Consider the following 115343-nt stretch of genomic DNA (forward strand, 5'->3'; position numbering starts at 1 on the left):
CAGGAGCAACTTTTACTTGTTCTGGCTCTTCCAATTCAACTGCGTTGGGATTGTGAGACATCGCTTGGATCGTTTCATCTAACAAGGTGCGCAGATCTGCTTCAGAATAATCACGAATATTAACGAATCCTTTAGCATCGGTCTCAACGTTAGGCAGTAGTCCTGCATAGATATAACCGTTACCGTTCGGGTGAATATGGAGAGCAACAATTTTTTTATCATACGTGCTTTCCTCGTAGTGGAAATTAACACGACCGAGAGAAACATCTTTGCGTTGCAGTTGGGGGTACGATTGTAGCACTTCAAGCTTTTGTTCCACGTTAAGCATAATTGCCTCCTAATTAGTGTTCAATAGGGGTGATTATAACATAGGTGATCACTTATGACGATTCCGCACTCCCCATCAGAATGCTTCGCCCCAGTTCTTTCAGGTGTTCCATCGCTTGCAGATAAGGATAAGGCCCGTAACTTACGCGTGCTACACCCAGTGCTGCAAGTTGTTGTGGTGAAGGATCAGGAGACGTAACCATGACGTTAATTGGCAGCGGTGAACGCTCACACAATTCCTGAATCAGCTGGTGATCCTGCAGACCGGGTACAAACAGACCGCTGGCACCTGCATCTGCATAACAGCTCGAACGTATAAGTGTTTCCTCCAGGAGGGAGTGGTTATGGTGTTCAGGTGCATGTTGCAGAAAAATATCCGTGCGGGCATTAATGAACAACGGTATACCAGCCTGCTCCGCAGCATCCCGGGCGGCGGACAGTCTTAGGCATTGTTCCTCCACAGTATACAACCCCACGTCAACGGGAAGTTGATCTTCAATGTTGATTCCCACTGCACCATGATTGATGACTTGCAGGACATTTTGCTTCACTTCTGACACCAACCTCCCATACCCTCCCTCTATATCGATCGTTACAGGCAGATCCACACTCGCTGTAATCCGTGCGAGATTGGCAAGCACCAGATGGAATGGCATCGCTTCGCCATCTTGCTCACCGTGGGCCGCAGCAACGGACCAGCTTCCGGTAGCAATGGCCGTTGCTCCAGCGGATTGAATGGCTTGTGCACTTCCGGCATCCCACACATTGACCAGAACAAGTGGCTTTCCTTTTACATGGTATTGTTGGAACAACGCTGCTTTCTCTTCTAAAGTACTCATATGATGATGACTCTCCTTTGTTATATCATGTATTCCTTTGGATATCTGATGCGTACTTTATTACTTCATTCTTTATTACTTCATTCCGTTATTCGCAGCTATCCTATTCCTGTCCCTGTTTCTCGTGAGTCAAAAGCCAGTTCTTGCGAGTTAATCCTCCGCCGTAACCGCCCAGTTCACCACTGGCATTGATTACACGGTGACATGGGATCACAATCGCAAGCTGATTGGCACCATTCGCCTGTGCCACGGCTCGACACGCCGTTGGTTTCCCCAGTGCATTTGCAATCTCCTGATATGACCTCGTTTCACCTGCCGGAATGGCTATTAACTGTTCCCACACACGTTTTTGAAATGGTGTTCCTAAACAGAACAACGGTGTGTCGAATGCTGTCCTTTTTCCCTGAAAGTACTCGTTTAGCTCAGACTCAATGGACTGTATGGGAGCTGTAGTACCAGGTACGATAGCTGATTTGGTCCGCTTGCGAAGGCGCTCAACTTCGCGTTCCAGACCTCTGCGATCCACAAATTCCAGTAAATATAAGGCCTCGTCATCAGCGATAGCCATCATCGGGCCGAGGCGGGTGTCAATCCAGGACGCTTTTAGGACATGCCCTTCATCGGCTTGTGTAGGTGCGGCACCCATGATCCGTGAAAAGGCATCACGGAAGCCGCTGCTTGACTCATATCCCGTAGATAATTGGCTATCAATCACGGTGCGACCGGAGCGAATATTCTTCAGTGCAAGTCCCATACGGCGGGCACGGGCATATTCCACAAACGTCATACCAAACCGCTTCTTGAACTGACGACGAGCCGTGGATTCATCGATGGAAAGTGCCTTGAAATCCTGTCCTTTCCAGCGTTTCTCCGGATTGTTCTCCACAGCTTCCACTAATATGCGAACGACATCGGATACTTGATTGGGGTGAGAGAGCGGGCGACAGCGCTGGCAAGGGCGATAAGAGGCCAGAAGTGCCTGCTGAGCTGTCTCATAGAATTCGCAATTTTCGAATTTGGGTTTTCGCGCAGGGCATGTGGGACGACAGAACACACCTGTGGTTCGGACCCCAACATAGAATAAACCCTCGTATTCCGAATCCTTGGCCACAAGCGCCTCGTAATATTTTTCCTTCAGATCAGCAGAAATCATGGGGGCACATCCTTACTTCATTAGAATCTTTATCTAGAACCTATTATAGAAAAACGTTGCAGCAAGCATCGCCGAAAATCAGGCATGGATATTGGAAAGATTGCATCGGATATAACATTGAAATTCGGTTGTTCAGAATTTGTTTAGAGCGAACTGGTAGTATAGACCTATCAAGGTGGAACGAATTAGGCAAAGGTACCTAGATATCCAAAAAGATGATTATTGACCGTACATTGTTATATGAAAAATACATAGGTAAGCATGAAAAAACTAAAACCTAAAGATTAGCGGAACGAAAGTTTGGAGGTCGACTAGAATGAAATATTCCACGTACAAAAGTATTTATGAATCCGTTTATACCAAAACGTCCGAGTCTCGCACCATGGTTGTTAAAGAGCAATTCATGCAGCGTGTGAAGACGCCGACATGGCTAGTGAAGATCGTCACCATAGCTCTAATTATAATCATAGGGTGCAGTGCTGTATTCACCGTGTTTGCCGGAGATGAGCAATGGTTATCAGGGGACCAGATCGTTGTATCTCAGGGAGATACGCTGTGGGGCATTTCTTTGGCGCATAAACCTCAGCAGATGGATACTCGTGTGTATGTAGAAGCAATGAAAAAGGTAAACAATCTTGAGCATAACGCCATCCGGATTGGACAAGTGTTAGTTTTGCCAGGGCTTGATCGATAAAATAATACGTTGATGAAGTCATGAACAGAGCTCCTTCTTTATTCATTGAGATGCAGTCGGATACTGAATTTATTAATCATTTACATATAATGGAGCTTCATGAGGGACGATATGGTGTAGTGATTAATAAGTGGTGTAGTAGTTATATGTGCTGTAGATATATGAAGGGAGAATGAGGTGATGATCATGAATATAAAGAAATCTGCACTTTGCATGTCTGTGCTCTGTATTTCACTAGTCTTTAGTGGTTGTGGTGCCAAAAATAACAACGAATCCGTTCAGGAACACGCCTATCCGCAATCGAAGCAACCCATAGAGGAAGCTGGGGAAAGCTCTGTTCCGAATGCGGATGCGAAGAATGACAATGATCAAGGTAGTGCGAGTGGTGATGAGGGCAAGCCTACGGCGCAATCAGAATCCACTGAACCGTCTGAGCAGATTGATATCGTCATTGACCAGTCCGAGAAACCGAGCGAGGGTAACAGCTTTGATTTTGGAATTAAGCAGGTTCCGAAGGGATATACACTAACGGAGATGAGATGGACGTCCAACACGGTGACGATTGTGAATTCGCTACAGGAAGCCATTGAACATGGGGCCAACGGTGAAGATGGGTTTTACTTTAGTGGTAATGGACAATTCTCCGGATTTATCTACTCGGATGAGATGAAGGGTGAACGCGGCAAAGCGACATTTGTCTTCACAAATGATGAGGGGAACGAAATCATGTCCGAGAAAGAAATTACGTTGAAGTAGCAGGCACATCATGAAGGCTCCGTCTAGAGCCTGTTGAACAGGGAAAGCAGCCACTTGGGCTGCTTTTTTTGACATACATGATTACAAGATCGCCGATCTATCTGTTGCTACATAAAGTCAAAGAAATAACGGACCACGTGGAACATAACCGGCGAGGTATAGGTCAGGCTGTCGACCCGGCTTAGGTAGCTTTTTTTGAGCGAATCGAACTTATTGTCATCCCCGATTAACAGATCACGCTTCAGTACAGACACCGTCAGACTGCCGAAGAATCCGGCCAAACTGATCAGCACTCCGATGAACAGCGAGAATTTCCAATCAAATGGTGTCAGGTAGGGATGAATGAAATAAGACGTGGCTGTCGTTACAATGAACGCACAGGCGAAGCCTTCCCAGGTGACAAAGGGATTGGCGGTAGGCACCACTTTTCGTTTGCCCAGATAGAGAGATACCAGATAATGCACTACATCGTTAAGCTGTGTTAACACGACCAGGAACAGTACCAGCTTGGACCCATACTCCGGTGTGGCGAACGGGAAATAGGCCAGGTGACTCAGTCCAAAGACCATCAGCATCAGTCCCCATTGTGTGGAGCTGACACTGCGCAGGAATCCGACCGTACCTTTGTTAATCAGGCGTGGCAAGGGAAGTACCAGGAACACATATAGTGGAATAAACACGATAAACATGCCATACCATCCAATGTAGATCCAATAGAACTGAACCGGAATCGCCAGATACGCCCATAGGAACAGCCTGCGGTCGGCTTTGCGTGTACTGCGAATCATGGAGAAGTATTCTTTGAGTGAGAAGAATGCAAGCACCATGAGGGAGATCAGGGACACAATAGGATTGAAAAGGGTAGCGAGGCAGAAGATGACAAACATGCCCCACCAGGTTTTGATTTTTTGGCCGATGCCTGAATAGTCTTTGCTTGGCTGAAGCTTCGCAATCACTTTGTAGACGATATGTATCACAAGTAAAGCTGTGAAGATTAACGTTAGTGTAAAGAGTGAACTGCTCACGAACCGATCACCTGCTTATTCAAAGTAAGATTCCATTATAGGGCACCTATGTTATTATGAAGGAATAGTGCCAACTTGATAAGGGGAAATTTTGCTATGACAGATGAACGCTCCATCTATATTCTGCTTACGAATACAGGAACGTTGTTTACCAAGGTTATTCAGAGCTATACCCGAGCGCCATATAATCACGCATCGATCTCATTTGACAGGGAATTATCCGAGCTGTACAGCTTCGGTCGCAAACATCCGAGTAATCCGCTGAATGGCGGGTTTGTGAAGGAAGATATTCAGACAGGTACATACAGCAAGTATCCCAATACGACATGTGTCATATATGAGCTTAAGGTGACGGATCGTGAAGTGGAAAAGATGAAACGCGTGCTGCACATCTTCATCCGCAGCCGCCAGAAATATATGTACAATCTGCTGGGTGTGATCGGCATTACGCTCAAGGAACCGGTGGAGTTCAGCAACTCCTACTTCTGCTCCCAATTTGTAGCCGAGATTCTGCAGCGTTCAGGCATCAAGTTGTGGAACAAGCTGCCGGCGCTGGTGACACCGGATGATTTTCGCCAGAGTGAACGATTGCAGTTGGTCTATGAAGGGAAATTAAGTGAGTATACGCTGGGGAATGCAGAAAAGGAGTAGGGTAGGTGCGTCTGCTGATGCTTGCCAAGGATATCCAACCATAAAACAGCCTGCTGCCACGCACGACGGGGCAACAGGCTGTTTGTGTATTTCATATGGATGATGGTAAGGATCGGTCGAAATTAACCTCTTCGAGGAATTCGATCACTTCACCATTCGGACTGTGGACGAGCGCATTTCTAAGCCGAAGTGCAGGTTCGCCAAGCGATATCCAATCCGGTTCAACATAGGATTTGGCTCCATGGGTGAGCGCTTGCTGATAGATGTCTTCTACATCATGTACGTAAAAGGCGAAATGTAATAGTGCACCGTGCCGGACCGCTTCAGGCGAGTTGGCAGGTTCACCCTCAGCGGGGATGACTGCTTTGGGGTCAAACACCTCAATACAGGTTCGTTGATCCGGAGAGATTAACATACATGCCTCGGTAATGTGGAAGGAAGGCAAACTCCAGGAGTGACCAACCTTGAATCCTAATACTTTTGTATAAAACGCCAGCGTATCTTCATAATTACGAGCCTGAATGGCTACATGTGCAAGTCCTATGACACTCACAGTTCATCGCTCCTTCTTCAGATTGTATTTTAAAGTAGGGGCGATGTTGCATTGGAACCATACGATATCCAAGGATATAATGAGATAAAATTGATATATTCTTAGTTAATTTACCAGGAAAACCTTATTAAATAAGGTGATGAATCGGAGGTCTTGCGAATGGAACACAACATAGATGAGATCGATCAACAGATTATGCGCTTGCTGCAACATCATGCACGCATGCCCATTGCACAGATAAGCAAAGAAATTAACATGTCTCAACCTTCGGTGAAGGAAAGAATAATGAAACTGGAGGAAAGAGGAGTGATATCGGGATATTCAACGATCTATAATCTGGCCCAGTTAAACCGTGGTACTACAACATTTATTTTGCTCAAAACAGAGCATTGCGATAAGTTGGTTCAGTTCTGTGAACAGGCCATCGAAGTCACGGATGTCTATCGGATTAGCGGCGAATATAACTATCTGATCAAGGTACAGACGGCGTCCATTGAAGAACTTGCCGAGTTCCAAGATTCACTGGTGAAGCTGGGACCCTCGAAATCCCATATCAGCATGAAAAATATTATGGAAAACTGTGTTCTCCTTTAAGATATGAGAGAGACTAGAGAGAAGACATTTGTTCTGGCACCGGACTCGTTTAAAGAAAGCATGACAGCGAAAGAAGTATGTATCGCGATGGAAAAAGGATTGCGTAAAATATATCCGACCGCAGGATATATTCATGTACCCATGGCGGATGGTGGGGAAGGCACGGTGCAGTCCCTTGTAGATGCCTCTAGTGGTTCCCTTCACCAGCAAGAGGTGAGCGGACCATTAGGTCAGGCAGTGACTGCCCAGTATGGCATTTTGGGTGACGGAACAACGGCGGCCATCGAGATGGCATCGGCTAGTGGCATCCACTTGGTTACCAAGGACACCCGGGACCCGCTCCGGACAACAACCTATGGAACAGGCGAGTTGATTCGTGCATGTCTGGACCTTGGCATACGCAAGGTCATCATTGGCATTGGTGGCAGTGCGACTAACGATGGTGGTGCCGGCATGGCTGAAGCGCTTGGCGCGAAATTTCTGGATGCACAGGGTCAGCCGCTTGCGCGGGGTGGCGGGGTTTTGGAACAACTGGCCCAGATTGATGTATCAGGTCTGGATAAGCGTTTGCAGGAAGTGGAGTTCATTGTGGCCTGTGATGTGACCAATCCCCTATGTGGGGAGTATGGCGCATCAAGGGTGTTTGGACCACAAAAAGGGGCAACTCCAGAGATGGTTGAGCAGTTGGATGCGAATCTGTCCCATTATGCAGATGTGGTGAAACAGCAGCTGCACAAGGATATCCGTGATGTACCAGGAGCCGGAGCTGCTGGGGGATTGGGTGCGGGACTCTTGATTTTTACACAGGCTGTGTTACGTAAAGGGATTGAAATTGTCATTGAATATACTGCGTTGCGTGAAAAGTTGATTGCTGCGGATGTGGTATTTACGGGCGAAGGCGGTATCGACTTCCAAACGAAATTTGGTAAGACCCCCTATGGTGTTGCTCGAGCAGCCAAGGACGCGGGTAAACCTGTAATTGCCCTTGCAGGCTATGTGGGCGAAGGGATCGACACCCTCTACGCGGAAGGCATCGATGCTATATTTGGTATTGTGCCTGGGGCAGCAGATCTGGATCGACTATTGCGAGAAGGCCCGGAGAATGTGGAACGTACAACCGAGAATATTGCTAGAGTACTGAAGCTGGGTCTGCTTTCTTAAGTCAGTGACCATCGGGATCATATGGGGTCGGATTGGAATGTGATGTGACAAAGACGGGATACGGGTATGCCTGATATCAGGTAATCTGTCTCTCGTCTTTTGCTGTGAAGCTCCATTGTATAGTTATCGCTCAGGTCGCGTCGCTCACGTTACCTTTATCCGTTATGGTACCTTGTGTGCTGTTCAAATAGTTCAGATGTTCTTTGCCCCAACCACACATACCGTCCAATAAAGTACCGATCGTTTGGCCGTGTTCGGACAGGCTGTATTCCACTTTCGGTGGAACATCCCCATAGAGCGTACGCACAATAATTCGATCCTGCTCCAGCTCGCGTAGTTGTTTTGTTAGCGTGCCTTGGGTTACATCAGGAATCATGCGTCGCAGTTCACCGAATCGCTTCGTACCTTCCTTTAATAAAATAAACAAGATAAGGGGTTTCCATTTTCCATTAATGGTCTCCAGTGTTGTCAGTACTCCCTGTAACCTTGGTTCTTGTAAATCCATAGTAATCACCTCGTTTTATACGTCTATGTGTATCTCTATCATATCGGATTTTCGCAATCTCTGCTGACCACCTCTGTGAAAAGAAGGGAGAAACCGTTGTGATTCGGTATCAATAGTACGAATATTCGTACTAGGTACGATGTAAATGCGTACTATTCAACCTTCTTCATTTCATGAATAATGAACACAACGTGAGCGAACATGCACATACATAACCGCAGATGAGAGGATGATCATAGATGAGTCACTATACATTGGAGAATAAACGGGTCGTTGTTATCGGAGGAAGCTCAGGTATCGGACTGGCTACGGCAATTCAGGCAGCAGAGGCAGGTGCGGATGTGATTATTGCAGGCAGATCGGCGTCCAGACTGAAGGAAGCGAGGGGACAGATCACAAAGGTTGGAGGCAAAGGCGCTTCTGGAGAAACGCTGGTGGAAGTTCATGTATTGGATAATCAGGATGAACAGCAGCTTGAAGCATTTTTCGCCCGAATCGGCATGTTCGATCATCTCTTCACCCCAGGAGCAGCCTACACTCGAGGCCCACTGACTTCGGATCGGGAGACGGCAGAGAGTTGTTTCAAAGGCAAGTTCTGGCCTCAATACTTTGCGGCTAAATATGCAGCGCCGTATCTTTCGGCTTCCGGCTCAATCACGTTAATGTCTGGTGGATTCAGCCAGCGACCACTGGATGGCGGTGCCTCCTACGCCGCATGTAACGGTGCAATCGAGAGTCTGGGTAAAGCGCTCGCGGTGGAACTGGCACCGGTTCGTGTAAATGTCGTATCCCCTGGCACCATCTGGCGGGAGGGGCAAGAAGGGACGCCGCGTGGTGATCATTTTAAAGATTATGAGAAGCTGTCTCTGCTCAAGCGGGTTGGCTACAATGAAGAAATTGCACATACAGTTACGTATCTGATGACCAATACATTCACGACTGGCAGCACCTTGTATGTGGATGGCGGGTACACCTTGATTTAAGAGCCTGAGTTATATAGGTCTAAAAGAATACTTTTTAAAAATAAAATGATGAAATATGGCGAAAAAAATTGAGATCCACCCTGTTTTGTACTACAGGGTGGATCTTTTTCCTTTTATTTTCAATTTTTGTTTAGAATCTGTTTATTGCAGTGCAATACAATAGGCCTTACGTATCAGAGGTAATGAATTTATATGTAAAAAAAACATGAGATTGGGAGGATCAAGTACATGAATTACAGAAAGCTGATAAGCTGTCTTTTAATTGCGGTTCTGTTATTACAGGTGGTTAGCGTTGGTGGGGTTGCAAGTGCTGACCCGGTTACTCCGTTGGACCAACTTAACTACATCAGAAGTTCAGATGATGATATCGATGTAGCTATTTCAGATGTTCAAAGCTTGTTGGAGAGCGGCAGTTTAATAGATATGACCGATATCTCCACCACGTATGACCTGCTGAATGATGAACAGAAGAAAGAATTGGCACGAGGAATGATTTTTTTGCTGCCACGGGAATTGGATTATGAGAGTCAAAGCCAAGTTGAGTATGTCTTCTCAGTGTTATATAACTTGTCAAAAATCCCTAAGTTTATGAATGAAGATAATGCTCAGGACCTTTTGGATGAGATCTATGGTCTGTTTAGTCAGGCAGAAGACTTTCTACCTTTCGACGAAGCGCAGTACATGGTAGAGGCCAGTGTTGGCTACAGCATATTGAGTGGTGCTGATAAGCCAATGTTTAAGAATATTGCTATGTTTGGAGCTTCCATGAACAGATCACAAGTTTCGGTATCTTATGTTTCACAGCTTACTTTGATGAAAACATTAATCGAGGAATATCGACCCATTAATACTGCTAATGATGTACCAGATATGAACGTAGCACTTGACTCTATGATGAAACATAATCGAATGACCAGAATGTTAAGTGCCATGGACCCCAGTATAGTCGCTTTTCCAGTCCAGATGGAGAAGATGGAAGATATTGAAGACGATAATCAAAAGAGAGAAGAACTTGCACAGTGGATGGTGGATCATAAGCCGCAAAATGGTTATGAAACAATATCCGAAGTTCAAACTGCGTTTGATGCTTTTTTCGAACCCAATAGTTCAGCCTTGTTGGAGCAATTCAACGATATCAAAAAAAGAAAGGATCAGGGGGAGAATACAGATTTCACTCCTGAACTAATCGAGTTACTGAGTAACAAAAATTTCATAGCTGATCCCGATTTCAAATCTTTGTCTAACGAGGATCAGGAGGCCATCATAAAGCATTTATTACGCATAGATCCACCGACTAGTGAAGGGTATGAGAATAAGGAACAGGTACAATATATGGTGCAATTGGCTCTTCAAGCACTTGAACTTCCTCGCAAAATCGAGGGATCAGCCCCAAGAGAAATACTTGATGAGTTTTATGAGAAACTAGCTGAGCGGATAGAGCATTTTGATTATCCTGGTGCCCAAGACAGATACTATGAACGTATAAACCTGTATCTCCAATCAGATACGATTGATAGAAGTATGACAGTCTTTTTATTTGAAAATAAACTCAGAGGGAACCTGGAAATAAGAAAAATTCTTTCTTATATGGAAACAGCAGTGGATGACACACCGTTTATAAATAGGGCTGAAACGACAGAAAGTATGTTGGAATCGTTGTACAAAATGTATGACATTCAATCGGAAATCGAGTCGTACAACTCTGATAACCCGGAAACGCCACTCGGAAGCTTTCCTTTGAGTGTAGGTAAAGTGCATGATCTGACAAACGAAGAACGAGAACAATTGGCAGACCATATGCTTAGCGAGAGACCACTTGGTGGATATGCAAGTTTTGAAGAAATTCAGACTGCATTTAATCAATTTTTCCCTGATGATAACGAAACGGACCCATTGACAGTCTTAAATACGGCAAAAAGCAACTTTGATGTAGCGGCTATGCGTGTAGCGATGGAAAACCCGGATCTGGGTATTACTCTGCCGGATGGCTACGGCGCTTTGTCTTTGCAAGTTAGAAATTTCATTGCAGGGTTCCTGATTCAATATGTGAATAAAGATTACAAAAATAAAGAACAGGTTCAATATATGATTGAACTTGGTGTCCTCGCACAATCGGTTTGGGAGCAAAAAGAACTTATTACTCTCAAAAACAAGCTGGATGCACTTGGCCAGAAGTTAGCAGATTTGCCAGTGTCCTTTAATGATCAACAAAGCGAAGAATTTCGGAGCATTGGTCAAGAGTATTTGAAACGTACCAACAAAGTAGACAAAAATGTTTTTGCTTATAGATACTTGTATTCAGTGGCCTTCGAGAGGTTAGAAGGGAATTTCCAAGGGAATATCGTGGAACCTATGGTTGTGCTAGGGCTCTTGACTACGCCATACCAGTCTATCAATAAGGCTACGAAAGTTGATCCAATGAATCAATGGCTTGATTCAGCTATGAATGATTACATTACAGGTGAAGCATTCTTCAACAAATACAAGTTTGATCGTACAGGCGCCCTTGATTTATCCAAAAGAGCAGAGCTGAGTCCTGAAGACCAAAAGGAGTTGGCAGAATGGTTGCTCACTGAGCAAGACAGCTATGAGGATGTTGGTAATCTCCAATATGTATTTAACCGATTCTTTACGGCTCCTGATGTGAAGGGGAATGACATCAATAACACCCTGACAGGTTTGGACGACACGATGGAGATTTCCTTTGACAACAAGTTGCACTGGTTGGATCTTGCTAATATTCAGATGCTCGACCTTAGTGGAAACAAAACGGTATGGGTTCGTTACAAAGCAATCAGCGATGAACTGCCAGGCCGCGCCGTGAAGTTTGTCTTTACACAGAACGGCGATACCGGCACAGATAATGGAAATACTCCAACGCCTAACCCGGGTGGAAACACAGGTGGCGGATCTTCTACGACTACACCTGTAACATCTACACCTGCACCAACAACGAAGCAAGAACAGATCGTGGTTGACGTTAATGGAACAAACGGCACGAATCTGACCAAAACACCGATTACCCGTACAACGGAAACCAACGGCATGATCAAAGATTTGGTGAAAATGACCCAAGAGATTGCAAAGGAATCGGTGGAAAAAGCGAAACAATTAAACATGAACACCGCACGCATTGTCATCCCAGACACCAAAGATGCCGTGTCCGAGACACGGATTGAACTGCCTAAGGCAGCAGTGAGAGAATTGAATGATGGTTCACTCAAGCTGGAGATTTCTACAGAGAATGCCATCATCTCGGTACCGACGAATTCCATTACTGGATTCGATCAAGACTTGTACTTCCGCGTTGTACCTTTGAAAAAAGAATCGGAGCGCAAAGAAGTGGAGGAACGTGCAAAGAAAGAGCAGTTAATTCAACAGGTTGCTCCAAACACGAATGTGCGTGTACTGGCTCGTCCGGTAGAGATCGAAACGAATATGCAGAGCCGCGAAGTGACGTTGACTTTGCCGCTGCGTGATAGTCTGCCAACCGATCTGGCTGCTCGTCAGCAAGCATTGGACAACCTGGCGATCTACATCGAACACAGTGACGGCACAAAAGAATTGATTCAAGGCAAACTGGTGCAACTCGCAAATAACAGCGAAGGCATCGAATTTACCGTAACCAAATTCAGTACGTTCACTCTCGTTGTTGTGGATGGACTGAAAGCTTCACAAGGTACACATCAACCGTACATCCAAGGTTTTGGTGCAGATTTCCGTCCAGATGTGTTCGTAACCCGTGCACAGATGGCAGCCATGCTGGCTCGCAATCTTCCAACTGAAGTGGCAGCAACAGGCTCCGCTACTAGTGTGAACTACACGGATGTATCTGCGACACATTGGGCAACAAGTGAGATTCAAAAGGCTCAATCCGCTGCCATCATGAACGGCATGAGCAACAATCAATTTGCACCGGAAGGTTTGATTACCCGTGCACAGATGGCGACGATTGCGTATCGCTGGATGCAGAATCAGCAAGCAAACACAGCAACAATGATAGATGCAGCAGTTTCCTTCACAGATGTATCCGCAGACCTGTGGGCAGCAGATGCGATTGCATACGTGCAATCCGCTGGCCTGATGGTGGGTTATAACGATGGTACATTCAAACCAGATAGCAAGTTGACGCGTGCAGAAGCTGTGAAAGTGTTGAATGTATTGTTCAAACGGACACCACTTACTGGTGCGGGTACGTCAACGTTCAGCGATGTGCCAGCAACACACTGGGCATATGTAGATATCGAAGCGGCTGCGCAGAAATAATATCTGTTACAGAATCACAAAGCTTAAAAATGAAGAAAAAGAGCAGGTTATCGATAAGATAACCTGCTCTTTTTTGTTATTCATGAGGTCAAGTAAGGGCGATCCCGAGGTTCACCCGACTCCCTTTTTGAATTCATGGTGAGGATTTAATTATTGAACTGGGGTTCTGTTCGGAGCAAATAGTTACCCCTAACCTCTGCAGCCCAATATGCAAAGACCTCTCTCCATTGAACACTGTTAAAGAAATCCTCTACGGATTGATTTTCGGAATCCCAATCCACAAATATGTTGAGAGGTGTAATTCCTCCAGCCCAAATGCCATTACTGACGTCAGTTCCCGTCTCTCGAACCAATAAGATTGGAATTCCAAATTGAAAAGCCATGGCAGGCTCGATTTGAGAAAAAGTAGATCCTTCCCAGAACGGCGTGCTCGTTGGTGGACCACCCACATTGGATTGAAGAATTTGAACAAAAAATCGTTGAAAGTTGATGGCGAGCAAGCCATAGCTTGAAAAAACCAAGCGCCGTATATTCGTCAGGATATTTTCCGGATATTGTTCGCTTACGGGCAATGTGCGGGGGAAGAGCAATGCATCTTCAATTTCTGCAATAAGACGGTTGAGGAATTGTCCTTGCAGGTCATTTACCGTGTTGGTTGTACTCAAAAAGATCGGAATACGAAAAGCCCGATCTACGCATTCATTGATAGCCGAGGATGTATCCTTTTCATTATGGATGGGTTTGGGATTTGAGGAGGAAGTCCTTGCGTTACCGCGGACGGGTGGGAGTTCAGATATAATGCTCACGGGAGAAAGCTTTTTCATGGGAATTTGCTGAGTCTTAACCTTATTCTTTGTATTACTCAATGTTCACATCTCCAATGCATAAGAATCTGGCTTTTATTTAGTCCCAGTCTATGCATTAGCCCATATTGTGTTACCGATTGCCCCAATATAATGCCGACGGTGACGTAATCGGTAGTCCATTAAGAATTTTTCCTGCTTGTATCAAAAAAACGGCATAGGGCTTGTACCCATACCGTTTTGGAATGACTTCTTATCCTATCTTGTCTTTGAGCGTATCTCACTAAATGCTGCTAGTGCAAATTACTCGTTTCTCTGAGGAGAACTCTCGTAAAACTTACCGTCCCGCAACTGATCCACGAATCCTTGTAACCAGACGTAATATTGCTCTGCGTGTTGGAGTTTGTGCAGATCACGCAGTGCATCATCTCGATCTTCAGAAGAGATATGCTCCGAAAGAATCATTGCGGACAGGTCAGGAATGACCTCACGAATGCCTTCTAACATGACATCAACTTCCCGTTGGAGCTTGGCTCCAAAGAAATTCTGAAATGTACGATAAAAGTTGGTCTCTGCCAGATACTGATCCTGGCGGTCCTTCTTCTCCTCCAGTTTGTAGATCATCTGTGACTCTGTAAGTGACCGAACCGCATAGCTCATGTTGCTCTTGCTCATATTCATCGAGGTCTTCATCTCTTCAAGTGTCATCGGTCGATCTTCAAAATACATGATGCCGTATAATTTGCCAAACGTATGATTCACCCCATACAGATCCATCGTATTAGCGATGGCCTCAATGACTCTCTCCCTCAGCACATGCCGATCAGGTAACGAAGAATGATTCGGGTTCCCGGCAGTTTCTTTTCCCACAATGTCACCTCTGGTTTATGATAGCGTTCCCACTAGCTGCCTCATATTTTACATGACTTGCTCCAATTTTAACATAAGCCGGAATTAGAATTTTCAATACGAGTGTACAATTAATTTTGTACAGAAGAAGTATAAAGCTGATTATACTCAAAAAATCCCAATCATTAAAGAAAAATTGGACAGTAAGGAGTGGGGGATTTGCGTTTAAAACTATGGAGGGAGTCTGAGGCAGTCCTATTCACGCTGCCAGCTCTAATCCCATTGCTGATCTTCTGGCTGGGACCTCTGGGATATATCGTTTATCTCAGTTTCACCGATTGGGACTTCATGAGCCCGGACAAGCTGTTCGTTGGTTTGGACAATTACAGTTATCTGCTGACAAACTCTGAATTCTATCGATCACTGAAAGTCACCTTGTTATTCGGACTGGGCAGTGTAATCCCGACCATTGTGGGCGGATTGGCGCTTGCGATGCTCATGAATAGCAAGATCAAATCATCGGGCATCTTCCGAACATTACTCTTCTCACCTTGGGTCACCCCGACAGTTGCGGTATCCATTGCCTGGTCCTGGATCTTCGAGCCCGAAGTTGGACTCGCTAATCTTATGCTGGGCTTGGCGGGTGTATCTCCGATTGGCTGGTTGCGTGACGCGGACTGGGCTCTGGTTGCCGTTCTGATCGTCACCCTCTGGAAGTCGATTGGGTGGGCGATGGTATTTTATCTCGTTGCATTACGAAATCTGCCGTCCGATCTGCTCGAAGCAGCTTCGATTGATGGAGCCAACGGTTGGGACAAGTTCAGAAGTATCACGCTGCCGCTGATCTCCCCAACAACATTCTTTCTCTCGATTATTCTTACCATCCAGTCCCTGCAAGCCTATGACCAGATTAACGTCATGACGCAAGGTGGACCAGCGGGATCAACGAGAACATTGCTGTACATGTATTACCAGTCTGCCTTCGAATCCTTTAATGTAGGTGAAGCTTCGTCCATCGCCGTTGTGATTATTCTGATCTGCGTGCTGCTGTCGGGTGTATCCTTCCTGCTTGGCAGACGTCTGGTTCACTACTAATGACAATGACATTGCCTACCAAAAAGTCTAAACGGATGAAGCGCAAGGAGTTGCAGAACATGTCACAACCGAATTTTAAAATAAGTAAATTAATCCGCTATCTGCTGTTAGCCGTTATCGCGCTAGGTACAGCCTTTCCCTTCTATTGGATGGTCATTAGTGGGTTCAAAACCAATGATGAGATCTGGCAGTTCCCGCCGACCTTCTGGCCGGAGACATTCCTGTGGAGCAACTATGTGGATGCCTGGAATGCGGCACCATTTGCCCGTTACATCCTGAACAGTACCGGGGTGGCCTTAGCCATCTGTCTATTTCAGATCGTTAACTCCAGTATGATGGCGTACGCCCTGACACACATGAAATTTCGTCTCAAAGGTGCACTAACATCCCTGATTCTGGTGGGTTATATGATACCAAGTACAGCCGTGTATCTGCCTAGTTACCTGGTACTAAGCGAACTTAATCTGCTGGATTCCTACACAGGCTTGATTGTATCCAACTGTGTCAGCGTGTTCTCGATCTTTCTGATCCGGCAGGCGTTCATGCAGGTATCTCATGAATTGGTGGAAGCCGGACAGCTGGATGGAGCATCCCACTTCCGGATTCTCTGGACGATTATCACGCCGCTTGTTCGCTCAAGCTTCGCCGTGATGGTACTGATTACGTTTATTGAACAGTACAACAACTATTTCTGGCCTATGCTCATCACCAAAGACCCTGACTTACAGCTGGTATCGGCGGGTCTGCGCAGCTTCTTTGTAGAAGGCGGGGCATATGGACTGGCTTGGCCACAGATTATGGCTGCGAGTGCCTTTAGCATCGCCCCCCTGCTTATTCTCTTCTTGTTCACCCAGAAGACGATCATGCAGAGCGTGAATATCACGGCTGGGGTGAACAAGAACTGATATGAACTACCATTCACCTAAAACGGGAGGAACGACAATGAACTGGAGTCAAGCAAGCATGACATGGAAAAAGAGATTGAGGTTGAACTGGAAGAGTGGCATGTCGCTGGTACTTGCGGCCAGCTTTGCTCTACTGACCGCTTGTGGAACACAAGCACCCGCAGAATCAGACACGACAGCTGCTGCCAGTGGAACCGAGGTTCAGGCAAAAGATCCGGTGGAGATTGAGTTCTGGTATGGTCTGGGTGGTAATCTGGGCGATAACATGAAAAAAACGATTGACGCGTTCAACGCCTCACAGAACGAAGTGGTTGTGAAAGGAATTGTACAAGCAGATTACACGGAGACGGAACAGAAGCTGCAAGCAGCGATTGCTTCCAAGAATGTTCCCGCCGCGGTACTCAGCTCCAATATAGACTGGGCACGCAAAGGATATTATGCACCCATGGATGAGATGATTGCTGCTGATCCGAATTTTAAGAAAGACGATTTCATCCAGACATTCTTGAACCAGGGACAGGTGGATGGAAAGCAATACTTTTTACCAATGTATGGTACAACCCAGATCATGTATTACCGCATGGATACGTTCAAGGAGAACGGAATCGACCCAGCCAGTCTGACGACATGGGAGAAGCTGGCTGAGGCAGCGGCGAAGATGAGCAAGCAAGAGAATGGCAAGACCACCTTCTACGGTTGGGAACCGATGTGGGGTAGAGACAATATGATTGATGCCGTGCTGGGTAAGGGCGGACAGATTCTTAGCGACGATGGCAAAACCGTCATGATTGACTCCCCGGAATGGATCGAGACATGGGAATTGTTCCGTAAATGGATTAACGAAGACAAGATTATGGGCATTCATTATGGAGGCCAGGGCTGGGAGTACTGGTACAAAACGATTGATGATGTGATGAAAAATAAAGCAGCAGGTTACACCGGATCTAGTGGTGACCAAGGTGACTTGGACTTTAGCATAGTCGCTGCAATGCAACAACCAGGCTGGGAAGGCATTGGTGAAGGAAAACCGGTAGCGAGTGCCATATCGGCAGGTATTCCGTCAGCGGCAAGTCCAGAGCAACAGCAGGCAGCATACAAATGGCTTACGTATTTCTCTGAAACCTCGAACACAGCTTCATGGTCCATGAACACCGGATATATTGCAGTACGTCAGTCGGCTCAACAAGATCCAGAGTTCATGAAATTCAGTGAGGAAAATCCGCAGATTACTGTACCACTGCAACAGGCAGCACACGCTTCGGCTCCATTCCAGGATCCAACGGGAGGCAAGATCAATGATGCATTGAAAGATGCAGCTGATCAGGTACAGATCAATAATATGCCAGCGGAACAAGCGCTGAAGGAAGCAAAAGAGAAAGCACAGAAGGAACTGGATCGTGTAACGAAATAACGATATCGACAAGAACTGTTTCCAAGAGACTCGTTCGTGAACCTGAACGGATTGTAAACATAACGCATCACTAATCACTATAAGTAACTCAAGCGAAAGGGGCGGGGCGGTACATGCTGTACCGTCCTTTCCGTTCATAAAGATTGCAGACAAGGAGTTTGACCAATGCAAGATGAAACGTATGTAGACGGATTACCCAATCTGATTGAAGCCGTTTTGTTCGACAAGGACGGGACATTACTTAATTTTACGGGCATGTGGGGGTTCTGGACCGATTGTGTGTTGAACGACTTCAGAGACCAGTTGGCGACGAGGGGACTTCGTATCAATACAGATGAACTTCCACAGATCTGGGGTACATTCCACGATGACCAAGGCCGAATGAATGGGTATGACGTGCGAGGGCCGCTTGCGATGGGCACCATGGATGAAGTGTATGCCGTGCTGACGTGGCATGGATATCGTGCGGGTCTCAGCTGGGCGGAAGCCAAGATCATGGTTCGGGAGTGTTTGGCGCTAGCAGAGGAAGAGATGGAGAAGCATCGTCCGGCACGTCCGTTACCAGGAGTTCAAGAATTCCTTGAACAGTGCCGTAGCAAAGGTGTAATTATGGGCGTAGTGACAGCAGATGATACACCTAGTGCAGTCAAACACTTACAGTGGATGGGGCTGGATTCTTTCTTTGACGTGGTGATTGGCACAGATCTGGTGAAGCGAGGGAAACCATTTCCCGATATGCTTCTGCTTGCCTGTGAGCGGTTAGGTGTGTCTGTACAACATACTGTGGTTATTGGAGATACGGACGGAGACATGGAGATGGCACGAACCGCTGGCGCGGGGTGCAGGATTGGGATTGGAGAACCGGGAAGAATCCGCCTGGCGGACAGAACGATTCAATCGTTCCATGAACTGCTGAATGGTGGGCTGAATCGATGACGAACAGTCACGCCTACTTGGGCTGGGTATTGTTGGTACTTGCCATCGGGCTGGAGCTTAGTGCTACCATTTTGCTAAAAGTATCGGATGGATTCTCACGGTTATGGCCGTCAGTGATGATGTTTGTCTGTTATGGCGCAAGTTTTACTTTTCTTAATTTTGCCGTGAAGTATATGCCGCTTGCTGTGGCCTATGCGATCTGGTCTGGCGTGGGCATTACACTTATTGGCGTTGTGGGACATTACTTTTTTGGTGAACGTCTGCGGCTCACGTCGATGGTATGGATCGGTTTTATTCTGATTGGCATTATTGGACTGAAATGGAGTGATTCTTGATGAAAAATGAACATACAACGGAGCAACCTATTGCCAGCTTCCAGGTCATTACGGATACACATGTGCGAGATGAGGCAGACCATATTCATAACCGGCATCTAAACCAGGCATTAGCCGATATAGCTACATTCAGTCAGGGAAGCAGCGGAATTATGCATGTGGGTGATGTGACGGACAGGGGGCTGCCAAGCGAATACCGTGAGTTGCAACGGATATGGAAGCAACATGCGGATCGCTTGCCGGACATCCGGTACACGGTAGGTAATCATGATATTGGAGCCGTGGTATGGCAAGATCCACCGATCATTTTGCTTGATCTGACAGAGGGCGAAGTAGCTGAGTTATTGGAGCAGGAAGCAGAAATGGAGCTGGTAACAAAACAAACCGCTGCTGAATCAGCTGCACTGATTGAGCAACTATCCGGCGGGACATATACGTTGTCGGCTGCACCTCCGGAGCAGGAGGGTCAGGATGAGGGACCGATCTCTTCAGGAGTCGACCCCATTACAGTCGCCGGGTTATGGCAACGTCGATTGAGTGATTTTGAAGCGATAACCGGCATGAAGGGCTCTTACCACGATCACTGGATTGATGGTTATCATTATATTTTCCTGGGCACCGAGCAACCTCACCCGAAGGATTGTGATATGTCGGCCGAACAATTGGATTGGCTGGATGGGAAACTGTCTGAGCATGCAACGCCAGATCATCCCATCTTCCTGTTCTTGCACCAGCCACTCATGGATACGGTAGCAGGATCGCTGAAGGAACAAGGCTGGTATGGTGTGAATCAGGATGCGGAACTTAAAGAGGTTCTGGCCAAATACCCGCAAACGATCCTCTTCTCGGGTCACACCCATTGGCAACTGGAGGCACAGCATACGATGTACGATGGTGCAGGCCAGATGCCAACCATGTTTAATGCGTCCTCTGTAGGTTATCTCTGGACAGATGAGGATGAGCATCTGGAGGGCAGTGAAGGACTTCATGTAGAGATTTATAAGGATCGGGTGGTTGTGAAGGGACGGGACTTTGTCGCGGGCAAATGGATCGAGGGTGTTGAGTTTACGGTGCATTTTCCTGTAAAAGGGTAGTTAAATACAGATATTAGTTGAGAAAATTGAATAGGACTATCGAGACATTCTCGATAGTCCTGACGAGTCGCTCAGAAGGGCGGCTCTTTTATTAACTTTATTTAGTCCAAAAATCCATTTTTTCTAAGAGCCATTGTAGTGCTGACTTTTGCTCCGTTATAACATGAGCTTCGGTTTGCATACCTGATTTGATCTGCTCCTGTTGACCAAGGGCATCTTTTAGTTGTATTGATTCAAGTGTAGCTTCCACAACATAATAACTAGAACCATCTTGGGGATTTACTAAAGCGTCGCTACTAATGGAACCTATTTTGCCAAGGACAGAACCGTACTCTTCCCGGGGAAAGGCGGTAAAATGAAAGCGCACAGGATCTCCTTCATGTATACGTCCAATGTCTTGGTGGCTCATAGCAATTTGAATAGAATAGATCGTATTATTTACCGGAACCACATCCATGACTTGTAGCCCTTCCTGGATAAGCTGTCCTTCACCTACTTCATTAATTGTATTGATTACACCTGAAATCGGTGCTGTGACCGTATAATTATCCAGATTAGAACGGATCGTATTGATTTGGCTATTAAGTTCTTTCTTCTGAGTTCTTAATTCGTCAATACTTCCTTGTAACTGTACATACAGGTCAGATTCTTGTTTTTTCAGTGTTTGTTTTTGCTCCAGTGCATCTTCCAGCTCGGACTGTATCGTGTACCGAAATTCACTTTGATTAGTCTCCATTTGCAACTTGGTCGTCTTCAGCTTTTCTTTGGCTGAAGCAGTAGTGAGTTCATCACCGTTAAAGATAGCTCGTTTATAATCTTCCTGGATTTGTGTTTCTGTCAAAATATTTTGAGAAGCCTTCAAACTATAGTTTTCGTATCTTTCGTAATCAACGGAACCGGAAGGTAGATAATTTCTTCCATAGTTAAGACTTTTGAGAAGGAGACGTTTATTTGCAATGGTTTTATCCGTCTCGACCTGATCAGCATTCACTTTGGTAATATCCAATTCCAACTTGTTCTGGACCGGATTATCATTAGCAAGTAGAGCACTGGCTGTCTTGTTCGACTTCATCGTCCCATTACCTGATGAAAGTGATGTAGAGAGTTGTTCAAGACCAGCCAAGCGTTGCTCTGCTTCTTTGTAATCGGTTTGTAAACGAGTCTTGTCAACTTGGAGGGTTCCTGTCTGAATAGAAAAGAGCTTATCACCGGCCTGAACTCGTTGTCCTTGTTGTACATATATTTTGGAGACACTTCCTGTAGCCTTGTTAACAATTTTCGATATCTTCTCGTTAGGTTTAACTACTCCCGAAGCTTTAACAACGACATCAATCTGAGCTTTCCAGCTCCAGATAAAAGCAATGACTAATATTAACGTAAGTATTAAAAGAAACCAGCTAATAAATGCAGGTGATTTCTTTTCCAGCATTTCTCTGCTATCTATCATTTCTTCAGGATTCAGAAGTTTAAGACTCATACCATCGCCTCCGAGTGTTCCAACTTAGGCAGAGTACGATTCTCTTCTTGTGCAGTTTCCGTATCTATTCCAGGTAACTGATCTTTCCAAAGCTCGAAATATCTCCCCCGCTGTTGTAGCAGTTGATCATGTGTTCCGGCCGCTACTACAGTACCTTTGTCCATTACAAAGATGCGATCACAACGCATAACCGTACTCAAGCGGTGAGCAATAATAATCATCGTCATATCATCCAGACCGTGTATCGTATCCGATACGGCTTTTTCCGTAGTAGTATCTAAATTACTGGTTGCCTCATCCAAAATCAAAATGTCAGGTTTGGTAAGTAATGCGCGTGCCAAAGCCAAGCGTTGACGTTGTCCTCCTGATAGATTGGATGCATTCTCTTCAAGATTTGTCTGATACCTCATAGGCAATTGATTAATAAAATCATGAGCACTTGCTTGCTTTGTTGCTTCAATGATATCATCCATTTCAATCTCGGATGTTGCTCCGATGGCAAGGTTATCTCTAATGGTTCCGCTGAAGAAAAATGTCTGTTGTGGGATATAACTTATTTTCTGTCGAAGCGACTCGATAGATATGTCTTTTATATTATTTTCAGAAATCAATAGTTCTCCCTTTTCGGCCTCATAGAAACGAAGTAATAGTTTAACGAGAGTTGTCTTACCAGAACCACTCTCTCCTACCAGCGCAACTTTCTCTCCTCTTTCAACATGTAGATCAACACCATTCAGGATGGATTGTCTTGTTCCATATCGGAAATGCACATCTTTGAAGTCGATAGATCCCTTTAGTGTTTTTGGTTTAATATTACGTTCATCTGACTCCTTTTTTTCAGGTTCGAGATCCATAATTTCAGTTAGCCGATCTGCAGCGACAACAGCCGTTTGAAGTGAAGATTGCAGGTTGATCAGGTTTAAAATCGGATTGATAAAGTATGCAAGCAAAGCATTAAATGTAATAAGTTGCCCCATGGTTAGTTGTCCCTTTAAGACTTCGTTAGCTCCAATCCAAAGGATAACAATCCCGCTGACGCCTTGAAGAGTCCCTTTTAAAGTAGACTGAAGATTGTTGGAGTACCCAAACTTGAAAAGAGTACGTAGTAATTTAATGAATTTCTTTTCAGTTTCCAAATTAGCTTCTCTTTCAGCCTGATAAGCTTTGAGGGTCTCAATGCCATTGACTGATTCGACGATATATGAAGTAAGCATTGCGTTCTGTTCCATCTGTTCCCGATTTTGTCTCTCAAATGTACGATGAAATCCCCAAACAATAAGTGCGTATAGTGGTATCATAATCGCCGTTATGCCAAAGAGGAAGGAGTTCTGAGTATACAAGATGATCCCACCTGCTATCACCATTAGAGAATCAATCATAATGGTTAGAGCAGCACTTGATATAGCGTCTCTAACTTTGGATGCGTCCAGAAGTCGTGAGATAATTTCACCTGTTTTACGGGTTTCGAAGAAAGAGAGAGGTAATCTCAATACATGGTAGTAGTATCCAAGTATTAAAGAAATATCGAGTTTTTGGCTTAAATACAATAATAAGTGACTTCTAAAAGCATTTAATAATGTTTGCAACAATGTTAGAACAATGACACCAATTGAAATCCATTGCAAAGTCTGCTCTAACCTATAAGGAACAATGGAATCTAGTAAAAACTTGAAGTAAAATGCACCTAGGATTCCTAGGGCCGTATATAGCAATGACGCAAAGAAGATCCCCAGCAACATGCGTTTCTGTGGGAGCAATAGGGTGAAGAAACGTGATAAAGCACCCTGCGTTTCATCTCTCTTCTGAAATTGTGCAGTTGGTACCATGAAAATCAGAATGCCTGTCCAAATCTTGAAAAACTCTTCAGGACTATAACTTACAATTCCTTTTGCTGGGTCAGCTATAATTACTTTTTTCTTTGTGATTTTATGTATAACTACGTAATGGAGAAGCTTCTGATCAATAACTACATGGGCGATACAAGGAAGTGGGAATTCACTGAAGAAAGCTTCCGGGTTTCCTTTGACTCCTTTTGCGGAGAAGCCCATTTGTTCTGCTGCTTTTATGATACCTAATGCATTGGTACCCTGTTTATCAGTACCGGCAACCTCACGTATACGAGTGAGAGGGGTTTTTAGACCATGATGGCGAGAAATAGTTGCTAAGCATGCTGCACCACAGTCTTTTTGGTCATATTGTTTTTGAATAGTATATCTTTTGAATAACGACATGCTGACCTCCAAGAATAGTTAATCATGAATTTGATATTTCTTAGTAAATTAGAAGTTCTATTAGTTCTAAAGAAGTCCGTATATTCTCGTCGATATTAAACATATTTAATTGGAATGAACTAATTTTTTTAATTGTATTATTTTGGAGATATATTTCATCTTTTACTAAGAGTATTAAAGTGAATATATAGAATATTCTAGAATATAGGGAGAGTATATATCCAATAGTAGATATAGAATATAAATTCACTAATTATATAATTTATATGTGAATTAATACTGGATTTAGTTTGATAACCATTAAAATATCGCTTAACAGGGAGTTTTAGTGATTATTTAATAGTCAATATCGACTAAATGTAATTAAGTTTTAATTTAACAAATAATTTTTAAAAAGGAGTTTTTTACACATGAATAATGACTTTACTCAAATGTCTCTGTCTGATTTGGAAGATATTAATGGCGGAGGAATTATGGAAGATCTAGGTAAGTCTGTAGGGTATGGTATTGGCTACGTTGCTCAAGGTGCTGTAGAAGGAGTTAAAGGTATAGGTTCAGCAGTTAAAGAATTTGTTAATCCGTGGAACTATATCAATTACGCAACTGGCGGTAGAAGATAATTTAAGAACAGATAGGAGGTAAATATAAATGAGTACACAATTCACGGAACTTAGTGCTGCAGAAATGTTACAAACAGATGGTGGCGGTTGGCTTTCCGATTTACTTGATACGGCAGAAAAAGCAAGTAAAAACACCTTTTTACGAGGTGTAGCAGTTATAGAGCCAATTTGGGATTTCTCAAAAGGATTAACAAGCGGTATTGCTGATGGATGGAATAAAAGATAATTAGTAATAAAGTAGCCTGATTACATATAATGTATGTAATCAGGCTACTACTATAAAAGGTGGACTAGAGGGAATGCATTCAGGCAAAGATTATAACCTGAAAGAAGTCGCTATTAAAATAGGATTGATACTATCACTTCCAGCGGTTCTTTCCATTATTTCATTGACAATACTGAAAGCTTGGGGTGATACAAATGTAGATGATTCATTTGTATTTATAATTTTTCAAGTGATATCATATGCAACTTTTCTTTCATTAAATAAAAGATTTAGATGTTTCATAAATGGAATGTTGAATCTAAAAGTTAATAAAAAACGCACGGTAATCTATGTTATAGCTGGGCTAGTGTTGTTTTCGATATCCTCAATTTTTCTCTTGGGATTTGGCATTGGATCGGATGAGAGTCAGAGAGAAAATTTAAATTTAGATCAGCTAAGTCAAGCTGTGAATTTGCAAAATATAATTATGACTTTGGCAATCATCATCATCATTCCTTTCTACGAGGAGTTACTATTTAGAGGTTTACTTTTCACAACCATATATAATAGGTATGGTTCCGCCTGGTCAATAATAATTTCTTCTTTAATTTTTGGTTTTTTGCACAGTGACTTATTTGTTTTGACTACAATCTATGGGTTCGTATTCAATTATATATTTCTTAAAACTAAATCATTGATTCCAAGTATAATACTTCATATGATTTGGAATACATTAGTTGTACTATTGTGAGTTCTCACGAACATAGTATCAAGGAGAAAAAAATGAAAAATAGAAGTTATTACGGATTTTTTATATTGTCAATTCCACTAATAAATCTTGTATATGTTTCTTTGAAAGAAAAAAAGTTGGCTGTTTTTTCTTTGATTGCATTCTTAGTTATAATTTTATTTATTCTTATAGAATTTATAAAGCTCAGAAAATCCAGAAAATAATCAGTGGGTTGTAAGTCAGGATCCTTGTGAACAAAGTTTATTGTTTAGCTAGGAACAAGCACTCCTATTAAAACAAGGGAATTGTAGAGTGTTCTCCAGAAATAGGGAGGTGCTGTTTCCCAAAGAAGGAATAAATAAAGAAACCTGCTTAACTGATAGTCAAAAGCAGGTTTTGAATTATAATTTTCATTTAATTAAAATATATTCCGAAATTTTCTGGTTAAAAAAGACTTTTCAATAACTAAGCTTGATAAAACTTTTGTATAAAGCCTCCACGATCATTAACACTACATTTCATATAGATTTTCTTCACAAAATTCCTAACTGTTCCCTCAGTGATCCTCAATTTTTCACTTATATATAGTGCTCCTTTGTTCTGTAACCACAATGTAGCCACTTCACATTCTCTATTGGTAAATCCGTATGTATTGAATAAAGCTTGTACTCGATTTTGATTATTCAATTTTTTTTCTAGTTCGAATTCAATATAAGACACAATGGAGGAAACTAGAGCAAATATACTATCGTAAACAAATGGCGTTGAACGAGAGAAGTTCAGAAAGGCTATAGTTTTTCCTTGAACTTTAATTGGGCTGCATAGACATAGCCATTCTTTGAAGGGAACCAGTTGATGTTCGTCACCTTTAAGGAATATATTTTCTTCAGTTTCTAAAGCAATAGAAATTGCATTAACACCTCCTGATTCCATTGCCATTGAACTTCCTAAGCTAACGACTAATGGTCTAAGTCCACTATGGAGAGATTCTTCTCCGATAATATCCAGGATAATTCCTTCTGAATCCGCCAGAAAAAAGAGATGTGAATAAAAAAGTTGTCCCTGTAACATACCTACTTTAAATTTAAAAAGGTCTAATATTTCTTTATTTAGGTATAGCCTTTCTTTTAACTCACTATGAGAAATTTGCATTTTAAGTTCTGTAGTTACATTTGCTTTATAGTCTGCTTGCCATTCCAGCCATTGTTTTGGAGAGAAAGAAGACTTTGAACTCCAATTTTGTGGTATTACCAGAGGATCTTTAATTAAATTCATATTTCTCATCCTTAATCAGTAGTTAGTAAACCATAACTATATGGCGAAATTTCCTTTTAGTCAAATTACCTACTTATTAGTAATTTTTTGGACAAAAAATAATATCTAGACACAGGCTAAATTCCATAAATAATTATATAAAGTTCCACGTGAAACGTTGCGGGACAGGTTGGGGATGGGTAAAGTTGTAAATAGGTATGCCTACAAACTATACTCAAATAAGTACACATGATATGCACGTACTTGTTAATTTAACCTATTTTACGGAGAGGAAGTAGAAGCGGCATGAGAGAACTTCAGGTTCAAACGAAATATGGTACGGTTCAAGGCGAGCTTTTGCACGATGCAAGCGTATGGAAAGGCATTCCTTATGCGAAACCCCCGGTAGGTGAGTTGCGTTTCAAAGCTCCGGTACAACCTGAGTCATGGGATGGAATCAGACAGGCAACGCAATTTGGGCCTGAGAATATACAACCTCGAAATCATCAACCTGAAGGCCTGACAGAACTGCCGAATGAGTCAGAAGATAGTCTGTATCTAAACATCTGGGCGCCGAAGGAAAAGGAAGCAGCACGACTGCCGGTTATGGTATGGATTCACGGCGGTTCCTTTGTATCCGGTTCAGGTAGCCAGCCGATGTATGATGGTACACAGTTAGCGGTTCGGGGGGACGTCATCGTTGTGACGATCAACTACCGACTAGGACCTTTGGGTTTCCTTCATATGGCTCCATTAGGTGATTCATATGTATCCAATGCAGGTCTGCTGGATCAGGTTGCGGCATTACAGTGGGTGAAGGATAATATCTCTGCTTTTGGTGGTGACCCGGATCAAGTTACGGTGTTCGGTGAATCAGCAGGCAGCATGAGTATTGCAGCACTGATGGCGATGCCATCGGCTAAGGGACTCTTCCAACGTGCCATTATGGAGAGTGGTGCTTCCCAGTTGATGCCCGCAGAGCAAGCCTCAGCGTTGCGAGAAGGGATGTTAAAGATCCTTGGGGTGGATCGGGATAACCTGCAGAAGCTAAATACAATTCCTGTAGAGCAGATTATTGCAGCGGGTGAAACGGTCAAACAGCAGAGCGGGGTAGGTATGGCATTATTGTTCCAACCGGTATTGGATGGGCATACACTACCACAGGTGCCACTTCAGGCGGTGAGCGAAGGTTCAGCGCAGGACATTCCGGTGCTGATTGGTACGACACTGCACGAGGGTGCACTATTCATCCAGCCGCATGTGCCTTATTCAAAAGAGATCGACATGGTTCAGGGCGTAGACTTTATGACGCCAGATCTGGAGAACCGGGTAGCCATCGCGGATCGTTATCCCAAAACGGCAGATGGACAAGCCCAAGTCATGACCGATATGTTCTTCTGGCGGTCAGCGCTGCAATATGCTGCTGCACAACAGAAATATGCCCCGGTGTGGATGTATCGATTTGATTGGGTGATGCCGGAACATCCCCTGTTACAAAGAGCGATTCACAGCATTGAAATGTTCTTTGTGTTTAATACCCTGCATGTCCTCAAATTCATGAATGCGGAGCCGGACGAAGCTGCGGCGGCACTTGCCCTCAAGGTACAGGATGCCTGGATTTCCTTTGCCAAGCAAGGCAAACCTGAAGTTGCAGGTGTGAACTGGCCAGAATACGAGCAGAATCGTGCAACACTAATCTTCAACCATGAGATTGAGGTTGTGCATGATCCGGATGCGGCCAAGCGAGAGCTGTTGGGTTTATAATACAATCCGATTATTGTGTATGTGTTACCCTGGATAATTGCTAAGAGTCCAAACCAAAGAGGACGTTCATTCTCAGAATGAATGTCCTCTTTTATTAATCCGGCTGGAGCGTAGCAGAACGTAAGAACCAATTAGAGGGACAATACGCATTGCATGGGTTCCTCCACATATTATTTACGAGAGGCTCGTGTGCGGGACACCTCATCGAAGTAGAAGGAACGTTTTCCACGGGAGAAGAGCACGATCAAGACATGAACAAAGAGCACGGCGTAGACTAACATATAGATGCCGAATGTTCCCAAGGAGATCCACATCTGATAAGGCTCAAGCATAATATCCTGTTTACCCGAAAAAGCATAATCGTTAACCAGGCGAATGATCGTAACCAGCAGCCATGGAACATAGAGTGCGACAAACCTTTTGAATAACGATTCACTGGTGGGTGTGCCGGTCTGACGATCCACATAGCGGAATCGCAAGATCAACGAACCTGGCGTTACCCCATTTCGTACCCAAGGGATGAAGAACAGCACAATGACCATAGCCATGGACGTACTCAGTGCATCACTGATCACATCAGATGCTGTGAAGATCGAAATCAGATTCGAAAGGAAGACAACAACGACGCCATCGATTATTAATGCGAGCAATTGAGGCATAACATACACTTGGTTTTGTTCCACAATCTGTTCGCTCTTCGCCTGAATGCTTGCACGTGAGGGGAATAAAGCAAGCAGGATGGGAGCTGTGAAGAATCCAATGACCGCTCCTGAAGTGTTCAATAACAGATCATCTACATCAAAGAGGCGGTAAGGGCAATTATAATACCCGTAGAATCCGGTGATCTGGGTAATCTCGAAGAATAAGGAAAGCCCGAATCCACCAAGCAGGGCGTACTTCCAGAAGGCTCTCTTTTGAAAAAAATAACGGATATATACACCCAGCGGCATGAGAAGCAGGACGTTAAATAGAACTTGCAAGAAGGCTCTGCCCTGAATCATGCTGAGATAGCTGGATGGCTGAGACCATACAATGGGTGTTTCTTTCATAATGTCTTTGACAAAAGTAAATGGAATCAGATTGTAGTAGATCGTGTCAGCGGCTTGCTGCGCACAGGTGTCTCGCGTCGTTGGAAACGGGAGAATAACGAGGCAATAGGCAGCCAGAATATAAAAGATAAAGGAAAAGCTGACGCCAAACCGTGACCAGCTAAAGAAGCCGTCTTTGCGATAACCATAGATCAACCACGGCACCAGCAAGAACATGGCCGCAACAACAAAGATGAAAAAAGCCGTTTGCATAGGGAAAACATATGAGGACATGAGCAGGGACTCCTTTGGTATTAAATATAGTATTAATTCATAGAGACACTAAAGTATGTGTTGGTGTAGTGCGTATTGAATAGTTTCATTATATGTAGTTAGCCTTAAAGTGAAGGATGCATGAACCTTAAATTTGGTTTAAATCCATTCATGCAGTGATCAAGCATATGGAACATACCGCCGAAATCCCGTATACTTGCTGGATAGCCAATCGTAGAATGGAGAGTAATACATATGTCTAATTTGCCTAACTGCCCGAAATGTAATTCGGAGTACACGTACGAGGATGGTAACCTGCTGGTATGCCCGGAGTGTGCACATGAATGGTCTTTGGAAGCAGACAATGAGAATACAGAGGATGCAAAAGTAATCCGTGATGCCAACGGAAATGTGTTGAATGATGGAGATACCGTTACGGTCATTAAAGATCTGAAGGTTAAAGGTAGCTCGCTTGTGGTTAAACAGGGCACCAAGGTGAAGAATATCCGTCTGATTGACGGGGATCATGATATTGATTGTAAAATCGATAGTCTAGGTGCAATGAAGTTGAAATCGGAGTTTGTGAAAAAGATATAAGATCAAGAAACGTTCAGTTCTGCATACATTGGGAATTGAACGTTTTTTGGTTGACAGGAAATATTTAGCAGTCATATACTGGTTGGAATTAAATTTTTGAGCATGGTTGAGTTCTCTACATATACAAAAGGCAGGTGTCAGAGTAATGAAGAGAGATCACATTATTGAATATTATTCGAGGTTTGATGAGTGGGGGAGGCTGGAACGGGAACCGATTGAGTTTATCATTAACATGCATTACATCAAGGAGTGGCTCCCCGCTACAGGTCATATTCTGGATAATGGCGCAGGACCGGGAAAGTATGCCATGGAACTGGCGAGACTAGGGTACCAAGTTACTTTATCGGATCTGACACCGTCTTCCGTGGATACTGCACGGGAAAAGGCACAGGAATTCGGTTTGACACAGCAATTCGATGGATTCCATGTTCTCGATGCAACTTCACTCTCCGGTATGGCTGACGAAACATATGATGCTACCCTTATGCTGGGGCCGTTGTATCATCTGCAGACAGAGGAGGAGCGGACGGCTGCTGTACGGGAATTGTATCGGGTGACCAAGCGAGGAGGCGTGGTATTTGTAGCGATGCAAAGCCGTATGCGCATGAGTATCAATTCGCTGCAATCCCCGCAGCATTGGAAGCCGAATGATCATATGGCAGCCATCCGTTCTTTTGTGGAAAAGGGTATATTCGATCATCAGGATCAAGGACGATTTACGGGAGCATACTATTTTAATATTCAGGACGTTACTCCCTTCATGGAGCAACAGGGATTTGAAACCGTTGCTTTGATTGGTTCATCCAGCCTTAGAGCCATGCATACGGACGAGCAGTTGCAACACTGGAAAGAACGTGGCGAGTATGATGAACTCATGCAATATATGATTGAAGCCGCCAAAGACCCTTCCATACTAGGGATTTCATCTCATCTGTTATACATCGGGAGGAAGAAATAATAGACTTACAAGCAATGCTTTAAAAATCTATGTATTTTAGAATGTCAGCCCGTGGAATACTGTTTCCACATGATATAATATTTCTATCTAATGATCTGGAGGTGTCACTATGCAATGGAAGGAAGTTCAGGAGCGATTCCCTAATGAATGGGTCGTTTTTGAGGCAACCAAGGCGTACTCTAGAGAAGGCCAGCGTTACATTGAAGAGATGGCAGTGATTGATTCATTTGATGATTCTACAAAGGCACTAAAACGTTATGGTGAATTGCATCAAGAAGATCCCAGACGGGAATACTGCTTTTTTCACACTTCACGTCCAGAAGTTGTGGCAAGAGAACGATATGTTGGCATGAGAGGTCCTCGATGAAAATTTCAGAGATTTATGGTCTACCCTTCATAAGCATAAAACTTGAATTTAGAGGAGAAGTACTACAAATAGAAAAAGTCCTTTTGGATACCGGATCAGCTAGTACATTATTGAATGCAGATGCAGTTCGGGAAGTAGGAATGGTTCCTGAAGAGGATGATCTCGTTGATATTATAAGAGGTGTAGGCGGTATAGAGTATGTTTATACCAAGTCGCTCGATTCAATAACTGTAGATGGAACAACGATTAATGATTTTCAAGTTGAAATAGGAAATATGGATTATGGTTTAGAGATTGACGGAATTCTGGGATTTAATTTTATGAAACAGACCGGTGTTGTAATTAATGCCAACCTGATGGAACTAAGTATAGGTAAGCCATAATCGATAGAAAATAATCATTAAAGTGCCCTCTGGAAACAGAGGGTACTTGTGTTTTTCATCAAAATAGTTCAATATTAAGATACATAACAAAAGGTGATCTACTTACAATAGGTTAGATGAACGACGGATCGCTTCATACCAAGGAGGAACAGACAATGGAAATCGGAATTAGTACATTTGTGGAGACAAACCCGGATGTAAAAACAGGAGAACTTATCAGTCATGCGCAGCGTATTCGCGACGTTGTTGAAGAGATTGTTTTGGCAGATCAGGTAGGTCTGGATGTATATGGGGTGGGAGAACATCATCGTGCTGACTATGCCGCTTCATCACCAGCTGTCATTCTGGCGGCTGCAGCTTCACAGACCAAAAATATTCGCCTGACGAGTGCGGTAACGGTGCTGTCATCGCATGATCCGGTGCGGGTATATCAGGATTTTGCGACACTGGACGGCATTTCGAACGGACGTGCAGAGATTATGGCAGGGCGGGGATCATTTATCGAATCGTTCCCACTGTTCGGCTATGATCTGAACGACTACGATGAGTTATTTGACGAGAAACTGGATTTGCTGCTTAAGCTACGTGATTCGGAAAAAGTAACCTGGGAAGGCAAACACCGCCCTTCCTTTAACAATCTGGGCATCTACCCACGCCCGGTACAGGAAAAACTTCCGGTATGGATTGGCAGTGGCGGTAATCAGGAATCGGTTGTTCGTGCAGGACTGCTCGGTTTGCCGCTGGTGCTTGCCATTATTGGTGGTCGTCCGGTGCAATTCGCACCACTGGTGGAGCTGTACAAAAAAGCAGCTGCACATGCGGGACATGATGCTTCCAAGCTGACCGTGGCTTCTCACTCTCACGGCTTCATTGCCGATACAACAGACGAAGCAGTGGAGAAATTCTTCCCGCCAGCTCAAGCGGTCATGAACATACTGGGCCGTGAACGTGGCTGGGGACACTACAGCCGTGCGACATTTGATGCGGCGCGTAGCCTTGAAGGTGCATTGTATGTAGGTGATGTGGATACGGTGGCTCAGAAAATTATTTACCTGCGCAAAGAAGTCGGCATTACCCGCTTCATGTTACACACTCCACTCGGCACCATGCCGCATAACGAGGTCATGAGAGCAATCGAACTGCTTGGCAAAGAAGTTGCTCCAATCGTGCGTAAAGAAATTGCGCGTTGGGAAGCGGAGAACCAAGAGACACGTTAATCGACTGAAGGTTGCTAGGGTTATAGATCAAGTGAAACAAATAAAGGAGCACGTCCTCGGCGTATTACGCCATGGGACCTGCTCCTTTTCGTTTAGTTTCTAAAAGTCTCTATAACGTTCAGATCTCATGATTATCCATTCGCAGATGGACTGACAAGGGAGTGTATAACCATGGACAACGTATGTTCATAGAGAGTTTTGGCAGCTTCTTCGCTCTCAATATGGCCTCCCAGGTACAGATGAATAACACCATGTAAGGGCGCCCAGATCATTCGTACCGCAAGCAGGGGATCCTGCACCTGAAGCATTCCCTGTTCAATGGCTACCTCAACCAAGGCAGACACTTGCTTCAGTGCAGTCGCTGTTCCCTGCAAAGTCTCTCCATCCGGTTTGAATTCGGAAAAAGACCCTCCAAACATCAGCTGATAGAAGCTGGATTGTGAAATGCCAAAATCCCAATAGACGTGGGCCAGATCCCGGAAATATTGTTCAAACGATTCCTGCCGGGGAATAGCTTCAAAACGCTGGGCCATGAGGGAGCAGCCCTCTAAATATAAATGCTTGGCTAGCCCTTCTTTTTTGCCAAAAAGGTTATATATGATTTTGGTGGAGCACTCCATGCGTTCAGCTACACGGCGTACCGTGACGGCTTCTGGCCCATGTTCTTGCAGTAAAGCAGCAGCAGCATGTACGATATTTTGCCGCAGATTATCCGAGTGCTGGAGTCTGGCTTCCTGAAAGGTTGTTACCGTATGTGCAGGTTCTGTGGAACCCGAATTAAGATCCTTCATTGATTTCATCCTCATAACCGTATTGTTGTTGAACAGAAACTACGTTTCCTATTCTTATCGTCATTCTACTGTTTTACGCCGTATAACGTCAATTTAATCCGAATCTAGTAAGGAAGCCACACCGTTCTATATACAAATTTAACAAATGTATTTGACAGCGTTATGGATTATGGTTACGATGATTCTATACAGAAACAACGTTTCTAAATAAAAACAATTATTCTAATTCGCGTAGAGGATGGATGAGAGATGACAAAGGTTCAACAACAATGGGCACTTATTACAGGTGCATCATCAGGTATTGGGGAAGTTTTTGCACTTGAGATGGCTTCCAAGGGTAAAAATATCGTGCTTGTGGCCAGAACAGAGTCCAAACTGATTCAATTGGCAGAGCGAATAGAACGTACATATCAAGTAAGGGCTGAGGTGATCGTATCGGATTTGTCTCAGGTCGATGCACCGCAGAGCGTATATGAGGAATGTCAGAATCGGGGAATACAGATTGATATCCTAATCAACAATGCTGGATTTGCCACCCATGGATGTTTTGAACAGGTGGATGGTTCAAGGCAGCAGGACGAGATTATGTTAAACGTGCTCGCCTTGACGAACATGACACATCTTTTCTTGCCAGGCATGTTACAGAAGCGAAATGGTGCTGTCATTAATGTATCTTCGACGGCTGCCTTCCAACCTGATCCGTATATGGCTGTGTATGGAGCGACAAAGGCATTTGTACTTTCTTTTACTGAGGCATTATACGAAGAGAACAGAAAGCGCGGTGTTCAGTTCTTAGCCCTATGCCCAGGCTCAACTGAAACCTCATTCTTTGATATCGTAGGTGCGGAAGAAGCTTCTGTGGGCAAACGTGATACACCTGAGCATGTCGTGGCCGTGGCCATGAGGGCATTGGATTCAGGCAAACCTTATGCCGTGCCTGGGGCTGGTAATTATTGGACAGCGCAGTTCACCCGCCTCGTGCCACGCAAGTTGATGTTGCGAATCGTAGGAAGCATGCTTCGTCCACGTTCCAAGGGGGGGAAAGCAGAAAAGGTACAAGCCTGATTAGTGGTGTGTGTGGTGGTTAAGTCCGAAAGTAAAAGTAAAAGTAAAAAGAAAAACGCTGTCAGTGAGGTATTCACTGGCAACGTCTTTTAATGAATCGAGATTTCGTTCAATCTGATATCGTGGATTATGTAATCGGAAGTTTTAGGCCAGAATACCTTTGGCTCGTGCTTCTTTAATCCAGCCTGGAAATTCAGTAAGCAGCCGATCATACAATTCTTCATCGCTGATCTTGGAGATGTCGTCCAGAGCAAAAAAGTCAGCATTATCGATGAAACGTCCAGTCATGTCATCGAGCTTCTCCAGAACACCGTAATTGGCTTGTCCCAGGCCAACGAATTGCCAGAACAGATTTTTGGTTGAGCTTTCGGTAATAAGCCGCATAATCTTCCCTTTTTGACTGACTCCGCCATCGCTAAAAAAGATAATATACGTTGGAATGTTCACATTGGGTTCCTCGATCGTGTATTTGCGAATGACATCCTGCATCACAGGAGGTTCATTGTTGGTACCGCCTTTGCTTCCCAGCGTATATGTGCGTTCAATATAATTCTCGAAATCCTTGGCGGTGACGCTAGGTGCACGCAAGAAGTCTTTGGCGAAGAACCAGACATCCAACTCTCCGTTATCATCAAAAGCTGATGCAATCGCCAGGATACGTTCGAAGGCTTCTTGCACGATGCCTTTTCGATACAGATGGTACATGGAGCCTGATGCATCAAATACGACGGCAACACGTGCCTGTATTGGTTCGATCTTTTTCTTTTGCAGAGACAGGGTTACTTTATGCTTGAGGAGATCGATCTTGGTCAGGTTCAGCGGCGGATGATTCTTGTTTGGTGCAGCAACAGGTGCCAAGACTTCTGGAGAGGCCGCTGCTACTTCGGCTTGTGCGGTGAGAAGAACCTGTTCGGCTTCCGAGGTGTCGTTACTCTCAATTTCAACACCGAATGACTCTGCCAGCGGCTGCAATCCACCAAAGAAACCACGTCCAATCGCACGAACTTTGAACCCGTCACGATACTTATAGATTTCAATGAAAATAAGAGCTGTTTCCGCAGTCACCTGCGTGATCTCATAGATGATTCGCTGGGAACCCGCTTGTACAATCGCCTGACATGTCTGAACATCGGTGAAAGTACCTCCCGCATCCATTGTAGCCGTGAACACACATTTTTCCACAGGAGCCTGCCGTAATTGATTCGTATCCAGTACAAACGAGGATTTCAGTTCCTCTGCCTGTTGCAAAAGCACACTTTGATGGGGATCGGCCTTCTGATTATAAAATACAAAATAGTCGTCAGATGGGACCTTTCCCTCTTCGTTCACCATAAAGCAGCTAACATCCAAGGGAGAAGGGGATGAAGTACATTGAATGGTTACCTGAAGCTCGGCGAATTCGTTGATACTGATATTCTGGCCTGTGTTTAAGTGGATGAACGAATCTGTCATAATCGGATGCGCCTCTCTTCTCCAATATAATGGTTGAAAATGAACAGTAACAAAATCGATTCTGAGACAAATGTTTCCATAAGTCAATCACATATCCGGTATTCCTACGCCTGTTCTGACTCGTACTTTTCCCGATGCTCCTTCTTCATCCTTACATAGTCCGGATCGGTCTTGGCGATCTCCCATTGTGCTTTGAATATAGCCGCGGCTTCTGCCTTCACCTTATCATTCTGATAGGGTAAGATTGAGCCATCCTCTTTTGAGTATTTGCGTCCTCCTTTGTGATTTGTATACCGTCTGGCCCGTGTGTAACCCATCTGGAGAAATTTGCGAGCCATATCCATACCCACGAAATCTCCCTTTTTCTTATACTCCAAAAATAGCTCATAGATCTTCTCCGATGACTCTGTCGCAATCTCGGGTGTTTTGAATCGCCAGTGTGGCAGAATTTCGCCCTTGTATGGCTCAACCATGAGAACACCCTGCTCTCCTCGGCCTACGGTGTACAGCTCAGGATGTTTGCGCAGATCGAGCTCATCATAATTGAAACTGTAGTCAAATTTTTTCATCAACGTGGACCCTCCTTGATAGGGATATCATTATGGTGCTATATATGGAACAAGAGCATTCAGCTAAGTAATATAATGCTTCATTTCTTTTTACCCCGATTCTGAACCAACAAGCACGGTTAATGGGGAACAATAGAAGGAATTACACAGGAGGGATAACGGTATGGGAATGTCCGGCAGATATCTTGTGGTTACGAAGGAGCTAGTTGAATCCATTAAATCAGGTGAGGTCAGTGTACATGATTGTGCAGTTGATCTGGATATTGATAAAATGTGGCAGATGTTACAGTTCACGCTGAACGGCAACCTGGTAGAAGGGGAGCCGCCCCTGGGATATGTGGTGCCTCTCGCAGGTGAGCAATACTTGGGAAACTATTCGGACATGGATCTGTTCTTGCTCAGTAATGAGCAGGTGCTGGAGGCCTATATGGCATTGGAGCAGCTTACAACGGAAGAATTAAAGGAGCGGTATAGTCTGGACCGGATGATCACTGAAGGCGTCTATCCTGTTATGGAAGATTGGGATGCGGAAGAAACATTTCAGGAGATCGTTCAGACTGTGGATGATGTCCAGGCCCTGTTTCAGGCCACGGCTGCAAGTGGGAACGGGATCATCTTTTATGTTTTCTAAGTGAGCATTGAAATTATGATGGAAAATGGTTGGCCGACGTTGAGACAGGTTTGAACTGTGCCTATTCGGGTTATTGATAGACACAAGGCTCAGGCCTGATAACATCACAATCCGGTAGAAGAGAGGGAATGCGATATGACACAGGATCAGAACGAAGAGAACAAAGCGATTCAAGAGGACGAGCCGGATCAATTTGAGACTCCCGCAACTGTGGAAGATGAAGAAACGGATGAGAAACTCGCAGAAGATCAGGAGCAAGAATAACTCTAGGCTTTGCATAATAGAGCAGAATATTTTATCGAAACATACTATTTGCTGAAAAATAGATAGACCAGAGGTCGGACATGTTCCGGCCTTTTGGTTTATTTTTTGCGTATCCGTTTACAAGAATTACCTATACCTTCATAATGGAAATGAACCATATTTTTCTAAGGAGGAGATCGTATTACGAATCGGAAGTTAGTCCAGTGGATGGCAGTGCCACTCGTATTATTAATGGTTGTTCTTACAGGATGTCAGGCTGTGGGTGGAGTAGATGTTGGCAAAGCCATGGCTAATGGCGCGAGTATCAAGTCCGGTGAATCCAGACAATCCATGAATATAAACATAGAACCGGCTAAGGAATTCGCGACAGATAAAGACCTTGAAATGATTGAACTCATTAATTCCATATCCCTGGATATTGATCAAGCCAAAATGAAAGATGCGAAGACAGCATCGATCAAAGGTACACTGAGCATGGAGGGAACGAAGTTACCTTTCCACCTGTCCATGAATGAGTCCCAATTGGTTATTGATCTGGACGGGGCCCAGAAACCGCTGTACATATCTCTGGATACGCTCCAGGATGCACAGGCTCTTCCAATGGTAGATACGAAGGCTCTGGAGAAGCAACTCGAGGAACTTTCCCCGAAACTGTTCTCTTTTGTCCTGAAGCATCTGTCCAATCCGAAGAACATCTCCGTAACACCGGTACAGGAATCCGTGAATGGCGAATCACTTAGCCTCTCCAAGCTGCACCTGGAGATGACTGGTGAAGAGATGCTTGCCATGGTTAAACCATTCCTGACGAGTATTTCGAAGGATGAGCAAGGATTGAAAGACCTGATTGGAGATCTGTACGATGTGTTCTATCCTGTACTGGAAGCTGTGAATGAGGTTGAAGGCGGAGGAGATGAAACGCTGAATTCGATCGTTCCTGAATCGAAAGATGAAGCCGTTGCGTCACTGTATGCCATCATCAAAGTAGGACTGGACAGCATGCTGGTCAATTATGATCAGGAGCTGAACAACCTGTTGAATGAGACACCTGAATTCAAAACGGTATTTGGCACAGGTACCACACTGAAATTGGATTTCTATCTCGACAGCAAGCTGGATATACGCAAGCAAAACTTTGAACTGAAGGTAGCGCTGCCGGCTTCCGAAGATCTGCCAGTGAACTCTGTAACCGTAAGTGGAGACAGTGAACAGTGGAATATCGGTGGAACAGTTGCAGTGGATGAAGTGGATGTATCGGGCGGCGTTATGGATCTGATGAAGGATGATATTACGCCTGGTCAGATGCTGCGTAATTTTGATTCCAATTCACTTGCATACCAATTGCTGAAAGATGAAGCGGGGATCACGAGTAAAAGTGTAGTGCTCTTCCCGGATGATGAATATGCCGGGGCAATCACCGTGAAGAACACAACATTTGTTCCGCTTCGCTATGTGTCTGAAGAATTGGATGCTGAAGTGAAATGGACCAAAGGTTCGAACCAAATCGTTGTCATTAACGACATCACGGGTGATGAGATTGTTCTGACTGTAGGTTCCAAGAAAGCAACCGTTGCTGGTAAAGAAGTTACCATGGTGGAATCCGCCTATGTAGGCAAAGACGGCAAGACATATGTGCCGCTGCGCTTTATGGCCGAATCCCTTGGAGCTACTGTAGACAAGGAACAAGAAACAGGCTGGATTTACATTGACCGTCCTTAAGTAAGACATTGAAGTAGTCCTTAGCATGAGAGGGGATTTCAGAGTATGCCAGATTTCTCGTAATGATCGTGAAAAGAACACCGCAAAAATTCCGTTAGACCATGAACGGGATACGTGTGTCCTTTTGACCCATTACGAGGAGCTTCGGCGTTTCTGAAATGATGAAACGGATCGGGGAGTGCCTCTATTGGAGGTGCTCCTCTTTGTCGTGTCATCCTAAATAAACCCCCAGAGGTGTTGTATATGAAAAGTCAATTGAAGCAGGTACCTTCTGAAATTCGCTTACGACGAGCACAACAAGAAGATGCTATTGTACTTACAGAGATTTGCACTCGTGCTTTTGATCATGTCATAAAAGTCTGGTCGGAAGGTGAGAAAGATATCGATAGCAATCTATGTCCGCCTGATTATTCGTCAGTTCGAATGCATCGTTACGTAATCCGTGAATGGGATTATTATGTTGTAGAATCAGATGGATGTGCTATCGGCGGAGTGAGTGTTAACGTGCTCGGACGAAAACACGCCAGGATTGATAAGATCTATATTGACCCCGTATGCCAGGGGCGTGGCGTGGGAACTCAAGTCATGAGGCTTATTGAGGCTGAATTTCCGCAGATTGAAACCTGGAAGCTGGAGACTTCAGGTCGGCAGCTGGATAATCATCATTTTTACGAAAAAATGGGATATGTTTGTATCTATCCATCTAAGGATGAGTTTGTATATGAGAAGAACATGTTCGTTGATTCTTTTGATCCAACATGTGATAAGACATTAGCCAAGGACTCGGGTGTTTCGGTGGTTGAATATGTTCAAGCTAATCTTGACTCGGTTCGTTACAGTACCAGTACTCTGACCAATAGTCGGATCACTGACTGCAACCTGAGTGGAAGCAAATTTACCAATTTAAATATGACGAATATATTGCTAGCTGATTTACGCCTAACTGATAGCAAGATTGAATTTTGTGCTTTGGATGGCGTTCAATTTCAGGATACACATCTTGGATCTGACCGTGTGCCCATGCAGTGGGCGCATTGTGATCTTGGGGGAAGTCGTTTTATCGATTGCGATCTATCTGGAGTTCAGTTGGAACAGTGTCAAGTGACCGGGATGAAGATCAACGGAGTGGAAGTAGAGGAATTACTTGCAGCCTATGAGGCTATGAAGTCCTGAGGACGAATGTCAGGGCGAATACGGAAGCATACTAATCCGGTTGAGATGCTGGTTGTAACAGATCCTCGTTTGATTAGAACAAATGAGGAAACGGGTATTGATGTATGGAAGATGTCCAAAACAGCAAAGGGAGGTCTATAAATGATGACTGAACGATTTGCGGGTAAAGTGGTCCTGATTACAGGCGGTGGCTCCGGCCTTGGACGATCAGCTGCTGTGGAAGTAGCACGTGAAGGGGCGAAGCTTGCCTTGGTGGATGTGAACATGAAGGCGCTGGAAGAGACCAAACGTGTGATCTCCGAAGAGATACAGCATGCCGAGTTTCTGTTAATTGAAGGTGACGTAGCCAACGAAGAAGCGGTGAAGAAATATGTTAGTGATACGGTAAATATGTTTGGACGTATCGATGCATTTTTCAACAATGCGGGCATTGAAGGCAAGCAAAACCTGATCGAGAACTACGAGACGGAGATGTTTGATAAAGTTATCGATATCAATCTGAAGGGTGTATTCTACGGGTTGAAACATGTCCTGCCTGTGATGAAAAAACAGGGCGAAGGTTACATTGTGAACACGTCGTCTGTCGGTGGCATCCGCGCCGTGCCAAACCAGATTGCCTACGGAGCGAGCAAACATGCCGTTGCTGGCATGACCAAAGATGCGGCGATTGAATACGCCGAGCATGGAATCAGCATTAATGCCGTGGCACCTGGAGCCATTTTGACAGATATGGTCATTGGTTCATTCAAACAGATCAATCCGAATGACTGGCAGTCTGCATCCAAAGAGTTTGTGAAGGACAATCCGGCGAAACGCTTGGGTGAGCCGAAAGAAGTAGGGCGCCTCGTAGCCTTCCTGCTGTCCGGCGAAGCACCATTTATCAATGGAGCTATTATTCCAATCGATGGTGCACAGTCAGCCAAATATTGATCCCATAATCAAAGCGCATATCGATGCGACATCGATATATTAAAGAACGCCCTTTTCCGGCCATTGTGCGGGGGCGTTCTTTTTCATACCCTCCAGATAGTGTATTATCCGCAGGTTAAGTGTGCTGTAGAATCTGCGGTTTTTTACTAAACCCGGTACTTCCGGCCATGAAGCCCATCTGGCGATAGAATTCATGCGCATCTTCACGTTCAGGGCGGTTACCACTGTTCAGAGACAGGGAGTCCACGTTATGCGTGGCGGCCCATTGCTCAGCTTCAAAAATGAGTTGACGGCCGATGCCTGAGCCCCTGAACTGATCGTGTACAACCAATGCCATGATGCGGCAGTGTCTTCCGTTCTTTTCATACAGATAAGACATCTGTAAACCGATCAGTCCAACGACACGTCCCCGTGCTTCAGCAACCAGTGTAGTAAAGTTTGCGTCCGCAGAGATATGAGTATAACGCTCCTCCATCTCGGCGTAAGTGGTGGGATAACCGAGTTGGTCCATCAGAATGACCATATCTTGTAGGTCGGTAGGGGAACTGTGTCTAATGGTTACATCCAGGCTCATAGTGGTGTCGCCTCCTTGGGTCTTTCTTTCAATGACAGTTCAATAATGGTATCCAGTAGCTCTGCAAAAGAAATGCCTGCAGCGGCTGCACTTTTGGGCAGCAGACTGTTACGGGTAAGTCCCGGCAGCGTGTTCACTTCAAGCACATAAGGCATGCCTTCCCGAATCATCATATCCACGCGAGCGTAGACGCTGCATTTGAGCACCTGATAGCAGGCCAAGGCCGCAGCTTCGACGCGATGGTGAAGGTCTGCAGGCAATTGCACAACCTGCTCATCGGCTCCGTTGTCATCGTATTTGGAAGCATAGTCGAAAAATGCAGCGTTCGAATGAATGGAGATCACAGGCAGCATCTTACCATCCAGAATGGCACAGGTGATCTCCTCACCTTCGATATACTGTTCAATCATGACCGTGTCATCCCAAGCGAGTGCAGCCTCTACAGCAGCGGGCAGGGCGGAAGCTTCCTTCACCACTTGGGTACCAATGCTGGAACCGCCTGAATTCGGTTTGACCACCACGGGGTACGTTAGTTGTTGAACAGCAATAGAGGATAGTTCCTCCATATGGTTCACCCTCAGCCATTCTCCGGTAAGCACACCTGCATGCTGCATGAGCTGTTTGGACATGTCCTTATCCATGCATACACTGCTTGCAAGTACACCACAGCCTGTGTAGGGAATACCCAGGGATTCCAGTGTGCCCTGAACGGTACCATCTTCGCCGTATTTGCCATGCAGGGCAAGCAGTGCCACATCGATCCCCGCTGACTTGTCGATTAGATCGCGTTTGGTATTCAGCTCAATGGGCACAACCTCGTATTTGTCTCTATTTAGATTGGCAATCATCTCCTGTCCGGTGAGCAGGGAAATATCCCGCTCTGAAGATGTACCGCCCATAATCACGCCAACTTTCATGTGAAATCCTCCTTATCTCATTTGAGCTGCTGTCTCGCCAATGATACGAATGCCTTTACGTATGTTCTCATCGCTGACTCTGGAGAAACCCAGACGCATCGTGTTTACACCCTGACCGGGTTCCAGATAAAAGGTATCCCCTGGTGTGAACGTTACACCTTTCACTTTACAGGCGGCCAGCAGTTCACGGGTTCTGTATTCGGACGGGAACTGCACGAACAGATGCAGCCCACCCGCACCGGAAATCCGGCACATTGGCAGATGCTGCTTCAGGCAACGCACAACCAATTCATATTTTCGCTTATACTCCGTGCGAGCTCGCTTCAGATATTTCTCGAAATTACCGTTGCTCAGATATTGATACAATAACGATTGATCCAGCGTGGAGGTATGGATGCTGCGTGCTCGTTTCATACTCTCCAGATAATCAATCAGCGCCGCATCCGCAATAATCCAACCTACCCGCAGACCTGGGAACAGAACTTTGGAGAAGCTGCCCAGATACACCAGTCCATTGCCTTTGCCCATGCTGGCAATCAGGGGAGATACGTGGGAACCGGAATAGCGTAATTCTTCGTTGAATCCGTCCTCAATGATGGGTACCTGATACTTGTTCATCAACCGGATGATCTCTACCCGTTTCGCAGGGGACGTTACAATCCCGGTTGGATTGTGATAGGAAGGCACGAGATATGCCAGATCATATGGACTTGCCTCAAGTTCGTGTTCCAGTTGCTTTAAGTCCAAGCCATCCGGCTCCATATTCACACCGGTTAGGTTGAACTGGTGCAGCTTCAGGTTTTTGATTGCCGTGTGGTGCGTTGGATTCTCGCAGAGCGCTTTTCCGCTTTTTTTGCGTAACGCTCCAAGCACCAGATCGAATCCCTCTGTGAATCCGTTCGTGATCAGAATGTCCTTGCCACGGAGGTCAACACCTTTGTTCTCCATATAACGTAATAAATAGTTCATCAGCGGTCTGTATCCCTGCGCATATCCGTAATTCAGCAGTACTTCACCTTCAAGTGACATGCGATCCAGAAAAGCCCGCTTCACATTGTGCAGATCAAACAGCTTTTCATCCGGTGCGATACTGGTGAACGATATCTCGCCGCGCTCTGCTCCGGAGCCATGCTTCATCAGATCGTACTGCTCTGCCTGAATGGCATACTCGCTCATCTCAGTCGTCCAGTCCAATTGCCAGCTTGCTGTTGCTGTTGCATTAGGTGTTTCAATGGAAGCACTGACGTAATTGCCTTTGCCTTTGACGGCATAGATCAGACCTTCATCTTCAAGCTCGGCATAAGCGAGCAGGACCGTGCTGCGACTAACCTTCATGAGTGTACTGAGTTCACGGGTCGAGGGCAGCTTTTGTTTGGCTTGCAGGCCACCTTTGAGCATCAATCGCTTCATATAATCTTTGACTTGTATATATACAGGGCGGTCCTCCGTCAATTGCAGATCGGAATACATCCCATCACTCCCTCTACTGGTATCTTGCCATATTATAAACCCGGCAGAAAGAACCACGATACCTCTGTTTCCCTGCGAGTGTGGTTGGTCGTTCGCGCAAACGCAAAAAAGCCCTGGCATTATGCCGGGGCCTGGGGGTGAAACTTGATCCATCTTCTATAGTACTGCTGCTATAACTCTACAGTTGCATTGCATGACTAGTCTCTCTAGGATCGATAGCTATCTGACCTTCTACGTGTGTCTATTAACTTCAGTACGACTATAATTGCAGGCTTTCTAGGTAATACTTAAAATCTACAGTGGATCATGAATCTGGGTCTTTCTACGTTTGCTTGCTGCAAGGGTCGATTAGATGATGAATCTACAATCTATAAGCTAAGGTTCTTGCTAACTGTACTCTTGTCGTGATCACGTAACAGAATTCAGCATGAAAAAGAGTTTCAATCATAGGGTACAATAGACGGAGGTAGATATAAAGACGTATGTCTCAGTGCCCAATTTCTTCCTCATACCCCTATAGTACCACTTTGAATCAGGGAAGTTAACCTTTTTTTTGAAATATTTGTCGTAATAGCGAAAATTGCGTGAAATGTACTTCTTATAGATTGAAATGGTGTCCCTTTATAATATGTGATAGGATGTAAACCTATAGATAATGAGGAAGTGAGCCTATTGATTAATATTACTGTGCCAACACCGGATGTAACCATCACAAAGCAGGTTGATCCACAGCTTAGCCACATTTATGGATTTACTGATTTTCACCTGATTACCCGGGAACTGGGCGGGATTTTCATGTTTTACAATGCTGCTGGAGAGTTGTTGTTTGTCGGGAAAGCACGAAAATTAAGACCCCGCATCAAAAAGCATTTTGAAGACACGGTATCACCAATGAAGAACCACCGCGAGGAAGTAACAAAGATTGAAGTATGCCTCGTTGAAGATCCGGTAGATCGTGAAATTTACGAGACGTATATCATTAACACGATGCGTGCGAAATACAATGTAGATAAAGTCTTGTACAAATAAGACATATAAAAGCACATGAATATGCAATGTCTGGGACATATGTCCTAAGATTTGCGCCAGTGGGTTCGGAAGGAATCGAAGGATTGCATCCGATTCCTTCTGGTGCATCCCGATCTTTTCGAGGGAGTAGCTTGTAGAACTGAAACGTAGTAAGCCCAAGCTTAGTATCACAGATATACCAAATACATATGAAGAGGTGATTGTGTTGATCGGTCGTAGCGGTAACCCCACACTTAAAGACAGCACGTTTGAAAACAGAGGATATGGAGAAGATCGGTATCAGAATTACATGACGATCAACGGCACGGTGAACAAAGCGTTTATTACGCTGGTGATCCTGCTGGCTAGTGCGTTTGCAACCTGGATGATGTTCTTTAACGGACAACAAGTGATGCCGCTCGCTTATGGCGGTTTAATCGTTGGTTTCATTCTGGCGCTTGTCGTTTCGTTCAAACCGGTAACGGCACCCTATCTCGTACCCATCTATGCGGTAGCTGAAGGACTATTCCTTGGGGCACTCTCTGCAACCTATGAATCCCTGTATAACGGGATTACCTTACAGGCCGCGCTGTTGACGATGGCTGTATTCATCGCCCTGCTGATGGCGTACAAAACGAAATTGATCAAAGCTACAGAGAACTTCAAGCTGGGTGTTGTGGCTGCAACCGGCGGTATCATGATCATGTATCTGCTGAGCTTTATACTTGGTTTCTTCGGAATTTCGATTCCTTATCTGCATGATAACAGCTTGATCGGCATCGGTATTTCGGTCGTTATTGTCATTGTGGCTGCCCTCAATCTGGTTCTTGATTTCGACTTCATCGAGGGTGGTGCTGAACGCGGAGCCCCCAAGTACATGGAGTGGTATGGCGCATTTGGATTGATGGTTACACTGGTATGGTTGTACATTGAGATCATTCGTCTGCTTGGCAAATTGCGGAGCCGGGATTAGTTCTATTCAATTCGTAAGAGACGTAAACGTAGTGTGAATGTAAAGTTAAAAAGCCAAAAAGCTAACGCGTGATACTCACGTCGTTAGCTTTTTTTAGTTAACCTTAGCCAGGACTTCTTGATGCGAGCCTCTTGCAAAACTCAACTGATCCCAACTAGTTGAGCCCAGCACCGCTCTATACCAACTCTGTATATAGATCCCCCAAGGTGATAATCTCGGGCTTGCTTGGCAGCTCTCCACCAGCCGAACATGCCGCAAGCATATGTCCATCATCCAGTCGCTGACTAAGAAAGAGATATGTCCTCGCCTGATCACAATGCCATTCTTCCCGCTCATTGGGAAGGAGGGCGAAGGAATCCAGTGGCATGGACAAGCCCATACCGACGGCCTTGATATAACTTTCCTTCAGCGTCCATAGACGGTAGAAGGATTCCAGCCGACGATCTACAGGCTCGGCAGCCAAGAACTGGCTCTCCATAGGAGAGAAGAAACGCTCTGCAATCTGCATGTCAATGGGTGCTATTTTTTCGACATCCACGCCCAGTTCATCTGTACCGCCTGAGATCAGAGCAATCCAACCACCAGAATGCGAGACGTTGAATTGTACATCCGAATGGTGGATGAGTGAAGGTTTGCCGTAGGAATTACGGTTAAAAGAAAGCTCAGCAGGCATCAGGCCAGTTAATTTACTCAAAGTCACACGAGTCAATATCTCTCCCAGCACGGAGCGATACGCGTCAGCCTGACGTACAAAACGGGAAGCCTGGGCACGACGCTCGGCAGAGACTTGCGACAGAAAATGGTTCCAGTACGCCTCGGGCAATACTTCTGGAACTTGGAGTACACGAATCGTTATCATCATTAATCACCTGAGGACATATTCGGCGCGGATCACGAACTTTCCTTTATATGGAACAGACCCTCATGCTTCTTGCGCTTGTTTCCATTCCGTATGCGCAGCCTGCACTCGCTCCCACATCTCTTGGCATTCCAGTTCACTGTAATTCACCAAGGGTTCATGGAATATTTCAGTTAATACGTTACGCCACTCGGTATAATTCCGGATCTCCGTTTTCCGGATTCCTTCCATATCATGGGTTCGAAGCATACATCCACGTAGTTCATGACTGCGGATCTCATCCCGCTGACGAAGCAAAAATGCGTTATGCCAAGGTGATTCGGCCGCCCGACTGTAGAATTCATGTTTGGGAATGAACTCCTCCAGATCGTGGACTACCTCGGGAGCATAGTCGACACCTTCACTTGGCCCATTCGGCTCGTACTCAAGCCGCCATCCCCCAGCAGCAACAGATGATGGCATTAATTGGTATGTGAACGGAGCTGAACCATAGGTTCCATAACGAAGTGGCAGAGGTTCAAAGGGCATTCCGCCGAGACCGACATCTACAATCCAGCGCTCAACTGTCGGGTCAGCATCCGGCAGAAGGACAGACAGACCGAGATGGAATGAGTTCACACGGGGTTGTTCCCCATGAGGCTGTACTCCTCCGCGATGCCAATCAACCGTATAACCCAGCGAGCGGAGAAGAACACTAAATGCACCATTTAGATGAAAGCAGTAGCCGCTGCGTCCCTGTAATATGAGCTGAATTGAATCTTGAAGACGGATTCCCACAGGGCGACCTGCAAAAATATCGACTGTTTGCCAAGAAAGATATTGCACATGTGCGCGCTGGAGTTCAAATAAAAATTTCAATGTAGGTTGCTTTATATCATCAATACCAATCCTTTTGAGATAGGCCTGTATTTCAATTGGTTTTAATGGTTCATTCATTCAGATCACCTCACGTCATATATTGGGCTGCATGTGGTAGTTATAAACTTCTGCTGCCTTGAGTTCATTGTAAAAGTGAACGGGTAAAAACAACATCATCAATTGAGATGATTGTAACGGTACAATTCATAGGATAATCTTGAAGATCATCTCAAGAGATAAACATGGTTTTGATGTCATTGAAATACAATATATGGATGAGCTATTTCTTTTTCCGGGGTATGCTAACCCTTTGGAGTGGATATAGGTTAGAATATAGATAGATAGCAGGATTAGGAGATGGAAAAATGGCTAATGATGAAGTAATTTTGACACAGGAAGGCTTGGAAAAGCTGGAGGACGAACTGAGGGATTTGAAGACGGTGAAGCGTAAGGAATTGGCTGAGCGTCTGAAACTCGCGATCAGTTACGGTGACCTGAAGGAAAATAGTGAGTATCATTCAGCCAAAGATGATCAGGCCTTTATGGAGACACGGATTTTGATCTTGGAGAAGATGTTGACCAAAGCAAGAGTCATCTCTTCAGACAATATAGACTCCAACAAAGTGAGCATTGGCTCGACGGTGTTGCTTAATGACATTGAGTTCGCCGAGAAGATTGAATATAAAGTGGTTGGTCCCGCCGAGGCCGATGTTGCGGATAATAAAATTTCGTACGAGAGCCCGTTGGGCAAGGAATTGATGGGCAAAGAAGTGGGTAGCGTCATTCATGTCAATGCTCCGATGGGCGTTATCAAGTACGAGTTACTTCAAATTAAAGTGTAATTCAAAAAGAGAGGTGCTCCGCAGTCATCAAAGTGGCTGAGGACACCTCTTTTTGGTTTTATTGGGCTTTGAACGGTTGGAGATATGGCTTTGTTGAAACTTCATACGGTTGGACTAACGGACTTTATCACATACTGTGTTTAAGGAACTTATGAGATGAAGATTTCCGTGTGTTTTTATATGTAAAAAAATAACATTTCGACAAATTTCGAATTTCGAATGACCTGACAAGGGGAGTAGTATATAATTACGGGAAAACTTTAAAGTGATGGAGTAGATACGATGAATTTTAGTAAGCCTAATCTGGATCAAAACAACGCTGGCAAAGGAGAACGTTTCTCCCAAGCTGGATTTATCCTGGCAGCCATTGGTAGTTCGGTTGGTCTCGGTAACATGTGGAAATTCCCGTACATTACGGGGGAGAACGGAGGAGCTGCGTTTTTCCTGCTCTTCATCGTCTGTTTGCTGCTCATCGGTCTGCCAGTGCTCCTGGCTGAACTTGCGATTGGTCGCAGTGGCAGAGGTAGTGCAGCTACTGCTTTTATCAAAGCAGGTGGACATAAGGGCTGGCTTGCAGCCGGATTGCTGCAAGTATTGACCCCGTTTATCATCCTGTCCTTTTATGTCATTATCGCAGGCTGGACATTGCAGTATGCAGTGACTTCCTTCAGCGGAACATTGTTCAACAATCCGGATTATGCCGGACAGTTCAGTTCCTTCATAGGTGGCTATATGCCGATTGTATGGCAACTGCTTTCCGTTCTGATCACAGGCTGGATTGTTGCCAAAGGAGTATCAAACGGAATTGAAAAGTTCAACAAGGTACTGATTCCGGCGATGTTGGTACTGCTTATTATCCTGATGATTCGTGCAGTTACATTGCCGGGTGCGGGAGCTGGGGTATCCTTCTTCCTAAACCCTGACTTCTCGCAGCTTACAACGGAATCCGCACTGGTAGCGCTTGGACATGCCTTTTTCTCCCTTTCACTCGGGATGGGTATTCTTGTGACCTACGGTTCGTATGTGGATAAAAATCAATCCCTTGGTGCGGCAACCGTCGCCGTTGGTGCAGGTGACTTGATCTATGCATTCATTGCGGGTCTGATCATTTTCCCAACGACGTTCTCGTTTGGTATTGCGCCAGACCAAGGACCGTCACTGATCTTCGTGGCTCTTCCGGCGGCCTTCTCGGCGATGCCACTTGGCTTCCTGTTTGGCGGACTGTTCTTCATCCTGCTGGCTATTGCGGCATTGACGTCAGCAGTATCCTTGCTGGAAGTTCCGGTAAAATATTTCATGGAACGTTTGTCCTGGAGCCGCAGTCGTGCGGTATGGGTTATTTCGCTAGCGGTCTTCATCGTAGGACTTCCTTCGGTATTGTCCCTCGGCTTGCTGCCTGAATGGACGATTGGATCGAAGAGTGTGTTCGACTGGATGGACTTTGTAGCATCCAACATCCTGCTGCCTGTAGGTGGACTGCTTGTAACGATATTCGCAGGATACTTCTGGAAAACGGCTGCTGAAGCTTCCGGCCTGCGTTCCGGATGGTTCCGGGTGTGGCTGTTCATGTTGCGTTACGTGGCTCCGATCCTGGTTCTGCTGGTTCTATTGCACACATCCGGTATCATTCACTTCTAAATATGAAGGCCCGATCGGGTAAATAGGGTCTGTTGTGCAGATTTACCATGGATAAAACCTCTTGGAAGAAATGCAAAAGCCCTTGTTTTCCCTCGTCAATTTTGGGACAATACGGAGTAGAGGTTTTTTGGGTAGGACCGATAAACCATATGCTTTCTTGCGAAAAGAGGATTATACAATGAACAAATCATCCATATATGGATTAACATTAGAGCAATTACGTTCCTGGTTGCCGGAGCATGGGCAGAAGAAATCCCGTGCATCCCGGATCTGGGAATGGTTATATCAGGAGCGTGTACACGATTTCCCCGCGATGACGGATGTGCGTCAGGAATGTCTCGATGTACTTTCAGAGCATTTCACCATGAATTCGCTTAGCGAACATGTGAAGCAGGAATCGGCAGATGGTACCGTGAAGTTCCTGCTTCGGATGCAGGACGGCAACCTGATTGAGACAGTATTGATGCGGCAAAAGTACGGGCTTACCGTCTGTGTGACCACACAAGTGGGTTGTAATATTGGCTGTAGCTTCTGTGCGAGCGGTCTGATCAAGAAGAGCCGTGACTTGACCGCTGGTGAGATTGTGGAACAGATTATGCATGTGCAGCGACATCTGGATGCAGCAGGTCAAGACGAGCGGGTAACCAACGTGGTGGTGATGGGGATTGGCGAACCATTCGACAACTTCCAGCACATGAGTGATTTTATCGAAGTCATCAAGGATCGCAAAGGCTTGGCGCTGGCGGCGAAACGGATTACCGTATCCACGAGTGGCCTTCCGGACAAAATCAAGGAATTTGCAGACAGCAGTCTGCAAGTGAATCTGGCGATCTCTCTGCATGCACCGAATAATGAACTGCGTACACACATCATGAAGATCAACCGGGCTTTCCCGATTGAGCAATTGATGGATGCAGTGGATTATTATCTGGCTACAACGAACAAACGCATCATGTTTGAGTACATCCTCTTGCGTGATGTTAACGATCAACGTGAGCATGCCGCGGAGCTGGCTGAACTGTTGTCCAGTCGCAGAAGTATGGTCAGTGTGAATCTGATCCCATACAACCCTGTGGATGAGCACAGTCAGTATCAGCGGAGTACAGAAGAATCGATTCTGGGCTTCTATGATACGCTCAAAAAGAACAACATCAACTCCACTGTACGTATGGAGCATGGTACCGATATCGATGCGGCTTGCGGACAGTTGCGCAGTAAACAAATGAAGAACAACACTGCCGAATCAGAGCCAGACCGTCTGGCACTGGGATAAGACACAACGCGAAGGCTTGCAAGTAAGTTAGGATACTTGGTTGCTATAATCGGAGTCTGTACGTTCCATTTACCGTTGTTGGGTCACGAGTGAATGTGTTGCCTGAATGCAAAACGCCTCTGTATATCACTGAGAAGTGATAACGGAGGCGTTTTTGGAATGTCATTATTTCAGTTTTTTGGTCATCAGCAGATGGGGAATGCCGTCTTCCATAAATACGTCCGACGCGGGTGCATATCCGAGACGTTCGTAGAACCCGGAAGCTTGTACCTGTGCATGCAGCTTGGCTTTCTCAAGTCCTTCGGCAACAGCCATCTGCTCCAGCTTGTCGATCAGCACACGGCCCAGACCGTGTTTGCGGTAATCGAGCATGACGCAGATCCGTTCCAATTTGGCGACCTGTTCCACTATGCGCAGTCTGGAGGAAGCAGCCGGTACACCCTCTAGGTAGAGCAGAATGTGACGCGCGTCCGCGTCTAATGTATCATAAGCGTCGAATTCATCCTCCGCGGGTACGCCTTGTTCTTCGACGAAAATAGCAGTTCGAATGGCGAAGCAGGCATCGAGCAACTCCTGATTATTAACTTCAACAATCGTTGTATTCATGAATGTTTCTCCTTTGGGTGATCGTAATGTGATCCTGGCGTGATAAACTGGTACATAACAGGAATGTGGAACGATTTTGTTCCATGTATACGGTTTGAGCGATATGTTTAAAATTAAAACCAATTCAACTGTAGTTATACCATCAATTATGTTGCGAATGCAACAATTTTATAGGGGCGTGAATGTGTTGACTGAGAAAAAAGAAGTACTGCGTGAAATTGGTATGATTGCCCGTTGTCTGGATTCAATCAGTAATGTCGAGTTTCAGCATCTGAACCTGTCCCGTGGACAATATTTATATCTGTATCGAATCTGTGAGAATCCGGGCATCATTCCGAATCAGCTTGCTGAACTGATCAAAGTGGATCGCACAACTGCGGCCAGAGCGATTAGCAAACTCGAATCCGATGGATTCATTATTAAACAGCCAGCAATGGGTAATAAGAAGAATAAGGTGTTGCATCCCACTGAAGCCGGGCTTGAAGCATGGGAATTCATTCGTAAAGAGGGCGTGCATTCGGACCAGGTGACGCTGGATGGTCTGACCGAGGAAGAGATCGAGACAGCCATTCATCTTCTCAGACGGATGCGCCATAACATTGAGGTGGATTGGAAATTTGTCAAAAAGGGTGGACGAAGATCCTACATGGATAACCTTGAATAGATGAGAACTTTAGATGTGCCTCAGTCACTGACCAGAAAATTTAGGGGTTCACAGTCGCATATTTTCGGGAGGAATGGTGTGAAGATCATATTTCGAAAAAAACGAACGTGGCTGGTCCTACTGCTGATCAGTATTACCGTAGCCAGCGTGATGTTGATAAGGGAGCGGTTCCTGATGAACGAAGAATCCCCAACGGTATCTTTTATAGAGAATGATATGACCAACCCGAACGGAACGCTGGCCACCTATTTACAGGATGCAGCTTCGAAGGAAGCAGATATCGTTGCGGGCAGAGAGGCGTTGTCGGAGTCACTCGGTCTGTGGATGCAATATGCCCTGGCGAGTGATGATCAGGCTTTGTTTGAGCAGAGCTACGAGCAATTGACGACCTATTTCCTCATGCCGCCAGACCCTTATATAACCTGGAAGCTGAATGCCAGAGGTGAATCCCATGTAACGACAAATGCACTCGGCGACGATCTTCGCATTATAGGTAGCCTATTACAGGCAGCAGATCAGTGGGAGCAAGGCAGAGAGGCGAAGCTTACGACCGCAGCAGCCATTTCACGCGCCTTAACACAGTCGACTCAGCAGCAAGGATATCTGGTTGATTTCCATGATTTTGCGGGTGGACATTCAACGAATACATTAAGCCTGGTCTATGTAGATCTGCGTGCACTGCAAACGATGGAAAAACATCAAATGGTGCAACCAGAAACCTACGTGAGGTACGAAGCTTTGCTGAAGAAGATGCCTGACGATGGAATATTTTATCCAAAAACCTTCGATGTAGTTCGTAAAGAATATACGTATGATGATACGGTGAATCTGATCGACCAGTTGATCGTAGCGAATCATCTAACGGTAACCGACCGCAAGCCGGACAAGCTCATTGCTTTTTTGAAAAAAGAGTTCAATACCCGGCATCAGCTGCCCGGACAGTATATACGAGAATCACGCACACCTGCGGTAGCTTATGAATCTTCATCGGTATATGGCCTCGCCATTTTACTGGCTGTACGTTCAGGTGATCCAAAATGGGCCAAACAGCTGTACAACCATATGATTACGTTGCGTGGTCAGGACTCTCGTTACCCAGGTGGATATGTATTTGACGGTAATACACATCTGTTTGACAATCTTTTTCCTTTGTTGGGAGAAATTAATTTACAGAAAAGAATTAAAAAGTAATGATTTTGTCATTTAATGAATTGTTCAATGTGTTAGCATAGGTTTGTCTAATGATGTCATAAATTGTTGAAATATAGAAGAAGTGAGTATAAACAAGAGTTCTAAAAATTCAACGGAGAGAAGGAACCATGAGAAATAAAGCGCCTACCCGCCGTATTGCATGGGGATATGCCCTTCTAATTAGCCTCGCTCTCATGCAGCAACTGTTGATTTATCTTAAAGTGTACATGGATCAGAGCTACACTACAGGGGATATGATCTTTAGTATCGTGTCGCTGGGTGCATTGGTTTTTGGTCTTTTGCTGCCTGTTGGCGTATCCGTCGTGGCGGTATTTGTATATCTGGTCTCTTATTTTGTATGGCTTGTTACGTATGCTGATGCGAATGTACTTGTATTCTCCTGGTGGTTGCTCATCCCGGCCAACGTTGCCGTGGCTGCATTCATTAAGGCAAGCCTGCTGCGCAGTGCACGTGTCGTCGAGCGTCTCCAGGATATGCAGGATCGTAACCCGGAAATCGATCTGGACACCTCGCTTGGTAATAAGGGAGCACTGGCAGATACGTTAATCAAACATAGTAACCTTGCTCGTCGGTACTCCGATAAGTATGGATTTAGTATCGCGATGTTCAAGATTGAATTCTTGCCATTAGTGATGGAATCCCTCGGGTCTGTCCGGTATGCTCAGTTCCTGCTTGAAATCTCGGGTACAATTCAGAAACAGATTCGGTATGAGGATTATAAATTTTTCGTGGATCGTGGGCGATTTGTCATCCTATGTCCGATGATGAATGTGGAGTACCTTCCCGTTCTTACAGAGCGAATCAAAAAAGCCATCATGGATATTCACATCATTGATAAAAAGGGAAATGAGCTGCAGACGGTGATACGCTCTGGTGCTCTGGTATTTCAGAAGGAGCAATTCAGCAAGTACGATGATATTGATGCGGTTATTGCTGCCCTTGAACGAAACACGGAGACCGATCTCATCGGTGAGTATATATAACGGGAAGGAGAGAGGCACAGTGGACTATATGTCCTGGTTCATCCCGATCTGTATCGCCGTCAGTTGTATATTTGCTGTATTTACGGTTTGGTTAACGATTGCAACCCTTCGCTTTCGATCGAGAGTTATTCGCAAGTATGATCGGAGGAAGGTAAGTGGCTGATTTTATTTTAATACTATCCATATTCAGTATCTGGATTGCCGTATTCGAGTCGATTGTTATTATGGCAGGTGCGATTCGTTTTATTAATAAACAGGACAAAAAAGGAATTCAGATCCCTGAAAATATGGATCATTATCCAACAGTCACTGTCATGGTTCCTGCACACAACGAGGGGCTGGTCATTGTTGCTACAGTGGAGCACATCCTGCGCCTGAATTATCCGGAGGACAAGGTTCAGATCATCGTTATCGCCGATAACTGTACAGATGATACCGCAGAGAAACTGAGTTCATTCCTCAGTCAGACCAGTTATATGCATCGCAATGTGACCGTAATGGAGCGAAAAGGAACAGGTGGCAAGTCCGGAGCATTAAATGACGGGCTGGAAATAGCCACGGGTGATTGGATTTGTATCTTTGATGCCGATGCCGCACCTGAACGGAATGCATTAATGTTTCTGACACAAAAATCGCTTGAGAACCCTGAACAATATGGCGTGGTTTTTGGCAGAAACAAAGCACGCAACAGAGGCCAGAACTTCCTCTCCAAATGCATCAATCTGGAGATTATTACATCCCAACGTGTGTATCACACAGGCTTGTGGGAATTATTCCAGCTTGGTTCCATCCCGGGAACGAATTACATTATCAAAACCGAGTTGATCCGGGAGATTGGTGGCTGGGATGTGACAGCCATTACAGAAGATACGGCACTATCATTCGAGATTTTGAATCGCGGACAGTTTGTGGCACTTGCGCCGCAAGCGGAAGCCTATCAGCAGGAGCCGGAACAGCTTAGTGTATACATGAAGCAGCGCGAACGCTGGGCCAAGGGGAACTACCAGGTGGTACTGGATAATATCCATAACCTGTTTAACCGCTCCAGTTGGCGTAATAAGTTGCTGGTCATCTATTATGCCGTTAGTTATTTCTGGTTTATGCTGGCGATCATTGTATCGGATATTATTTTTCTCGTGAATCTGGTTTATCGGGTCATTGCCATATTTAAACCAGAGGTCATTTCACCGTTCCAGTTTGCCGGGGATGCGTATGTTTTCCTGGTCATTGGTTGGGCGCTCATGTACTTTATTTATGTGTTACAGATCAATCTGGCACTTGCCGCAGATATTGGACAGAGCAATACCCGTAATTTCATCTGTGCCTGCGTATCCTACTTCACGTATGCACAGCTGTTCATCCTGATCTCCATCAAGGCATTCTACTCCTTGATCATGGACAAGATTCGGAAACGGGAGAGCAAATGGTACAAAACAGAACGTTTTGGCTAAACGACAAAAATGGTAGAAGTGTGAGGCAGAAAGGCTGTTTGCTGGTTAACGCCAGACAACAGCCTTTTTTGTTCTAGCCAAGTACATCCATATTCTGTATACTCTTACAGGCTGTAAATAGGATCATCATGCTTATCCGAAATGGGGGTCACGGAATGAAGGACAGAGGATCAGACTTTTACGATGATGAGGCGAATTTCGAGAAATATATGGAACGTCGCAAGTGGCAGGAGAACGCTAATGATACATTGGAGAAGCCGGTGATGCTGGAGTTGATCGGAGATGTGGCAGGCAAGAATATACTGGACCTCGGTTGCGGGGATGCAAGGTTCGCGGCAGAATTGCTGAGTGGGGAGCACGAAGGTGCGACGTATACGGGGATTGAGGGTTCGGTGAATATGATTCAGGCAGCTAACAAATCCGTAAAAGGATTAAATGCCCGGGTTGAGCAAGCGTTCATGGAAGACTGGGACTACCCGGCCGGAGCGTATGATCTGGTGATATCGAGACTGGCTGTTCACTATATTGAGGATGTGGAGAACCTGTTCCGCAACATATACGATACGTTGAAAGAGAATGGGACATTCATATTCTCGGTAGAACACCCTGTGATTACGTCCACGCTGCAACCTTCCGGGACTCGAACGGATTGGGTAGTTGATCAGTATTTTGTGGAAGGATTCCGTGAGCAGCAGTGGCTGGGCGGTTCTGTGAAAAAAATGCATCGTTCCATTGAATCGTATTTTATGGCATTGCAGCGGGCCGGGTTCCGTATAGAACATTTACGCGAGTCAGCACCACAACGTGCCCATTTCATTAATGAGGACACCTATTTACGCAGGCAGCGTATTCCATTGTTTCTGTTCCTGGCTGCCCGTAAATAGATCGCGGAGAAGAATACACATGGATATAGGGATACGCTAAGTTATACTCAAAAACTAGAAAGTTCTACACAGAAAACGGTGGATAACACTAGATATAGCAGTAAAAAGCCCGAAATCTATCCACATGTGGATAAGATATCGGGCTTTTTACTGTTATGTTTCTTCACCTATGCTGCGTTTGCTGTGTATAACCACGTGATTATGAATCCGCCGCAGCTCTGACATACACACGTTCTCCGTGCCGATCAACTTCCACGGGTGCCTCGAAGAAGTTGCTCAGCACTTCGGTATTCATCAGCTCACCAGTTAATCCGCTATTCACGATTTCACCCCTACGAAGCAGCAGGCTGTGACCGAACACTGGCAATATTTCCTCGGTATGATGGGTGACGTAGATGAGTGAAGGGGTGTCTGGACGCTGTGATAATTCACGAATGCTGTCCAGCAATCGCTCTCTTGAGAACAGATCCAGTCCATTGCAAGGCTCGTCCAGAATAAGTACGCGCGGATTGGCCATGAGTGCTCGGGCAATAAGAAGTTTCTGTTTCTCGCCTTGAGAACAGGTACGATATTCCCGATCCCACAGGTGCTGACAGCCCAGCGTTTGCATCAATTGTTTTGCCTGTTCCAGATCATCATCCGATAGCTTGTCATACAAGCCAATGGTGGCATGTTTGCCGCTGATCACGACATACTGCGTGCGGTCCGTGCCGTACAATTTCTCTTGCAGAGAGGAACTGACCCAGCCGATGGATTTGCGGAGCTGTCTCAGATCCACATCCCCATATTCATGGCCTAACACGGATATCTTGCCTTCGGTAGGCCAGAGATACCCGGTGATCATGTTCAGGAGTGTTGTTTTGCCGGAGCCATTCAGGCCAAGCAACGCCCAGTGTTCACCATCCTTAACCTGCCAGCTCACATCGTTCAGCAGGGTAAGGGGTCCCCTTTTCCAAGTGACATGCTGTACATCAATAATCATGTGTTATTCCTTCCTTCTGTTATCCTCGATTGTCTTTAGGTGTATTGTAGTCACAAAATCAGTGAGGTTTCAACGGTTATCACGCGGATCTTGGTTGATCTCTACGCAGAAACACAGCACACACACCAAGCAGTGGTAAAAACGAACATAACTTGATAACAAACGCAACGCTGGTCACATCAATTAAGGAACCTAACACAACTGAGCCAAGTCCAGCCATGCCGAACGACAGGCCGAAAAACAATCCGGATACCGTTCCAATATGACGAGGAAGCAGCTCCTGTGCATAAACAATGATGACGCTGAAGCCGGACATCAGGATTAGTCCAATCATTCCGCACAACACCATGGACAAGACGGGTCCTGCATAAGGTAGCAACAGGGAGAACGGTGCAGTGCCTGCAATGGAGAACCAGATCATCGGTTTGCGTCCATAGCGGTCAGCGAGCGGGCCACCGAGCAAGGTTCCGACCATGCCTGCAAATTGCAAAATAAACAGACAGATCTGTGCCTGTGAGAGAGGCAGTTGATACGCATCGGCGTAATAAAAGGCGTAGTATCCAGTCATGCCGGCAATATATACGAATTTGGAGAACAGCAGCAGAATGAGAATCCCCATTGTAAAAGCGATGAATCCCTTGCTCATAGGGCGAGCTACTGGCTCTGCGCCGCTTGATTTTAGAGGCCGTTGCTGACGAATGCGAGTCTCGGCAAGCTTGTCTCTGTACCAGCGACTGACGTAAGACTGAATAAAAATGCCGATCAGGGCAAAGCCCATCAGCCATAGAAAACTAAGCTGCCCATGTGGCAGCAGGATGAAGGCGACCAGTAATGGAGCAATGGCCTGTCCTGTGTTGCCTCCCACCTGGAAGATCGATTGCGCCATTCCGCGCCCACGGCCTGCTGCCATATGGGCCACGCGTGAGGATTCCGGGTGGAGAATGGAGGAGCCTATGCCAATCAATGCTGCTGAAACAAGCAACATCCATAACTCGGAAGACAAGGCTAAGCCAAGAATACCGATCAGGGAGAATAACATGCCTCCGGGAAGCAGGATCGGCATGGGCTTGCGATCCGACATATAACCCACCAGGGGTTGAAGGACGGATGCGGTAATATTCAGGGTGAAGGCAATCCAGCCCATCTGGGCGAAACTGAGCTGCATGGTCTGCTGGAACAGCGGGAAAGCAGACGGAACAACCGTCTGCATTGCATCATTCAGCAGATGGGCGAAGCTGACTCCGGCGAGTGCCCAGTTGGCGGAGGAGTTGATTTGCATTTTGCTTAAAGTGGCCTGAGCCATGGGAGATCACCTCGAATTATTTTTTTTAATGATAAAAGATGGGGTCAGATCATGTCTTTGTGAAAAGTGCTTGGAAAGTGAGCACGATTTGCTATAATGTCAGCAGGTGAGGAAACGATGGAATTAAACATGACGTTAAATGGGTTGGAATTATGGAAAGCAACCGGAGGGTTCGCGAATGAACCACATGCGCATGATGACTGGTATCAGCTAACGTTGCCGGTCAGAGGCCAATGTTATCTGGTACAGGAACGGTATGATTATCCTCTGCAAGCAGGCATGGGGATTATTGCCCATCCTCAGACTGAGCATTATTTTGAGATAGGGTCGGATTCGGCTGTCATTGTGATCAAGTTCCGCAAACCGCCATTAGGCAGCTTTGAAGGTGCGGAGTTAAGTGGGGGGCGAGCTGAGTTTCGACCTACCCAGACGTTTGATCCTGCTGAGATCAGCAGTCTGTTTCGAAGCTGGAATTCCATTTTGTTGGAAGACGTGCCCGACTTGCTGCAAGTGCAGGAAACAGAGCTGGCGATCGAGACGTATCTAAGACGCACGTTGACGGGGCAGGAAAATGGTAAAGGGACTTTAGATCCCGGCACATTCATGGATCCTCATCTCCAACGCGTGCTGGATTACATTCACAGTGCCTACACTGGCCCAATGGATATTGATTCGATGGCGATGGTTGCACATCAGAGTCGGCATCATTTTATGCGTTCCTTCAAGGCTCTTACGGGAACAACACCTTATCAATATTTGCTGAATTTGCGCGTAGAAGAAGCTTCCAGGAGGCTCCGCCTTACAACAGATTCAGTGACAACAATCAGTTATGATCTGGGATTTTCCAGCGTCAGCCAGTTATATAGAGCTTTTCAGCGAGTGTATGTTATGACACCGATGCAATATCGGAATCAGGTGTAGAATACTTTGGGCAGTCTCGCGTGTGCGAGACTGTTTTTTTTGTTACGTGTCAGCATGCCACTGATTTTTGTTGTTGCCAAACATTGAAGACTTTGCTAAGATGGGAAAAAGTTTATGTAAGCGTATACATTTAAGTTAAAATTACAACGTTGTAATTATGGGTGTGGAAATTATTGAAAAGACATAATTACGGTGTGAGGGGGACTATTTCGAGCGATTACCCCGTTCTATACAGAATAATATAGGTCATTACAAAATGTGAATGGGATCAATAACAGATGCGTCAGTGAAATTCCAGTTTATTTTATTCTAAAATTCAAACGTTGTAATTATGGAGTGAAGGAGAGTGTTTCACGTTGAAAAAACGCATGTCCACACTGTTCAGCCTGATCAGACGTGATAAGTATCTGCTGCTGATGTTTTCGCCTATCTTTCTGTATTACCTCATTTTCATGTATCTTCCGATGCCTGGCGTGCTGTTGGCATTTCGCAATTTCCTGCCGGGGCAGGGCATGCTCAGCGGGGAATGGGTGGGACTGCGCTGGTTCGAACAGTTCGTGAATTCCATTTACTTCTGGCGACTGCTACGCAACACATTTTTACTCGCCTTTCTGCCACTCTTGTTCGGTTTCTCCATTCCGATTTTATTCGCTGTCTGCATTGTGGAGATCAAGAACCGAACATTCAAACGATTTGCCCAGACGGTTACCTACCTTCCTCACTTCATCTCCACTGTCGTTGTAGCCGGTATGATTATTAACTTCCTGTCACCAACAGACGGTATTGTGAACACCCTCATCGCGAGTCTTGGTTTGGAAAAAGTGAATTTCATGATGGATGCCAGCTGGTTCCGTACCATCTTCACAAGTTCCGACATCTGGCAGAGTTTTGGCTTCAGTTCCATCATCTACATTGCAGCCATTATGGGGATCGACCCCGAGATGTATGATTCCGGCAAAATCGACGGCGTCAACAAATTCCAGGAGCTATGGCACCTGACTCTTCCCAGTATCAAACCAACCATTGTCATTCTTCTGCTTCTGTCGCTTGGCGGCATTATGAGTGTAGGTTTCGAGAAAGTATATCTGCTCTACAATGGAGCCACTTACGAAACGGCGGATGTCCTATCCACTTATGTATACCGGATGGGGATCGAGGGCCAGAATTACGGCTTCGCCACAGCGGTCGGCCTGTTTAACTCCATTATTACCTTTGTCCTTGTGTTTGCTGCCAATTCCATGACCCGCCGCCTGACCAAGATGTCACTCTGGTAAGACTATAACCCGGACCAAAGGAGACCTGTATGCAAAAATCGAGAAGTGACCGTTTATTCTACGGATGTGTCTATCTGCTGACCATACTGGCGGTTGTTGTCACGTTGTATCCCTTTCTGTACGTCATTAGCATTTCATTCAGCTCGGTGGATGCCATCGACAAACAAAAAGTGGTATTGTGGCCCGTTGGCTTTACCCTGTCAGGTTACCAAATGGTACTGCAATACAAGGAGTTATGGGTTTCGTTCTACAACACTCTCTGGTACACCGTGGTAGGCACACTGTTGAACATTGTGGCAACATGTCTTGCCGCGTTTCCATTATCCAGACAGCAATTTTTCTTACGTCGTAAGCTGAATTTTTTCATCGCTTTCACCATGTATTTCTCGGGTGGGCTCATTCCGGTCTACATGCTGATTACTTCGCTTGGGCTGTACAATACCCGCTGGGTCATGGTGCTGCCTGTGTTGGTGATTACGTTTAACGTCATGATCTGCCGCTCGGCGTTCGAAGGCATTCCGAATGAGATTTTCGAAAGTGCCAGTATAGACGGGGCCAACGAGATGACGATGCTGTATCGTCTGGCGGTTCCCATCATCAAGCCAACACTGGCTGTGCTCACGCTGTACTATGCAGTATTCCACTGGAACAACTTTTTCTCGGCCCTGTTATATCTGGGCAAACAGGATATGCAGCCCTTACAGATGTTCCTGCGAAGGGTGCTGATCATGGCATCTCCGGAAGTGATGCAGAAGATGGGTGGCACGATGACATCCGGTGCGCTGGCCGTATCGACCCTTCAGGTTCGTTATGTATCCATTGTGGTCAGCATTCTGCCTATTGTTACGATCTACCCGTTTATCCAACGGTACTTCGTTAAGGGGATCACCCTCGGAGCCGTGAAAGGATAGCTTTACTTACTTAAGTGTCATGTCATTCAAGGGAGTTCAAAGTGGTTCATACCAAGGAGGAATGATGGATGAGATTTAAAGGGGCAGGAAGAAAAAGTGTAATGGTAGCGATACTGGCAATCAGCCTGGCGGGATGCAGCGGTGGAACAGGGGCGGGAACCGATGCGGGGAGCACCCCGTCCAGTTCGGAGCCAGCCTTCAATTATACCGGGGCAGGGCCGGTAACGGATCAACCGGATGCCAAGCTGTCTATTCTCGGTACCAACGCCTGGACGACCAACGTGGATCTGTCCACCGCAGCGATCGTTAAGAAAATCGAAGGCAATGCCGGTGTTACGGTGGATTGGGATCTCATTCCGCCGCAGAACTATGCGGATGCCGTAAATCCGAGGCTGGCTGCCGGTACCGGCTTGCCCGATATCGTGTATCTGCCGGATCAGGATCAGCTCATGAAGTACATCAATAGTGGCCTGTTTATCCCGATTGACGAGCTGGTGGAGAAGTACGGCGTGAATCTCAAAAAAATATATGAAAAGTCGCCTTCGGTCAAAGCCAGTTTAACGACGCCAGATGGTAAAATGTATTATATCCCGCAGCAGACGCTCACCCGCAACTACATGCCGGTATTTATGGTTAATGTGCGCTGGCTCGACAAGCTGGGACTAAGCGAACCGACCACGCTCGATGAGTTTACGGCGATGCTGCGCAAGTTCAAGACAGACGACCCGAACGGCAATGGAAAAGCCGACGAGATCCCGCTGTCCATGGAAGCCAAATTTGTGTCCATGGCCTTTGGTCCGGCCTTTGGACTTGATCTGTCCAATCAGTTTTATGCAGATGATCAGGGCAAGGTACATTTCAGCTATTATGAGCCGGCGTACAAGGAGTACCTGACCTATCTGAACGGACTGTACAAGGAAGGTCTGCTTGGGGTGGATTATGCGAGTACCACGAGTGATCAGGTCACATCGCGCATCTCTCAGGATGTCACCGGCGCAACGTTTAATTTTAGCTGGTACATGTCGATGGTCTACAGCCCGCTGTTCAAGGATTACAATCCGGAAGAGCCAATCATCAAAGGCATTCTGCCACTGAAAGGACCGCATGGCGATCAGTTCTACATCGGTCGTACGCCGGTTAGCGGCATCTTCGGCATCACGCGGGACAGCAAAAATCCGGAGCTGGCTTTCCGCTTCCTGGATTATGCGGTAAGTGAAGAGGCGCAGACGTATTATACGTGGGGCATCAAGGATGACACGTATACGGAAGAGAACGGTGTGAAGACATTTACGGACAAAGGCAAGGACAATGAATACATCCAGAAGCTCGGCATTGGTCCGGTGAATTTGCCGAACATTCAATCCACCGATTCTGCCGATTCCGTCGTAGCCCCTTGGCATGCAAAGATGGATAAGGAACTGGAGCCGTATGTCCGCGAACCGTTCCCGTTTGTCTATGCCCTGCCGGATGAAGCGAGCGTGGAGAGCATGGCGATGCCTGACATCACCACATATGTGGAAGAGATGAACTTCAAGTTTATTAGCGGTGATGCCGGTCTGGACCAGTTTGACAGTTATATTGAGACGCTGAAGAAGATGAATATAGAGCAGGTTATTGCAGGCAGACAGGCACAATATGATCGTTATAAGGCTGCACAGAAATAGGAAATAGGGTTTCAGGCGTATGAGAGGTGTTGATTGATTTTGATAACCATTAAAGATATTGCCAAACTGGCGGGGGTGAGCTATAGCACGGTATCGAAGGCGCTGAATGATGACCCCCGAATCAAACCAGCAACGAAGCAGAAGGTACTTGCGGTTGCGGAGAAACATCAATATCGGAAAAACATGCTGGCCCGACAGCTTTCCACCGGCAGGAGCAACATCATCGGTTTTGTGCTGGATGAACTGAGCAATCCGTTATTTTCGAACATCTCCGGCCGTCTGCACACCGAGCTGAAGAAGCGGGGATATCAGATGATCCTGGTGGTGGCCGATGATGGCGTGGATGTATTTAGCCAGCTGCGTGTCGACGGATGTATTCTGTGGGACTATGCACTGGATAATCGGGATGTATTTTGGAAAAAGTTCGCCACACTCAACATGCCATGTTTTGTGCTGGGGACAGATGAAGCGCCGAACTCTCCTTACATCAAGATTGATCGCAAAGAAGGATTGTTCAAAGCAGTGGAGCATCTGAAATCGCTGGGCCACAGCCGAATCGGATTCATCGGCAACTCCCAGCATGTCAAGCTGGAGGGATACAGGGAAGCGTTGCAGCGCACGGGTCTGGCTTTTAACGAAGATCATGTGCTGCCAGCGTATTCCTCCTGGGAAGATGGATATTTTGCCATACGTAATCATACGTTTGGGCCGGAGTCGCCTACAGCTTTTATTGGACTAAACAATTTGGTCACCCGAGGTGCGCTCCGGGCTTTGCTTGAGGCAGGTTACAGCGTTCCAGGCGATATCTCGTTAATCGGGTACGATGATCTGCCGGATATGCAGTATGCCGAAGTGGCCTTGACGACGATTGGGCCGCCTCTGGATGAACTGGCCGTGCAGGCAGCCGAGCTGATTGTATCGTTAATCCGGGATGAACAGGTTGATGTTCCGGTAGTGATCCAACCCAAGCTGAATCTCCGCAATTCAACGGCAAAGTGTTAGTCATACATGTATTAGGTGGTTACAACACTCAAGGAGGAATTGCTTATGCAGGTACAGACGCAGCTATCCTGGTCTGAGCGAATTGCAGCAACGATCATCCAGCAATGTGACGGAGACGGGTATCATGCGTTCCCTTCGGGAAGATGGGCATACGTGGAAGGCATGACATTGATGGCGATGGCACGAACCGGGCAGTATTATGGCAAGCCAGCGTATGTTGATTTTATGAAAAAACATATGGACTTGTATATCCAGCCCGACGGCTCTATTGGCACCTATACGTTGGAAGAATATAATCTGGATCAGATTAATCAGGGGAAAAACCTGTTTGCATTACTGGATGGTGCAGAAGATCAGCGTTACGCCGAAGCGGCGCATCTCTTGGCTGCACAGCTCGCAGGGCAACCCCGAACGTCGGAGGGTGGCTTCTGGCACAAAAAAATCTATCCATACCAGATGTGGCTGGACGGGCTGTATATGTCATCTCCCTTTCTGTCCGAGTATGCGAAGACATTTCATCACCCCGAGTTATGGGATGAAGTGGCACATCAGATTCTGCTGATCGAACGCCAGACCCGTGATCCGCGGACCGGGCTGCTCTATCATGGCTGGGATGAATCGAAGGAGCAGGTCTGGGCCGATTCATCGACAGGTTGCTCGCCACATTTCTGGAGCCGGGCGATGGGCTGGTATGCCATGGCGATTGTAGACAGCGTGGAGCATTTCCCCGTGAATCATCCAAAGCGCGGAACCATCATCGGCATCTTTGAACGGATGTGCCATGCTTTGGTACGCGTGCAGGAGCAGGAGAGCGGGTTATGGTTCCAGGTGCTGGATCAGGGCTTCCGCAAAGGCAACTATCTGGAAGCATCCGGGTCAAGCATGTTTGTATATGCACTTGCGAAGGGTGTGCGGCTGAGGTATCTGGAGCCGAATTTCAGAGCTGCGGCGGAGAAAGGATGGCAGGGACTTTCCTCCAGATTGGTGGAGGAGACGGCTGACGGCGTTCGGTTGAACGGGATCTGTCATGGCGCAGGACTAAGTCTGGACCGGGATGGCTCGTACAGCTACTATGTAAGCGAAGCGGTTGTAAGCGATTCCTTTATGGGGGTGGCCCCGCTCCTGCTGGCAGCACTGGAAATGGAGCGATTGCCATGACACAGCAGAGATTGCCGAATACAGCATTGGAATCATCTTCTCCCTGTCTGACGGTTGCTTCAGACGGGACGGGGGATTATGTGACGATTCAGGCTGCAGTCGATGCTTTGCCGGAGAATGGCAACGGAAACGTTCCGATTCGAGTGAAGGCTGGAGTGTATCATGAGAAGCTGCACATGGAGAAGCCAGGCATCCATCTGATTGGAGATGGAGCGGAGCAGACCATCATTACGTATGATGATTATGCCCTTAAGAAGTTCCCGGACGGGTCGCCATATCATACGTTTCATTCCTATACGGCTTTCATCGGTGCTGATGATTTCACGGCAGAGGGCATTTCCTTCGTCAATGCCGCCGGTCCGGGCAAGGAGGTTGGTCAGGCATTGGCCGTTTATGTAGATGGAGACCGGGCGGCCTTTCGCCGCTGTCGTCTGATCGGTCACCAGGATACGATCTTCACTGGCCCGCTGCCGGAGCAGCCCATGGATCGCAGTTACTTTGGCGGGCCACGCGATGGTGCCGAGCGGCGCAAACTGCGGCAGTATTTCGAGGACTGTTACATCGAAGGTGATATCGATTTTATTTTTGGCTCGGCTACAGTGGTGTTTAAGGGCTGCGAGATCTTTACGAAGAATCGCCTGACTGAAGCAGAGGCTGCGAATGGCCAAGTGAACGGCTGGATTACCGCCGCATCTACGCCGGAGGATGTGCGATATGGCTATGTATTTCTGGACTGTGATCTGACCAGCAATGCTCCGCCGCAGTCGGTGTATCTGGGCAGACCCTGGCGTCATCATGCCAAAGTCTGTTTCCTCAACTGCTGGATCGGCGCTCATGTGAAGCGCGAGGGATGGCACAACTGGAACAAGACAGATGCAGAGCAGACCGTTCAATATGCGGAGTATAACAGTGCCGGGCCTGGTGCCGGACGTGCTGCTGAACGTGTCCCGTGGGCCAAAATACTGACTGAACAGGAAGCGGCGGAGTACTCCATAGCCCGTGTGTTATCCGGGAGTGATGGCTGGCAGCCTTTTGAAGGGGGAGGGGAGCATCGGCGGTAAGATACGCCCTCTTCTCTGCGAAATATATAACACAGGCTTTCTTTCTAGTCCCCTAAGGACTTGGCGGAAAGCCTTTTCGGCGTGCTATATTACATTTTTCGCCCCCAATAGAACTATTTTATCCCTTATCTCCCAAGCATTTTACTGATTAAATACAGGGTGAGGATCTGTAAATTCCCTGTAAAATTTGGTGATGTCTGCTGAAAAAGATAACGAGAGGGAAGGTCCAATTTGGCAAGGGAAGGGAGTGAAGCGACACGCAACATCAGATGGCTGAATAAGGCTGCTCTAATCGATCACAGATCAGATGCAGGTGGACGATGGATGCCTTGTTTGCAAGGTGAACGTATCCTTAATACAGGAGGGATTTTGCTTGAATCAAGCTGTTCGATTCCGCCCAGTCATTACATTTGCTTTGGCATTTCTTCTTCTTATTTCGTGGTTTGCACCGAGAGCCGATGCCGCTGCCCAGTGGCAGGCAGGCACCGCATACAAGAAAGGAGACCTCGTAACATATCAACATAAAGATTATGAGTGTATTCAGGCCCACACGGCGTTGACCGGATGGGAGCCCTCTGTTGTACCCGCATTGTGGAAATACGTCGGGGAAGGTTCTGGAGGCGAAACACCAACGCCAGATACGTCACCCCCTTCTGTTCCTGTGGGTCTGACCTCATCCTCCATCACGGACACCTCCGTTAGTCTTTCCTGGAATGCATCCACGGATAATGTGGGCGTAACGGGATACGAGGTGTACCGGAACGGTGTTCTTGTGACAAGTACCTCCACTATAACGGTTGTAGTCACGGGACTGACTGCCAGCACGACCTATGCTTTTACGGTAAAAGCCAAAGATGCCGCAGGCAATATATCTGCTGCGAGCAGCTCCCTCAGCGTAACAACTTCCAACGGTTCTTCTAATCCTGGGCCAACCGGCAGCAAATGGCTGATCGGTTACTGGCACAACTTCGATAATGGTTCAACGAATATCAGACTTCGTAATGTATCAACAGCCTATGACGTCATTAATGTCTCCTTTGCCGAACCGATTTCACATGGCAGTGGAACGCTTGCTTTTACTCCATACAATGCAACGGTAGCCGAATTCAAATCCGATATTGCCTATCTGCAAAGTCAGGGGAAAAAAGTACTGCTTTCCATGGGAGGAGCCAACGGGACCATTGAGCTTACCGACGCGACCAAGAGACAGCAATTCGAAGATTCGTTAAAATCAATCATTTCCACCTATGGTTTCAATGGTCTTGATATCGATCTGGAAGGAAGCTCCCTGTCTCTGAATGCAGGGGATACCGATTTCCGTAGTCCAACTACACCGAAAATTGTTAACCTCATCCAAGGCTTGAAAGCGGTTAAGTCACACTTCGGCGCCAATTTCATCCTGACGGCTGCGCCGGAGACGGCCTATGTACAGGGTGGATATCTAAGCTACGGTGGCCCTTGGGGAGCATACCTGCCAGTTATCCATGCCTTGCGTAATGACCTGACCCTGCTTCATGTGCAGCACTATAACACGGGCTCCATGGTGGGACTGGATGGACGCTCCTACGCCCAAGGGACAGCTGATTTCCATGTAGCCATGGCTGAAATGCTGCTTCAGGGCTTTCATGTAGGCGGCAGCTCCGGCCCTTTCTTTAGTGCCTTGAGACCGGACCAGATTGCAATCGGTGTACCGGCTTCACAGCAGGCTGCCGGAGGCGGGTATACCACGCCAGCCGAGCTGCAGAAGGCGTTGAATTACCTAATCAAAGGTGTGTCGTACGGCGGTTCCTATACTTTGCGCCAGCCTGCGGGCTACGCGGGGATAAAAGGGATGATGACCTGGTCAATCAACTGGGACGCCTATACGAATAATCAGTTTTCGAGCGCACATCGTCCGTTCCTGAACGGGCTGAGTACGCAAACGACAAAGGAGGTTGTGTACTAGATGATACATTTTAATAAACACACTGCTTTCAAGAAAACCGCAAAGTTTCTCCTGGGTCTGTCCCTGCTCTTATCCATCATTGTTCCTTCTTTTGTGCTCCAACCCGCTACGGCAGCAGCAGCGGAATCTTATAAAATTGTTGGTTACTACCCGTCCTGGGCTGCGTACGGGAGAAACTATAATGTAACGGATATCGACCCAACCAAGGTCACGCATATCAACTATGCGTTTGCCGATATTTGCTGGAACGGTATTCATGGAAATCCGGACCCTTCGGGACCAAATCCTGTGACTTGGACTTGTCAGAATGAAAAAAGCCAGACAATTAATGTGCCCAACGGAACGATCGTGCTTGGCGATCCATGGATTGATACCGGCAAGACATTTGCAGGGGATACGTGGGATCAGCCCATTGCAGGCAATATCAATCAGCTGAACAAACTGAAACAAATCAATCCTAATCTGAAGACAATCATCTCCGTCGGAGGATGGACATGGTCCAACCGCTTCTCTGATGTGGCTGCGACTGCTGCAACGCGAGAGGTTTTTGCGAACTCGGCCGTCGACTTCCTGCGCAAATACAATTTTGACGGGGTAGATCTGGACTGGGAATATCCGGTATCAGGCGGACTTGATGGTAACAGCAAACGTCCAGAGGATAAGCAAAATTACACGCTGCTTCTGAGCAAAATCCGTGAGAAGCTGGATGCTGCCGGAACTGTGGACGGCAAGAAGTATCTGCTTACGATTGCAAGCGGTGCATCAACGACCTATGCTGCGAATACTGAGCTTGCCAACATAGCTGCCATCGTCGACTGGATCAACATTATGACATACGATTTTAACGGGGCTTGGCAAAAAGTCAGCGCGCATAATGCGCCGTTGAACTATGACCCTGCGGCTTCGGCTGCCGGGGTGCCGGATGCCAATACATTTAATGTGGCTGCCGGAGCACAAGGGCATTTGAATGCAGGGGTACCAGCCGCCAAACTTGTGCTTGGTGTCCCATTCTATGGCCGCGGCTGGGATGGATGCGCACAGGCGGGCAATGGCCAGTATCAGACCTGCACGGGAGGTTCTTCCGTTGGAACATGGGAAGCGGGGTCCTTTGACTTCTATGATCTGGAGACCAATTACATTAATAAAAACGGGTATACCCGTTACTGGAACGACACGGCCAAAGTGCCATATCTCTATAATGCATCCAACAAGCGTTTTATTAGCTATGATGATGCGGAGTCTGTTGGATATAAAACCGCTTATATCAAGAGCAAGGGGCTTGGCGGTGCGATGTTCTGGGAGCTTAGCGGTGACCGCAACAAAACACTCCAAAATAAACTGAAAGCCGATCTGCCTACTGGAGGTACAGTGCCTCCAGCGGATACGACGGCGCCAAGCGTACCGGGAAATGCCCGCTCGACAGGTGTGACGGCTACCTCGGTGACGCTGGCTTGGAATGCTTCAACAGATAATGTGGGTGTTACTGGATATAACGTCTACAATGGTGCCAATCTTGCTGCCTCCGTCAACGGAACGACCGCAACCATTAGCGGCCTGTCAGCGGGTACTTCGTATACCTTTACGATCAAAGCAAAAGATGCCGCAGGCAATCTGTCTGCATCCAGTAATGCGGTAACCGTAAGCACTGCGACTCAGCCGGGAGGGGATACGCAAGCGCCAACTGCACCGGCGAACCTGACATCGACAGCGCAAACGACATCCAGCATAACGCTGAGCTGGGCGGCATCCACGGATAACGTGGGTGTAGTCAGTTATGATGTGTACAATGGAACGACACTTGCGACATCCGTGACTGGAACGACCGCAACGATCAGCGGGCTTGCTGCGGATACCTCGTATACGTTTACGGTGAAAGCAAAGGATGCGGCGGGGAATGGTTCTGCTGCAAGTAATGCGGTGACCGTGAAAACAACAGCAGGAACGACAAATCCTGGCGTTTCAGCTTGGCAGGCAAATACAGCCTATTCTGTCGGACAGCTGGTCACGTATAGCGGCAAGACCTATAAATGTTTGCAGGCCCATACGTCCTTGCCTGGATGGGAACCATCCAATGTTCCTGCATTGTGGCAGGTTCAATAGTTAAAATATGTAATACAACATTTTGAATTAAAGCGTGCAGTGTTAGCGAGGCTTGGCTATAGGGAGGAGAATATAACGAAAAAACACCGGCTACGGGTCCGGTGTTTTTTCGTTATATTTGTCAAACCAAGCAGGCTCCAAAAAGGCTACTCATTTAGAAATCGAAGTTGTCCGGGTCAGGTCCAACGCGTACATCTTCGTTCAGAGCACTAATCTGATCCATCTCTTCATTTGAAAGTTCAAAGTCGAAGATGGAGGAGTTCTCAATAATCCGCTGTTCTTTGGTGGACTTCGGAATAGTAATGACCCCATTTTGCAGATCCCAACGCAGGATAACTTGTGCAACCGATTTGCCTTTGGCTGAAGCAATCGCCGTGAGTACTGGATTGTCCAACAGCTGACCTTGCATCAAAGGGGACCAAGCTTCAAGCTGGATACCATGCTTTTCGCAGAAAGCTTTAAGCTCAACCTGAGTCAGGCGAGGGTGGTATTCCACCTGATTGATCATCGGTTTCACTTTGGCATCCTGCATCAGGTCTTCGAGATGATGAATCTGGAAGTTGCTTACCCCAATAGCCTTAATCCGACCTGCTGCGTACAGCTCCTCGATTGCTTTCCAGGCTGCTTTGTATTTGCCTGCCTTAGGCCAGTGAATCAGATACAGGTCCAGGTATTCCAGTCCCAGTTTGTTCAATGTGGTATCAAAAGCCGCAAGCGTCTCTTCATATCCGAGGTCTGCATTCCATACTTTAGATGTAACAAACAGTTCTTCGCGTTTCAGGTTGTTCTCTTGCAGAGCTTCGGCAATCGCTTGGCCCACACCGGTTTCATTGCCGTATATTGCAGCAGTATCGATACTGCGGTAGCCATGTTTGATCGCATTTTTCACAGCTTCAATCAGTTCAGATCCTTCTTCTACCTTAAATACACCAAGTCCGAACCAAGGCATGGAAACACCGTTATGCAGAGGTACTGTGGATTGTAAATGTTGTGCTGTTTGAGCTGTTGTCATGAGATTTCCTCCTTCAAATGTGTAAAAATCAGTCAATCCAAGCTGTATTGCCATTATTTCATCATACAAAATCAAATCATAGTAGATCAAATTGGGTTCAACGTATATAGTATAATACAATACGATATGAAACCGGTTCCCTCCACTTAGAGTTTGGAACCAATATGACAAAGGTCGAGCCCAGTCAGAATGGAAATTAGAACGAAGCTTTCTCCATTTCGACTGATGCATGTTGATCCTTGCTTTCCAGCATTTTAGCCCATGCGGTCAGGATTACAGCTACGAGAACCATTAAGGCTCCGACCCATGTCGTGTGAATCAAACCAATGGAGTCATTGATCACTCCACCCAAATAGGCACCTATAGCGATCCCTGCATTAAATGCGGCGATGTTAAAGGCTGAAGCTACATCCTTGGCCTGTGGGGCATATCGTTCAGCCAAGGTTACAACGTACATCTGAAGACCAGGTACATTCATGAAGGCTAGCAGACCCATACCCATAATGGTGAGAAGTGCTGCTAACTTGAACGGGACCGTAAAGTACATTACGCCCAGAATGATCGTCTGAATGATGAACATGTAGAAGAGCGCCTTGAGCGGGTTACGATTGGCCGCTCTGCCGCCGATGATGTTGCCAACAGCAATGGCGATTCCGTACAACAACAGAATGAACGCGACTGTTTTCTCGGAATATCCGCTGATATCATGCAATAACGGAGACAAATACGTAAATACAACAAATGTTCCTCCGTACCCAACGGCAGTGATGGCAAAAGCAAGCAGCAAGCGTCCGCCTGTAACCAGCTTCAGCTGAGCCCGAAATGCTGTTCGTGTTCCGCGTTTCAACGTGGATGGCACGAGTATTAGATTCCCGATCATCGCAACGATGCCAACCACAACAATCAGGACAAAGGCAGCGCGCCAGCCCCAATGTTGACCGATGAGTGTACCGAGAGGTACACCGGTTACTGTGGCAATGGTTAGACCCGAGAACATGATGGCAATGGCACTCGCCCTACGGTTTGCAGGTACCAGATCGGCGGCAATCGTGGAGCCGATGGACATGAACACGCCGTGTGCGAGAGCGGACACCACTCGTGCAATGAGTAACATGGTGATACCCGTCGACAGTGCAGCCATGGTGTTACCCGCAATGAAAACAATCATGATGGCAAGCAGAAGCGTTTTGCGAGATATGGTAGACGTCAGCGAGGTCAGAACAGGAGCCCCGAAGGTAACGCCTAATGCATATAAAGTAACGGTCAGTCCCGCTGTAGTTACGGAAATGCCCAGGTCATCTGCAATGAGGGGCAGTAGCCCAACGCTGATAAATTCTGTGGTACCGATTGCGAATGCACTAATGGCCAGTGCTAGCAACGCCCACGTGCTGCGTTTTGAATCTTGTAACATTTCTTGCTCAACTCCCCCGAATGTAGATTTACGTACCGGCAAATGCTATTATGAGTTATTCGGTATGGATTGAATAGTACGTACTTTTTAGTACCCTACGTACTTTTTGGTGCCTATACGGCATGCGACGGATGTAATCCAATTCATCAGGGAGGAAGAAAGTTATGGTTAGAAAAAAATATAACATCTCGGTTGAAGCTACCCTTGAGGTGATCGGTGGCAAGTGGAAATGCGTCATTCTCTGTCATCTCACACATGGGAAAAGACGGACCAGTGATCTCAAACGTATTATGCCCGCAATCACGCAGAAAATGTTAACACAGCAGCTGAGAGAGCTTGAAAACGACGGAATTGTAAACCGAATCGTATATAATCAGGTTCCTCCCAAAGTAGAATACGAATTGAGTGATTACGGTCGGAGTCTTGAACCGATTCTCAATGCGCTCTGCAATTGGGGAGATCAGCATATTGTGAAGGAATACGGAGACAAATCAGCAGTGTTAGAAGATAACGGGCTGAATGATTTTAACTCGGACAATAGGGAGCTGGTGCAACCGTGAACTATGAGATTTTATATGATGGTGCTTTTGCGATGCTCAAGGTACATTTGCAGCGGGGCGAGCGATTCAAGGCCGAAAGCGGTGCGATGGTATCCATGACGCCTACGGTTGAACTGAAGGGTTCAGCAGAAGGTGGAATGTTTGCCGGGTTTGGTCGGATGCTGAGCGGGGAGAAATTTTTCTTTCAGGAACTGACGGCTGCGGGCGGGTCGGCAGAGATTCTGCTCTCCCCTTCAAGCATGGGCGATGTAGAAGCTGTCGAATTGGACGGTTCCTACTCACTCTATGTGCAGAAAGATGGATTTCTGGCGGGGACCGAGGGCATACAGGTGAATACCAAAATGCAAAACCTGAAGAAAGGTCTCTTTTCGGGAGAAGGTTTCTTCATTATTGAGATCAGTGGACGTGGAACTGTATTTCTGTCTTCCTATGGAGCAATCCATGCGATTAATTTGGCAGCAGGTGAAGAAATGATCGTGGATAACGCTCATCTGGTAGCATGGCCTCATTATGTAGATTACCGTATAGAGAAGGCTTCACAGGGCTGGTTATCCAGTGTTACAAGTGGAGAAGGATTGGTATGCCGGTTCCGTGGAGAAGGGACCATTCTTATACAGAGCCGTAATCCGCAAGGATTCGGACAATGGGTGAAGCAGTTTATCCCAACGCGCTAATTTTATTCAAAAGAACATACAGGGTTGCAACGGATGTATCTCCATCATCGTTATATGAATAATGGATTTACTTGATTGACTGGTGGGTACATAATCTGTTGCATAAGGTCGCACATCATGGAGGTATGAGATGAAAAGCTCACGGTATAAAAACGCACAAGAAAGCCCGGGATATCTGTTATGGCAGGTTACAGCGATGTGGCAAAAGGAAGTACGCAGGGTGCTGGAGCCACTCGAACTGACACAGCCCCAATTTGTATTGTTGCATGCCTGTCTGTGGCTCAATGAACGTGATGAGGAAGGCAAGGGAGTCACTCAGGTTCAAATTGCACAATTTGCCAAAGTAGATGTTAATGTGACTTCTCAGGTTCTGCGTGCTCTTGAAAAGAGAGGCTTGATTACGCGTGCTCGTCATCAGACGGATACACGTGCCAATATAATTACCACAACGGAAGAAGGAACCCGATTGGCCATTGAAGGAATCCACTTGGTTGAGGAGTCGGACAAGGCTTTTTTCGAAACTTTGGATGATCGTAAGGAAGAGTATATGCAGATCATGCAGGAGTTTCTTCGCCAAAAAACAGAGGGCTAATCCATAATAAGATTTTTTTTAATTTATTAAACTACAGATTGTAGTGGAATTGGGAATTTTCTGAATACTTATGATTATAATGTCTATATAAAAATCAAAATGAACCTCCTGACTTTATCCGTCGGGAGGTTCATTTCATTTACTTTAATCGATTCGGTAGGACGCAAATGGCTCGCGGCGACGGAAAGAGTCACTGATCTGATCCAGATCGGTCAACAGCTCATCGGGCAGTGACATATCCAGACTAGCCAGATTATGCTCCAGCTGCTCGGTACGTGTTGCGCCGACAATGACTGTGGATACAGCCGGGCGTGTCAGTAACCAGGCAAGCGACAGCACACTCGGGGAGTATCCATATGCAGCCGCTTTTGCACTCACTTGTTCGCTCAGTTGAATGTTATGCTCCAGCAGAAAACGATTGAAGGACGGGTCAGTGTCTGCTCTGGAACCGGAAGGTACTGCACTTGCTTGTCCGTTATATTTACCTGTCAGAATCCCGCCTGCCAGTGGGAAATACGGGATAATGCCTACGCCCTGATCCAGACACATCGGTACCAGTTCCAATTCAGGCGTACGGTCTGCCAGGGAGTAGCTGGTTTGGGTGGAGATGTAGCGCACATAACCTTTCTGTTCACTGATCCCCAGAGCTTTCATCAACTCCCAGGCTGCGTAGTTGGAGGCTCCAATGTAACGGACTTTGCCGGAAGTGACCATATCGTCCAGCGTACGGAGTGTCTCATCCAGCGGTGTATGCGGATCAAAAGTATGGATCTGGTACAGATCCACATAATCCGTTTGCAGACGCCGCAGGCTATGTTCCAGCTCTTGTTGCAGATGGTAGCGGGATGAACCGCGCCCATGAGGACCATCATGCCGGGGTAATCCGGCTTTGGTCGCAAGCACCGCGTTTTCCCGACGACCTGTGAGAGCCTGTCCAATGATGCGTTCCGACTCCGTACCTGCATAGATATTGGCGGTATCGATAAAGTTGATGCCCTGGTCCATCGCTGCATGAATAATGCGGGTAGAAGCTGCTTCATCCGCACGTTTGCCAAATGCATTGGTGCCAAGCCCCAGTGCCGATACACGCAAACCACTATTGCCTAAATGTCGATACTCCATCATTCATCGCTCCCTTTACACTCGTTTATGTAATGCAGATTATAACGTAATCTATTGAAAACGTGTTATTAATATAGTTAAATGATTCTAAGAACCCGTTATTAAAGGAGATATGATGGAAAACAGTGCTGCACATTTAACAAGACGGAAGCCGAAGAAACCGAAGAAGACATGGAAGAAGCCATTAATCATCACCCTGAGTGTGCTGCTTGTGCTCGGAGGACTCGGATTTATGTATCAAAAGCAACTCGTCGTGTTTGCCTTTAATATGTTCGCGTCCGGTACGGTGAAGGAAGCCTTGGATGACTCCTATAAGCCAGCTGGTGATAAGGATGCCCCAGTTGTGGAACATACGGACCCATTCTCGCTGTTGCTGCTTGGTATTGACCAACGCGATAACGAACCAAGCCGTTCAGATACCATCATCTATTCCGTCGTGCGTCCAGAAGACAATAAAGTGTTACTGCTGTCTATTCCACGTGATTCCTATACCGAAATTGTCGGCCGGGATGTGAAGTCGAAGATCAACTCAGCGTATGCCCACGGTGAAGCCAAGATGGCGATGGATACGGTGGAGAATTTGCTGGGGAACAAAGTTGATTTCTATGCTGCTATTAACTTCAACGGGCTCAAGGACATTGTTGATGCGGTGGGCGGCGTTGAACTGCCGATCAAGAAGAACATCGAGAACAAGCTCAAGAGCCATGAGAAACTGTTCGTTGAAGCGAATAAACCGATTTATAGCGGCGAAGAAGCGCTTGGTTATGTGCGTTACCGGGAAGATTCCGATTTCAATCGGACGATGCGTCATCGGATTTTCTTAAGTGCTTTCATGAATCGTGCGCTGGAGGTCAAAAATCTGACCAAGATCCCGGACGTCATCCAGATTGCCGGATCCAATTTTACAACCAACATGACCTCGGACTTTATCGTGAAATTTGCCGAATCCTTATATATGAAAGACAGTGCGCCTACGATCAGCAACTATATGTTGAAGGGCGAAGGTGCAACGCGCAGTGGTACATGGTACTATGATCTGTCGGAGGACGATCTGCAATATGTGCGTGGCATGATCGCCAGTTGGCTGGACCCGGATGCAACCGAGATTATTGAACCGGAGTCAACCGATTCAGCCGCAGCGGATAAAACCTAGAATAGAAGCAGTAGATATGTAATGCGTTGGCTGCTGCATCGATATAGAATATAACAAAGTACACGGAAGGCACCATGCTTTCCGTGTACTTTTTTTATGGCATAACGGTGCTACGTTAACTTGCTTCCGACTCCAGTGTTCTCAGTAGTCACCGACCGTTATATGGACTTTAAGATGACATGGCAGCGGAAATAGGAAGCAAAGAGATCAGATGTGTGAGATCGAATTCATCTGAGCTGTTGTCCACGGAAATGACCTCAATATTCTCCCACATGCATGTATTTGCTTGCATCCCCTGTACAAATGTCTCCCAGTGATCCAGCTTCCACCTGTCTCTCTCCAGACCGCGATTCTTCAACCGTTGTTGAAGAACATCAACATTCACATTTACCCTCAACACCATGGGAACGACAGATTCCCACTCATATTTAGCTGTCAGATGATTGATGTAATCGCTTTCGCTAAAGTAACCAACAAAAGGTGCATCCAGGATGACAGACCTACCTAATTGCAGATTGTCATTCGCCACGTTTAACAATGTCTCATATTCCAGGTCCATAACGGTGTCGAGGTAATAAGTGTTGCCGTCGCGATCATGAGGGGAATACCCTTGTGCTTCCAGGAGCTTCCCTGTAAAGGTGTTGCATACGACATCTTTATCCAGATAACAAAAGTGGTGCTCGGCAGCAAGCTTTTTGCCGATGGTGGATTTGCCCGAACCGGCAGAGCCAATCAAAAAAATCAGGACAGGTTTCATGGACGGTCCCTCCTCTACATCATATTTTGATCGTATGATATGAACGGTATTATAGCGTCTATTAAAGTTCGCATATACGAACTGCATTCGCATTAGTGAACATTTGCTATTAGAGTATACCGTTTTCAACTGAAATACAATCCTTTTTTGAGAAATAGGTTTACAAAAAAGTTTTAAGAAAGCGGTTGATATTTTCTGTGTGGCTGATCTATAATGAGGGCATCGTTCGGTGATGTGAATTAAGTTCACATATGCGAACTTCGACGTCGAAGATTTTTAAGGAGAAAATATGGACAATATTCGCATGAATAAATCTGCTGAACGAGTCGCGGATCTACTCGTTCTATTTGCCAAAAGTGGCGCTCCATTAACACTGAATGAAATTTGCAAGCAAATGAGCTTACCCAAGAGCAGTGGGTTTGAACTGGTACAGACATTGCTGCACAAGGGTTTTATTGAAATGGATGATGTTCGTCTCAAAACGTATCGCCTGGGCATTGCCGTGTTTGAAACAGGCATGGCGTACTTGTCCAATATGGGTATCCCTCATATGGCAAGACCTTTGCTTCAAGAACTGAATCGCCAGACGGGAAGCACCGCATTTCTCGGGATTGAGGATAAGGGCCGGATTGTATATCTGGATAAGGCCGAGAGCTATTCGGTTATGCGGCCAACAGCGAAACTTGGTTCCCGCAGATATATGCATACAACAGGGCTCGGCAAAGCTTTGCTGGCAGCACTCCCCATTGGCAAGGTGCTGGAGATTATAGGTAGCGGTGAACTCCCTTCGCGTACATCCTTCTCCAAAGTAACCATTCCTGATATTTTGCAAGATATGCAGGAGATTCGCGAGCGTGGCTACTCGATTGATGACCGGGAGGACCATCTGGAGATGTATTGCATCGGCTCTGCTGTCTATGACCAGTGGGATGAGCCCGTCGCCGCAATCAGTGTTGCCAGCATGTATTCCAATATGACTCCGGAACGTGAGGAGAACATTGTAAAACTGGTCAAGGAAGCTGCTTGGAAGCTTTCTGGCCAACTGGGTTATAGCGGTGATCGATTGTATCCCAGAACAGAAGAGTAAATCGTATTGAATTAAACCCCATTAATAGATACAACGGGAATTAGGAGGGTATTTGGATGTGGAGAAAGCTAGAAAACATGAAAATCATTGCTGAATCCGGAATTGTATTGATTATCCGTTCGGAAAGTGAAGAAGAAGCGTTGTCCGTCGCAGAAGCGGCAATTGCAGGTGGTATTCGTGCGCTTGAAATTACGATGAGTGTTCCGGGGGCATTGGATGTAATTAAGGTGTTGTCTCGCAAATATGCGTCCCAAGGCATTCTGATTGGTGCGGGCACCATACTGGATGGTGAGACGGCACGTGCAGCGATATTGGCTGGAGCGGAGATGTTGGTTAGTCCTCAGCTTAACCCAGACATGATCAAGGTAGCTAATCGTTACCAGGCGGTTACGGTCAGTGGTGCGTTCACAGCCAAGGAAATTGTAGAAAGCCTTGAAGCGGGGGCGGATATTGTCAAGCTATTCCCGGCGGAATCCGTAGGTCCGCAATATGTCAAAGCGATCTCAGCTCCTCTGCCACAGGCAGCGATTGCTCCTACTGGTGGAGTGACGCCGCAAAATGTACATGAATGGCTGGATGCCGGTTGTGTCGGGGTTGGCGTCGGGAGCTATATCACCAAAGCAGCAATAGATACTGGCGATTATGCGCGAGTAACCAAGGCCGCTGAAGAATTTTTACAGGCCGTAGCCGCGGCACGCTGATTATTCTCATCCAGGTTGGGTTGCCTTGCAGGTGAAGTTCACAGCGATAAAGGGTGGGGTTCACGCCTATCGTTGTGAACGCACATGGTGCAGAGTGGGTGTATCCTTTGAGGTTTGGGAAAGGATATTACATTTTGAAAACGCATACTTAACAAGAGTCTGTTCGAGAGTAGAGGACAGAGCTTCTTATCTACGCCCTTTAATTACCATATTTATTCATAATATATAATTTTAGTATCTTTATATTTATATGTGTTGAGGAGAGTGAGTTTACATGGCAACCTTAAAAACATCACCGTCCCCTGCCTCGGTACCTCAAGCCCCCAAAGTGGGATTAAGGTGGGGAATTATTCTGTTATTACTGCTGGGTGCAGTGGTTAACTATTTGGATCGATCCAATCTGAGTATTGCGAATACAACCATTGCGGCCGAATTCGGGCTGTCCTCCACACAGATGGGATTGCTGTTGTCTGCCTTCCTATGGCCTTATGCGTTAGCGAATTTGCCAGCCGGATGGCTGGTTGACAAGTTTGGTCCCAAAAAGATGTTTGGATGGGCTTCAGGACTGTGGTCCATCGCTACCATACTCAGTGCATTTACCAATACTTACTCACTGTTATACGCCATGCGGATGCTGCTTGGAGTATCCGAGTCTCCGTTCTTCACCTCCGGCTTGAAGGTGACAGAGCGCTGGTTTGCCAAAAGTGAGCGCGGATTACCAACCTCGATTATCAATACAGGCTCACAGATTGCAAACGCAATTGCACCGCCGCTATTGACCGTTCTGATGTTAACAATGACGTGGAGAGGTATGTTCATTTTTGTCGGTGTAATTGGTCTGATCATCATGCTCATCTGGATCAAGGTATACCGGGATCCGACTTTTGCGGAGAAGCAGATGATTAAAGGACCAGATGCCACTGTTGCAGAACAGAGCACAAGCACCAATGGGACAGCGGCAGCAGATGCACCCAAAGCAAACTGGGGATCGCTGTTCAAGCATAAAAGCACCTGGTTTATGATTATCGGTAATTTCGGCATCATGTTCACAATCTGGGTATACCTAACTTGGCTACCGAGTTATCTGGAGAAGGAGCAGGGCTTTACGTTGAAAGAGACAGGCTGGATTGCCTCTATTCCGTTCGTAGCCGGTATTATCGGTGTACTGTTAGGCGGATTTATCTCAGACTTTTTCATTCGAAAAGGAGTCAATGTGGTTACTTCGCGGAAAGTTCCCATCGTAGGTGGAGCTATTCTGGCGGCGGCTTCGGTAGCACCCATTCCGTTCATTGACAGTACTGTGGTGAGCATTGTGCTTCTGTCTGTAGGTTACTTCGCATCCCAACTGCCATCAGGCGTCATCTGGACTCTGGCTGCAGACATTGCGCCGGGTGAACAGGTAGCTTCACTTGGAGCCATCCAGAATTTTGGTGGATTTTTGGGCGCAGCACTTGCTCCGATTGTAACCGGATACATTTTGGATACAACGGGCAGCTTCAACAATGTATTCTTGCTGGGAGCGGGTCTGCTGCTCATGGGCGCTGTCTCTTATGGCGTATTTTTGAAAAAACCAATCCCGAAAGCAACTCACTAATTCCCTGAAATAAGTTAACTGTTATTTAAGAAAACATCAGCAAATTCTTGTGTTTTTGATTGCAAAAACCGGAAATGCTGATGTTTTTTTATTTGTGTTGATTAGGTTGTAGTGCATCAAAAGTGACTGGAAAATAAAACCTCTTTCTAAGGCATATATATAGTAAAATATAGGGAAAAGACTAAACATCAACCAACGGAGGAAGCTCATGAAGGATTTTAAGGATCGGCTTGGGCAGGTTCAGGAGCAGCAGAAACAGCTGGCGAAGGAATATAACGCCTTGCTCCAGGAATACCAGTCCGATGACCTGATCGTTAAGAATGAACAGTTACAGGAACAGTATGAAGCTCATAAGCTCAAGCTGCAACAGCTTGAACTTCGCTCGCGCAAGATGGAAGAAGAGAACGCACGTCTTCGCATGGCATTATCTGAACAGATGCTGGATGAGAAGCTCAATCTGATCCGGGTATCCCGGGAGAAGATGGAGACCTATTTTCAAGGGAAAACAGCTGTACATAATGATCGAATTGCATTCCATGAACATCGAACGAAGTCCAACCTGAACGCGCTGTACAACAAGGCAGCTCAGGAGTTGCAAGAGGATTCCGACGAGGTGAAGGAGCGGATTGCTTACCTTGCGGCAGAGGTGAATGAGCGCATTGAATCGCACAAGCGGGCCGTACGGGAGCGAGAAGAGGCTCTGCGTGGGCACATGGAGCGTGGATATGAGCAGATGGCGGAGGAGGGCTTGAGCGAAGAGACCATTCAGCGGCGGATCAAGCAGAATCGCATGGAGATGAAGATTGGACTCAGCTGGATCAACAAAGTAGCCATCCTGCTCCTCATTCTGGGGGTTGGAGCAGCGTTCCGATACTCGTACTCAACTTGGTTTAATGACGAGATGAAGAGCGGAGCCTTTTTCCTGCTGGGTGCTCTGATGCTCGCTGGAGGAGAATTGCTGTTCCGTCGTAAAAAGCAAACATTTGCAATGGGATTGCTCGGCGGCGGGATCTCCGTGTTGTTCGGGTCTATCTTCTATAGTTACTTTTTATTGCATATTATCGGGTTATATACGGGATTTGCCCTGTCTGTATTGGTATCGGCAATCTCCGTATTGTTGTCCCTAAGGTATCAGTCGAAGACCATCTGTTCACTCGGTCTGGTAGGTGGATATCTTCCGTTATTCTCCTATATGTTCTCGTTTGGGCTTGAGGGCACTGCTGTCTATGTAGCCATGATCTATCTGCTGCTCTTAAACGGCATTATTGTGTTCATTTCGTTTGGCAAACGATGGCCAGTGGTGCGCTATATCAGTTTCCTGTTCAACACACCATCCATGCTTATCCTCTTGTGGCTGTCGCCAAGTGAGAAGATTGGCATGTTGTATTCCATTGTGACATTTGCATTATATCTGGGCATTACACTGGCATATCCGTTTAAACATCGGATGAAGTTAACCTGGTGGGATTTCGCTCTGCTTGCTATGAATACAAGCATCAGCTGTCTGATGTTATACGTGTTATTTGATGTGGCGAACTGGAATGATGCTCAGGGCTTACTGGCGTTAATCTTCTGCGTGGTGTATCTGGGCCTCGCACGATTCGTTCAGCGCCATATGGCTCAGGAGAAACAGACGATACTACTCTTTTATGTCACTTCCCTGACCTTCGCCATTCTAATTATTCCGTTCCAGTTCGGGGCCAAATGGTTATCGATGGGCTGGTTAATTGAGGGAGTTCTGTTGGTTACGCTTGGACATCTGAAACGGCTCAAGTCGGTGGAACGTGCTGGATGGGGCATTGTGCTTCTATGTCTAATCACTTTCGTGTACTATGACCTGCTGGCCTTGTTCTTTATCGGGGAACGTTCTTACTTTATGTTAAAATACACCAGCATCACGCTGGGGACCCTGCTGATTACTTTGTATTATGCCTGGGCAGTTGGCAGCAGTTCATTTTCCAAGGAGAGATTACACTACAGCCCGCTGGAGCTGGGCTTCCTGAACGGATTCAAGTATGTGACACTTGCGAATCTGTGGTTATACGTGCTGTATGAGTCGAATGAATTATATACCAGAGCTGTCGATGGGACGTTCCTGTTATACATGTTCTACAAGTTGCTGATGTTCGCAGCGCTCACGATTGCATTGGCGTATGGATTGAGTAAAGTGAAGTTGCTGCATGATCGATACGTACAGGTGTATACCACCTTCCTGCATGCTATTGGCTGCTGTATTGCATTGGCTGTAACCTTAACCATGCCAGCGCTTCAGCCGGAAGTTCAGCAGCATACAGCGGCGGAGATTGTTGGTTTGCTGGTGCTGATTATCTTTAACGTAGGGGTGTTCTTTGCAGGAAGGGATCTGCTGATTGCAGGCATCCGCGGGCAGTTCAAGAGCATTGAATGGTACCCGGTGATCGCAGGGGTATATCTGCTAGGGGTCATCACCGTATTCCTGACGATCCAATTCCAGTGGGCTGATGTGGGGCTGATGTTCAGCCTGATTTACCTGCTGCTCGCGATTCTCTATATTGCCTATGGATTCCGTAGAAAATATGTCATGATTCGGCGTCTGGGTCTTGGCCTAACATTGTTCGCCACCGGTAAAATGGTGTTCTACGATGTGGGTATGCTTACCTCGGGCAGCAAAATCTTTGCCTATTTCAGCTTCGGTGTGCTGCTGCTTGGCATCTCTTACCTGTATCAGAAGGTGTCGAGTCGGATGGAGGAAATTCAGTCCAGAGAGTCAACGAAGCCTGACGACGAACCCACTATGCCGGAGGATGAACAAGATTGATATATAATTATACTTCCAGCCCATGATGTGTTGGGGAGGTTTGGACTGCGTTATTGCTGGTGTATGTTTTCAATTGAACTAAATGGAAGGCCTCTGGAAGTGTTTCAAATCCAGAGGCCTTCCGCAATTTTTTACTTCGTGTTCTTAATCTCTTCAACGACTTGAAAGCCGTTTGCTTTTCCATGAAGATATCCTTGCTCATAGTAGTCTATCCCGTCAGGGGTTATAGTTACTGCAATTGTCTCCGGGTCCTTCTCTACGGGTTGTGCAACGATGTATCCTCTGTCTAGCAGATACGAGATGGCCCTGTACTTTTCTATGTTTTCCTTTTGGTAGAATCTATTTTTCGGTAAAAGTATCGCGGGATTTTCAGTAAACCAAGCTGAATATATTTGCTCCGTAATATCGTACCTTTCTTGTATCCTCTCTTTAATTTGAATCTCTCTTTCATCGAGCATACGCACACCTCCGCAAATTAAGCTATGATCATATCTTTTATTCTTCAAAACTACGCTTTGTTTTCCAGTACCAGAACTTCTCGCCCTGAGAGATTATAAACCGTTCTAACCATGTCTCAAAGTTACTGTAAAAAGATCCCGTATGTTCAACAGAATATAAACTCTCACAAAGCAACAGATATTGCTCATCACCTGAACTCCAACGCTCTAAATCGATTAGGATTCGATCATCAAGAATATGGGCCACTACAATCTTATTATCTGATGCTTTATTGTAATGTATAACATCTTGGGCTGAGTATAAGAAGCACTCCCCGCCATATTCAGGGTCTTCGAACAAGGAGGCTCCGTTACATACTCGTAAAAAGCTTATGTAATCTGGAGGTAATGGAGCAGAAAAATACTCCGAAAGCTCTTTAATTTTATCTTCGGAGGCACCTGACTTGAATTTATTCATAGCAGTCGTTTTCCCAGTAGAAGCAAGGATTTCAATGAGACCTTCATTTTGGTCCGACCATTCCTTAAATACTTTAATTAACATTTACATAGCCTCCTCAAAAAAACTGGAGCTGTCCAAGGCCCTTTCTGGTAACCTTAATTCGTTTTATCCGAGATTTTTTTAAGCTCAAAGATAGTTGCCTCTGATAACAAGATAAGCTTCTCGTTATTAACAACAAAAAAACTTAAACTTACAGGTATACTGATTTTTGTAGAAGGGTTACTTACATCTATTGCTTTTACGACATCATTTTTACTTAAGTTTGGAATATCTAATTTATATAATCTATAAAAAGAATCTGAATTATTGCAGGTCGCTGTAAACTCATATAATGGGTTTCTTAGTTCAGTTTGATATTTACTGTAGTTTTTAATTCTTTTTGATGAAAATAAGTCTTTCTTGATGATTATTTCATCACCAATAAATTTTTGACCTGTTGGATATTCTGAGGCATCATTATATGAATTTGCAAATCCTAAAAGCTTCTCAACGTTCCAAGTTCCATAGAAATATTTTTCAGTTTCACTATCCAAACTTGTACGTTCTAGAGAACAATACTCATTATTTTGCTGTGTTGTTACTTGTTTACTCGGGGACTCACCCGAACCTTGCATAACCGATGCGGGATTAACTGATCCACCACATCCTGAAAGAAAAACGATACATAACAACATCAATACACCAATCTCTTTTTTCACCTATGATCTCCTTTCATAGACCTAGCAGAAAGTATATCAAAGAAAATGAAACCATGAATGACATATAATTAACATTATTTATAATTTAAGTTAAATTTATGTTATATAATCCTCCAAAAAAAGGCGTTCCTCGATAATCGAAAAGCACCTAACAGAAATCTACTTGCAAGTGTCTATACTCTACCCCTTAACACCGTGATTAAATGGAGAAATTGTTGGGTTGAAAGGTGGAGAGGAAACTAAAATCACAAAACTAAAAAATGTCACCAGCACAAAGGGCTGAAATCCATCTGCGTGCCGGGCAGTTTATGATTGTAGTCATGCAATCATCTATAACTTTCGGTATTATTTTACAATCCAAAATAAGGCTCCGGGTTGCTGTGACCAGCAATCTGGGGCCTTATTGATCTGTTTTAATTTGGATTCGATGCCATAGCCTATTATGACATTCGTGAAACGTTTTGCGCGGAGATCACGTTATAATATAGAGTAGACTCAGGGTTGGATCTTCATCTGTAACCATGAGGTTTCGGCAGCCGAGGTACCTTTCAGTGATTCTCCGCCATCATCATTCATACGGGAGAGCACGGTTAATGTCATGGACAGGGCAAAGGCGAGCAGCACGTATATGAAAATGTTTTTTTTATTCATAGGAAGGTACCTCTCTTGTTGAATGAGCTATAGTAGATATCCGGCCGTCATGAGAAAAAAAGCACAACGTCTGGTATAGTAGAGTGAGCAGAACCAAATATAAATCGTTCCTGTATACCACTATATTGGTGTATGGCGGTACAAACAATGGAACAAATCTGATGAATTTATCATTATTGTTAACGAAATGTTTATAATGCGTGTTCAAAAAGACCGGTTTTAAGTACCGAGAAGATGGGATGAAGCTAGAAATGGAGTAGCGGAGCGTAGGGAAGCTACGTGAGCAACGGACATTTCGGCTGAATGCCATATTCGATGCTGATGATGCCTAACGGCATCTGTTGTAATCAAAAGCATTTTTTTGAACAACCTCTTATAGAGATCGAGTGATCATTGAAGGTGGGAGAATAACATGCGGGAGACGGCAAAAATCGTCATTCGTACGCCAGGGCAGGAAAGTGACGGCTCGTTCGCTTATGTAAGCCAGGGTCGCTCCATTACGGTGGGACGTTATACAGGCGGCAGTGAATTGGACTTGTCTGTCTATAATCAGATGATATCGAAGCGGCATTGCCGCATTCATTATGATGTACAGCAACAGCTATGGATTGAGGATCTGGATAGCAAAAACGGAACTGAACTAAACGGGCAGCGCCTCGTTCCTTATGAGAAATATCCGTTTGGTGAAGGAGACAGCCTGACATTGGTTAACGGCCTGATCCAGCTTCGCGTTGAAGGGGATCTTGGAGAGACCAGGGAATATCGGGTGTCGGATCTGCTGGGTGAGGGCGTACGCTTGCAGGATCACCTGCAAACCGTGCAGATCGGTGAAGTGGAGATTCCGCTGTCCAAGAAGGAGTATCAGCTGTTCAAGCTGCTGTATAGTCAACTGGACCACTTTGTGACCCGAGAGCAGATTGTGGCTCAGGTATGGCCTGAGCGGAGCATGCTGGAGAGTGAAGCGGTAGGGATCGACGAGATTAACTCCTTAATCTATCGGACGAATCGCAAGTTAGGTGTACATTTTACCATTAAGTCGGTTTATAAAAAGGGTGTATATATGAAGTCTCATGTGCCGGAATAAATGAGTGATAACAAAGGGATGAGTTCATGTTCATCATTTACCTGATTCCATGGCTGATTGCCGTGGTGACATTGATAGGTGTCATATCCATCGTACTTGTCAGTTGGAAAAACGGGATTTCCCCGATGCCCACATCAGGCCGCGTCAGGCAGGTGGTCATTCAAGAGGTGAACCGGATACCCGGGTACGGGGATGTATTTGAAGCAGGTTCCGGATGGGGAACACTGGGGCTGGATATTGTAAGGCATTGCCCTGGTAAAAGGCTGACTGGAATCGAGAATTCAGTCATTCCCTTATGGTCATCCCAAATAATTGCCTATCTCAGTGTTCGCTTACGTCGAGCGAAGGGGGAAAAGCACTCTCTCAAGGGCAGGCTGCGCTTCATGCGCGGGGATATCTACACCAGTTCCTATGAACATGCGGATTGTGTGATCTGTTATCTGTTTCCGGGAGCGATGACCCGACTTCTGGACAAATTCAGTCGGGAGCTTCCGCCGGGCGCCAAGGTGATTAGTGTCTGTTTTGCGCTCCCGGGTAAGGAACCACTACGTACAATAACATGTCGAGATGCCCTGCGTACCAAGGTGTATGTCTACTCGTTCTGAGAAAAGGAGTACCTACGCTACACCATGAGCGGAGGGCTGTAATTCCCTGTAATTCTGGTTCTAGAAGAATAACGAAAAAGGCACCGAACTCACTGTGAAAAGTGAATTCGGTGCCTTTTTTGTTTCGCCTGTGCCTGAGAAGCGAGTGATACGCTACGCCTCAGGACATCATGATTATTTTGCAGAATCGGTAGTGCCTGTGCTGTCGGATGTTGTACCGGATTGCGATCTGTTTCTGCCGCCTCCGAATCCGCCTTGTCCACCGCCACCAGGACCGCCCATACCTGTATTGGCTGTAGTTACACCAGATTCATTCACCCAAGTCACATTACTGGTCGATTGGAATGCAACTACTTGTGTTCCGCCACTGTAAGTACCGTCTGTGTAGAGCCCATCCACCGCTTTACCTGTAGACGTACCACCGGAGTAGATCACGTATGAACCATCTTTTGCAAGATCCGGTGAGCTGACAACCACAGTTTGATAATCTTTTGCCGGAGCAAAGGTCAGGATGTTATTGCCTTCGCTATCTTGTACATGTACAAGTGTTCCAGCTTTTTGCGTTGCAGGGAACGTCATTACAATGGTATTTTGCGTGGACGCATCGGATGTTCCTTGCGCCATACCAGAGCTTCCGGCAGCTACGAGGTATCCACCACTGATTACAAATGTACCGTCATAATCCAATGCTCCGTTACCGTTATCCGTTGGTCCATTCACAATAACCGTACCACCAGTCATGGTAATGGAACCATTGGAATCCAGTCCGTCACCACCTGCGTTCACGGTAAGTGTACCGCCGTTAATGTGGAATTCGTTATTACTCGCTGCTCCCATTCCGCCCGGTCCACGTCCTTGCTGATTAGCAGCTGTACCTTGGGATGCCTGATCGGTAGTTGATGTTGTGCCTGTCGTTTCGGTTACAGAGATGTTCGATGTCGTTGTTGCATCGGTTGCTGTAGTAGCGCTATCTGTACTTGCCGCTGTATTCGCAGCTGTTTCCGTCTCGCCACCTGCAGCATTGACGCCATCATCGGAAGCTGTTACATCCACATCCCCATCATTCAGGGTGATGATTGCACCTTCAAGTCCTTCATAGCTCTTTGCAATCGTAATGGTTCCGCCGTTAATCGTCAGCTCCTGATCGGCATGGATGCCGTCATCACCGGATTCGATGTTGAATGTTCCGTCGTTGACTGTCACGTTATTGTTGCTGTGCAGGGAATCATCCATGGAATCAATGGTATACGTACCGCCATTCACCGTAAGATCTGTACCTGCTTTAAGTGCTTTAGCACTTGTGGACTCGGTCGCTGTTGCTGCAGTGTCCGCATCGGCATTGGTATCGGTATCTGTATTCGTAGTTGCTGTTGTATTGGCAGAGCTGGATGCTGCGCCGTTCGTAGTAGCACCTGCATTGGTCCCGCTGTTATTAGGCATCTCCGGCATATCCGCAGGAGGTTCGCCATCTGGTGGTGTGCCCATATCGGTTGGAGGTGTTCCGCCACCCCATCCACCGCCACCGCCGCCAAACGGACCTTCTTCGACTTTGGCTGGTGCATTGGCGCTACCACCGGCAGTTACAATGTTGTATGTGCCGCCATCCGTAACCAGTGCGGTTTCGGCTTGAATACCGTCATTGCCACTCTGAATATCGAAGGTACCTCCTGCGATGGCAACAAAGCCTTTGGTGGTATCCGTGTCATTGGTCGATTTGATGCCGTCACCTTCGGCTTCAATGGTAATCGTACCCGCTTGGATAGCGACCATGTCTTTACCTTTGATGCCGTCATCGGCTGCTTTGACACTGATGTTACCGCTAATGATCTTCAGATCATCCTTGCTTGTAATCCCTTCATTATAGTTACCTGTGACAGTCAATTGACCTGCACCGTTGAACGTAAGATCCGCTTTGCTGAAGATTGCAGCATCCGGCTCGTCTGTCGTAGCGTCGGCGTACACATATGTTTTACCATCGGAAACGGTATTCTTGGTTCCTTTTTCGAGCGTAATTACCGCTTTACCGGCCTTCTGAACATAGATTGCGGCACTGTCGTTATCATGGATGGTAGCTCCGTTTAATACGAGATGTACAGTCCCCTTATCAGCCACATTGACCACAATCTGGCCATCGGTTAGCTCACCGCTCAGTACATAAGTACCCGCTTCAGTGATGGTGACTGAGCCATTGGCTGCTTTGGCGCCCGAACCGGTTACCGTTGCCGTTGTGCCGTTCAGCTTAATCGCTGTGGAATCTGCCTCACTCCAGCTAATGTTGGTATCGTCCGCATCCAGAGAGACCAGATCCGCGTATTTTACAGAAGTTTGCTCGCTGACCGATACCGTTTTGGTTGTTCCTGTCGTTGATGTTGCGGCATTGGCGGTTGTGCTTGTCGTTGCTGGTGAACTGCATGCTGCGAGCAGGCTGGTAATCATGGCGATGGACCACAGTTTGCTGCCTGTTATCATGTTTTTCTTCATATAGATCGTTCCCTTCGAGTTATAAAATTAATATTCCGTTGTTGGACTCATGGTTAATGAGATATCCAGGTTGCCGTTCCGTGTACGAATCGCATCAAGGAATTCCTTTTGGCTAACACTTTCGTGAATGGTTACACTGTAGACCAGCTCATAGAGACTGCCGAGTTCGGTCGTTCTGATTTTTTTCAGATCAAAGGGTACGTTGAATGTATGGAACACTTCATTAAGTGCTTCTTCATAGCTCAAGTTCTCGGGAATGGTGACTTTCAGCGTTTTCAGCTGACTCTTCTTGCCGCCAAAGTTGAAGCGACTCAGGACAAACATCAGTACACACAGGATAATGGTGAACAGCACCGCGTATCCAAAAGCGCCTACACCGCAGGCAAGACCGGAAGCCATCGTGAACAATACATAAGCAATGTCTTTTGGATCACCAGGTGCACTGCGGAAACGAATGATGGAGAAGGCACCTGCCAAGCTGAATGCTCGAGCGATGTTGCTGCCGATGAGCAGGATGATGATGGCGACAATGACGGGCAAGACAACCATTGTTAGGGTGAAGCTTTGAGAATAGGTGGCTTGGTTGGTTTTCATGTAGGTGAGGCTGATGATCAACCCCAGAATGATGGCAAGACCAATGGTGATAACTGCGTTGTTAAACGTCAGGTTGGTATCGGTTAGGGCTGAGCTGAACAGTGAATCAAGCATATAGGACACTCTCTCTTTCTATCATCGTTTTATCTTGTTCTATGGATGGGTTGAAGTCCGTACCGGGTACAATGATGCGCTCCGTCTGGTAATTCAGGTTGGTCGTTCTCACCAGATGTCTGAACTCGTTGCCGTATTTCGAGAATCCGGTGCGGTAGAGACCATGCTCACAGAGCAGTTGCGACAGCCACAGCGGAACGGTTTTTTCGGCTTTCACTTCCATCAGCCATCGGCCGTCCTTCACAAGCGGTTCACCATAATCCCCCTGTTCCAGCTTCAGATCGTATCTGCGACTGCGGATGTTGGTGTCAAAGGTAATGCGGAGATCCCGGCTGTTCTTGTCGAAGAGTGCTTTGCGTTCATACGCCAGATACACTTTCGGTTCAAGATCGTAGAGGCGAAGGAAATATTTGATCTCCTCCACAACCTGTTTGTTCATGTAATCCGCCAGCTCCGGTGCCTGTCCTGAACGAACGAATTCGTACGCTTCATCCAGCTTCAAGGCAGTTCTGCGCTTGTTCACCAGGCCGAAGACTTTCTTTTTGATCTCCAGATACACTTTGGCATTTTCTTCAGGTATTCCATACGCCCGCAATCTCAGCTTCTCCTTGTATTTTGGCTTGGAGAGACTGGCACGGATTAGCGAATCCTGTGGGGTGTCGAAGTACAGGTTGCTGATGGAGTAATACTCATGTTTCTTGTTGTAGGCATCCAGCTCCATGTATTTCAGCAGGTCGTTGTAGAAATGTGCGTACTGCTCATCCGTCAGAAGGTACTTGCTCTCATATCGGTTGAATACTTCAATAGCCATGTGGGACTCATTCCTTTCGTTGGTGGGTTGTATGTTTTGTTGCATCGTGTATTGCTTCCATGTCTGTATCTTAGAGCCCCAACCTTGAATGAATCTTAAATGGTTTTACATTGCGTTAACATTTTTTTACCTTCCTATAATAGTACGTGTGCACAAAATGAATTAAGATTGATTCAAGGTTTAATTGATAGAATAGGTGATATCATAAAGAGTTTAATGAAGACGAATAATTCAAGCAGAGGAATGAATAGATCATGAGAATATTAATTGCGGAAGATGAGGTTCATTTGGCAGAGGCTGTATCGCAGATTTTGAAAAAAAACAACTACTCCGTGGACATGGTCCACGATGGCAGATCAGGATTGGATTATGCGCAGAGCGGCATCTACGACCTGTTACTGCTCGACATCATGATGCCGGAGATGGACGGGATTACTGTCCTGAAGAAACTCCGCAGTGAGGGCAATCATACACCGGTCATTCTGCTTACGGCCAAAGGTGAACTCTCGGACAAAGTTACAGGCCTCGATTATGGTGCCGATGATTATATCGCCAAGCCCTTCGCCACAGAGGAATTGCTGGCCAGAATTCGTGCAGCCTTAAGGCGGAAGGGCGAAGTTGTTCCGGAGGACGGACTGAAATTCGGCGACATGGAGCTGAACACAACTCAGTTGAAGCTGAGCGTTCAGGGTAAGGAGATCAAGCTGAATCTGAAGGAGAATGAACTGCTGGAGCTGTTAATTGCCCGCAAACAGGCGATTACGTCCAAAGAGCAGATTATTGAAAAGTTATGGGGATTCGATTCGGAAGTGGAATATAACAATGTGGAGGTGTACATCTCGTTTTTGCGCAAAAAATTAACCTTCCTGAACTCGGCTGTCCGCATTAACACGATTCGGGGTGTGGGCTATGTACTTGAGGTGACATCCTGATGTTCAAGAAACTTCGAAATCGATTCCTGATCGTGAATCTGGTGTCCATCTCCATTATGATGCTGGTGGCATTTGCGACGATCTATGCGATTACGTATCAGAATGTGCAACGGGAGACGAATATGGAGTTGTTCAAGGTGTCTGATTTCTACCACAGTCCATATAATTCATCGAAGATGCCGCATGGGGAAGATGGGGGGATGGGGACGGGCTCTGGTACAGGTTCAAATCCAGATTCGTCGCCCTCCGACACCATGGGTGGTGCTAATGGAGGACCGGGAGGTGACCCCAACTCACCACCGGCACGTTCCGTTTCGTTCATGATCAAGACAGATGATCAGTGGAAGATTACGGATACACATTCCCGATTTGATATGGAAGATACGTTCTACACCGAGGCGCTGCAAAAGGTTGACCAGAATAAGGTTGGTGATTCGGAGCGGCAGACAGGACAATTTGCGCTGGATGGAACGAACTGGGCCTATGTGGTTGATCCGAGCGGTGACGGACATATGATTGTATTCATTGATGTGACGGCACAACAGGGCATTCTTACGAATCTGATCTATACATTTGCTGTTGTTGGATTGATCATGTTGATTGTGATTTACTTCCTGAGCCGTTATTTTGCGAATCGCTCCATTGCACCGGTCAGGGAAGCGTTTGAGAAGCAAAAACAATTCATCGGTGATGCTTCACATGAGCTGAAGACACCTCTGGCGATTATCAATACCAATGCGGACGTGCTGCTTGCGAATCAGGAGGATACCATAGCGAACCAGGCGAAGTGGCTGCACTATATCAAGTCGGAAACCGAGCGAATGACCGGACTTACAAATGATCTGCTTTATCTGACCCAGATGGACGACTCCCGCTCCACGATGATTCATGCGAAGTTTAATATAAGTGATGCGGTAGAGAGTATTATTTTGCCGATGGAGGCCGTGATTTTCGAAAAAAATATTTCCCTCGATTACAACATTGAGCCGAATCTTACGGTTCATGGGAACAGTGAGCAGATCAAACAGGTCATTCTGATCCTGCTTGATAATGCGGTGAAGTATTCCGGTCCCAAAGGGTCCGTGAACGTGACGCTCCAGAAACAGAATAATGATGTCATGCTGGCTGTATCCAATACAGGTGAAGGCATTGCACCGGAGCATCTGGATCGGATCTTCGATCGATTCTATCGTACGGATTCGTCAAGAGCCCGCACACATGGTGGACATGGTCTGGGTCTCGCGATTGCTCGTTCCATTGTGGATCAGCACAAAGGAGAGCTATACGCCCGAAGTGTCGTCGGAGAGGGTGCCACATTTTACGTGCGGTTGTCGTAGGGTCGAGTGATGTGCTGGCGTATGAAAAAATACTACCTACGTTTCCGGCTCCGCACTATCCTTCGCTTTCGCTCTATAATCGTTCATCAGGCATAAGATCTGCCTGTAATGGGTTAACCTATGCTACAATGGCAACAGTATGTATGAATCAAGGAGATGAATGGAACGTGGCAGAAGCAAACGCAATTAATGAACAAGAAATGATGCAATACATTGCAGATAAAACGAAGGCAAGCCAGGCGAACATCGCTCTTGTGTTGAAGCATGAGCAAGCGTACATCAACAAAGCACACGAAAATGCCAAAGGTAACGATGTGGATATTGACGGCGATGATCTGGCGGACTATATCCTTAGTCGCAAAGATGTGAAGCTGGATGAGTTGACGGTGGAAAGCATTTTGGATGCTGAGATGGACTACTTGATGGATAAGGGTCACGCGGGTTACATCGATTAAGTTAAGCGTAAATGAGCTTAGACTATCGGCGGCATGAGGTGCTTGATTATCGGTGTGAGACGGTTGTTCAGCCCAGCGACCAAGCCTTTCTTTGATCCCGGCAAAGTTTAATGAACCTGACACACCTTATTCGGGTATTTCTCGTTCGTTTGAGAATGATCTGAGATTCGTTAATTCGGGAAATAAGCACTTTTAGCCGAAATAAGGTGCACTAGGTTCGTTAAAGTAAGGCACGTGTTGTACTGTAAAAAAAGACCTCAACTCCACATTGCTGTGGTGTTGAGGCCTTTTTTAGATTGTAGCGATCAGGCATCCCTTTGAAATTTGGGAATACCTGTAGTATAAGTCCTACAGTGACAGCTTCTTATTGACCCATCATACCGCCATCTACGGTGTAGAGGGAAGCTGTTACATAGGATGCTTCTTCGGACAACAGGAAGTTCATCACCGCAGCAACTTCTTCCGGTTCACCGTAACGGCCCATTGGAATGGCAGATACCGTAGCAGATTGATAATCTTCCACGTTGCCGGAGTTAGCTTCGATCTGACGCATCATACGGGTATTGATTGTGCCTGGCAATACAGCGTTAACCCGGATATTATAAGGTGCCAGTTCATTCGCAGCGGTACGCGTGAGGCCAACTACGGCATGTTTGGACATAATATATGGAGAAACTGCAGGTGCACCCATCAGACCCGCGAGGGAAGAGGTATTGAGAATCGCACCGGATTTTTGTTTTTTCATCACTGGAATGACGTTTTGCAGACCCAGGAATACCCCGCGAATGTTGACGTTATATACGGCGTCGAGTGCTTCAACACTCAGGTCTTCGATCAATCCGGTTGGACCTTCAATCCCGGCATTATTGGCAAAATAATCGATTCGGCCAAAAGCATCCAAAGCTTTTTGCACATAGTTTTTCACGTCTGCTTCCTGAGATACGTTTGCTTTCACAGCAATGACATGCTCTTTGTCGAGGTTCAGATCGGTGATGGTTTGCTGGATGGCTTCTTCATTCAGGTCGACCAGTACCAGATTGATTTTGCGCTCTGCGAGGCGGCGTGCCAATTCTTTACCAATGCCTCCGGCTGCACCTGTAATAACGGCTGTATGTGTATACGATGTACTCATGATATATTCGCTCCTTATTCATTATTGGCAGGTATTTCTTAAAAAATGTTTCAACCTGCCGTCTATCTTTCCTGTCTCAATGTTAAGATATACATAGCCATGTGACAATAATCATTGACAGCGCATATGTCAGCTATTGGACAGTGATGTAAGCGGTGTTCATTTAGTTTACAATAATGAACAAAGGAGGCGATAATGTTGATCACCCAACATCCTCAGGACCGGAGAGCACGAAGAACGCAGGATGCCATCATCGCTGCGGCGGTTTCTTTGATATTGGAGAAGGGCGCAGACGCTCTAACCATTCGGGATATTACGGAGCGGGCGGATTACAACCGCGGAACCTTCTATTTACATTTTCCCGGCAAACCGGAGTTGTTGCAGTTCATTCTGGATGATTTCATGCAGGGGGTAGGACAGGCTTATGCAGCACCATACGCACAGCTCAAAGAAGTGGATATGACTGCATTGCTGCCATCCACGATGCCGGTATTTGAATATATTGAAGCCCATCAGGATATTTTCCGTGCATTAATGACGATGCATTCGGATATGGGTTCCCGGCTGTGCAATATGTTTAGAACGTATTTAACCGAAGATTTTGTGTTGGTGACCGAAGATAGCGAGCAGACCATTAATTACGACATCATGTTAAGTTATCTGATATCTGCTACGGTAGGCGTGATTATGCATTGGGCGGAGGTTGGGTTCAAGTATTCTGCGCATTATATGGGGGAACAGCTTACGGCACTGATTAACATCAAACCGACCCGTCTGCTGATTGAACCAGGACAGAAGGGTCGGACGATACACGAGCGTATGCTGTTGGATTAGAGAATCAGATTATCCGGTCATGGAGGCGTTCGCGGTCTGTTGCATCTGAAGCAACTGTTCGCGGACCAGGACGGACTCTCCGATCATGATTAATGCCGGATTATTCACTTGATGTGAGAGGGCGAGGGAATGGAGTTCGGCAAGTGTGCCAGTAATAATCCGTTCCTCCGAAGTGGTTCCCCGTTCGATCAAAGCCGCAGGGGTGTGTCCACTTTTGCCATGGTGAAGCAATTCATGTTGAATCTGGGGGAGTTGGCTAATGCCCATGTAGATGACCAGTGTATCCACGCTATGGGCGAGTAGGTCCCAGCGAACCGATGATACCTTTCCATCACTGCCGGTTCCCGTGACACATGCGAACGATGAAGCAATCCCGCGATGAGTTAACGGCATAAGGGAGGAAGCAGATGTACCTACAGCTGAAGTGATGCCGGGAATGATCTCAAATGCAATCCCTGCTTCCGCCAGCACAAGCGCTTCTTCACCACCACGGCCAAAGATAAACGGATCGCCACCCTTGAGTCGTACGACTTGTTTGCCTTCCGCTGCATGTGCAGCCAGCATCCGTCCAATCATCTCCTGACTCATGGAGTGCAGGCCTGGCGCCTTGCCGCAGTAGATGCGGAGTGCTCCTTCACGAGCCTCAGCGAGCAATTGATCATTCACAAGCCGATCATACATAATGACATCTGCGGACTGAATGCGTTTCAGGGCTTTGACCGTAATCAGATCCGGATCTCCAGGACCAGCACCAACAATACTAACCAGGCCCCGGCTCATGATCGTGTCCCCCATTTCGGTGCAACATCGGAACTGGCCAATCCTGAACGACCACCCGGAATGGTTGCCAGTTTGGATGAGCGTTTTACCGGATTTCCCCATTGATGTGCGGCATATAGACCAAGGCCTGTAAATACAGCTCCGCCAATGAGGTTACCCACCAACACCGGGATCTGATTCCACAGCCACCAGTCTGCGACACTGACCTGTGCACCAAGCATCATGCCTGCCGGAATGACAAACATGTTCACCACAGCGTGTTCAAAACCTTGGGCGAAAAATATCGTAATAGGCAGCCACATCGCTATGATTTTACCCAGGGTAGACGTGGATGTCATCGCCATCACGGCCCCCAGTGTGACCATCCAGTTACACAGAATGGCCTTGATGATCACGAGTATAATGCCTGCTCCGCCCAAATGCTGATATCCCAATGTTTTGGCTTCACTGGTCTGGATCAGCGTTTGAATCAGAGGGTTGCTCATATCCGTACCCATCTTGGTAATGGTCATGCCGTATAACAGAGCATAGAATGCACATCCGAGCAGATGACCGGTGATCACCCAGAAATAATTTCGGAGCATATCCATCCATGTAATTCTGCGTTTCATCAGTGCGAGTGGGAGCATCGCAAAGTTTCCTGTCACCAATTCAAGGCCCAGCAGAACAATAATAACGAATCCCGCGGGGAATATCAGTGCACCTGCCAAACCAACGGAAGTTTGAGTTACAGCGGTATAGGCCATTGTGGTTGCAAAAGCAAGGATAGCTCCTGCCAGAAAACCACGAATCAGCATCTGTACCCGATTCATTCTGGCTTTGCTCTCGCCAGCTTCGACCATCGATTGCAGCACTTCTGCCGGTTTAACAAAATCCATCGCGCACGCCTCCTTGATGTCAGGGTATCTCTAGCCTTTAACCCGCAATTGTGATGTAGATTTCTCCGCTGTTGCCGTCCACTTCTGTTTTGTAAGTATTCAAGCAACCCTCATCCGGCTCGTGTACCTTACCGTTACGCAGATCAATCTTCCAATCATGCAAAGGACAATGAACCGTTGTTCCGCATACCATGCCTTCCGACAGCTTGCCGCCCTTGTGAGGGCAGCGATTCTCGACGGCGTGCAGACTGCCGTCGCTCAGTTTGAAAACTGCAATTTCGGTATCCTGTACCAGGAAGGTCCGTGCTCCCTTTTCATCAATATCTGCAAGGTGTCCAATCCGGAATTTGTTCATCGCTGTTCCTCCTCTTCTAGTGGGTTACCGGCTCGGCACCGGACAGTGGGGTGAAGTTTTTACGCAATTTCTCGTCTTGAATGATTTCTTTCCAAGGATCGACCGTGTGACCCAGGGTAACTTCCAGACGTTCGACCAGAGCGAGACGTGCATCCCGATCCGCCAATGCCTCCTTCACATGATCCAGTCCTACCCGTTCAATCCATGCCGCTGTTCTCTCATTCCATTTTGCGTTCTCTCTATAATATTGCAGGTAGGAGTATGTCCACTCTTCCACTTCCGCATCGGTCTTCACTGTACAGAGCAACTCGGCTGTACGAACCTTAACTCCGGCGTTACCGCCAACATGAATCTCCCATGCACCGTCAATGGCGACAACACCCAGATCCTTGATGGTTGCTTCCGCGCAGTTCCGCGGACATCCTGAGACAGCGAGTTTCACTTTGGCGGGTGCCACCATTTTGTCGAGTTTTTTCTCAAGTCGAATGCCCATCTCAATGGAATCTTGTGTACCGAATCGGCAGAATGTGTTGCCTACACAAGTTTTCACCGTACGCAGCGCCTTACCGTATCCGAAGCCTGACGGCATATCGAGCTCTTCCCAGATTTTCGGCAGGTTCTCCTTTTGTACACCGAGCAGATCCAGTCGTTGTCCGCCTGTGAATTTCACCATCGGAACATCGTATTTTGCAGCGACTGTTGCAATCTTGATCAATTCAGCTGGAGAAGTCACTCCGCCATAGATCCGTGGAATAACGGAATACGTACCATCCTTCTGGATGTTCGCGTGGTAACGTTCATTGGTGAATTTGGATACACGCTCATCTGTATATTCAGCCGGCCAGATCATACCGAGATAATAGTTCAGGGAAGGACGGCACTTGGAGCAACCTTCTGGCTCATTCCAGCCAAGTACATTCATGACTTCCTTGACGGTTTTCAGTCCCATTTCCTTGATCTGTGCAACAATCTCATCCCGATCATAGGATGTGCATCCACAGATGCCTTCTTTGGTCTGTTCGCCTACATTATCACCGGCATAATACGTGAGCAGGTTCTCGATAATGGGTTTGCATCCACCGCAAGAAGCGGAGGCTTTGGTGCAGGATTTGATTGCACCCAGGGTGTTACAGCCTTTATTCAGAACAGCGTCTCCGATGGAAGATTTGGTAACCCCGTTACAACCACAGACGATCTCGTCATCCGGCATACTCGCCATACGTTCTGCGACAGATGGTCCAGAGCCTGAACCTCCCGAAGGTACGCCAAGCAAAATCTCCTTTTCCCGACCGCTGATGTTCTCACCACTCTTAATGAGGGAAAACAGCGATGCGCCATCTGTGGTATCTCCGAACAATACTGCTCCAATCAACTGTCCGTCTTTAATCACCATCTTTTTGTACACACCATCGACATCATCCTGAATACGAATGCTGCGAGTGTCAGCAGCGTCTTTGAATTGTCCGGCAGAGAATACGTCTACACCGGACACTTTCAGCTTGGTAGACGTGACCGAACCTTTGTATCCTTCCGTTGCCGCGCCAGCCAGACGTTTTGCGAGCACCATCCCTTGTTCATATAATGGAGCAACCAGTCCGTAGGCAATACCGCGGTGTTCTGCACATTCGCCGACGGCAGAGATACCAGGAATGCTGGTATGCATATAATCATCTACAATGACACCACGATTGACATCGAGGCCGGTATTCCGAGCCAGTTCAATCTGAGGACGAATCCCGACTGCCATGACAACCAGGTCAGCTTCAAGTACCGTTTGATCGGTGAAACGAATGGCTTTCACTCGATGTTTGCCTGTGATTTCTTCGGTATGTTTATTCAAAAGGAACTTCATACCCTGCTCTTCAAGCTCACGTTGGAGCATCAGGCCTGCCGGCAAATCCAGGTTCCGGTCCATCAGATGACCGTTAATATGAATGACCGTGACGTCCATGCCCAGATTGAGCAGCCCCCGCGCTGCTTCCAGCCCAAGCAATCCGCCTCCAATGACGGCCGCTTTGCGATATTTTTGTGATGCTGCCATCATGGTTTCACAATCTTTGATATCACGGAAACCAATAACGCCTTCTTTGTTAGCGCCGGGAAGTGGGAGGATGAATGCCTGTGAACCGGTTGCCATAATCAGCTCATCATAGGCTGCGCGTACGCCATTTTGAGATACAACTTCCTTGCGCTTGGTATCGATCTGAACGACCGGGTCACCCGGGTATACCTGAATGCCGTTATCTACGTACCAGCTCCACTCATTGATTACGATATCTTCGATGGATGTTCCGCCAGCAAGTACAGAAGATAACATGATCCGGTTGTAGTTGGGATGTGGCTCTGCACCAAAGACTGTAATTTCATAAGCGTGCGGAGCAAGTTTAAGGATATGTTCGATTGTGCGGATTCCCGCCATGCCATTGCCGACCAGCACCAGTTTTTTCGTTGTACTCATTATGGTTAGCCCCCTTAGGTCCATTCTGCAAACTGCCTCGAAACCTTGTCTCTAAAATCGAAAAAGCCTGTTATGCCTCGGAGGACTGCGCATATACATACGCATCCCTTGCTCCGAGATTGCAAAACAGGCTTCATTGCCGTTTCAACCAGCTACGCCGTTGTAACTGTGATCGATTCAAATATGGAGTTGTTATGGCTTAACTATAAAAGATCGATCTAATCATGTCAAGATAGTTAACATAAAAAAGTATTTGAAATTTAAAGTTAATTATGTTTACATGAGTTTATTGGAACACGAATGATCGAAGAGGTTTTAAGGGTATATATTCATGAAAATGAATGTTTTTGTGGCAAATAGTGTGCCAGTAACTACAGAAAGTATAGAAAACGTGTCATGATTAGTGTTTCTTTCTTTTGGGCTACTAGGACGATCCGTCATGATTGTTATATGTATTACTTCGAAATCAGTTATAAAATCAGATGGATCTGTGTTTTTTGTCAGGTAATATGACATATATAGCGCTTTCATGTGTTAATGTCTTAAATAATGCGATTCTAATTATACGTAATTAGGGAGGGATTGCTCCATCATGCGATCTTTATTGGTCATCCGTGTTCAACCAACGATAGCCGCCTCATCCGATGCAATCCCTCTGACACCGGAGAGGCTGCTGGGAGCAAACGGGTACCATGTACAGGTGGCGGGCAGTGAAACGGAAGCGTTGAAGCTGGCGCGTGCGGCGGAAGCATCCATCTTGCATCTGTCGCTGGCTGATGTGGAATACTGGGTGAGCTGCCTGGGAAAGGGGAAGTCGGATTCCCCGCTCCTCTGGTGGTGCGCGCCAGATACGGCCTCTTCCTCCGCAGAATCCTGCGAGGTCGAAACTTCATTTGATGGAATACTTACACCATCCATGACCGGGCCTGAGATCCACTGGACGCTTCACTTTGCAGCCCGGCGTTACATGGAACGCAAACAGTGGGAGCAGGAACGGAAGCAGTTGCAATCCAGGCTGGAGGATCGGAAGTGGATTGATATGGCGAAGGCTATCCTTAGTGATCTGAAGCAGATCTCCGAGGCCGAAGCTTATGACCTGTTACGTAAGAAAGCAATGGATGAACGCAAACGGATGGTTGATGTAGCCACAGCAATTGTAAAAGCACATCAACTGCTCCAGTCTTAAATGGAAGGAGGATTCTCCATGGATATGTCTCAGATACTCCGAGAAGTCGGACGTGGGAAACGAGGCTCGCGTGATCTGAATTATACAGAGGCACTGACCGTTGCGGAGAAAATCCTGAAACAGGAGGTTTCCCCTGCCCAGACGGCTGCGTTTCTAATGGCTGAACGAATGAAAATGGAAAACGTCGAGGAACTGGAAGCCTTTGTTCATGCATGCCGTAACAGTGCGGAACGTTTCTCCGTATTTCAGGACGGATTGGACTGTGCGGGTCCCTATGACGGGCGGACGAAATCGTTCATGGCCACGTTTCCGGTTGCGTTTGTTCTCGCGGCGGCCGGGTTGCCGGTGACATTGCACGGGAGTGATCCTTTACCGCCCAAGTGGGGCGTTACGCTGTCGGTACTGTTGAAGGAAGCCGGAATAGATACGGGTAAGATGGATCGGGAAGATGCCCGAGGTGCTGCGCTCCGTTCAGGTGTCATGTACGTATCCGCCGAGGAGTGGTGTGAGCCTCTTCGCAAGCTTCGTCCGTTACGGGAAGAGCTGGGATTCCGCACGGTGTTTAACACGGCAGAGAAACTCATTGATTACAACCATTCACCGTATCTGGTGTTTGGTGTGTTTCATAATACCTTTCTGGATCGGATTGCGAAGCTGCTCACCCGGTTTAACTATCGCCGGGCTTATGTGGTACAGGGGATGGAAGGTTCTGAGGATCTGTATATTGATCGGCCAACTCGCGTATACGCCGTGGAAGACGGTGATATGAAGCTGGAATTGGTGGATCCTGCTGCCTATGAACTGGATATGCCGGTTCCGGAACTGGTCTGGACGGCTGCGAAGCAGCTTGAAGTGGCGGAAAGTGTATTAAGTGGTGACGGTCATATCGCTTTTGTGAATCAGGTCCTGTTAAATGGAGGATTCCGCTTGTACGCCGGGGGGCGTGTTAATTCCATCGAAGAGGGCATATACACTTGCCAGGGGTTGTTGGAGAGTGGTGCAGCGTATCGTATCTATCAACAGTGGTGTGTCTCCATGGGCGGCGAACTGCCGGATAATAGAGCGATGTCCATCTATCCGGCATCGTCCAGATAAGCCTTGGTTCAAGCTTGTGATTGTTTAGTGTGTTCTTACTCCCAAGGATAAGTAACGGTCAGGAAGTCGGCGAATTTTTTGCTCTCTTCCCGCCGCCTTTTCCGCATGGCCGCCCGATCCGGAGCGGTCTCGTATAGTTTCTTCTCTTCTTCTGTCTCTGGGATGATCCGAGGTACAATCAGTTTCCGATTATTTTCGTCCAAGGCCACAAAGGTCAGAAATGCAGTCGCCGCAATTTTTTTCTCTCCGGTCTTCAGATCCTCACGAATCACCTTCACAAAAATCTCCATGGAACTGCGTCCGGTCCAGGACGCGAACGATTCCAGCGTAACGGAATCCGTTGGGTTAATCGGGTACAGGAAATCGACCGAGTCGGTTGATGCGGTTACGGTATTGACCCGGCATAACTTGGAAGCGGCGATGGATGCAATATCATCGATGTAGGACATCAGCTTGCCGCCGAACAGTGTATTATGATTGTTGACATCGGTTGGGAACACCCGTGCCGTCTTAAAACAACGTGTTTCGCGTACATACTTTTTCTCCACCTGATCCATCTCCGTTGGTTTCGGTATCTCTCTCATGCTTTTTCCTCCTTACAGTATGGCTGCTGTGACATTTCATATGTTGCAGGGTCTATTTATGATCTATTTCCCTAGTATAGGTGTCGGTCAGAACCATATTCAAATGAAGTTGGACTGCAAAAAAACCGCCAGGCGCGGACCGGCGCGCGGGCGGTTTACTGTGGTATATTAAGCCTTGGGTTTGAAAATGCCGGACGGTTTGCCAATCGGCAAGAACGCATAGCCGAAGTGAGCATTCAGCACCGAAGCACCTGTACCATACAGGGACACAATTCCGATCGCCATTTCAGCGTATGCTGCAATGGTGTGGAAAATGTGAGGAGCTACGCCGAAAGCGTCAAAAGTCAAGCCAAGGAACAGGAAGTCGATCAGAATGAAGATGATAAGCAATACTTTATTGGCTTCGATCGCACCGATTGTCATGAACAGGGTAAATACAAGGTATCCGGCAAAAGCAAATCCGAGCTGCTTGCCATCGGCCTGTTCGGCAAGCGTGGAGCCAAATACGCCCATTTTGATCATCCAGTTGGCCGCCATGGCAAACCAGAAGAATGCATATGCGCCAAAAGCTGTTGTGCCAAAGGTATTGTTGCGTTTGGAATCTTGAATGCATGCGAATAACTGGGCAAAGGCACCCAGGAAGATCGCCCAAGGAATAGCGTAGCTAAGTCCGTCCGTAATGCCAAGCTTTTGGGAAGAAGCGACCAGGGTTACGATAGCCAACCCAAATAATCCCATTGCGCTGGGATCGGCGTTAACAATTTTGACTTTAGTCTGTGAATCGGTCTGCATGGTGATGATAAGCCTCCAATAATATCAAATCAGGATCCATGGCCGTCGTTGGCCGTCCTCTTAATTACATCATTTGTATCCGCCAGGTCCGGACACACACATCGCCCTATTGTACCTGAATGCCCCCATTATGGAAAGGGATTTTATTACCTTTTGAACTAATAGACTTTTGGTTTTTTCAATATACACATTTACGACACAATCCATTCTGGCCGTGAATGATGAGGCCAGACGTTCGATTCAAACCCTCGTTATTGGCGTTAAATTGCGTCATATCAGCCATTTTCGGATAACCTCTTGTGTGATAAAATAATCTTTATCAAAAAATGGAGAAGAATACAAAACATCCTTGTCTCCTATGCCATATGTTAATCCAACTATAGATTGACAGGAAAAACTAAAATGGTTCACAGAATAAGGAGGTATCAGGGGTTATGGTTATGAGTTTGGATTTGAAAAATAAAATAGAGAAGGCCAGACATAACCTTTATGTGCTGGTAGAGCATAACAAGGGTGGTCTTGGACATCCCGATGTGATTCGGCAGTCTATGGCATTGGACGAATTGATTAATGAGTATAACCGAATTAGCCGAAACCATTCGCGGGCCTGAACCCGAAGGGATTTTGATTTTAAATACAGAACGAATCACATAGATAAGTAACACTTGATCGTACAGACGGGCATGAATATGGCCGGAATGGTATTGTCTCCGTTGAAGAGGCAGTACCACTCCGGCATAGTATTCATGCCCGTTTGTTTTTTAAATATCAATTATCTATCTGTTTAATGCAGCAATCGTTTGGCTTCCAAATACAAGACCTGTACGAACTTTTTTGTATTAATGCGTGTCTGGGACAAGGAAGGTTCCACATTGTTTTGCAGCTCCAGCATTTTCTTGCGGATTTCGGTGAAATCAAAAAATTTGGATGCATAGTTCTCGAACTTGGGATGTGTATAATCCGTTAATCCCAGAGACACTACATGGCTCAGTGTCTGGAAGATGGCTCTGCGAACACGTTGTTCCGATGCTTTGATCTCCTTGTTAATCTCTGCGAGTGATGCGTTGTCTCCCAGCTTGCGTATCGCTACGTTCTGGAAGATGTCCTTGAGGGACGGGAACGTATAGGGCGACAGCTTATGTTCATCTGTCTCTACCTGTTCCAGATATTCCAGCATGTCCAGCAGATCCCTGCTGCCCGCTTCGCCGATCATGCCCATCTCGGACAGCAGGAAATGTCCTGCAGTCGTGATTGTTTTGTCTGGAACCGGAGCCGCAGGGCGTTCGGTAGAATTCAAACCGGACAGTCCCTGCAATGTCCGCTGAATATCTGCGATGGATTGCTGCATCCGAAGCCTCTCGCTTACCAGCCGCAGAACAGATAGAATCTCCAATCGGTTAATCGGCTTCGTAATATAATATTCAATGCCTAGAGAATAGGCTTCGCCAATCATATTTTTCGACTCGATCTGGGAGATCATGACGATCTTGCCCTCGAACCTTCCTTCAAGCGCTCGCACAGTCTGGATCCCGTCTCGTTGTGGCATCAGCAGATCAATCAGCAGGACATCCACCTTGTGCAGTTCCAACAGTTCCGCGTGAATATGTGCTCCGTCCTCAGCTTCCCCGGCAATATTGCCAAGGCCTTCATCCTCAATAATATCCATCAACATGGAACGAACGCCAGGATCATCATCCACGATAAAATAACGCATGTCAGTCATTCCCTTTCTCTGCGAATGGTGTGATTCCTTCTTGCATAGAACCTGACATGTCAGGTTAAATGACAATGATTGGGCGATCAAAGCCCATTTTTAAAATAAATGTAGAAATTGCATGTAGGTATTTGTCGATTTCCGTAGATGCCCTTGTAGTATAAGTAACATCCCGAAGTCTGGGGCTAGTGTTGTGCAGAATGGTACAAACTTTTCATGTTACTCATCTCTGTACTTGAAATACACCATAAAAAGGGGCATACCGATGGAGCAAACAATACAAGATATTGTCGTCATTTTCAATGATTTTCTATGGTCCAAAGTGTTAATTATACTATTGGTAGTATGTGGGATATACTTCACCACCAAGACCCGATTCATGCAATTCCGCATGATTGGAGATATGGTGAAGGTGCTTCTAGAGCCAAAAAGCAAGGAACCAGGCAAAATTTCACCTTTTCAGGCGTTCTGTATTAGTATGGCAGCCCGTGTAGGTACAGGGAATATTACCGGTATCGCATTGGCTATCGCACTGGGTGGACCTGGTGCTATATTTTGGATGTGGATCATTGCAATTATCGGGTCAGCCTCCAGTTTTGTGGAGAGTACGCTGGCTCAGATCTATAAAGTGAAGGATAAGGGCGGATTCCGCGGGGGTCCGGCGTATTATATGGAGCGTGGGCTAGGAAAGCGCTGGATGGGGATTTTGTTTGCCATTCTCATCACACTTTCATTTGGTTTGGTCTTTAATGCGGTGCAGTCTAACACGATTACCGTTGCATTTGAGAACTCATTTGGCACGGATCGGTTAACGATAGGGATCATTATGGCCGTGGTATTTGCAGGAATTATTATGGGTGGTGTCAAACGGATTGCAAAAGCGTCGGAATACATCGTCGTGGTGCTTGCCGTATTGTACATTGGGGTAGCGGCTTTTGTGGTGCTGGCGAACATTACCCAGCTTCCGGCCATGATTGCGTTGATCGTCAAAAATGCCTTCGGCATTGAGCAGGTGGCTGGCGGAACGTTGGGCGCTGCACTGATGAACGGTGTGAAACGGGGATTGTTCTCCAATGAGGCGGGGATGGGTAGTGCCCCGAATGCGGCTGCAACGGCGGATACATCACATCCAGTGAAGCAGGGACTTATTCAGGCGTTTGGCGTGTTGACAGATACGTTAGTGATATGTACAAGCACAGCCATGATTATTTTGCTATCAGGAGTGTACAAAGGTTCTGATCTGGGTGGTATTGAGTTAACTCAGGCAGCATTAAGTGTACATATTGGTTCATGGGCATCGGGATTCCTGGCAGTTATGGTGTTCCTGTTTGCCTTTAGTACACTAATTGGAAATTATTACTACGGAGAAACCAACATTGAGTTTATCAAATCCAACAAAGTTTGGCTGTGGGTATACCGTATTTGCGTTATCGCGATGGTGGTGTTTGGTGCGGTAGCCAAAGTGCAGCTGGTATGGGATTTGGCTGACCTTTTCATGGGGCTTATGGTGGTAGTGAACCTGATTGCAATTCTGATGCTGTCCAAGGTGACTTTCGAAGCATTGAAGGATTACAAAAAACAGAAGGCTGAGGGCCATGATCCCGTCTTTACCCGGGACCGGATTCATATTCCGGGTGAAGTGGAGTGCTGGCAGTCGGAAGAAGAAGTTATTGGAGATAAAACAATACATGTAGCCAATTAGGATTTTATCTGAACGTGGTTGGTTATATACAAATGGGCACAACAAACAACAGGACTTGGATTATCCATCATGGGCAACCCGAGTCCTGTTTGTTGCATTACTTTTTAACTGAATAGCTGATGAGTTGCTCGGATAGAGCTTTCATTCGTGCGCCTGTTTCATTAAGCTGCTCAATCACATCCGTGAAGGATGCTACAAGTGTTGCTTGTTCCTGTGAAGAGGCTGCAATCTGGGAGACTTCAACTTCCATCTGCTTGATGACCTGTTGTACATCTCTTAGACTGGTATCGATATCACTTGTAGCTTGTTTGGCATCGACAGAGAGTTTGCGTACTTCGGATGCCACCACACCGAATCCTGCGCCTGCCTCACCAACGCGAGCAGCTTCAATAGCGGCATTCAGGCCAAGCAAGTTGGTCTGTTCAGAGATTTCACGAATGAATCCGGCCACCTTATTAATCTGGGAAGAGTTCTGAACAGCAAGTCTTGTGTTCTGCAGGATCTGCTCACTCGTTGCTTGCAATTCTTCGGCATGAGCGGCGACATGCTGCACCATATCAACGAGGTTACCATTGATGGTTTGATTTTCTTGTATAATGTCTTCAAGTTTATTCTGGTTGGATTGATCGTAAGATACACAAAAAACAGCAACAACGTTGTGGTTATCATCAAAGATTGGAATGTTCAAAACATCCAGTTCAATACCATAAACTTCCTTGGAGAGCGTGGAGAGTGTAGCTTCTCTTCCATTTTTTAAGATGGCAAAGTTCTGATACGATTCCAAGAGCGTCATTCCTTTTTCAAAACCAAGATCAAATCGATCTGTCATAATGACGTCTAGTACTTTTTCGTGATCATAAAGAGTTAAACTGGCTGGTTCTCTGAGGATCAGGCTGATATAAGGCATTACTTTAAGCAGGGCATCTACAACGTTCATGGAAGAGGACCATCCTTTCAATATTTGAATGTATTATATTTATCGATCTTGGAATGCTCTATCTTTCATCGGACAGGAAGGGCTTTTCGTGAACGGCATTTTGCATGAAAGAATGAACATTTTATGATTAAATTTTTAAATATTTACCATTTGAACTGATTTATTGGATATAAGTGTTAGTTGTAACTATTTTTATATCAAGATATTTGTTCGAATGTATATCAATTATGGGACATATGTCCTTTTACATACGTTATCTACGACAACGGAGGGGAAGTCGGAATGAAAGAAAACATGGACTTTGGACTTGTGCGGCAACTCGCCCGTGAGAATGGGCTCGATCAGGTGTTGGACGAGTCTGCACTCGCTGAGTTGCGACTACTGGAGGCTGCAAAGGGCGAGTTGATCTGTGCCAAGGGTGAACGACCCGAGCGTTTGTATTTTCTCGTGCAGGGCAAGCTCAAGATCTATACCACCCTGCCTAACGGGAAGTCTCTGTTGCTTCGTTTCAGTACACCACTCGCGCTCGTAGGAGATCTGGAACTGGTGAATGGCAAGGAGGCGATGAATACGGTAGAGTCTGTGAGCAAAAGCCTCTTGCTGGGTATCAGTTATCGCTCTCTCCAGAATACGTATGCAGAGAACCCTAAATTTCTCCACTTTATGCTGAGTCAGGTTACACACAAATTGTATACCTTCTCGAACCTGTCGAGTCTGAATATGTTATATCCGGTCGAGAGCCGATTCGCCAGCTATCTGTTGTCCACAATCGTTCAGGACGAGTCCTCTTCGGAAGAGATACAGACCTCCAAGCTTACCGAACTGGCGGATATGCTGGGCACCAGCTATAGACATCTTAATCGAGTTGTTCAGGATCTGTGTAACCGAAATATAATTCGTAAAGTGCAGCGAAAGCTGGTAATCTGCGATCTGGAACAGTTGCGTGCCATCGCAGGAGGCAATATATATGAGTGATGGCATTTAAAATAAAGATCAAGCCAGCAGATCTGTACGACATGAAGCGACACAATAAAATACAATACAACATAACCAAGAGCACCCTCTCGAACATACCAAGGGGGTGCTCTTTTGGCACTGTACTTCAAGTGGACCAGAAAGTGGATCAGATATCTCCGCGTTGCTCGAACAATTGAGCGATCTCTACAATGACACGGGTTGCCTTCACCATATTGTCTACCGATACATATTCGAATTTGCCATGGTAGTTCTCACCGCCAGTGAAGATATTCGGTGTGGGCATGCCCATATAGGATAGCTGGGAACCGTCTGTTCCTCCCCGGATGGGGCGAATGACAGGTTCGATGTCCAATCGGGTCATGGCTTCGTGGGCAATGTCGACGATCTGGCGTACGGGTTCAATTTTCTCGCGCATGTTATAGTACTGATCATTTAATTCAACCGTGATGCTTTTCTCTCCATACTTGGTTTTCAGTTCGTTCGCGATCTGGAGCAGATTTGTTTTGCGCTCTTCAAACTTCTCCCGGTCAAAATCTCGGATGATGTAGCTCATCTTGGTCAACTCAACGTCACCCTCCAGAGACAACAGATGGTAGAAACCATCATAACCGTCCGTGAATTCGGGAGCTTCCTCCACCGGCAGGCGTCGATTCAATTCCATCGCAATTTTCAGAGAGTTTACCATTTTATCCTTCGCTGTTCCGGGGTGTACATTGGTGCCTCGTACAGTGATTTTGGCGGCAGCTGCATTAAAGCTCTCGTATTCCAGCTCACCAAGTGGTCCACCGTCGACTGTGTAAGCGTACTTGGCTCCAAAAGCAGCTACGTCAAACTTATGCGGTCCACGGCCAATCTCTTCATCCGGGGTAAAGGCAACCCGAATCTTGCCGTGTTTCACTTCCGGGTGTTCAATCAGATAGGCCATCGCCGTCATGATCTCGGCGATACCTGCCTTATTATCTGCACCAAGCAACGTTGTACCGTCGGTTGTGATCAGGGTGTGGCCTTTATACTCGTGCAATTCCGGAAAATCCTTGTTGGACAGTACGACATCCAGTTCCGAGTTCAGCACAATGTCAGCACCGTCATAGTTATCGATAACCTGTGGTTTGACATTTTTACCGGTAAAGTCTGTCGCAGTATCAAGGTGAGCCAGGAAACCGATCACGGGAACATCCTTGTCCGTATTGGATGGCAGTGTTGCCATGACATAACCGTTCTCGTCCATCGTCACTTCCTGCAGACCAATGGAGGTGCACTCTTCAACGAGCAATTTGCCCAAGGCCAGTTGGCCGGGTGTGGAAGGGCAGGTCTCGCTATTTTCATCGGATTGGGTATCCATCTGAACATAAGTACGCAGTCTTTGAATTAATATATCTTTCATCTATAATCTCTCCCTAGTTTGAGTAGTATATAAGTTGAACTACTTGTTTTCCACTGATCCACTACGAGGGCCACAATAACCTTTTGATCGCTGTTATCCTCAGATTTTTTGATCCACTTTTACAAAGGTGAAAATCTGAGGATAGCGTATGCTTTCGAAGAAGCTTTCTTGCAGAAAGCTTTTAGCTCCGCTTCTACAGGTTATTTCTGCCCTCTCCGTTATCGTGTAACCGTTAGTCACAACTTATGTAAATTGGGTATAGTAATTATTGTGCATCTCTATGGTTATCATATCATGTTTTGCAGTCATTTCCAGAATGGGACAGAACCGAGTAATGAGGATGACTAGGTATCAAAAAGGGTACTAGGTCACAAAAATGTACGTACTTGTATTTTTATAACTGAGGTTCATAATAAGTGATGAAGAAAGGATGAGATCTAGACATGCCATTTATCACGGTTAAGGTACTGGAAGGCAAGTCGGTTGAGCAGAAACGTCAGTTGATTGAACGTATGACTCAGGTGGCTTGTGAGACACTGGATGTTGATCCGAGCAAAGTCTTTATCTTCATTGAGGATTTGGAGAAGGACAATTACGGCAAGAATGGGAAACTATTCTCGGATTTGGACAATAAGTAAGGCTTCATATATATCATGATCATGGAACAGGAGATGCAGTAACAATGACTGAACAATTATTTTCCCCTTATCAATTCAAGAGTCTGCAATTAAATAACCGTGTCGTCATGGCACCGATGTGCCAATATTCTGTCACTGCGAAGGACGGCATTCCGAACGATTGGCATCAGGTTCACTATGTGAGCCGTGCAGTTGGAGGCACAGGATTGATTGTAATCGAGATGACCGATGTAGATCCAGATGGACGTATTACCGATAATGACTTGGGTATATGGTCAGATGAGCATGTGCCTGCCTTCACCAAACTGGTCGATGGAATCCATGCCTACGGCTCCAAAGTAGCCATTCAGATCGCACATGCGGGACGAAAAGCAGAGGATGCACCACAGCCGGTTGCCCCATCGGTAGTTACATTCCCGGGAGAAAAGTACAAGGAACCACGTGCGTTAAGTACGGAAGAAGTAGAAGCCATGGTGCAGAAGTTCGCAGACGGTGTTCGCCGCGCAGTACAGGCTGGAGTGGATACCATTGAGCTGCACGGTGCACATGGATAC

Annotated in this window: 112 protein-coding genes (2 of these 112 cut by a window edge); 68 read left to right on the top strand and 44 right to left on the bottom strand. The window is 46.3% G+C overall.

Annotated features, from left to right (window positions below; all coding sequences use genetic code 11):
• The 3 genes from ACE3K2_RS24920 to ACE3K2_RS24930 form a co-directional block, all read right to left on the bottom strand.
• A protein-coding gene (locus ACE3K2_RS24920; protein WP_421896346.1) for a hypothetical protein crosses the window boundary here: on the bottom strand, positions 1 to 328 show its 5' portion. The gene continues 188 nt to the left of window position 1, outside the view; only the first 328 of its 516 coding nucleotides appear in the window; the start codon lies at positions 326 to 328; its stop codon lies beyond the left edge, outside the window.
• 52 nt (positions 329 to 380) lie between these two features.
• Positions 381 to 1166: an isocitrate lyase/PEP mutase family protein gene (locus tag ACE3K2_RS24925; RefSeq protein ID WP_421896349.1), complete on the bottom strand. Its 786-nt coding sequence runs from the start codon at positions 1164 to 1166 to the stop codon at positions 381 to 383.
• Positions 1167 to 1269: 103 nt separating this feature from the next.
• On the bottom strand, positions 1270 to 2319 hold the full coding sequence (locus ACE3K2_RS24930; protein WP_421896352.1) for a bifunctional transcriptional activator/DNA repair enzyme AdaA: 1050 nt from the start codon (positions 2317 to 2319) through the stop codon (positions 1270 to 1272).
• 316 nt (positions 2320 to 2635) lie between these two features.
• On the opposite strand from ACE3K2_RS24930, the gene ACE3K2_RS24935 reads away from it, so the two are divergent.
• Positions 2636 to 3013 carry a LysM peptidoglycan-binding domain-containing protein gene (locus ACE3K2_RS24935; protein ID WP_421896355.1) on the top strand — a complete coding sequence of 126 codons (378 nt, stop codon included), beginning with the start codon at positions 2636 to 2638 and terminating at the stop codon, positions 3011 to 3013.
• Positions 3014 to 3199: 186 nt separating this feature from the next.
• Positions 3200 to 3769, top strand: coding sequence for a hypothetical protein (locus tag ACE3K2_RS24940; RefSeq protein ID WP_421896358.1), 570 nt, complete (start codon positions 3200 to 3202; stop codon positions 3767 to 3769).
• A gap of 107 nt (positions 3770 to 3876) precedes the next feature.
• On the opposite strand, the gene ACE3K2_RS24945 is transcribed toward ACE3K2_RS24940, so the two are convergent.
• Positions 3877 to 4794: a phosphatidate cytidylyltransferase gene (locus tag ACE3K2_RS24945; RefSeq protein WP_124116831.1), complete on the bottom strand. Its 918-nt coding sequence runs from the start codon at positions 4792 to 4794 to the stop codon at positions 3877 to 3879.
• Positions 4795 to 4890: 96 nt separating this feature from the next.
• Between ACE3K2_RS24945 and ACE3K2_RS24950 the strand changes: the two genes are divergently transcribed.
• Positions 4891 to 5445 (top strand): hypothetical protein, encoded by a 555-nt coding sequence (locus ACE3K2_RS24950; protein WP_421896362.1) that lies wholly within the window; start codon positions 4891 to 4893, stop codon positions 5443 to 5445.
• Between the two features lie 91 nt (positions 5446 to 5536).
• On the opposite strand, the gene ACE3K2_RS24955 is transcribed toward ACE3K2_RS24950, so the two are convergent.
• Positions 5537 to 5998, bottom strand: coding sequence for a VOC family protein (locus ACE3K2_RS24955; RefSeq protein ID WP_421896365.1), 462 nt, complete (start codon positions 5996 to 5998; stop codon positions 5537 to 5539).
• Positions 5999 to 6157: 159 nt separating this feature from the next.
• Here ACE3K2_RS24955 and ACE3K2_RS24960 point away from each other — a divergent pair, with 159 nt between their 5' ends.
• A complete protein-coding gene (locus ACE3K2_RS24960) occupies positions 6158 to 6592 on the top strand; it encodes an Lrp/AsnC family transcriptional regulator (protein WP_421896368.1) in 435 nt (144 codons plus the stop codon).
• 3 nt (positions 6593 to 6595) lie between these two features.
• Positions 6596 to 7753 (top strand): glycerate kinase, encoded by a 1158-nt coding sequence (locus ACE3K2_RS24965; RefSeq protein WP_421896371.1) that lies wholly within the window; start codon positions 6596 to 6598, stop codon positions 7751 to 7753.
• Between the two features lie 130 nt (positions 7754 to 7883).
• On the opposite strand, the gene ACE3K2_RS24970 is transcribed toward ACE3K2_RS24965, so the two are convergent.
• Complete coding sequence (locus tag ACE3K2_RS24970; RefSeq protein WP_421896374.1) at positions 7884 to 8258, bottom strand: winged helix-turn-helix transcriptional regulator; 375 nt, start codon at positions 8256 to 8258, stop codon at positions 7884 to 7886.
• 239 nt (positions 8259 to 8497) lie between these two features.
• On the opposite strand from ACE3K2_RS24970, the gene ACE3K2_RS24975 reads away from it, so the two are divergent.
• Positions 8498 to 9241: an SDR family oxidoreductase gene (locus ACE3K2_RS24975; RefSeq protein WP_421896377.1), complete on the top strand. Its 744-nt coding sequence runs from the start codon at positions 8498 to 8500 to the stop codon at positions 9239 to 9241.
• Positions 9242 to 9469: 228 nt separating this feature from the next.
• Complete coding sequence (locus ACE3K2_RS24980; RefSeq protein ID WP_421896380.1) at positions 9470 to 13507, top strand: S-layer homology domain-containing protein; 4038 nt, start codon at positions 9470 to 9472, stop codon at positions 13505 to 13507.
• Between the two features lie 146 nt (positions 13508 to 13653).
• On the opposite strand, the gene ACE3K2_RS24985 is transcribed toward ACE3K2_RS24980, so the two are convergent.
• Together ACE3K2_RS24985 and ACE3K2_RS24990 are read right to left on the bottom strand one after the other, a co-directional pair.
• A complete protein-coding gene (locus ACE3K2_RS24985) occupies positions 13654 to 14373 on the bottom strand; it encodes a hypothetical protein (protein ID WP_421896383.1) in 720 nt (239 codons plus the stop codon).
• A 240-nt stretch (positions 14374 to 14613) separates the two neighbouring features.
• Complete coding sequence (locus tag ACE3K2_RS24990; RefSeq protein ID WP_421896386.1) at positions 14614 to 15180, bottom strand: GbsR/MarR family transcriptional regulator; 567 nt, start codon at positions 15178 to 15180, stop codon at positions 14614 to 14616.
• Positions 15181 to 15378: 198 nt separating this feature from the next.
• Between ACE3K2_RS24990 and ACE3K2_RS24995 the strand changes: the two genes are divergently transcribed.
• From ACE3K2_RS24995 to ACE3K2_RS25020, 6 genes are all read left to right on the top strand, one after another.
• A complete protein-coding gene (locus tag ACE3K2_RS24995) occupies positions 15379 to 16254 on the top strand; it encodes a carbohydrate ABC transporter permease (RefSeq protein WP_421896390.1) in 876 nt (291 codons plus the stop codon).
• 59 nt (positions 16255 to 16313) lie between these two features.
• On the top strand, positions 16314 to 17159 hold the full coding sequence (locus ACE3K2_RS25000) for a carbohydrate ABC transporter permease (RefSeq protein ID WP_421896393.1): 846 nt from the start codon (positions 16314 to 16316) through the stop codon (positions 17157 to 17159).
• A 37-nt stretch (positions 17160 to 17196) separates the two neighbouring features.
• A complete protein-coding gene (locus tag ACE3K2_RS25005; RefSeq protein WP_421896396.1) occupies positions 17197 to 18570 on the top strand; it encodes an ABC transporter substrate-binding protein in 1374 nt (457 codons plus the stop codon).
• A gap of 165 nt (positions 18571 to 18735) precedes the next feature.
• The gene (locus tag ACE3K2_RS25010; protein WP_421896399.1) at positions 18736 to 19506 is read left to right on the top strand and encodes an HAD family hydrolase; all 771 of its coding nucleotides are present in this window, start codon (positions 18736 to 18738) and stop codon (positions 19504 to 19506) included.
• Positions 19503 to 19841, top strand: a complete 339-nt coding sequence (locus ACE3K2_RS25015; RefSeq protein ID WP_421896402.1) for a DMT family transporter — start codon at positions 19503 to 19505, stop codon at positions 19839 to 19841. Before ACE3K2_RS25010 ends, ACE3K2_RS25015 begins: the two co-directional genes overlap by 4 nt.
• Entirely contained in the window at positions 19841 to 20935 is a 1095-nt protein-coding gene (locus tag ACE3K2_RS25020; RefSeq protein WP_421896405.1) for a metallophosphoesterase family protein, read from the top strand. Before ACE3K2_RS25015 ends, ACE3K2_RS25020 begins: the two co-directional genes overlap by 1 nt.
• Positions 20936 to 21032: 97 nt before the next feature.
• Here ACE3K2_RS25020 and ACE3K2_RS25025 read toward each other — a convergent pair whose 3' ends face one another.
• Together ACE3K2_RS25025 and ACE3K2_RS25030 are read right to left on the bottom strand one after the other, a co-directional pair.
• On the bottom strand, positions 21033 to 22412 hold the full coding sequence (locus tag ACE3K2_RS25025) for an HlyD family efflux transporter periplasmic adaptor subunit (RefSeq protein WP_421896408.1): 1380 nt from the start codon (positions 22410 to 22412) through the stop codon (positions 21033 to 21035).
• Positions 22409 to 24643, bottom strand: a complete 2235-nt coding sequence (locus ACE3K2_RS25030; protein WP_421896411.1) for a peptidase domain-containing ABC transporter — start codon at positions 24641 to 24643, stop codon at positions 22409 to 22411. Before ACE3K2_RS25030 ends, ACE3K2_RS25025 begins: the two co-directional genes overlap by 4 nt.
• 410 nt (positions 24644 to 25053) lie before the next feature.
• Between ACE3K2_RS25030 and ACE3K2_RS25035 the strand changes: the two genes are divergently transcribed.
• The 3 genes from ACE3K2_RS25035 to ACE3K2_RS25045 all read left to right on the top strand — a co-directional run bounded on the left by ACE3K2_RS25035 (position 25054) and on the right by ACE3K2_RS25045 (position 26219).
• On the top strand, positions 25054 to 25263 hold the full coding sequence (locus ACE3K2_RS25035; RefSeq protein WP_047840930.1) for a hypothetical protein: 210 nt from the start codon (positions 25054 to 25056) through the stop codon (positions 25261 to 25263).
• Positions 25264 to 25291: 28 nt separating this feature from the next.
• On the top strand, positions 25292 to 25489 hold the full coding sequence (locus ACE3K2_RS25040) for a hypothetical protein (protein ID WP_421896414.1): 198 nt from the start codon (positions 25292 to 25294) through the stop codon (positions 25487 to 25489).
• A 73-nt stretch (positions 25490 to 25562) separates the two neighbouring features.
• Positions 25563 to 26219, top strand: coding sequence for a CPBP family intramembrane glutamic endopeptidase (locus ACE3K2_RS25045; protein WP_421896417.1), 657 nt, complete (start codon positions 25563 to 25565; stop codon positions 26217 to 26219).
• Between the two features lie 444 nt (positions 26220 to 26663).
• On the opposite strand, the gene ACE3K2_RS25050 is transcribed toward ACE3K2_RS25045, so the two are convergent.
• Positions 26664 to 27473: a LuxR C-terminal-related transcriptional regulator gene (locus tag ACE3K2_RS25050; protein WP_421896420.1), complete on the bottom strand. Its 810-nt coding sequence runs from the start codon at positions 27471 to 27473 to the stop codon at positions 26664 to 26666.
• Positions 27474 to 27758: 285 nt separating this feature from the next.
• Here ACE3K2_RS25050 and ACE3K2_RS25055 point away from each other — a divergent pair, with 285 nt between their 5' ends.
• Positions 27759 to 29216, top strand: coding sequence for a carboxylesterase/lipase family protein (locus ACE3K2_RS25055; RefSeq protein ID WP_421896423.1), 1458 nt, complete (start codon positions 27759 to 27761; stop codon positions 29214 to 29216).
• Positions 29217 to 29386: 170 nt separating this feature from the next.
• Here the strand turns inward: ACE3K2_RS25055 and ACE3K2_RS25060 are convergent, their stop codons facing one another.
• Positions 29387 to 30538 carry a VanZ family protein gene (locus tag ACE3K2_RS25060; protein ID WP_421896426.1) on the bottom strand — a complete coding sequence of 384 codons (1152 nt, stop codon included), beginning with the start codon at positions 30536 to 30538 and terminating at the stop codon, positions 29387 to 29389.
• Positions 30539 to 30772: 234 nt separating this feature from the next.
• On the opposite strand from ACE3K2_RS25060, the gene ACE3K2_RS25065 reads away from it, so the two are divergent.
• From ACE3K2_RS25065 to ACE3K2_RS25085, 5 genes are all read left to right on the top strand, one after another.
• The gene (locus ACE3K2_RS25065) at positions 30773 to 31114 is read left to right on the top strand and encodes a zinc ribbon domain-containing protein YjdM (RefSeq protein ID WP_421896429.1); all 342 of its coding nucleotides are present in this window, start codon (positions 30773 to 30775) and stop codon (positions 31112 to 31114) included.
• A gap of 145 nt (positions 31115 to 31259) precedes the next feature.
• Complete coding sequence (locus ACE3K2_RS25070) at positions 31260 to 32072, top strand: class I SAM-dependent methyltransferase (RefSeq protein WP_421896432.1); 813 nt, start codon at positions 31260 to 31262, stop codon at positions 32070 to 32072.
• A 109-nt stretch (positions 32073 to 32181) separates the two neighbouring features.
• Positions 32182 to 32439 carry a hypothetical protein gene (locus ACE3K2_RS25075; protein ID WP_074092774.1) on the top strand — a complete coding sequence of 86 codons (258 nt, stop codon included), beginning with the start codon at positions 32182 to 32184 and terminating at the stop codon, positions 32437 to 32439.
• The gene (locus ACE3K2_RS25080; RefSeq protein WP_421896436.1) at positions 32436 to 32822 is read left to right on the top strand and encodes a retropepsin-like aspartic protease; all 387 of its coding nucleotides are present in this window, start codon (positions 32436 to 32438) and stop codon (positions 32820 to 32822) included. Before ACE3K2_RS25075 ends, ACE3K2_RS25080 begins: the two co-directional genes overlap by 4 nt.
• Positions 32823 to 32977: 155 nt before the next feature.
• Positions 32978 to 34039, top strand: coding sequence for an LLM class flavin-dependent oxidoreductase (locus tag ACE3K2_RS25085; protein ID WP_421896439.1), 1062 nt, complete (start codon positions 32978 to 32980; stop codon positions 34037 to 34039).
• Between the two features lie 131 nt (positions 34040 to 34170).
• Here the strand turns inward: ACE3K2_RS25085 and ACE3K2_RS25090 are convergent, their stop codons facing one another.
• Positions 34171 to 34830, bottom strand: a complete 660-nt coding sequence (locus tag ACE3K2_RS25090; protein WP_421896442.1) for a TetR/AcrR family transcriptional regulator — start codon at positions 34828 to 34830, stop codon at positions 34171 to 34173.
• Positions 34831 to 35079: 249 nt separating this feature from the next.
• On the opposite strand from ACE3K2_RS25090, the gene ACE3K2_RS25095 reads away from it, so the two are divergent.
• Positions 35080 to 35895 (top strand): SDR family NAD(P)-dependent oxidoreductase, encoded by an 816-nt coding sequence (locus ACE3K2_RS25095; protein ID WP_421896445.1) that lies wholly within the window; start codon positions 35080 to 35082, stop codon positions 35893 to 35895.
• Between the two features lie 144 nt (positions 35896 to 36039).
• On the opposite strand, the gene ACE3K2_RS25100 is transcribed toward ACE3K2_RS25095, so the two are convergent.
• Both ACE3K2_RS25100 and ACE3K2_RS25105 read right to left on the bottom strand, forming a co-directional pair.
• Entirely contained in the window at positions 36040 to 37347 is a 1308-nt protein-coding gene (locus tag ACE3K2_RS25100; RefSeq protein ID WP_421896448.1) for a VWA domain-containing protein, read from the bottom strand.
• A gap of 104 nt (positions 37348 to 37451) precedes the next feature.
• Positions 37452 to 37916, bottom strand: coding sequence for a DUF4385 domain-containing protein (locus tag ACE3K2_RS25105; RefSeq protein WP_421896850.1), 465 nt, complete (start codon positions 37914 to 37916; stop codon positions 37452 to 37454).
• 163 nt (positions 37917 to 38079) lie between these two features.
• On the opposite strand from ACE3K2_RS25105, the gene ACE3K2_RS25110 reads away from it, so the two are divergent.
• The 5 genes from ACE3K2_RS25110 to ACE3K2_RS25130 all read left to right on the top strand — a co-directional run bounded on the left by ACE3K2_RS25110 (position 38080) and on the right by ACE3K2_RS25130 (position 42630).
• Positions 38080 to 38547, top strand: coding sequence for a DUF1877 family protein (locus ACE3K2_RS25110; RefSeq protein ID WP_421896451.1), 468 nt, complete (start codon positions 38080 to 38082; stop codon positions 38545 to 38547).
• Positions 38548 to 38682: 135 nt separating this feature from the next.
• Positions 38683 to 38811 carry a hypothetical protein gene (locus ACE3K2_RS25115; RefSeq protein ID WP_421896454.1) on the top strand — a complete coding sequence of 43 codons (129 nt, stop codon included), beginning with the start codon at positions 38683 to 38685 and terminating at the stop codon, positions 38809 to 38811.
• 207 nt (positions 38812 to 39018) lie between these two features.
• Positions 39019 to 40527 (top strand): copper amine oxidase N-terminal domain-containing protein, encoded by a 1509-nt coding sequence (locus ACE3K2_RS25120; protein WP_421896457.1) that lies wholly within the window; start codon positions 39019 to 39021, stop codon positions 40525 to 40527.
• Positions 40528 to 40770: 243 nt separating this feature from the next.
• Positions 40771 to 41700, top strand: a complete 930-nt coding sequence (locus ACE3K2_RS25125; RefSeq protein ID WP_421896460.1) for a GNAT family N-acetyltransferase — start codon at positions 40771 to 40773, stop codon at positions 41698 to 41700.
• Between the two features lie 144 nt (positions 41701 to 41844).
• Complete coding sequence (locus ACE3K2_RS25130) at positions 41845 to 42630, top strand: glucose 1-dehydrogenase (protein WP_421896852.1); 786 nt, start codon at positions 41845 to 41847, stop codon at positions 42628 to 42630.
• 115 nt (positions 42631 to 42745) lie between these two features.
• Here ACE3K2_RS25130 and ACE3K2_RS25135 read toward each other — a convergent pair whose 3' ends face one another.
• Genes ACE3K2_RS25135 through ACE3K2_RS25145 form a run of 3 tightly spaced genes read right to left on the bottom strand, consistent with a single transcriptional unit; the run spans position 42746 to position 45591 of the window.
• Positions 42746 to 43204, bottom strand: coding sequence for a GNAT family N-acetyltransferase (locus ACE3K2_RS25135; RefSeq protein ID WP_421896463.1), 459 nt, complete (start codon positions 43202 to 43204; stop codon positions 42746 to 42748).
• A complete protein-coding gene (locus tag ACE3K2_RS25140; RefSeq protein ID WP_421896466.1) occupies positions 43201 to 44121 on the bottom strand; it encodes a D-alanine--D-alanine ligase in 921 nt (306 codons plus the stop codon). The genes ACE3K2_RS25135 and ACE3K2_RS25140 overlap by 4 nt, the downstream gene beginning before the upstream one ends.
• Positions 44122 to 44133: 12 nt before the next feature.
• A complete protein-coding gene (locus tag ACE3K2_RS25145; RefSeq protein WP_421896469.1) occupies positions 44134 to 45591 on the bottom strand; it encodes a PLP-dependent aminotransferase family protein in 1458 nt (485 codons plus the stop codon).
• Between the two features lie 672 nt (positions 45592 to 46263).
• Between ACE3K2_RS25145 and ACE3K2_RS25150 the strand changes: the two genes are divergently transcribed.
• Positions 46264 to 46620 carry a nucleotide excision repair endonuclease gene (locus tag ACE3K2_RS25150; protein WP_017691590.1) on the top strand — a complete coding sequence of 119 codons (357 nt, stop codon included), beginning with the start codon at positions 46264 to 46266 and terminating at the stop codon, positions 46618 to 46620.
• Positions 46621 to 46825: 205 nt separating this feature from the next.
• Entirely contained in the window at positions 46826 to 47572 is a 747-nt protein-coding gene (locus ACE3K2_RS25155; RefSeq protein WP_421896473.1) for a Bax inhibitor-1/YccA family protein, read from the top strand.
• A gap of 175 nt (positions 47573 to 47747) precedes the next feature.
• Here the strand turns inward: ACE3K2_RS25155 and ACE3K2_RS25160 are convergent, their stop codons facing one another.
• Entirely contained in the window at positions 47748 to 48434 is a 687-nt protein-coding gene (locus ACE3K2_RS25160; protein WP_421896477.1) for a 4'-phosphopantetheinyl transferase family protein, read from the bottom strand.
• 60 nt (positions 48435 to 48494) lie between these two features.
• Positions 48495 to 49367 (bottom strand): arylamine N-acetyltransferase family protein, encoded by an 873-nt coding sequence (locus tag ACE3K2_RS25165; protein WP_421896480.1) that lies wholly within the window; start codon positions 49365 to 49367, stop codon positions 48495 to 48497.
• 287 nt (positions 49368 to 49654) lie between these two features.
• Here ACE3K2_RS25165 and greA point away from each other — a divergent pair, with 287 nt between their 5' ends.
• From greA to rlmN, 3 genes are all read left to right on the top strand, one after another.
• Positions 49655 to 50131: a transcription elongation factor GreA gene (greA, locus tag ACE3K2_RS25170; protein ID WP_062836673.1), complete on the top strand. Its 477-nt coding sequence runs from the start codon at positions 49655 to 49657 to the stop codon at positions 50129 to 50131.
• Between the two features lie 282 nt (positions 50132 to 50413).
• Positions 50414 to 51769 (top strand): sodium-dependent transporter, encoded by a 1356-nt coding sequence (locus tag ACE3K2_RS25175; protein WP_421896483.1) that lies wholly within the window; start codon positions 50414 to 50416, stop codon positions 51767 to 51769.
• Positions 51770 to 51947: 178 nt separating this feature from the next.
• Positions 51948 to 53042 carry a 23S rRNA (adenine(2503)-C(2))-methyltransferase RlmN gene (gene rlmN, locus ACE3K2_RS25180; RefSeq protein ID WP_421896487.1) on the top strand — a complete coding sequence of 365 codons (1095 nt, stop codon included), beginning with the start codon at positions 51948 to 51950 and terminating at the stop codon, positions 53040 to 53042.
• Positions 53043 to 53207: 165 nt separating this feature from the next.
• Here the strand turns inward: rlmN and ACE3K2_RS25185 are convergent, their stop codons facing one another.
• Positions 53208 to 53648, bottom strand: coding sequence for a GNAT family N-acetyltransferase (locus ACE3K2_RS25185; protein ID WP_421896490.1), 441 nt, complete (start codon positions 53646 to 53648; stop codon positions 53208 to 53210).
• Between the two features lie 223 nt (positions 53649 to 53871).
• Here ACE3K2_RS25185 and ACE3K2_RS25190 point away from each other — a divergent pair, with 223 nt between their 5' ends.
• The 5 genes from ACE3K2_RS25190 to ACE3K2_RS25210 all read left to right on the top strand — a co-directional run bounded on the left by ACE3K2_RS25190 (position 53872) and on the right by ACE3K2_RS25210 (position 58842).
• On the top strand, positions 53872 to 54312 hold the full coding sequence (locus ACE3K2_RS25190; RefSeq protein WP_421896855.1) for a MarR family winged helix-turn-helix transcriptional regulator: 441 nt from the start codon (positions 53872 to 53874) through the stop codon (positions 54310 to 54312).
• A gap of 78 nt (positions 54313 to 54390) precedes the next feature.
• On the top strand, positions 54391 to 55503 hold the full coding sequence (locus ACE3K2_RS25195; RefSeq protein ID WP_421896494.1) for a glycosyl hydrolase: 1113 nt from the start codon (positions 54391 to 54393) through the stop codon (positions 55501 to 55503).
• Between the two features lie 128 nt (positions 55504 to 55631).
• Positions 55632 to 56507, top strand: a complete 876-nt coding sequence (locus tag ACE3K2_RS25200) for a diguanylate cyclase domain-containing protein (RefSeq protein WP_421896497.1) — start codon at positions 55632 to 55634, stop codon at positions 56505 to 56507.
• 155 nt (positions 56508 to 56662) lie between these two features.
• Positions 56663 to 57958, top strand: coding sequence for a glycosyltransferase family 2 protein (locus ACE3K2_RS25205; RefSeq protein WP_421896500.1), 1296 nt, complete (start codon positions 56663 to 56665; stop codon positions 57956 to 57958).
• A 155-nt stretch (positions 57959 to 58113) separates the two neighbouring features.
• Entirely contained in the window at positions 58114 to 58842 is a 729-nt protein-coding gene (locus ACE3K2_RS25210; RefSeq protein WP_421896503.1) for a class I SAM-dependent methyltransferase, read from the top strand.
• Between the two features lie 199 nt (positions 58843 to 59041).
• On the opposite strand, the gene ACE3K2_RS25215 is transcribed toward ACE3K2_RS25210, so the two are convergent.
• Positions 59042 to 59824 (bottom strand): ABC transporter ATP-binding protein, encoded by a 783-nt coding sequence (locus tag ACE3K2_RS25215; RefSeq protein WP_421896506.1) that lies wholly within the window; start codon positions 59822 to 59824, stop codon positions 59042 to 59044.
• A gap of 79 nt (positions 59825 to 59903) precedes the next feature.
• Entirely contained in the window at positions 59904 to 61127 is a 1224-nt protein-coding gene (locus tag ACE3K2_RS25220) for an MFS transporter (protein ID WP_421896509.1), read from the bottom strand.
• A 117-nt stretch (positions 61128 to 61244) separates the two neighbouring features.
• On the opposite strand from ACE3K2_RS25220, the gene ACE3K2_RS25225 reads away from it, so the two are divergent.
• The 9 genes from ACE3K2_RS25225 to ACE3K2_RS25265 all read left to right on the top strand — a co-directional run bounded on the left by ACE3K2_RS25225 (position 61245) and on the right by ACE3K2_RS25265 (position 73163).
• Positions 61245 to 62048: a helix-turn-helix domain-containing protein gene (locus ACE3K2_RS25225; RefSeq protein WP_421896512.1), complete on the top strand. Its 804-nt coding sequence runs from the start codon at positions 61245 to 61247 to the stop codon at positions 62046 to 62048.
• 356 nt (positions 62049 to 62404) lie between these two features.
• A complete protein-coding gene (locus ACE3K2_RS25230) occupies positions 62405 to 63322 on the top strand; it encodes an ABC transporter permease (RefSeq protein WP_339238694.1) in 918 nt (305 codons plus the stop codon).
• Positions 63323 to 63351: 29 nt separating this feature from the next.
• Positions 63352 to 64233: a carbohydrate ABC transporter permease gene (locus ACE3K2_RS25235; RefSeq protein ID WP_124116782.1), complete on the top strand. Its 882-nt coding sequence runs from the start codon at positions 63352 to 63354 to the stop codon at positions 64231 to 64233.
• 68 nt (positions 64234 to 64301) lie between these two features.
• Positions 64302 to 65897: an extracellular solute-binding protein gene (locus ACE3K2_RS25240; protein WP_421896517.1), complete on the top strand. Its 1596-nt coding sequence runs from the start codon at positions 64302 to 64304 to the stop codon at positions 65895 to 65897.
• Between the two features lie 39 nt (positions 65898 to 65936).
• Positions 65937 to 66899 carry a LacI family DNA-binding transcriptional regulator gene (locus ACE3K2_RS25245; RefSeq protein WP_421896520.1) on the top strand — a complete coding sequence of 321 codons (963 nt, stop codon included), beginning with the start codon at positions 65937 to 65939 and terminating at the stop codon, positions 66897 to 66899.
• A 45-nt stretch (positions 66900 to 66944) separates the two neighbouring features.
• Positions 66945 to 68057, top strand: a complete 1113-nt coding sequence (locus tag ACE3K2_RS25250) for a glycoside hydrolase family 88/105 protein (RefSeq protein WP_421896523.1) — start codon at positions 66945 to 66947, stop codon at positions 68055 to 68057.
• The gene (locus tag ACE3K2_RS25255; protein ID WP_421896526.1) at positions 68054 to 69118 is read left to right on the top strand and encodes a pectinesterase family protein; all 1065 of its coding nucleotides are present in this window, start codon (positions 68054 to 68056) and stop codon (positions 69116 to 69118) included. Before ACE3K2_RS25250 ends, ACE3K2_RS25255 begins: the two co-directional genes overlap by 4 nt.
• Positions 69119 to 69491: 373 nt before the next feature.
• The gene (locus ACE3K2_RS25260; RefSeq protein ID WP_421896529.1) at positions 69492 to 71063 is read left to right on the top strand and encodes a chitinase; all 1572 of its coding nucleotides are present in this window, start codon (positions 69492 to 69494) and stop codon (positions 71061 to 71063) included.
• Positions 71064 to 73163 (top strand): glycosyl hydrolase family 18 protein, encoded by a 2100-nt coding sequence (locus tag ACE3K2_RS25265; protein ID WP_421896532.1) that lies wholly within the window; start codon positions 71064 to 71066, stop codon positions 73161 to 73163.
• 154 nt (positions 73164 to 73317) lie between these two features.
• Here ACE3K2_RS25265 and ACE3K2_RS25270 read toward each other — a convergent pair whose 3' ends face one another.
• Together ACE3K2_RS25270 and ACE3K2_RS25275 are read right to left on the bottom strand one after the other, a co-directional pair.
• Positions 73318 to 74175 carry an aldo/keto reductase gene (locus tag ACE3K2_RS25270; RefSeq protein WP_421896535.1) on the bottom strand — a complete coding sequence of 286 codons (858 nt, stop codon included), beginning with the start codon at positions 74173 to 74175 and terminating at the stop codon, positions 73318 to 73320.
• 196 nt (positions 74176 to 74371) lie between these two features.
• A complete protein-coding gene (locus tag ACE3K2_RS25275) occupies positions 74372 to 75586 on the bottom strand; it encodes an MFS transporter (protein WP_421896538.1) in 1215 nt (404 codons plus the stop codon).
• 164 nt (positions 75587 to 75750) lie between these two features.
• Between ACE3K2_RS25275 and ACE3K2_RS25280 the strand changes: the two genes are divergently transcribed.
• The 3 genes from ACE3K2_RS25280 (at position 75751) to ACE3K2_RS25290 (ending at position 77412) form a co-directional block, all read left to right on the top strand.
• On the top strand, positions 75751 to 76146 hold the full coding sequence (locus ACE3K2_RS25280) for a winged helix-turn-helix transcriptional regulator (protein WP_017691613.1): 396 nt from the start codon (positions 75751 to 75753) through the stop codon (positions 76144 to 76146).
• Positions 76143 to 76820 (top strand): TIGR00266 family protein, encoded by a 678-nt coding sequence (locus tag ACE3K2_RS25285; protein ID WP_062836691.1) that lies wholly within the window; start codon positions 76143 to 76145, stop codon positions 76818 to 76820. The genes ACE3K2_RS25280 and ACE3K2_RS25285 overlap by 4 nt, the downstream gene beginning before the upstream one ends.
• A 130-nt stretch (positions 76821 to 76950) precedes the next feature.
• A complete protein-coding gene (locus ACE3K2_RS25290; RefSeq protein WP_339238681.1) occupies positions 76951 to 77412 on the top strand; it encodes a MarR family winged helix-turn-helix transcriptional regulator in 462 nt (153 codons plus the stop codon).
• Between the two features lie 144 nt (positions 77413 to 77556).
• Here ACE3K2_RS25290 and ACE3K2_RS25295 read toward each other — a convergent pair whose 3' ends face one another.
• Positions 77557 to 78534: an aldo/keto reductase gene (locus tag ACE3K2_RS25295; RefSeq protein WP_421896858.1), complete on the bottom strand. Its 978-nt coding sequence runs from the start codon at positions 78532 to 78534 to the stop codon at positions 77557 to 77559.
• Between the two features lie 115 nt (positions 78535 to 78649).
• Between ACE3K2_RS25295 and ACE3K2_RS25300 the strand changes: the two genes are divergently transcribed.
• Positions 78650 to 79687: an LCP family protein gene (locus ACE3K2_RS25300; protein WP_421896861.1), complete on the top strand. Its 1038-nt coding sequence runs from the start codon at positions 78650 to 78652 to the stop codon at positions 79685 to 79687.
• A 169-nt stretch (positions 79688 to 79856) separates the two neighbouring features.
• Here the strand turns inward: ACE3K2_RS25300 and ACE3K2_RS25305 are convergent, their stop codons facing one another.
• Positions 79857 to 80444 carry an AAA family ATPase gene (locus ACE3K2_RS25305; protein WP_421896543.1) on the bottom strand — a complete coding sequence of 196 codons (588 nt, stop codon included), beginning with the start codon at positions 80442 to 80444 and terminating at the stop codon, positions 79857 to 79859.
• 289 nt (positions 80445 to 80733) lie between these two features.
• On the opposite strand from ACE3K2_RS25305, the gene ACE3K2_RS25310 reads away from it, so the two are divergent.
• The 4 genes from ACE3K2_RS25310 to ACE3K2_RS25325 all read left to right on the top strand — a co-directional run bounded on the left by ACE3K2_RS25310 (position 80734) and on the right by ACE3K2_RS25325 (position 86623).
• The gene (locus ACE3K2_RS25310; RefSeq protein WP_211082723.1) at positions 80734 to 81531 is read left to right on the top strand and encodes an IclR family transcriptional regulator; all 798 of its coding nucleotides are present in this window, start codon (positions 80734 to 80736) and stop codon (positions 81529 to 81531) included.
• A 56-nt stretch (positions 81532 to 81587) separates the two neighbouring features.
• Positions 81588 to 82232: a bifunctional 2-keto-4-hydroxyglutarate aldolase/2-keto-3-deoxy-6-phosphogluconate aldolase gene (locus tag ACE3K2_RS25315; protein ID WP_421896547.1), complete on the top strand. Its 645-nt coding sequence runs from the start codon at positions 81588 to 81590 to the stop codon at positions 82230 to 82232.
• A 274-nt stretch (positions 82233 to 82506) separates the two neighbouring features.
• Positions 82507 to 83826, top strand: a complete 1320-nt coding sequence (locus tag ACE3K2_RS25320) for an MFS transporter (protein ID WP_421896550.1) — start codon at positions 82507 to 82509, stop codon at positions 83824 to 83826.
• 208 nt (positions 83827 to 84034) lie between these two features.
• Entirely contained in the window at positions 84035 to 86623 is a 2589-nt protein-coding gene (locus ACE3K2_RS25325; RefSeq protein ID WP_421896553.1) for a DUF2339 domain-containing protein, read from the top strand.
• 131 nt (positions 86624 to 86754) lie between these two features.
• Here ACE3K2_RS25325 and ACE3K2_RS25330 read toward each other — a convergent pair whose 3' ends face one another.
• From ACE3K2_RS25330 to ACE3K2_RS25345, 4 genes are all read right to left on the bottom strand, one after another.
• Positions 86755 to 87081, bottom strand: a complete 327-nt coding sequence (locus ACE3K2_RS25330; RefSeq protein WP_421896556.1) for a hypothetical protein — start codon at positions 87079 to 87081, stop codon at positions 86755 to 86757.
• A 37-nt stretch (positions 87082 to 87118) separates the two neighbouring features.
• A complete protein-coding gene (locus ACE3K2_RS25335) occupies positions 87119 to 87622 on the bottom strand; it encodes an SMI1/KNR4 family protein (protein WP_421896559.1) in 504 nt (167 codons plus the stop codon).
• Between the two features lie 53 nt (positions 87623 to 87675).
• Entirely contained in the window at positions 87676 to 88278 is a 603-nt protein-coding gene (locus ACE3K2_RS25340) for a hypothetical protein (protein ID WP_421896562.1), read from the bottom strand.
• Between the two features lie 495 nt (positions 88279 to 88773).
• Positions 88774 to 88929: a hypothetical protein gene (locus ACE3K2_RS25345; RefSeq protein WP_017691624.1), complete on the bottom strand. Its 156-nt coding sequence runs from the start codon at positions 88927 to 88929 to the stop codon at positions 88774 to 88776.
• 412 nt (positions 88930 to 89341) lie between these two features.
• Between ACE3K2_RS25345 and ACE3K2_RS25350 the strand changes: the two genes are divergently transcribed.
• The gene (locus ACE3K2_RS25350) at positions 89342 to 90013 is read left to right on the top strand and encodes an FHA domain-containing protein (protein WP_421896565.1); all 672 of its coding nucleotides are present in this window, start codon (positions 89342 to 89344) and stop codon (positions 90011 to 90013) included.
• A gap of 26 nt (positions 90014 to 90039) precedes the next feature.
• A complete protein-coding gene (locus tag ACE3K2_RS25355) occupies positions 90040 to 90618 on the top strand; it encodes a class I SAM-dependent methyltransferase (RefSeq protein ID WP_421896568.1) in 579 nt (192 codons plus the stop codon).
• 174 nt (positions 90619 to 90792) lie between these two features.
• Here the strand turns inward: ACE3K2_RS25355 and ACE3K2_RS25360 are convergent, their stop codons facing one another.
• From ACE3K2_RS25360 to ACE3K2_RS25370, 3 genes are read right to left on the bottom strand one after another with little or no spacing between them, the layout of a single operon-like run.
• Positions 90793 to 93099, bottom strand: coding sequence for a carbohydrate-binding domain-containing protein (locus tag ACE3K2_RS25360; protein WP_421896571.1), 2307 nt, complete (start codon positions 93097 to 93099; stop codon positions 90793 to 90795).
• Between the two features lie 27 nt (positions 93100 to 93126).
• The gene (locus ACE3K2_RS25365) at positions 93127 to 93807 is read right to left on the bottom strand and encodes a DUF4956 domain-containing protein (RefSeq protein ID WP_091012463.1); all 681 of its coding nucleotides are present in this window, start codon (positions 93805 to 93807) and stop codon (positions 93127 to 93129) included.
• On the bottom strand, positions 93800 to 94618 hold the full coding sequence (locus ACE3K2_RS25370) for a polyphosphate polymerase domain-containing protein (protein ID WP_421896574.1): 819 nt from the start codon (positions 94616 to 94618) through the stop codon (positions 93800 to 93802). Before ACE3K2_RS25370 ends, ACE3K2_RS25365 begins: the two co-directional genes overlap by 8 nt.
• 254 nt (positions 94619 to 94872) lie before the next feature.
• Between ACE3K2_RS25370 and ACE3K2_RS25375 the strand changes: the two genes are divergently transcribed.
• The 3 genes from ACE3K2_RS25375 to ACE3K2_RS25385 all read left to right on the top strand — a co-directional run bounded on the left by ACE3K2_RS25375 (position 94873) and on the right by ACE3K2_RS25385 (position 97342).
• Positions 94873 to 95550 carry a response regulator transcription factor gene (locus ACE3K2_RS25375; protein WP_150365220.1) on the top strand — a complete coding sequence of 226 codons (678 nt, stop codon included), beginning with the start codon at positions 94873 to 94875 and terminating at the stop codon, positions 95548 to 95550.
• Positions 95550 to 96887 carry a sensor histidine kinase gene (locus tag ACE3K2_RS25380; protein ID WP_421896578.1) on the top strand — a complete coding sequence of 446 codons (1338 nt, stop codon included), beginning with the start codon at positions 95550 to 95552 and terminating at the stop codon, positions 96885 to 96887. Before ACE3K2_RS25375 ends, ACE3K2_RS25380 begins: the two co-directional genes overlap by 1 nt.
• A 143-nt stretch (positions 96888 to 97030) precedes the next feature.
• The gene (locus ACE3K2_RS25385) at positions 97031 to 97342 is read left to right on the top strand and encodes a hypothetical protein (protein ID WP_421896581.1); all 312 of its coding nucleotides are present in this window, start codon (positions 97031 to 97033) and stop codon (positions 97340 to 97342) included.
• A gap of 364 nt (positions 97343 to 97706) precedes the next feature.
• Here ACE3K2_RS25385 and ACE3K2_RS25390 read toward each other — a convergent pair whose 3' ends face one another.
• Positions 97707 to 98474 carry an SDR family NAD(P)-dependent oxidoreductase gene (locus ACE3K2_RS25390; RefSeq protein WP_421896585.1) on the bottom strand — a complete coding sequence of 256 codons (768 nt, stop codon included), beginning with the start codon at positions 98472 to 98474 and terminating at the stop codon, positions 97707 to 97709.
• 195 nt (positions 98475 to 98669) lie between these two features.
• Between ACE3K2_RS25390 and ACE3K2_RS25395 the strand changes: the two genes are divergently transcribed.
• On the top strand, positions 98670 to 99308 hold the full coding sequence (locus ACE3K2_RS25395) for a TetR/AcrR family transcriptional regulator (RefSeq protein ID WP_421896588.1): 639 nt from the start codon (positions 98670 to 98672) through the stop codon (positions 99306 to 99308).
• 9 nt (positions 99309 to 99317) lie between these two features.
• Here the strand turns inward: ACE3K2_RS25395 and cobA are convergent, their stop codons facing one another.
• The 4 genes from cobA to nirB are packed head-to-tail and all read right to left on the bottom strand — an operon-like array spanning position 99318 to position 103779.
• Positions 99318 to 100088, bottom strand: coding sequence for a uroporphyrinogen-III C-methyltransferase (cobA, locus tag ACE3K2_RS25400; protein WP_421896591.1), 771 nt, complete (start codon positions 100086 to 100088; stop codon positions 99318 to 99320).
• Positions 100085 to 100966, bottom strand: coding sequence for a formate/nitrite transporter family protein (locus tag ACE3K2_RS25405; RefSeq protein WP_421896594.1), 882 nt, complete (start codon positions 100964 to 100966; stop codon positions 100085 to 100087). Before ACE3K2_RS25405 ends, cobA begins: the two co-directional genes overlap by 4 nt.
• Before the next feature lie 37 nt (positions 100967 to 101003).
• Positions 101004 to 101321 (bottom strand): nitrite reductase small subunit NirD, encoded by a 318-nt coding sequence (gene nirD, locus ACE3K2_RS25410; RefSeq protein ID WP_421896597.1) that lies wholly within the window; start codon positions 101319 to 101321, stop codon positions 101004 to 101006.
• 16 nt (positions 101322 to 101337) lie between these two features.
• The gene (gene nirB, locus ACE3K2_RS25415) at positions 101338 to 103779 is read right to left on the bottom strand and encodes a nitrite reductase large subunit NirB (protein ID WP_421896599.1); all 2442 of its coding nucleotides are present in this window, start codon (positions 103777 to 103779) and stop codon (positions 101338 to 101340) included.
• A gap of 592 nt (positions 103780 to 104371) precedes the next feature.
• Between nirB and ACE3K2_RS25420 the strand changes: the two genes are divergently transcribed.
• Together ACE3K2_RS25420 and ACE3K2_RS25425 are read left to right on the top strand one after the other, a co-directional pair.
• On the top strand, positions 104372 to 104965 hold the full coding sequence (locus tag ACE3K2_RS25420; RefSeq protein WP_421896602.1) for an ANTAR domain-containing response regulator: 594 nt from the start codon (positions 104372 to 104374) through the stop codon (positions 104963 to 104965).
• Positions 104966 to 104983: 18 nt separating this feature from the next.
• Positions 104984 to 106060: an anthranilate phosphoribosyltransferase gene (locus tag ACE3K2_RS25425; protein ID WP_421896605.1), complete on the top strand. Its 1077-nt coding sequence runs from the start codon at positions 104984 to 104986 to the stop codon at positions 106058 to 106060.
• Positions 106061 to 106095: 35 nt separating this feature from the next.
• On the opposite strand, the gene ACE3K2_RS25430 is transcribed toward ACE3K2_RS25425, so the two are convergent.
• A complete protein-coding gene (locus ACE3K2_RS25430; RefSeq protein ID WP_124116913.1) occupies positions 106096 to 106608 on the bottom strand; it encodes an acyl-CoA thioesterase in 513 nt (170 codons plus the stop codon).
• A 204-nt stretch (positions 106609 to 106812) separates the two neighbouring features.
• On the bottom strand, positions 106813 to 107436 hold the full coding sequence (locus ACE3K2_RS25435; protein WP_091012490.1) for an acetate uptake transporter: 624 nt from the start codon (positions 107434 to 107436) through the stop codon (positions 106813 to 106815).
• A gap of 434 nt (positions 107437 to 107870) precedes the next feature.
• Here ACE3K2_RS25435 and ACE3K2_RS25440 point away from each other — a divergent pair, with 434 nt between their 5' ends.
• Positions 107871 to 108047 carry an aspartyl-phosphate phosphatase Spo0E family protein gene (locus ACE3K2_RS25440; protein ID WP_338589257.1) on the top strand — a complete coding sequence of 59 codons (177 nt, stop codon included), beginning with the start codon at positions 107871 to 107873 and terminating at the stop codon, positions 108045 to 108047.
• Between the two features lie 173 nt (positions 108048 to 108220).
• On the opposite strand, the gene ACE3K2_RS25445 is transcribed toward ACE3K2_RS25440, so the two are convergent.
• Complete coding sequence (locus ACE3K2_RS25445) at positions 108221 to 109150, bottom strand: response regulator (RefSeq protein ID WP_421896865.1); 930 nt, start codon at positions 109148 to 109150, stop codon at positions 108221 to 108223.
• A gap of 265 nt (positions 109151 to 109415) precedes the next feature.
• Between ACE3K2_RS25445 and ACE3K2_RS25450 the strand changes: the two genes are divergently transcribed.
• A complete protein-coding gene (locus ACE3K2_RS25450) occupies positions 109416 to 110852 on the top strand; it encodes an alanine/glycine:cation symporter family protein (RefSeq protein WP_421896609.1) in 1437 nt (478 codons plus the stop codon).
• 97 nt (positions 110853 to 110949) lie between these two features.
• Here ACE3K2_RS25450 and ACE3K2_RS25455 read toward each other — a convergent pair whose 3' ends face one another.
• Complete coding sequence (locus ACE3K2_RS25455; RefSeq protein WP_421896612.1) at positions 110950 to 111789, bottom strand: methyl-accepting chemotaxis protein; 840 nt, start codon at positions 111787 to 111789, stop codon at positions 110950 to 110952.
• A 282-nt stretch (positions 111790 to 112071) separates the two neighbouring features.
• Between ACE3K2_RS25455 and ACE3K2_RS25460 the strand changes: the two genes are divergently transcribed.
• A complete protein-coding gene (locus tag ACE3K2_RS25460; protein ID WP_421896615.1) occupies positions 112072 to 112764 on the top strand; it encodes a Crp/Fnr family transcriptional regulator in 693 nt (230 codons plus the stop codon).
• Between the two features lie 148 nt (positions 112765 to 112912).
• On the opposite strand, the gene pepT is transcribed toward ACE3K2_RS25460, so the two are convergent.
• A complete protein-coding gene (gene pepT / locus ACE3K2_RS25465) occupies positions 112913 to 114151 on the bottom strand; it encodes a peptidase T (protein ID WP_421896618.1) in 1239 nt (412 codons plus the stop codon).
• A 443-nt stretch (positions 114152 to 114594) separates the two neighbouring features.
• On the opposite strand from pepT, the gene ACE3K2_RS25470 reads away from it, so the two are divergent.
• The gene (locus tag ACE3K2_RS25470; protein WP_253441854.1) at positions 114595 to 114789 is read left to right on the top strand and encodes a tautomerase family protein; all 195 of its coding nucleotides are present in this window, start codon (positions 114595 to 114597) and stop codon (positions 114787 to 114789) included.
• 44 nt (positions 114790 to 114833) lie between these two features.
• Positions 114834 to 115343, top strand: partial view of an NADH:flavin oxidoreductase/NADH oxidase gene (locus ACE3K2_RS25475; RefSeq protein WP_421896621.1) — the beginning only. The gene runs 525 nt beyond the window's last position; the window shows 510 of its 1035 coding nt (coding positions 1–510); the start codon lies at positions 114834 to 114836; the stop codon falls past the right edge of the window.

The organism is Paenibacillus sp. (genome assembly GCF_048976745.1).
GTDB lineage: Bacteria > Bacillota > Bacilli > Paenibacillales > Paenibacillaceae > Paenibacillus.

What these genes read in the sequence shown, in the direction of transcription:
- ACE3K2_RS24980 (WP_421896380.1), top strand. Translation starts at nt 9,470, where the DNA reads ATGAATTACAGAAAGCTGATAAGCTGTCTTTTAATTGCGGTTCTGTTA.
- ACE3K2_RS25355 (WP_421896568.1), top strand. Translation starts at nt 90,040, where the DNA reads ATGTTCATCATTTACCTGATTCCATGGCTGATTGCCGTGGTGACATTG.
- ACE3K2_RS25345 (WP_017691624.1), bottom strand. Translation starts at nt 88,929, where the DNA reads ATGAATAAAAAAAACATTTTCATATACGTGCTGCTCGCCTTTGCCCTG.
- ACE3K2_RS25270 (WP_421896535.1), bottom strand. Translation starts at nt 74,175, where the DNA reads ATGACAACAGCTCAAACAGCACAACATTTACAATCCACAGTACCTCTG.
- ACE3K2_RS25350 (WP_421896565.1), top strand. Translation starts at nt 89,342, where the DNA reads ATGCGGGAGACGGCAAAAATCGTCATTCGTACGCCAGGGCAGGAAAGT.
- ACE3K2_RS25090 (WP_421896442.1), bottom strand. Translation starts at nt 34,830, where the DNA reads ATGAAGGATCTTAATTCGGGTTCCACAGAACCTGCACATACGGTAACA.
- ACE3K2_RS25040 (WP_421896414.1), top strand. Translation starts at nt 25,292, where the DNA reads ATGAGTACACAATTCACGGAACTTAGTGCTGCAGAAATGTTACAAACA.
- ACE3K2_RS25070 (WP_421896432.1), top strand. Translation starts at nt 31,260, where the DNA reads ATGAAGAGAGATCACATTATTGAATATTATTCGAGGTTTGATGAGTGG.
- ACE3K2_RS25385 (WP_421896581.1), top strand. Translation starts at nt 97,031, where the DNA reads ATGAATCAAGGAGATGAATGGAACGTGGCAGAAGCAAACGCAATTAAT.
- ACE3K2_RS25005 (WP_421896396.1), top strand. Translation starts at nt 17,197, where the DNA reads ATGAACTGGAGTCAAGCAAGCATGACATGGAAAAAGAGATTGAGGTTG.
- ACE3K2_RS25395 (WP_421896588.1), top strand. Translation starts at nt 98,670, where the DNA reads ATGTTGATCACCCAACATCCTCAGGACCGGAGAGCACGAAGAACGCAG.
- ACE3K2_RS25315 (WP_421896547.1), top strand. Translation starts at nt 81,588, where the DNA reads ATGTGGAGAAAGCTAGAAAACATGAAAATCATTGCTGAATCCGGAATT.
- ACE3K2_RS25035 (WP_047840930.1), top strand. Translation starts at nt 25,054, where the DNA reads ATGAATAATGACTTTACTCAAATGTCTCTGTCTGATTTGGAAGATATT.
- ACE3K2_RS25290 (WP_339238681.1), top strand. Translation starts at nt 76,951, where the DNA reads ATGAAAAGCTCACGGTATAAAAACGCACAAGAAAGCCCGGGATATCTG.
- ACE3K2_RS25240 (WP_421896517.1), top strand. Translation starts at nt 64,302, where the DNA reads ATGAGATTTAAAGGGGCAGGAAGAAAAAGTGTAATGGTAGCGATACTG.
- ACE3K2_RS25065 (WP_421896429.1), top strand. Translation starts at nt 30,773, where the DNA reads ATGTCTAATTTGCCTAACTGCCCGAAATGTAATTCGGAGTACACGTAC.
- ACE3K2_RS25015 (WP_421896402.1), top strand. Translation starts at nt 19,503, where the DNA reads ATGACGAACAGTCACGCCTACTTGGGCTGGGTATTGTTGGTACTTGCC.
- ACE3K2_RS25125 (WP_421896460.1), top strand. Translation starts at nt 40,771, where the DNA reads ATGAAAAGTCAATTGAAGCAGGTACCTTCTGAAATTCGCTTACGACGA.
- ACE3K2_RS24965 (WP_421896371.1), top strand. Translation starts at nt 6,596, where the DNA reads ATGAGAGAGACTAGAGAGAAGACATTTGTTCTGGCACCGGACTCGTTT.
- ACE3K2_RS24925 (WP_421896349.1), bottom strand. Translation starts at nt 1,166, where the DNA reads ATGAGTACTTTAGAAGAGAAAGCAGCGTTGTTCCAACAATACCATGTA.
- ACE3K2_RS25215 (WP_421896506.1), bottom strand. Translation starts at nt 59,824, where the DNA reads ATGATTATTGATGTACAGCATGTCACTTGGAAAAGGGGACCCCTTACC.
- ACE3K2_RS25360 (WP_421896571.1), bottom strand. Translation starts at nt 93,099, where the DNA reads ATGAAGAAAAACATGATAACAGGCAGCAAACTGTGGTCCATCGCCATG.
- ACE3K2_RS25405 (WP_421896594.1), bottom strand. Translation starts at nt 100,966, where the DNA reads ATGGATTTTGTTAAACCGGCAGAAGTGCTGCAATCGATGGTCGAAGCT.
- ACE3K2_RS25130 (WP_421896852.1), top strand. Translation starts at nt 41,845, where the DNA reads ATGACTGAACGATTTGCGGGTAAAGTGGTCCTGATTACAGGCGGTGGC.
- ACE3K2_RS25075 (WP_074092774.1), top strand. Translation starts at nt 32,182, where the DNA reads ATGCAATGGAAGGAAGTTCAGGAGCGATTCCCTAATGAATGGGTCGTT.
- ACE3K2_RS25110 (WP_421896451.1), top strand. Translation starts at nt 38,080, where the DNA reads ATGGGAATGTCCGGCAGATATCTTGTGGTTACGAAGGAGCTAGTTGAA.
- ACE3K2_RS25330 (WP_421896556.1), bottom strand. Translation starts at nt 87,081, where the DNA reads ATGCTCGATGAAAGAGAGATTCAAATTAAAGAGAGGATACAAGAAAGG.
- ACE3K2_RS25255 (WP_421896526.1), top strand. Translation starts at nt 68,054, where the DNA reads ATGACACAGCAGAGATTGCCGAATACAGCATTGGAATCATCTTCTCCC.
- ACE3K2_RS25085 (WP_421896439.1), top strand. Translation starts at nt 32,978, where the DNA reads ATGGAAATCGGAATTAGTACATTTGTGGAGACAAACCCGGATGTAAAA.
- ACE3K2_RS25190 (WP_421896855.1), top strand. Translation starts at nt 53,872, where the DNA reads ATGATTGCCCGTTGTCTGGATTCAATCAGTAATGTCGAGTTTCAGCAT.
- ACE3K2_RS25425 (WP_421896605.1), top strand. Translation starts at nt 104,984, where the DNA reads ATGGATATGTCTCAGATACTCCGAGAAGTCGGACGTGGGAAACGAGGC.
- nirD (WP_421896597.1), bottom strand. Translation starts at nt 101,321, where the DNA reads ATGAACAAATTCCGGATTGGACACCTTGCAGATATTGATGAAAAGGGA.
- ACE3K2_RS25280 (WP_017691613.1), top strand. Translation starts at nt 75,751, where the DNA reads ATGGTTAGAAAAAAATATAACATCTCGGTTGAAGCTACCCTTGAGGTG.
- ACE3K2_RS24970 (WP_421896374.1), bottom strand. Translation starts at nt 8,258, where the DNA reads ATGGATTTACAAGAACCAAGGTTACAGGGAGTACTGACAACACTGGAG.
- ACE3K2_RS25045 (WP_421896417.1), top strand. Translation starts at nt 25,563, where the DNA reads ATGCATTCAGGCAAAGATTATAACCTGAAAGAAGTCGCTATTAAAATA.
- ACE3K2_RS25370 (WP_421896574.1), bottom strand. Translation starts at nt 94,618, where the DNA reads ATGGCTATTGAAGTATTCAACCGATATGAGAGCAAGTACCTTCTGACG.
- ACE3K2_RS25300 (WP_421896861.1), top strand. Translation starts at nt 78,650, where the DNA reads ATGGAAAACAGTGCTGCACATTTAACAAGACGGAAGCCGAAGAAACCG.
- ACE3K2_RS25295 (WP_421896858.1), bottom strand. Translation starts at nt 78,534, where the DNA reads ATGGAGTATCGACATTTAGGCAATAGTGGTTTGCGTGTATCGGCACTG.
- cobA (WP_421896591.1), bottom strand. Translation starts at nt 100,088, where the DNA reads ATGAGCCGGGGCCTGGTTAGTATTGTTGGTGCTGGTCCTGGAGATCCG.
- ACE3K2_RS25320 (WP_421896550.1), top strand. Translation starts at nt 82,507, where the DNA reads ATGGCAACCTTAAAAACATCACCGTCCCCTGCCTCGGTACCTCAAGCC.
- ACE3K2_RS25100 (WP_421896448.1), bottom strand. Translation starts at nt 37,347, where the DNA reads ATGACAGATTCGTTCATCCACTTAAACACAGGCCAGAATATCAGTATC.
- ACE3K2_RS25265 (WP_421896532.1), top strand. Translation starts at nt 71,064, where the DNA reads ATGATACATTTTAATAAACACACTGCTTTCAAGAAAACCGCAAAGTTT.
- pepT (WP_421896618.1), bottom strand. Translation starts at nt 114,151, where the DNA reads ATGAAAGATATATTAATTCAAAGACTGCGTACTTATGTTCAGATGGAT.
- ACE3K2_RS25135 (WP_421896463.1), bottom strand. Translation starts at nt 43,204, where the DNA reads ATGAGCCTGGATGTAACCATTAGACACAGTTCCCCTACCGACCTACAA.
- ACE3K2_RS25145 (WP_421896469.1), bottom strand. Translation starts at nt 45,591, where the DNA reads ATGTATTCCGATCTGCAATTGACGGAGGACCGCCCTGTATATATACAA.
- ACE3K2_RS24930 (WP_421896352.1), bottom strand. Translation starts at nt 2,319, where the DNA reads ATGATTTCTGCTGATCTGAAGGAAAAATATTACGAGGCGCTTGTGGCC.
- ACE3K2_RS25220 (WP_421896509.1), bottom strand. Translation starts at nt 61,127, where the DNA reads ATGGCTCAGGCCACTTTAAGCAAAATGCAAATCAACTCCTCCGCCAAC.
- ACE3K2_RS25235 (WP_124116782.1), top strand. Translation starts at nt 63,352, where the DNA reads ATGCAAAAATCGAGAAGTGACCGTTTATTCTACGGATGTGTCTATCTG.
- ACE3K2_RS25460 (WP_421896615.1), top strand. Translation starts at nt 112,072, where the DNA reads ATGAAAGAAAACATGGACTTTGGACTTGTGCGGCAACTCGCCCGTGAG.
- ACE3K2_RS25020 (WP_421896405.1), top strand. Translation starts at nt 19,841, where the DNA reads ATGAAAAATGAACATACAACGGAGCAACCTATTGCCAGCTTCCAGGTC.
- ACE3K2_RS25250 (WP_421896523.1), top strand. Translation starts at nt 66,945, where the DNA reads ATGCAGGTACAGACGCAGCTATCCTGGTCTGAGCGAATTGCAGCAACG.
- ACE3K2_RS25455 (WP_421896612.1), bottom strand. Translation starts at nt 111,789, where the DNA reads ATGAACGTTGTAGATGCCCTGCTTAAAGTAATGCCTTATATCAGCCTG.
- ACE3K2_RS25160 (WP_421896477.1), bottom strand. Translation starts at nt 48,434, where the DNA reads ATGATGATAACGATTCGTGTACTCCAAGTTCCAGAAGTATTGCCCGAG.
- ACE3K2_RS25025 (WP_421896408.1), bottom strand. Translation starts at nt 22,412, where the DNA reads ATGAGTCTTAAACTTCTGAATCCTGAAGAAATGATAGATAGCAGAGAA.
- ACE3K2_RS25095 (WP_421896445.1), top strand. Translation starts at nt 35,080, where the DNA reads ATGACAAAGGTTCAACAACAATGGGCACTTATTACAGGTGCATCATCA.
- ACE3K2_RS25375 (WP_150365220.1), top strand. Translation starts at nt 94,873, where the DNA reads ATGAGAATATTAATTGCGGAAGATGAGGTTCATTTGGCAGAGGCTGTA.
- ACE3K2_RS24940 (WP_421896358.1), top strand. Translation starts at nt 3,200, where the DNA reads ATGAATATAAAGAAATCTGCACTTTGCATGTCTGTGCTCTGTATTTCA.
- ACE3K2_RS25185 (WP_421896490.1), bottom strand. Translation starts at nt 53,648, where the DNA reads ATGAATACAACGATTGTTGAAGTTAATAATCAGGAGTTGCTCGATGCC.
- ACE3K2_RS25140 (WP_421896466.1), bottom strand. Translation starts at nt 44,121, where the DNA reads ATGAAAGTTGGCGTGATTATGGGCGGTACATCTTCAGAGCGGGATATT.
- ACE3K2_RS25080 (WP_421896436.1), top strand. Translation starts at nt 32,436, where the DNA reads ATGAAAATTTCAGAGATTTATGGTCTACCCTTCATAAGCATAAAACTT.
- ACE3K2_RS25450 (WP_421896609.1), top strand. Translation starts at nt 109,416, where the DNA reads ATGGAGCAAACAATACAAGATATTGTCGTCATTTTCAATGATTTTCTA.
- ACE3K2_RS24960 (WP_421896368.1), top strand. Translation starts at nt 6,158, where the DNA reads ATGGAACACAACATAGATGAGATCGATCAACAGATTATGCGCTTGCTG.
- ACE3K2_RS25390 (WP_421896585.1), bottom strand. Translation starts at nt 98,474, where the DNA reads ATGAGTACATCGTATACACATACAGCCGTTATTACAGGTGCAGCCGGA.
- ACE3K2_RS25420 (WP_421896602.1), top strand. Translation starts at nt 104,372, where the DNA reads ATGCGATCTTTATTGGTCATCCGTGTTCAACCAACGATAGCCGCCTCA.
- ACE3K2_RS25030 (WP_421896411.1), bottom strand. Translation starts at nt 24,643, where the DNA reads ATGTCGTTATTCAAAAGATATACTATTCAAAAACAATATGACCAAAAA.
- rlmN (WP_421896487.1), top strand. Translation starts at nt 51,948, where the DNA reads ATGAACAAATCATCCATATATGGATTAACATTAGAGCAATTACGTTCC.
- ACE3K2_RS25305 (WP_421896543.1), bottom strand. Translation starts at nt 80,444, where the DNA reads ATGAAACCTGTCCTGATTTTTTTGATTGGCTCTGCCGGTTCGGGCAAA.
- ACE3K2_RS25050 (WP_421896420.1), bottom strand. Translation starts at nt 27,473, where the DNA reads ATGAATTTAATTAAAGATCCTCTGGTAATACCACAAAATTGGAGTTCA.
- ACE3K2_RS25445 (WP_421896865.1), bottom strand. Translation starts at nt 109,150, where the DNA reads ATGCGTTATTTTATCGTGGATGATGATCCTGGCGTTCGTTCCATGTTG.
- ACE3K2_RS25175 (WP_421896483.1), top strand. Translation starts at nt 50,414, where the DNA reads ATGAATTTTAGTAAGCCTAATCTGGATCAAAACAACGCTGGCAAAGGA.
- ACE3K2_RS25010 (WP_421896399.1), top strand. Translation starts at nt 18,736, where the DNA reads ATGCAAGATGAAACGTATGTAGACGGATTACCCAATCTGATTGAAGCC.
- ACE3K2_RS25225 (WP_421896512.1), top strand. Translation starts at nt 61,245, where the DNA reads ATGGAATTAAACATGACGTTAAATGGGTTGGAATTATGGAAAGCAACC.
- nirB (WP_421896599.1), bottom strand. Translation starts at nt 103,779, where the DNA reads ATGAGTACAACGAAAAAACTGGTGCTGGTCGGCAATGGCATGGCGGGA.
- ACE3K2_RS25055 (WP_421896423.1), top strand. Translation starts at nt 27,759, where the DNA reads ATGAGAGAACTTCAGGTTCAAACGAAATATGGTACGGTTCAAGGCGAG.
- ACE3K2_RS24950 (WP_421896362.1), top strand. Translation starts at nt 4,891, where the DNA reads ATGACAGATGAACGCTCCATCTATATTCTGCTTACGAATACAGGAACG.
- ACE3K2_RS25335 (WP_421896559.1), bottom strand. Translation starts at nt 87,622, where the DNA reads ATGTTAATTAAAGTATTTAAGGAATGGTCGGACCAAAATGAAGGTCTC.
- ACE3K2_RS24935 (WP_421896355.1), top strand. Translation starts at nt 2,636, where the DNA reads ATGAAATATTCCACGTACAAAAGTATTTATGAATCCGTTTATACCAAA.
- ACE3K2_RS25440 (WP_338589257.1), top strand. Translation starts at nt 107,871, where the DNA reads ATGGTTATGAGTTTGGATTTGAAAAATAAAATAGAGAAGGCCAGACAT.
- ACE3K2_RS25470 (WP_253441854.1), top strand. Translation starts at nt 114,595, where the DNA reads ATGCCATTTATCACGGTTAAGGTACTGGAAGGCAAGTCGGTTGAGCAG.
- ACE3K2_RS25310 (WP_211082723.1), top strand. Translation starts at nt 80,734, where the DNA reads ATGGACAATATTCGCATGAATAAATCTGCTGAACGAGTCGCGGATCTA.
- ACE3K2_RS25115 (WP_421896454.1), top strand. Translation starts at nt 38,683, where the DNA reads ATGACACAGGATCAGAACGAAGAGAACAAAGCGATTCAAGAGGACGAG.
- ACE3K2_RS25435 (WP_091012490.1), bottom strand. Translation starts at nt 107,436, where the DNA reads ATGCAGACCGATTCACAGACTAAAGTCAAAATTGTTAACGCCGATCCC.
- ACE3K2_RS25000 (WP_421896393.1), top strand. Translation starts at nt 16,314, where the DNA reads ATGTCACAACCGAATTTTAAAATAAGTAAATTAATCCGCTATCTGCTG.
- ACE3K2_RS24975 (WP_421896377.1), top strand. Translation starts at nt 8,498, where the DNA reads ATGAGTCACTATACATTGGAGAATAAACGGGTCGTTGTTATCGGAGGA.
- greA (WP_062836673.1), top strand. Translation starts at nt 49,655, where the DNA reads ATGGCTAATGATGAAGTAATTTTGACACAGGAAGGCTTGGAAAAGCTG.
- ACE3K2_RS25165 (WP_421896480.1), bottom strand. Translation starts at nt 49,367, where the DNA reads ATGAATGAACCATTAAAACCAATTGAAATACAGGCCTATCTCAAAAGG.
- ACE3K2_RS25210 (WP_421896503.1), top strand. Translation starts at nt 58,114, where the DNA reads ATGAAGGACAGAGGATCAGACTTTTACGATGATGAGGCGAATTTCGAG.
- ACE3K2_RS25275 (WP_421896538.1), bottom strand. Translation starts at nt 75,586, where the DNA reads ATGTTACAAGATTCAAAACGCAGCACGTGGGCGTTGCTAGCACTGGCC.
- ACE3K2_RS25060 (WP_421896426.1), bottom strand. Translation starts at nt 30,538, where the DNA reads ATGTCCTCATATGTTTTCCCTATGCAAACGGCTTTTTTCATCTTTGTT.
- ACE3K2_RS25325 (WP_421896553.1), top strand. Translation starts at nt 84,035, where the DNA reads ATGAAGGATTTTAAGGATCGGCTTGGGCAGGTTCAGGAGCAGCAGAAA.
- ACE3K2_RS25200 (WP_421896497.1), top strand. Translation starts at nt 55,632, where the DNA reads ATGAGAAATAAAGCGCCTACCCGCCGTATTGCATGGGGATATGCCCTT.
- ACE3K2_RS25365 (WP_091012463.1), bottom strand. Translation starts at nt 93,807, where the DNA reads ATGCTTGATTCACTGTTCAGCTCAGCCCTAACCGATACCAACCTGACG.
- ACE3K2_RS25380 (WP_421896578.1), top strand. Translation starts at nt 95,550, where the DNA reads ATGTTCAAGAAACTTCGAAATCGATTCCTGATCGTGAATCTGGTGTCC.
- ACE3K2_RS25120 (WP_421896457.1), top strand. Translation starts at nt 39,019, where the DNA reads ATGGCAGTGCCACTCGTATTATTAATGGTTGTTCTTACAGGATGTCAG.
- ACE3K2_RS25105 (WP_421896850.1), bottom strand. Translation starts at nt 37,916, where the DNA reads ATGAAAAAATTTGACTACAGTTTCAATTATGATGAGCTCGATCTGCGC.